General features: G+C 64.9%; 112 protein-coding genes and 1 tRNA gene (2 of these 113 running past the window's edge). 81 read left to right on the forward strand and 32 right to left on the reverse strand.

Features of this window, described 5'->3' with window-relative positions; genetic code table 11:
* From murC to ACZI8R_RS10655, 12 genes are all read left to right on the forward strand, one after another.
* On the forward strand, positions 1 to 920 hold the 3' portion of the coding sequence (gene murC / locus ACZI8R_RS10600) for a UDP-N-acetylmuramate--L-alanine ligase (RefSeq protein ID WP_463379556.1). It extends 562 nt beyond the left edge of the window; 920 of the gene's 1482 nt are visible here — the last part of the coding sequence; its start codon lies off the left edge, out of view; the stop codon is at positions 918 to 920.
* A gap of 239 nt (positions 921 to 1159) precedes the next feature.
* The gene (locus ACZI8R_RS10605) at positions 1160 to 1798 is read left to right on the forward strand and encodes a cell division protein FtsQ/DivIB (RefSeq protein ID WP_463379685.1); all 639 of its coding nucleotides are present in this window, start codon (positions 1160 to 1162) and stop codon (positions 1796 to 1798) included.
* A gap of 212 nt (positions 1799 to 2010) precedes the next feature.
* Positions 2011 to 3249 (forward strand): cell division protein FtsZ, encoded by a 1239-nt coding sequence (gene ftsZ, locus ACZI8R_RS10610; RefSeq protein WP_463379557.1) that lies wholly within the window; start codon positions 2011 to 2013, stop codon positions 3247 to 3249.
* Positions 3250 to 3275: 26 nt separating this feature from the next.
* Positions 3276 to 4037 (forward strand): peptidoglycan editing factor PgeF, encoded by a 762-nt coding sequence (gene pgeF, locus ACZI8R_RS10615; RefSeq protein ID WP_463379558.1) that lies wholly within the window; start codon positions 3276 to 3278, stop codon positions 4035 to 4037.
* The gene (locus tag ACZI8R_RS10620) at positions 4034 to 4777 is read left to right on the forward strand and encodes a YggS family pyridoxal phosphate-dependent enzyme (RefSeq protein WP_463379559.1); all 744 of its coding nucleotides are present in this window, start codon (positions 4034 to 4036) and stop codon (positions 4775 to 4777) included. Before pgeF ends, ACZI8R_RS10620 begins: the two co-directional genes overlap by 4 nt.
* Before the next feature lie 82 nt (positions 4778 to 4859).
* Positions 4860 to 5519, forward strand: a complete 660-nt coding sequence (locus ACZI8R_RS10625) for a cell division protein SepF (protein WP_463379560.1) — start codon at positions 4860 to 4862, stop codon at positions 5517 to 5519.
* Positions 5520 to 5588: 69 nt separating this feature from the next.
* Entirely contained in the window at positions 5589 to 5891 is a 303-nt protein-coding gene (locus ACZI8R_RS10630; RefSeq protein ID WP_463379561.1) for a YggT family protein, read from the forward strand.
* 103 nt (positions 5892 to 5994) lie between these two features.
* A complete protein-coding gene (wag31, locus tag ACZI8R_RS10635) occupies positions 5995 to 6876 on the forward strand; it encodes a DivIVA-like cell division protein Wag31 (RefSeq protein ID WP_463379562.1) in 882 nt (293 codons plus the stop codon).
* Positions 6877 to 6917: 41 nt separating this feature from the next.
* On the forward strand, positions 6918 to 7145 hold the full coding sequence (locus ACZI8R_RS10640; RefSeq protein WP_463379563.1) for a hypothetical protein: 228 nt from the start codon (positions 6918 to 6920) through the stop codon (positions 7143 to 7145).
* 269 nt (positions 7146 to 7414) lie between these two features.
* Complete coding sequence (ileS, locus tag ACZI8R_RS10645; RefSeq protein WP_463379564.1) at positions 7415 to 10591, forward strand: isoleucine--tRNA ligase; 3177 nt, start codon at positions 7415 to 7417, stop codon at positions 10589 to 10591.
* 28 nt (positions 10592 to 10619) lie between these two features.
* On the forward strand, positions 10620 to 11960 hold the full coding sequence (locus ACZI8R_RS10650) for a DNA polymerase IV (protein WP_463379565.1): 1341 nt from the start codon (positions 10620 to 10622) through the stop codon (positions 11958 to 11960).
* A 119-nt stretch (positions 11961 to 12079) separates the two neighbouring features.
* Positions 12080 to 12586, forward strand: a complete 507-nt coding sequence (locus ACZI8R_RS10655) for a WKL family lipoprotein (protein ID WP_463379566.1) — start codon at positions 12080 to 12082, stop codon at positions 12584 to 12586.
* 90 nt (positions 12587 to 12676) lie between these two features.
* Here the strand turns inward: ACZI8R_RS10655 and ACZI8R_RS10660 are convergent, their stop codons facing one another.
* Together ACZI8R_RS10660 and ACZI8R_RS10665 are read right to left on the reverse strand one after the other, a co-directional pair.
* Positions 12677 to 13414 (reverse strand): sensor domain-containing protein, encoded by a 738-nt coding sequence (locus ACZI8R_RS10660; RefSeq protein ID WP_463379567.1) that lies wholly within the window; start codon positions 13412 to 13414, stop codon positions 12677 to 12679.
* Complete coding sequence (locus tag ACZI8R_RS10665) at positions 13411 to 14400, reverse strand: hypothetical protein (RefSeq protein WP_463379568.1); 990 nt, start codon at positions 14398 to 14400, stop codon at positions 13411 to 13413. Before ACZI8R_RS10665 ends, ACZI8R_RS10660 begins: the two co-directional genes overlap by 4 nt.
* 66 nt (positions 14401 to 14466) lie before the next feature.
* Here ACZI8R_RS10665 and lspA point away from each other — a divergent pair, with 66 nt between their 5' ends.
* The 5 genes from lspA to dnaE all read left to right on the forward strand — a co-directional run bounded on the left by lspA (position 14467) and on the right by dnaE (position 21229).
* On the forward strand, positions 14467 to 15066 hold the full coding sequence (gene lspA / locus ACZI8R_RS10670) for a signal peptidase II (RefSeq protein WP_463379569.1): 600 nt from the start codon (positions 14467 to 14469) through the stop codon (positions 15064 to 15066).
* Between the two features lie 17 nt (positions 15067 to 15083).
* Positions 15084 to 15992 (forward strand): RluA family pseudouridine synthase, encoded by a 909-nt coding sequence (locus ACZI8R_RS10675; RefSeq protein ID WP_463379686.1) that lies wholly within the window; start codon positions 15084 to 15086, stop codon positions 15990 to 15992.
* 19 nt (positions 15993 to 16011) lie between these two features.
* Positions 16012 to 16644, forward strand: a complete 633-nt coding sequence (locus ACZI8R_RS10680; RefSeq protein WP_463379570.1) for a hypothetical protein — start codon at positions 16012 to 16014, stop codon at positions 16642 to 16644.
* Positions 16644 to 17561 carry an EamA family transporter RarD gene (rarD, locus tag ACZI8R_RS10685; RefSeq protein ID WP_463379571.1) on the forward strand — a complete coding sequence of 306 codons (918 nt, stop codon included), beginning with the start codon at positions 16644 to 16646 and terminating at the stop codon, positions 17559 to 17561. Before ACZI8R_RS10680 ends, rarD begins: the two co-directional genes overlap by 1 nt.
* Positions 17562 to 17692: 131 nt before the next feature.
* Positions 17693 to 21229, forward strand: coding sequence for a DNA polymerase III subunit alpha (gene dnaE / locus ACZI8R_RS10690; protein WP_463379572.1), 3537 nt, complete (start codon positions 17693 to 17695; stop codon positions 21227 to 21229).
* Between the two features lie 24 nt (positions 21230 to 21253).
* Here the strand turns inward: dnaE and ACZI8R_RS10695 are convergent, their stop codons facing one another.
* Complete coding sequence (locus tag ACZI8R_RS10695; RefSeq protein ID WP_463379573.1) at positions 21254 to 21484, reverse strand: hypothetical protein; 231 nt, start codon at positions 21482 to 21484, stop codon at positions 21254 to 21256.
* Positions 21485 to 21604: 120 nt separating this feature from the next.
* Here ACZI8R_RS10695 and ACZI8R_RS10700 point away from each other — a divergent pair, with 120 nt between their 5' ends.
* The 3 genes from ACZI8R_RS10700 to ilvA all read left to right on the forward strand — a co-directional run bounded on the left by ACZI8R_RS10700 (position 21605) and on the right by ilvA (position 25306).
* Positions 21605 to 22045, forward strand: a complete 441-nt coding sequence (locus ACZI8R_RS10700) for a nitroreductase family deazaflavin-dependent oxidoreductase (RefSeq protein ID WP_463379574.1) — start codon at positions 21605 to 21607, stop codon at positions 22043 to 22045.
* A 71-nt stretch (positions 22046 to 22116) separates the two neighbouring features.
* A complete protein-coding gene (locus ACZI8R_RS10705) occupies positions 22117 to 23892 on the forward strand; it encodes a pyruvate dehydrogenase (protein ID WP_463379575.1) in 1776 nt (591 codons plus the stop codon).
* A gap of 43 nt (positions 23893 to 23935) precedes the next feature.
* A complete protein-coding gene (gene ilvA, locus ACZI8R_RS10710; protein ID WP_463379576.1) occupies positions 23936 to 25306 on the forward strand; it encodes a threonine ammonia-lyase IlvA in 1371 nt (456 codons plus the stop codon).
* On the opposite strand, the gene ACZI8R_RS10715 is transcribed toward ilvA, so the two are convergent.
* The gene (locus ACZI8R_RS10715; RefSeq protein WP_463379577.1) at positions 25303 to 25848 is read right to left on the reverse strand and encodes a TetR/AcrR family transcriptional regulator; all 546 of its coding nucleotides are present in this window, start codon (positions 25846 to 25848) and stop codon (positions 25303 to 25305) included. The two genes, ilvA and ACZI8R_RS10715, sit on opposite strands and share 4 nt — an antisense overlap.
* Positions 25849 to 25973: 125 nt before the next feature.
* On the opposite strand from ACZI8R_RS10715, the gene ACZI8R_RS10720 reads away from it, so the two are divergent.
* Complete coding sequence (locus ACZI8R_RS10720; RefSeq protein WP_463379578.1) at positions 25974 to 27491, forward strand: MFS transporter; 1518 nt, start codon at positions 25974 to 25976, stop codon at positions 27489 to 27491.
* A 24-nt stretch (positions 27492 to 27515) separates the two neighbouring features.
* Here ACZI8R_RS10720 and treZ read toward each other — a convergent pair whose 3' ends face one another.
* The gene (gene treZ, locus ACZI8R_RS10725) at positions 27516 to 29276 is read right to left on the reverse strand and encodes a malto-oligosyltrehalose trehalohydrolase (protein ID WP_463379579.1); all 1761 of its coding nucleotides are present in this window, start codon (positions 29274 to 29276) and stop codon (positions 27516 to 27518) included.
* A 111-nt stretch (positions 29277 to 29387) separates the two neighbouring features.
* Here treZ and ACZI8R_RS10730 point away from each other — a divergent pair, with 111 nt between their 5' ends.
* A complete protein-coding gene (locus ACZI8R_RS10730) occupies positions 29388 to 30029 on the forward strand; it encodes a TetR/AcrR family transcriptional regulator (RefSeq protein WP_463379580.1) in 642 nt (213 codons plus the stop codon).
* Positions 30030 to 30112: 83 nt separating this feature from the next.
* Complete coding sequence (locus tag ACZI8R_RS10735; RefSeq protein ID WP_463379581.1) at positions 30113 to 30463, forward strand: PLD nuclease N-terminal domain-containing protein; 351 nt, start codon at positions 30113 to 30115, stop codon at positions 30461 to 30463.
* 66 nt (positions 30464 to 30529) lie between these two features.
* Here ACZI8R_RS10735 and ACZI8R_RS10740 read toward each other — a convergent pair whose 3' ends face one another.
* From ACZI8R_RS10740 to ACZI8R_RS10755, 4 genes are read right to left on the reverse strand one after another with little or no spacing between them, the layout of a single operon-like run.
* Entirely contained in the window at positions 30530 to 31462 is a 933-nt protein-coding gene (locus ACZI8R_RS10740; RefSeq protein WP_463379582.1) for an NADP-dependent oxidoreductase, read from the reverse strand.
* Between the two features lie 55 nt (positions 31463 to 31517).
* Entirely contained in the window at positions 31518 to 33899 is a 2382-nt protein-coding gene (gene treY / locus ACZI8R_RS10745; RefSeq protein WP_463379583.1) for a malto-oligosyltrehalose synthase, read from the reverse strand.
* Positions 33896 to 36061: a glycogen debranching protein GlgX gene (gene glgX / locus ACZI8R_RS10750; RefSeq protein ID WP_463379584.1), complete on the reverse strand. Its 2166-nt coding sequence runs from the start codon at positions 36059 to 36061 to the stop codon at positions 33896 to 33898. Before glgX ends, treY begins: the two co-directional genes overlap by 4 nt.
* A gap of 25 nt (positions 36062 to 36086) precedes the next feature.
* Positions 36087 to 37403 (reverse strand): adenosylmethionine--8-amino-7-oxononanoate transaminase, encoded by a 1317-nt coding sequence (locus ACZI8R_RS10755; protein WP_463379687.1) that lies wholly within the window; start codon positions 37401 to 37403, stop codon positions 36087 to 36089.
* Positions 37404 to 37490: 87 nt separating this feature from the next.
* Between ACZI8R_RS10755 and ACZI8R_RS10760 the strand changes: the two genes are divergently transcribed.
* Positions 37491 to 38633 (forward strand): 8-amino-7-oxononanoate synthase, encoded by a 1143-nt coding sequence (locus ACZI8R_RS10760; protein ID WP_463379585.1) that lies wholly within the window; start codon positions 37491 to 37493, stop codon positions 38631 to 38633.
* Positions 38630 to 39394, forward strand: coding sequence for a dethiobiotin synthase (bioD, locus tag ACZI8R_RS10765; RefSeq protein WP_463379586.1), 765 nt, complete (start codon positions 38630 to 38632; stop codon positions 39392 to 39394). The genes ACZI8R_RS10760 and bioD overlap by 4 nt, the downstream gene beginning before the upstream one ends.
* Here bioD and ACZI8R_RS10770 read toward each other — a convergent pair.
* From ACZI8R_RS10770 to ACZI8R_RS10780, 3 genes are read right to left on the reverse strand one after another with little or no spacing between them, the layout of a single operon-like run.
* Positions 39300 to 39863, reverse strand: a complete 564-nt coding sequence (locus tag ACZI8R_RS10770; protein WP_463379587.1) for a dihydrofolate reductase family protein — start codon at positions 39861 to 39863, stop codon at positions 39300 to 39302. The two genes, bioD and ACZI8R_RS10770, sit on opposite strands and share 95 nt — an antisense overlap.
* Positions 39864 to 39898: 35 nt before the next feature.
* Complete coding sequence (locus tag ACZI8R_RS10775; RefSeq protein ID WP_463379688.1) at positions 39899 to 41008, reverse strand: lipase family protein; 1110 nt, start codon at positions 41006 to 41008, stop codon at positions 39899 to 39901.
* A 50-nt stretch (positions 41009 to 41058) separates the two neighbouring features.
* A complete protein-coding gene (locus ACZI8R_RS10780; protein WP_463379588.1) occupies positions 41059 to 41691 on the reverse strand; it encodes a TetR/AcrR family transcriptional regulator C-terminal domain-containing protein in 633 nt (210 codons plus the stop codon).
* A 130-nt stretch (positions 41692 to 41821) separates the two neighbouring features.
* Here ACZI8R_RS10780 and bioB point away from each other — a divergent pair, with 130 nt between their 5' ends.
* The 3 genes from bioB to ACZI8R_RS10795 are packed head-to-tail and all read left to right on the forward strand — an operon-like array spanning position 41822 to position 43679.
* Positions 41822 to 42835, forward strand: coding sequence for a biotin synthase BioB (gene bioB, locus ACZI8R_RS10785; RefSeq protein ID WP_463379589.1), 1014 nt, complete (start codon positions 41822 to 41824; stop codon positions 42833 to 42835).
* The gene (gene bsaP, locus ACZI8R_RS10790; RefSeq protein WP_463379590.1) at positions 42835 to 43098 is read left to right on the forward strand and encodes a biotin synthase auxiliary protein BsaP; all 264 of its coding nucleotides are present in this window, start codon (positions 42835 to 42837) and stop codon (positions 43096 to 43098) included. The genes bioB and bsaP overlap by 1 nt, the downstream gene beginning before the upstream one ends.
* A gap of 11 nt (positions 43099 to 43109) precedes the next feature.
* Positions 43110 to 43679, forward strand: coding sequence for a DUF2567 domain-containing protein (locus ACZI8R_RS10795; protein ID WP_463379591.1), 570 nt, complete (start codon positions 43110 to 43112; stop codon positions 43677 to 43679).
* 3 nt (positions 43680 to 43682) lie between these two features.
* On the opposite strand, the gene ACZI8R_RS10800 is transcribed toward ACZI8R_RS10795, so the two are convergent.
* Complete coding sequence (locus ACZI8R_RS10800; protein ID WP_463379592.1) at positions 43683 to 44372, reverse strand: NUDIX hydrolase; 690 nt, start codon at positions 44370 to 44372, stop codon at positions 43683 to 43685.
* Positions 44373 to 44450: 78 nt separating this feature from the next.
* Between ACZI8R_RS10800 and nadA the strand changes: the two genes are divergently transcribed.
* The 3 genes from nadA to nadC are packed head-to-tail and all read left to right on the forward strand — an operon-like array spanning position 44451 to position 47952.
* Positions 44451 to 45485 (forward strand): quinolinate synthase NadA, encoded by a 1035-nt coding sequence (gene nadA, locus ACZI8R_RS10805; RefSeq protein WP_463379593.1) that lies wholly within the window; start codon positions 44451 to 44453, stop codon positions 45483 to 45485.
* A complete protein-coding gene (locus tag ACZI8R_RS10810; RefSeq protein WP_463379594.1) occupies positions 45482 to 47083 on the forward strand; it encodes an L-aspartate oxidase in 1602 nt (533 codons plus the stop codon). Before nadA ends, ACZI8R_RS10810 begins: the two co-directional genes overlap by 4 nt.
* Positions 47080 to 47952 (forward strand): carboxylating nicotinate-nucleotide diphosphorylase, encoded by an 873-nt coding sequence (gene nadC, locus ACZI8R_RS10815; protein ID WP_463379595.1) that lies wholly within the window; start codon positions 47080 to 47082, stop codon positions 47950 to 47952. Before ACZI8R_RS10810 ends, nadC begins: the two co-directional genes overlap by 4 nt.
* A 7-nt stretch (positions 47953 to 47959) precedes the next feature.
* Here the strand turns inward: nadC and ACZI8R_RS10820 are convergent, their stop codons facing one another.
* From ACZI8R_RS10820 to ACZI8R_RS10830, 3 genes are read right to left on the reverse strand one after another with little or no spacing between them, the layout of a single operon-like run.
* Positions 47960 to 48322 carry a VOC family protein gene (locus ACZI8R_RS10820; RefSeq protein WP_463379596.1) on the reverse strand — a complete coding sequence of 121 codons (363 nt, stop codon included), beginning with the start codon at positions 48320 to 48322 and terminating at the stop codon, positions 47960 to 47962.
* Between the two features lie 29 nt (positions 48323 to 48351).
* A complete protein-coding gene (locus ACZI8R_RS10825; protein ID WP_463379597.1) occupies positions 48352 to 48732 on the reverse strand; it encodes a tail fiber domain-containing protein in 381 nt (126 codons plus the stop codon).
* 9 nt (positions 48733 to 48741) lie between these two features.
* Entirely contained in the window at positions 48742 to 48870 is a 129-nt protein-coding gene (locus ACZI8R_RS10830) for a hypothetical protein (RefSeq protein WP_463379598.1), read from the reverse strand.
* A 391-nt stretch (positions 48871 to 49261) separates the two neighbouring features.
* On the opposite strand from ACZI8R_RS10830, the gene hisD reads away from it, so the two are divergent.
* The 12 genes from hisD to ACZI8R_RS10890 are packed head-to-tail and all read left to right on the forward strand — an operon-like array spanning position 49262 to position 57501.
* On the forward strand, positions 49262 to 50599 hold the full coding sequence (hisD, locus tag ACZI8R_RS10835; RefSeq protein WP_463379599.1) for a histidinol dehydrogenase: 1338 nt from the start codon (positions 49262 to 49264) through the stop codon (positions 50597 to 50599).
* Positions 50596 to 51729, forward strand: coding sequence for a histidinol-phosphate transaminase (locus tag ACZI8R_RS10840; RefSeq protein ID WP_463379600.1), 1134 nt, complete (start codon positions 50596 to 50598; stop codon positions 51727 to 51729). Before hisD ends, ACZI8R_RS10840 begins: the two co-directional genes overlap by 4 nt.
* Entirely contained in the window at positions 51726 to 52340 is a 615-nt protein-coding gene (gene hisB, locus ACZI8R_RS10845) for an imidazoleglycerol-phosphate dehydratase HisB (RefSeq protein WP_463379601.1), read from the forward strand. Before ACZI8R_RS10840 ends, hisB begins: the two co-directional genes overlap by 4 nt.
* A gap of 4 nt (positions 52341 to 52344) precedes the next feature.
* A complete protein-coding gene (locus tag ACZI8R_RS10850; protein ID WP_463379602.1) occupies positions 52345 to 52497 on the forward strand; it encodes a hypothetical protein in 153 nt (50 codons plus the stop codon).
* A gap of 16 nt (positions 52498 to 52513) precedes the next feature.
* Positions 52514 to 53713 (forward strand): MFS transporter, encoded by a 1200-nt coding sequence (locus tag ACZI8R_RS10855; protein ID WP_463379603.1) that lies wholly within the window; start codon positions 52514 to 52516, stop codon positions 53711 to 53713.
* A 10-nt stretch (positions 53714 to 53723) separates the two neighbouring features.
* Positions 53724 to 54359, forward strand: a complete 636-nt coding sequence (hisH, locus tag ACZI8R_RS10860) for an imidazole glycerol phosphate synthase subunit HisH (RefSeq protein WP_463379604.1) — start codon at positions 53724 to 53726, stop codon at positions 54357 to 54359.
* Positions 54356 to 54601 carry a hypothetical protein gene (locus tag ACZI8R_RS10865; RefSeq protein ID WP_463379605.1) on the forward strand — a complete coding sequence of 82 codons (246 nt, stop codon included), beginning with the start codon at positions 54356 to 54358 and terminating at the stop codon, positions 54599 to 54601. Before hisH ends, ACZI8R_RS10865 begins: the two co-directional genes overlap by 4 nt.
* A gap of 18 nt (positions 54602 to 54619) precedes the next feature.
* Complete coding sequence (gene priA, locus ACZI8R_RS10870) at positions 54620 to 55360, forward strand: bifunctional 1-(5-phosphoribosyl)-5-((5-phosphoribosylamino)methylideneamino)imidazole-4-carboxamide isomerase/phosphoribosylanthranilate isomerase PriA (RefSeq protein WP_463379606.1); 741 nt, start codon at positions 54620 to 54622, stop codon at positions 55358 to 55360.
* Between the two features lie 3 nt (positions 55361 to 55363).
* The gene (locus ACZI8R_RS10875; RefSeq protein WP_463379607.1) at positions 55364 to 56197 is read left to right on the forward strand and encodes an inositol monophosphatase family protein; all 834 of its coding nucleotides are present in this window, start codon (positions 55364 to 55366) and stop codon (positions 56195 to 56197) included.
* Positions 56194 to 56967 carry an imidazole glycerol phosphate synthase subunit HisF gene (gene hisF / locus ACZI8R_RS10880; protein WP_463379608.1) on the forward strand — a complete coding sequence of 258 codons (774 nt, stop codon included), beginning with the start codon at positions 56194 to 56196 and terminating at the stop codon, positions 56965 to 56967. Before ACZI8R_RS10875 ends, hisF begins: the two co-directional genes overlap by 4 nt.
* Complete coding sequence (gene hisI / locus ACZI8R_RS10885) at positions 56964 to 57308, forward strand: phosphoribosyl-AMP cyclohydrolase (RefSeq protein WP_463379609.1); 345 nt, start codon at positions 56964 to 56966, stop codon at positions 57306 to 57308. Before hisF ends, hisI begins: the two co-directional genes overlap by 4 nt.
* A 13-nt stretch (positions 57309 to 57321) precedes the next feature.
* Positions 57322 to 57501, forward strand: coding sequence for a tautomerase family protein (locus ACZI8R_RS10890; RefSeq protein ID WP_463379610.1), 180 nt, complete (start codon positions 57322 to 57324; stop codon positions 57499 to 57501).
* A 7-nt stretch (positions 57502 to 57508) separates the two neighbouring features.
* Here ACZI8R_RS10890 and ACZI8R_RS10895 read toward each other — a convergent pair whose 3' ends face one another.
* Positions 57509 to 58012 carry a MarR family winged helix-turn-helix transcriptional regulator gene (locus ACZI8R_RS10895; protein WP_463379611.1) on the reverse strand — a complete coding sequence of 168 codons (504 nt, stop codon included), beginning with the start codon at positions 58010 to 58012 and terminating at the stop codon, positions 57509 to 57511.
* A gap of 106 nt (positions 58013 to 58118) precedes the next feature.
* Here ACZI8R_RS10895 and ACZI8R_RS10900 point away from each other — a divergent pair, with 106 nt between their 5' ends.
* Positions 58119 to 58898 (forward strand): dioxygenase family protein, encoded by a 780-nt coding sequence (locus tag ACZI8R_RS10900; RefSeq protein ID WP_463379612.1) that lies wholly within the window; start codon positions 58119 to 58121, stop codon positions 58896 to 58898.
* 6 nt (positions 58899 to 58904) lie between these two features.
* Here ACZI8R_RS10900 and ACZI8R_RS10905 read toward each other — a convergent pair whose 3' ends face one another.
* A complete protein-coding gene (locus ACZI8R_RS10905; RefSeq protein WP_463379613.1) occupies positions 58905 to 59363 on the reverse strand; it encodes a peroxiredoxin in 459 nt (152 codons plus the stop codon).
* 57 nt (positions 59364 to 59420) lie between these two features.
* Between ACZI8R_RS10905 and ACZI8R_RS10910 the strand changes: the two genes are divergently transcribed.
* From ACZI8R_RS10910 to ACZI8R_RS10950, 9 genes are all read left to right on the forward strand, one after another.
* The gene (locus ACZI8R_RS10910; RefSeq protein WP_463379689.1) at positions 59421 to 61007 is read left to right on the forward strand and encodes an anthranilate synthase component I; all 1587 of its coding nucleotides are present in this window, start codon (positions 59421 to 59423) and stop codon (positions 61005 to 61007) included.
* Positions 61004 to 61648 (forward strand): TIGR02234 family membrane protein, encoded by a 645-nt coding sequence (locus ACZI8R_RS10915; RefSeq protein WP_463379614.1) that lies wholly within the window; start codon positions 61004 to 61006, stop codon positions 61646 to 61648. The genes ACZI8R_RS10910 and ACZI8R_RS10915 overlap by 4 nt, the downstream gene beginning before the upstream one ends.
* A gap of 132 nt (positions 61649 to 61780) precedes the next feature.
* Complete coding sequence (gene trpC / locus ACZI8R_RS10920; RefSeq protein ID WP_463379615.1) at positions 61781 to 62590, forward strand: indole-3-glycerol phosphate synthase TrpC; 810 nt, start codon at positions 61781 to 61783, stop codon at positions 62588 to 62590.
* Positions 62591 to 62652: 62 nt separating this feature from the next.
* On the forward strand, positions 62653 to 63981 hold the full coding sequence (gene trpB / locus ACZI8R_RS10925) for a tryptophan synthase subunit beta (RefSeq protein ID WP_463379616.1): 1329 nt from the start codon (positions 62653 to 62655) through the stop codon (positions 63979 to 63981).
* Positions 63978 to 64781 (forward strand): tryptophan synthase subunit alpha, encoded by an 804-nt coding sequence (gene trpA, locus ACZI8R_RS10930; protein ID WP_463379617.1) that lies wholly within the window; start codon positions 63978 to 63980, stop codon positions 64779 to 64781. Before trpB ends, trpA begins: the two co-directional genes overlap by 4 nt.
* A 2-nt stretch (positions 64782 to 64783) precedes the next feature.
* Positions 64784 to 65830 carry a prolipoprotein diacylglyceryl transferase gene (gene lgt / locus ACZI8R_RS10935; RefSeq protein WP_463379690.1) on the forward strand — a complete coding sequence of 349 codons (1047 nt, stop codon included), beginning with the start codon at positions 64784 to 64786 and terminating at the stop codon, positions 65828 to 65830.
* A complete protein-coding gene (locus tag ACZI8R_RS10940; protein ID WP_463379618.1) occupies positions 65827 to 66612 on the forward strand; it encodes a TM2 domain-containing protein in 786 nt (261 codons plus the stop codon). Before lgt ends, ACZI8R_RS10940 begins: the two co-directional genes overlap by 4 nt.
* A gap of 95 nt (positions 66613 to 66707) precedes the next feature.
* Entirely contained in the window at positions 66708 to 68126 is a 1419-nt protein-coding gene (gene pyk / locus ACZI8R_RS10945) for a pyruvate kinase (RefSeq protein ID WP_463379619.1), read from the forward strand.
* Entirely contained in the window at positions 68127 to 69005 is an 879-nt protein-coding gene (locus ACZI8R_RS10950) for an acyl-CoA thioesterase (RefSeq protein ID WP_463379620.1), read from the forward strand.
* Positions 69006 to 69059: 54 nt separating this feature from the next.
* On the opposite strand, the gene ACZI8R_RS10955 is transcribed toward ACZI8R_RS10950, so the two are convergent.
* The 3 genes from ACZI8R_RS10955 to ACZI8R_RS10965 form a co-directional block, all read right to left on the reverse strand.
* Entirely contained in the window at positions 69060 to 69563 is a 504-nt protein-coding gene (locus tag ACZI8R_RS10955; protein ID WP_463379621.1) for an SRPBCC domain-containing protein, read from the reverse strand.
* 92 nt (positions 69564 to 69655) lie between these two features.
* On the reverse strand, positions 69656 to 70135 hold the full coding sequence (locus ACZI8R_RS10960) for a nucleoside deaminase (protein WP_463379622.1): 480 nt from the start codon (positions 70133 to 70135) through the stop codon (positions 69656 to 69658).
* A 124-nt stretch (positions 70136 to 70259) separates the two neighbouring features.
* A tRNA-Leu gene (locus ACZI8R_RS10965) sits at positions 70260 to 70333 on the reverse strand.
* Between the two features lie 109 nt (positions 70334 to 70442).
* Between ACZI8R_RS10965 and ACZI8R_RS10970 the strand changes: the two genes are divergently transcribed.
* Complete coding sequence (locus ACZI8R_RS10970) at positions 70443 to 71066, forward strand: ANTAR domain-containing response regulator (protein ID WP_463379623.1); 624 nt, start codon at positions 70443 to 70445, stop codon at positions 71064 to 71066.
* Between the two features lie 76 nt (positions 71067 to 71142).
* Entirely contained in the window at positions 71143 to 73878 is a 2736-nt protein-coding gene (gene polA / locus ACZI8R_RS10975; protein ID WP_463379624.1) for a DNA polymerase I, read from the forward strand.
* Positions 73879 to 73929: 51 nt separating this feature from the next.
* Here the strand turns inward: polA and trxA are convergent, their stop codons facing one another.
* The 3 genes from trxA to ACZI8R_RS10990 all read right to left on the reverse strand — a co-directional run bounded on the left by trxA (position 73930) and on the right by ACZI8R_RS10990 (position 75940).
* A complete protein-coding gene (gene trxA / locus ACZI8R_RS10980) occupies positions 73930 to 74301 on the reverse strand; it encodes a thioredoxin (protein ID WP_463379625.1) in 372 nt (123 codons plus the stop codon).
* A gap of 82 nt (positions 74302 to 74383) precedes the next feature.
* The gene (locus ACZI8R_RS10985; RefSeq protein WP_463379626.1) at positions 74384 to 75382 is read right to left on the reverse strand and encodes a GlxA family transcriptional regulator; all 999 of its coding nucleotides are present in this window, start codon (positions 75380 to 75382) and stop codon (positions 74384 to 74386) included.
* A 72-nt stretch (positions 75383 to 75454) separates the two neighbouring features.
* Positions 75455 to 75940, reverse strand: a complete 486-nt coding sequence (locus tag ACZI8R_RS10990) for a 2'-5' RNA ligase family protein (RefSeq protein ID WP_463379627.1) — start codon at positions 75938 to 75940, stop codon at positions 75455 to 75457.
* Positions 75941 to 76026: 86 nt separating this feature from the next.
* Between ACZI8R_RS10990 and ACZI8R_RS10995 the strand changes: the two genes are divergently transcribed.
* The 4 genes from ACZI8R_RS10995 to ACZI8R_RS11010 all read left to right on the forward strand — a co-directional run bounded on the left by ACZI8R_RS10995 (position 76027) and on the right by ACZI8R_RS11010 (position 79935).
* Positions 76027 to 77115: an isocitrate/isopropylmalate dehydrogenase family protein gene (locus tag ACZI8R_RS10995; RefSeq protein ID WP_463379628.1), complete on the forward strand. Its 1089-nt coding sequence runs from the start codon at positions 76027 to 76029 to the stop codon at positions 77113 to 77115.
* 135 nt (positions 77116 to 77250) lie between these two features.
* Positions 77251 to 78183, forward strand: coding sequence for an ABC transporter substrate-binding protein (locus ACZI8R_RS11000; RefSeq protein ID WP_463379629.1), 933 nt, complete (start codon positions 77251 to 77253; stop codon positions 78181 to 78183).
* A gap of 10 nt (positions 78184 to 78193) precedes the next feature.
* The gene (locus ACZI8R_RS11005; RefSeq protein WP_463379630.1) at positions 78194 to 79177 is read left to right on the forward strand and encodes an amino acid ABC transporter permease; all 984 of its coding nucleotides are present in this window, start codon (positions 78194 to 78196) and stop codon (positions 79175 to 79177) included.
* Positions 79174 to 79935 (forward strand): amino acid ABC transporter ATP-binding protein, encoded by a 762-nt coding sequence (locus ACZI8R_RS11010; RefSeq protein ID WP_463379631.1) that lies wholly within the window; start codon positions 79174 to 79176, stop codon positions 79933 to 79935. Before ACZI8R_RS11005 ends, ACZI8R_RS11010 begins: the two co-directional genes overlap by 4 nt.
* A gap of 3 nt (positions 79936 to 79938) precedes the next feature.
* Here the strand turns inward: ACZI8R_RS11010 and ACZI8R_RS11015 are convergent, their stop codons facing one another.
* Entirely contained in the window at positions 79939 to 80823 is an 885-nt protein-coding gene (locus ACZI8R_RS11015) for a class I SAM-dependent methyltransferase (protein ID WP_463379632.1), read from the reverse strand.
* A gap of 234 nt (positions 80824 to 81057) precedes the next feature.
* Between ACZI8R_RS11015 and rpsA the strand changes: the two genes are divergently transcribed.
* Positions 81058 to 82542: a 30S ribosomal protein S1 gene (gene rpsA / locus ACZI8R_RS11020; RefSeq protein WP_463379633.1), complete on the forward strand. Its 1485-nt coding sequence runs from the start codon at positions 81058 to 81060 to the stop codon at positions 82540 to 82542.
* A gap of 152 nt (positions 82543 to 82694) precedes the next feature.
* Here rpsA and ACZI8R_RS11025 read toward each other — a convergent pair whose 3' ends face one another.
* Complete coding sequence (locus ACZI8R_RS11025) at positions 82695 to 82844, reverse strand: hypothetical protein (RefSeq protein WP_463379634.1); 150 nt, start codon at positions 82842 to 82844, stop codon at positions 82695 to 82697.
* Between the two features lie 207 nt (positions 82845 to 83051).
* Here ACZI8R_RS11025 and coaE point away from each other — a divergent pair, with 207 nt between their 5' ends.
* Positions 83052 to 84275, forward strand: coding sequence for a dephospho-CoA kinase (gene coaE / locus ACZI8R_RS11030; RefSeq protein WP_463379635.1), 1224 nt, complete (start codon positions 83052 to 83054; stop codon positions 84273 to 84275).
* Here the strand turns inward: coaE and ACZI8R_RS11035 are convergent.
* Positions 84262 to 84780 carry a ribonuclease FAU-1 family protein gene (locus ACZI8R_RS11035; RefSeq protein ID WP_463379636.1) on the reverse strand — a complete coding sequence of 173 codons (519 nt, stop codon included), beginning with the start codon at positions 84778 to 84780 and terminating at the stop codon, positions 84262 to 84264. The two genes, coaE and ACZI8R_RS11035, sit on opposite strands and share 14 nt — an antisense overlap.
* Positions 84781 to 84859: 79 nt before the next feature.
* On the opposite strand from ACZI8R_RS11035, the gene uvrB reads away from it, so the two are divergent.
* From uvrB to ACZI8R_RS11050, 3 genes are all read left to right on the forward strand, one after another.
* Positions 84860 to 87022: an excinuclease ABC subunit UvrB gene (gene uvrB, locus ACZI8R_RS11040; protein WP_463379637.1), complete on the forward strand. Its 2163-nt coding sequence runs from the start codon at positions 84860 to 84862 to the stop codon at positions 87020 to 87022.
* A gap of 39 nt (positions 87023 to 87061) precedes the next feature.
* Positions 87062 to 87934: an SCO6745 family protein gene (locus ACZI8R_RS11045; RefSeq protein ID WP_463379638.1), complete on the forward strand. Its 873-nt coding sequence runs from the start codon at positions 87062 to 87064 to the stop codon at positions 87932 to 87934.
* A gap of 163 nt (positions 87935 to 88097) precedes the next feature.
* The gene (locus ACZI8R_RS11050) at positions 88098 to 88550 is read left to right on the forward strand and encodes a universal stress protein (RefSeq protein ID WP_463379639.1); all 453 of its coding nucleotides are present in this window, start codon (positions 88098 to 88100) and stop codon (positions 88548 to 88550) included.
* 59 nt (positions 88551 to 88609) lie between these two features.
* Here the strand turns inward: ACZI8R_RS11050 and ACZI8R_RS11055 are convergent, their stop codons facing one another.
* The 3 genes from ACZI8R_RS11055 to ACZI8R_RS11065 form a co-directional block, all read right to left on the reverse strand.
* Positions 88610 to 90886 carry a HelD family protein gene (locus tag ACZI8R_RS11055; protein ID WP_463379640.1) on the reverse strand — a complete coding sequence of 759 codons (2277 nt, stop codon included), beginning with the start codon at positions 90884 to 90886 and terminating at the stop codon, positions 88610 to 88612.
* A gap of 118 nt (positions 90887 to 91004) precedes the next feature.
* A complete protein-coding gene (locus ACZI8R_RS11060; protein ID WP_463379641.1) occupies positions 91005 to 92003 on the reverse strand; it encodes a DoxX family protein in 999 nt (332 codons plus the stop codon).
* A gap of 94 nt (positions 92004 to 92097) precedes the next feature.
* The gene (locus ACZI8R_RS11065; protein WP_463379642.1) at positions 92098 to 92784 is read right to left on the reverse strand and encodes an MBL fold metallo-hydrolase; all 687 of its coding nucleotides are present in this window, start codon (positions 92782 to 92784) and stop codon (positions 92098 to 92100) included.
* A gap of 146 nt (positions 92785 to 92930) precedes the next feature.
* Here ACZI8R_RS11065 and uvrA point away from each other — a divergent pair, with 146 nt between their 5' ends.
* Positions 92931 to 95894 carry an excinuclease ABC subunit UvrA gene (gene uvrA, locus ACZI8R_RS11070; protein ID WP_463379691.1) on the forward strand — a complete coding sequence of 988 codons (2964 nt, stop codon included), beginning with the start codon at positions 92931 to 92933 and terminating at the stop codon, positions 95892 to 95894.
* 7 nt (positions 95895 to 95901) lie between these two features.
* Here the strand turns inward: uvrA and ACZI8R_RS11075 are convergent, their stop codons facing one another.
* A complete protein-coding gene (locus tag ACZI8R_RS11075) occupies positions 95902 to 96621 on the reverse strand; it encodes an alpha/beta fold hydrolase (RefSeq protein WP_463379643.1) in 720 nt (239 codons plus the stop codon).
* A 52-nt stretch (positions 96622 to 96673) separates the two neighbouring features.
* Positions 96674 to 97027 (reverse strand): DUF1844 domain-containing protein, encoded by a 354-nt coding sequence (locus tag ACZI8R_RS11080; protein ID WP_463379644.1) that lies wholly within the window; start codon positions 97025 to 97027, stop codon positions 96674 to 96676.
* Between the two features lie 401 nt (positions 97028 to 97428).
* Between ACZI8R_RS11080 and infC the strand changes: the two genes are divergently transcribed.
* From infC to ACZI8R_RS11160, 16 genes are all read left to right on the forward strand, one after another.
* On the forward strand, positions 97429 to 98085 hold the full coding sequence (gene infC, locus ACZI8R_RS11085) for a translation initiation factor IF-3 (protein WP_463379692.1): 657 nt from the start codon (positions 97429 to 97431) through the stop codon (positions 98083 to 98085).
* Between the two features lie 45 nt (positions 98086 to 98130).
* Complete coding sequence (gene rpmI / locus ACZI8R_RS11090; RefSeq protein WP_378578874.1) at positions 98131 to 98325, forward strand: 50S ribosomal protein L35; 195 nt, start codon at positions 98131 to 98133, stop codon at positions 98323 to 98325.
* 57 nt (positions 98326 to 98382) lie between these two features.
* The gene (gene rplT / locus ACZI8R_RS11095; RefSeq protein ID WP_463379645.1) at positions 98383 to 98772 is read left to right on the forward strand and encodes a 50S ribosomal protein L20; all 390 of its coding nucleotides are present in this window, start codon (positions 98383 to 98385) and stop codon (positions 98770 to 98772) included.
* Positions 98773 to 98810: 38 nt separating this feature from the next.
* A complete protein-coding gene (locus tag ACZI8R_RS11100; RefSeq protein WP_463379646.1) occupies positions 98811 to 99611 on the forward strand; it encodes a TrmH family RNA methyltransferase in 801 nt (266 codons plus the stop codon).
* A gap of 134 nt (positions 99612 to 99745) precedes the next feature.
* Positions 99746 to 100813, forward strand: coding sequence for a phenylalanine--tRNA ligase subunit alpha (gene pheS, locus ACZI8R_RS11105; RefSeq protein ID WP_463379647.1), 1068 nt, complete (start codon positions 99746 to 99748; stop codon positions 100811 to 100813).
* Between the two features lie 55 nt (positions 100814 to 100868).
* Positions 100869 to 103361, forward strand: coding sequence for a phenylalanine--tRNA ligase subunit beta (gene pheT / locus ACZI8R_RS11110; RefSeq protein WP_463379648.1), 2493 nt, complete (start codon positions 100869 to 100871; stop codon positions 103359 to 103361).
* Positions 103362 to 103446: 85 nt separating this feature from the next.
* Complete coding sequence (locus tag ACZI8R_RS11115) at positions 103447 to 103887, forward strand: hypothetical protein (protein WP_463379649.1); 441 nt, start codon at positions 103447 to 103449, stop codon at positions 103885 to 103887.
* An 86-nt stretch (positions 103888 to 103973) separates the two neighbouring features.
* Positions 103974 to 105029, forward strand: a complete 1056-nt coding sequence (gene argC / locus ACZI8R_RS11120; protein ID WP_463379650.1) for an N-acetyl-gamma-glutamyl-phosphate reductase — start codon at positions 103974 to 103976, stop codon at positions 105027 to 105029.
* A 23-nt stretch (positions 105030 to 105052) separates the two neighbouring features.
* A complete protein-coding gene (argJ, locus tag ACZI8R_RS11125) occupies positions 105053 to 106276 on the forward strand; it encodes a bifunctional glutamate N-acetyltransferase/amino-acid acetyltransferase ArgJ (RefSeq protein WP_463379693.1) in 1224 nt (407 codons plus the stop codon).
* Positions 106273 to 107190: an acetylglutamate kinase gene (gene argB / locus ACZI8R_RS11130; protein ID WP_463379651.1), complete on the forward strand. Its 918-nt coding sequence runs from the start codon at positions 106273 to 106275 to the stop codon at positions 107188 to 107190. Before argJ ends, argB begins: the two co-directional genes overlap by 4 nt.
* Complete coding sequence (locus ACZI8R_RS11135; protein ID WP_463379652.1) at positions 107187 to 108386, forward strand: acetylornithine transaminase; 1200 nt, start codon at positions 107187 to 107189, stop codon at positions 108384 to 108386. Before argB ends, ACZI8R_RS11135 begins: the two co-directional genes overlap by 4 nt.
* A 5-nt stretch (positions 108387 to 108391) precedes the next feature.
* Positions 108392 to 109345, forward strand: a complete 954-nt coding sequence (gene argF, locus ACZI8R_RS11140; RefSeq protein ID WP_463379653.1) for an ornithine carbamoyltransferase — start codon at positions 108392 to 108394, stop codon at positions 109343 to 109345.
* The gene (locus tag ACZI8R_RS11145; RefSeq protein ID WP_463379654.1) at positions 109342 to 109878 is read left to right on the forward strand and encodes an arginine repressor; all 537 of its coding nucleotides are present in this window, start codon (positions 109342 to 109344) and stop codon (positions 109876 to 109878) included. The genes argF and ACZI8R_RS11145 overlap by 4 nt, the downstream gene beginning before the upstream one ends.
* Positions 109879 to 109941: 63 nt before the next feature.
* Positions 109942 to 111141: an argininosuccinate synthase gene (locus ACZI8R_RS11150; protein ID WP_463379655.1), complete on the forward strand. Its 1200-nt coding sequence runs from the start codon at positions 109942 to 109944 to the stop codon at positions 111139 to 111141.
* Between the two features lie 2 nt (positions 111142 to 111143).
* Entirely contained in the window at positions 111144 to 112565 is a 1422-nt protein-coding gene (argH, locus tag ACZI8R_RS11155) for an argininosuccinate lyase (protein WP_463379656.1), read from the forward strand.
* Between the two features lie 113 nt (positions 112566 to 112678).
* Positions 112679 to 115343 carry the 5' portion of an acyl-CoA synthetase gene (locus ACZI8R_RS11160; protein ID WP_463379657.1) on the forward strand. It continues 329 nt past the right edge of the window, so only the first 2665 of its 2994 coding nucleotides appear in the window; it begins with the start codon at positions 112679 to 112681; the stop codon falls past the right edge of the window.

Raw genomic sequence — 115343 nt, forward strand, 5'->3', positions numbered from 1 at the left:
ACATCGAGGCCGATCATCTGGACTTCTTCGGGACACCGGAGGCGTACGTCCAGGTCTTCGACGACTTCGTCGATCGTCTCCCGGCCGGTGGACTCCTCGTGGCATGTCTCGACGACCCGGGCGCGGCCGCATTGGCAAAGCGCGTGGCGGCGCGCACGGACTCCGGGATTCGGGTGCTCGGCTACGGCTCCGCGACGGCGGCGGACGGTGACAAGGCGTTCGAGCCCGTCGACGGCGTCGACGTCGGTGTCCGACTGCTCGGATTCGAGGCGCGTGACGTCGGCGGCGTCATGCAGTTCCAACTGGCCGGCGAGGATTCGCTGCGGACGGTCCGAATGGGCGTGCCCGGCCGACACATGGCGCTCAACGCTCTGGCCGCCTTGTTGGGTGCGTGTGATGTCGGCGCCGATGTGGACGAGGTCGTCGAAGGGATCGGCGGATTCGGGGGAGTGCACCGCAGGTTCCAGTTCACCGGCCGCGAGCGCGGAGTGCGGGTGTTCGACGACTACGCCCACCACCCCACCGAGGTGCGCGCTGTTCTGGGTGCCGCTGCCGACCTGGTCCGCCAGGGCGATACGACCGGCCGCGTCATCGTCGTGTTCCAGCCGCATCTGTACTCGCGCACGGCCACCTTCGCCGAGGAGTTCGGGGCGGCGTTGTCGTTGGCCGACGAGGTGGTGGTCCTGGATGTGTACGGTGCGCGCGAAGAGCCACTTCCTGGCGTCAGCGGTGCACTCGTGGCCCGCGCGGTATCGAAAGCCGTTCATTACCAGCCGGATCTGTCTCTGGCGCCACGACAGGTTGCCGGTCTGGCGACTGCCGGGGACGTGGTGATCACCATGGGGGCCGGCGACGTCACGATGCTGGGTGGTCAGATTCTCGACGCACTGCGGGCCGTCCCGCAGCCTTCGTCCACGTGAACGCGCGGAAGCGGGGGGAGCGGCCGGAACGGTCGAGTCGTGGGCGCCGGCCCGAGGGGGCACGTACGCGCACCAGAGCCGATAACGAGCGCAGAGATGCGATTCGTCGAGCACGGCTGGAAGCAGAGGCGAAGGTTCGCAACAGCGGCAGCCGTCGTCGCGGTGCGAACGGGGACGGCAGCGTGGACGACGGCGAGCCGCGAAAGTCGCGGAGCGCCTGGTACCGCCGTCCGAGGTTGATGGTCCCGTTGGTGGCGCTGTGCGTCGTCGGGCTCGTGGTGGTCGCCTGGTTCACCCCGCTGATGTCTGTTCGCGACGTGGAGGTCGGGGGACTCGAGACCATCCCTGCCGACGAGATTCTCGCGGCACTGGACGTGCCGCAGGGGCAGCCTTTGCTCCGGGTCGATACCGGAGGTGCTGCGGCCCGTGTCGCGCAGATTCCCAAGGTCGAGTCGGTTCGAGTCCAGCGGCAGTATCCGTCCACCGTCGAGGTCACCGTCACGGAGCGCACGCCCGTGGTGTTCGTGGACGGGCAGGACGGCACGCACCTGCTCGACAAGGATGCGGTCGACTACGAGATTGCGCCACCCCCTCCGGGCCTCCCGAGATTGGTCACGCAGTCGCCGGGGTTCGGCGACCCGAACACGGAGGCGGCGTTGGACGTGTTGACGTCCATGCCGCAACAACTTCGGGACCAGGTCGGCGAAATTTCGGCGGATTCGGTGTCGCACATTTCGGCCACGTTGCACGACGGCCGCGTCGTCGTGTGGGGTGGAACGGAGAGTTCGCAGCGCAAAGGCGCCGTGACCTTGCCGTTGCTGACCCAACCGGGTCAGACGTACGACGTGTCGAGTCCGGATCTCCCCACTGTTCGTTGATCGTGCGATCCGCCGAGTGGGTGCGATTCGTCAAATAACCGACGTGTCGTCGGCGCGCCTAGTGGCGTGAGCGGATGAGTACCCATAGCGTTTCGCTCCAGTGGCCTACTTGACATAATGCTAACCCTGTGGTTGAGGTTTAGGGTTTGTCGAATCGGACACGAACTATTTTGTACGAGAGCGCGATACACACTCACGGAAGGCGAGAGCCGATGACGCCCCCGCACAACTACCTCGCCGTAATAAAGGTCGTCGGCATCGGCGGCGGCGGCGTGAACGCAGTCAACCGAATGATCGAGCAAGGACTCAAGGGAGTCGAGTTCATTGCCGTCAACACGGATGCTCAAGCGCTGCTGATGAGCGACGCCGACGTCAAGCTCGACGTCGGACGTGAACTCACCCGCGGACTCGGCGCCGGCGCGGATCCCGAAGTGGGACGCAAGGCAGCCGAGGATCACAAGGACGAGATCGAAGAGGTACTCAAGGGTGCCGACATGGTCTTCGTCACTGCCGGTGAAGGTGGTGGCACCGGAACCGGTGGCGCCCCCGTGGTCGCCAGCATCGCCCGCAAGCTCGGCGCGCTCACCGTCGGTGTCGTGACGCGTCCGTTCTCATTCGAGGGGAAGCGTCGTGGCGGCCAGGCCGACACGGGCATCCAGTCCCTTCGTGAGTCTTGCGACACCCTCATCGTCATCCCCAACGACAGACTGCTGCAGCTCGGTGACGCAGCGGTGAGCCTGATGGACGCGTTCCGTAGCGCCGACGAGGTTCTCCTCAACGGCGTCCAGGGTATTACCGACCTGATCACCACTCCGGGCCTGATCAACGTCGACTTCGCCGACGTCAAGGGCGTCATGTCCGGCGCGGGAAGTGCCCTCATGGGTATCGGTTCCTCGCGGGGCGAGGGTCGCGCGATCAAGGCGGCGGAAGCAGCGATCAATTCGCCACTTCTCGAAGCTTCGATGGAAGGTGCTCGCGGCTGCCTCCTTTCGATTGCCGGCGGCAGTGACCTCGGCCTGTTCGAGATCAACGAAGCGGCTTCGCTGGTCCAGGAAGCCGCACACATCGACGCGAACATCATTTTCGGAACGGTCATCGACGATTCGCTCGGTGACGAAGTTCGCGTGACGGTCATCGCGGCAGGGTTCGACGGCGGTACGCCGACCCGGAATCCGGTCGAGGCCGGTGCGGTGGGCCGCAATGCAATCGGTGCGGGCCGGGCAGGCGAGGTCGGTCAGACGGCCGAGCGCGAGCGTCCGGTCTCCGAGCCGGTATCGGTCACGCGAGAGACGATCTCGTCGCCGTCCGGTTCGCACTCGGGTCCGAGTCATGACTCGCGGCACGGATCGAGCAACCTGCCGCCCGCCTCCGGTCGCGGGGAGCAGCGCGCGCCCGTGGTCGAGGAGGACGGCGAGGACGACGTCGACGTGCCTTCCTTCATGCGTCGTTGAGATCTCGATAGGTAAACTCGGTGGACGTGAGTGAATCGTCTGTGAAGCCAGCGTCCACCGACAAGCCCAGTTTTCGGGTTCGTCGAGTCGTCACCTCTCGTGCAGGTGGCGCCTCGGCGGCTCCGTACGACTCGTTCAACCTGGGTGACCACGTAGGTGACGATCCCGCGGCCGTGGATGCGAACCGTCGTCGGCTCGCGCGAGAAATCGGCGTGCCCTTCGATCATCTGATCTGGATGGAGCAGATCCACAGCCGCACGGTGACCGTAGTTTCGGGCCCGTCCGACTCGCCGATCGAAGCGACGGACGCGGTGGTGACCACGGTCCCCGGTCTTGCACTGGCTACTTTGAGTGCCGATTGTGTGCCGGTCCTGTTGTCGGACGACGAGGCCGGTGTCATCGCGGCGGTACACGCCGGACGGATCGGCGCCCGCATCGGAATAGTTCCGCGCGTGCTGGACGTGATGGTCGAGCAGGGTGCGCAGCGCGACCGAATCGGCGCGTTCATCGGCCCCGCAGCCAGTGGTCGTCAGTACGAAGTGCCCGCACACATGCAGGCGGACGTCGAACGTCACCTTCCCGGTAGTGCGACCCGCACCGTCAAGGGCACACCCGGACTCGACCTGCGAGCGGGCCTGCGCAAGCAACTCCTCGATACAGGTGTCTCCGGCGTTGCAGAAGATCCCAGATGCACTATCGAAGACCGCACGCTGTTCAGTCATCGTCGCGGCGCGCCGACCGGGCGCCTGGCAGCGGTGATCTGGATGGATACCGAGTCGCGGTCGTGAGTAGCACGCCGAACTCGGATCGGGCGTCCGAGATTGCGTCCGCGTTGACGGCTGTGCGCGAACGCCTCACTGCCGCATGTGAGTCCGCCGGCCGAGATCCGGCGCAAGTGCAACTCTTGCCTGTGACCAAGTTCTTCCCCGAGACCGACGTTCGTATCCTCTACGAACTGGGATGCCGCGAATTCGGTGAGTCCCGTGAGCAGGAGGCGACCGGAAAGGTCGAGGAGTTCGAGACGTCCCGTCCCGACGCGGACGTTCGTTGGCACATGATCGGGCATCTGCAGCGAAACAAGGCCAAGTCGATTGCGCGGTGGGCGTACGCGATTCATTCGGTCGACAGTCCGCGCCTGGTGGGTGCTTTGGACAAGGCAGCCGCAGCGGCCCTGGACGAGGGGCTCCGGAGCCATCCACTCCGAGTCCTGGTGCAGGTGAGTCTCGACGACGACCCCCAACGCGGGGGAGTGCCGGTTGCCGAGTTGGAAGAACTTGCAGCGCAGGTGGAATCGAGCACGGCGCTGAACCTGTCCGGTCTGATGGCGGTTCCGCCCCTCGGGTCCGACGCGGAGAAGGAGTTCGAACGCCTGGCCGGGATCCGGGAGAACTTCCTCGCCGATCATCCCGATGCGACGAATCTCTCATCCGGTATGACGAATGATCTCGAACATGCTGTGCGACATGGATCGACCTGCGTGCGTGTCGGTACCGCGCTGTTGGGATCTCGCCCTATAGCCTCGAAATGATCGCCGAGGTGATCGCCCAACCCGTCCACACTGCGACCGGTCGTAGTCGGAAGAAGTCCGTCGCGCCAAGGAAGGTCGATCAATGAGCAACCTGCACAAGTTCAAGGCTTACTTCGGCATGGTCCCCCTCGACGACTACGAGGACGACTACCTCGACGAGCCCGATGCCCGTCGCCCCCGTGGCGGACGTGACCCCTACCTGGACCGAGACGAGCGTGACTTCGCGGAGCCCGGTTTCTCGAAGGCCGGATACGCACCCTCTCGGCACGACGACCTCGACGACGAATTCGATCGGTACGAGACGGTTCCGCGGCACGGAGTGCGTGCGGAGTCCGCTCGATCGGCACGTCCCGGGCCGGGGTCTGCGGTACGCGCCGGCAGTACCCGTGGGGCGCTCGCTGTGGACTCCCGTCCCGAGCGAGTGGAGGCGCGACGCGGCCCCCTGTTCGACGAGGGTGGCCCCCTGTCGAAGATCACCACGCTTCGTCCCCGTGATTACGGCGAGGCACGCACGATCGGTGAGCGTTTTCGCGATGGCACCCCGGTCATCATGGATCTCGTGGAGATGAGCAACGCGGACGCCAAGCGTCTCGTCGACTTCGCGGCGGGTCTTGCTTTCGCCTTGCGGGGCTCCTTCGACAAGGTGGCCACCAAGGTCTTCCTGCTGTCGCCCGCAGACATCGACGTTTCGGCCGAGGAGCGTCGCCGCATCGCGGAGACCGGCTTCTACAGCCAGAAGTAGCACCGGCGCTTCTGTGATAGAGGTGACCTCTTCTTTGATAGAGGCGAAGATGTCGGGCAGAGTGTGGGTGTGGCCTTGTTCTCGGTGATCTACCTGTTGTTGTTCATCTTCTGGATTCTCCTGATCGGCAGGATCGTCGTCGAGTTCATCCGCAACTTTGCGCGGGACTGGCATCCGACCGGTGTGGTCGTTGTCGTGCTCGAAGCGATATTTACTGTGACGGACCCTCCGGTCAAGCTTCTGCGCAGGCTGATTCCCCCCATTTCGCTGGGTGGTGTCCGACTCGATCTGTCCATCATGGTCCTGCTTTTCATCGTGTTCATACTGATGTCCGTCGTTCAAGCGCAGGCGCGTGCGACGGGAATGGTGTGACAGAATGGACCCCATTGCACCAGTGATGGTCCGCCATTGCGTACGATGCGTTGTAACTGAATGCTTGCTAGACCGCCGAAATGACGCGTGAAGGGATCCTTCCATGCCGCTGACTCCAGCTGATGTGCACAATGTCGCGTTCAGCAAGCCTCCTATCGGGAAGCGTGGCTACAACGAAGACGAGGTCGACGCTTTCCTCGACCTCGTCGAACAAGAGCTTTCTCGACTGATCGAGGAAAATGCCGATCTCCGCCAGCGGGTAGGTGAACTCGACAAGGAGTTGGCCGACGCGAAGAAGGCCCCTCGCGCAGCAGCTGCATCCGGTTCGGCCGCTGCAGCAGCATCTTCTGCGCAGAAGTCCGAACCTGTTCGGACCGAGCAGCCCAAGCCCACCCCTGCACCCGCGGCTGCGGCTCCGGTTGCCGCAGCGGCGCCTCAGGCCGCAGGCCAGCAGGGCGGCGGCGACCCGCACATGCAGGCCGCCAAGGTGCTCGGTCTCGCGCAGGAGATGGCTGACCGTCTCACCAACGATGCCAAGACCGAGTCCGAGCAGCTGCTCGGAAGTGCACGCACCAACTCCGAGCAGCTCGTCACCGACGCGCGCTCGCGTTCGGAGTCGATGGTCTCGGACGCGCGTCAGAAGTCCGAGGCTCTGCTGAGTGATGCGCAGACCCGGTCCGACACTCAGCTGCGTCAGGCCAAGGAGAAGGCCGACGCGCTCCAGGCGGACGCAGAGAAGAAGCACACCGAGATCATGGCGACGATCAACCAGCAGCGTTCGGTGCTGGAAGGTCGTATCGAGCAGCTCAAGACGTTCGAGCGCGAGTACCGCGTACGCCTGAAGTCCTACCTGGAATCGCAGCTCGAAGAACTCGAGCAGCGCGGGTCGGCCGTTCCGGTCGACGGTGGACAGGATTCGTTCGCGCAGGGTGGTTCGCAGTCGTCGAACTACAACCAGTCGTCGTACGCAAAGGGAAACAGCTGACCGAAGGGATGCGGGGCGGCCGCGCCGGATAGAGGTGAACCGTGCTGGTCATGACGTTGATCTTGGCGGCTGCCGGGTTCGCACTGTTGGTGATCGCCCTGATGACCGGTTCGGTTGTCTGGGCCTGGGGCTGCATCCTCGTGTGTGTTGCGGGCGCCGTCCTCTTGTTGGCAAGTGCATTGACCGGCAAGAAGGCGGCGCCTCCGACAACCGCGGGTGCGCGTGAGCCCGGGGCAGGTCGTCATTCGCGTCCGAAGTCGGAGAATTGATTTCCGTCTTGTCCCACTGGACCGAAATCTTCGGTGGACTAAACTGCAAGAAGCGTTGATCCGGCCATCACCGGGGAGCATTCGGAAGAACAGGCGACACAGCTCAGCGTGAGTGATGTCGTCTCAGTAGAACCGAACGGGTGGACCCGTCACAGTCCCGTACCGAGAGGCCTCTCTCCGAGAGGCAAGCGGGGTGGTACCGCGGTGTCGGCGTACGTGCGCCGGGCGTCGTCCCCGTGCCGAGTAAGCCAGGCACGAGGAGAAGCGCGATGACAGAATCTGTACACCACGACGATTCATCGACCCCGAATACCTATCCACGGGTGAGCTACGGTGCTCCGCGCGATTCCACCGTTCGGTTCGCACAACTGGAACAGGAAGTGCTTGCGGGGTGGGCCGCCGACGACACTTTCAGAGCGTCGGTGCAGCAGCGCAGTGACGCGGAAGAGTTCGTCTTCTACGACGGCCCACCGTTCGCCAACGGTCTCCCGCACTACGGGCATCTCCTCACCGGTTACGTGAAGGACCTCGTCCCGCGTTTCCAGACGATGCGCGGCAAGCGAGTCGAGCGCCGCTTCGGCTGGGACTGCCACGGCCTGCCGGCAGAGCTGGAAGCCGAGAAGCAGCTCGGAATCAAGGACAAGTCCGAGATCGACTCGATGGGGTTGGCGAAGTTCAACGACTTCTGCCGTGCCTCGGTTCTGCGATACACCGACGAGTGGCGCGACTACGTCACGAGGCAGGCGCGCTGGGTCGATTTCGACAACGACTACAAGACGCTCGACCTGGACTTCATGGAGTCCGTCATGTGGGCGTTCTCGGAGCTGCACAAGAAGGGCCTGATCTACCAGGGATTCCGCGTGCTGCCGTACAGCTGGTACGAGCAGACTCCCCTGTCGAATCAGGAGACTCGGCTCGACGACGCCTACAAGATGCGTCAGGATCCGGCCGTGACGGTGGACATGCCGTTGCGGGGCGACGGCCCACTGAGCGGTGCAAACGCGATCATCTGGACCACGACGCCCTGGACGCTGCCGTCCAACCTCGCGGTCGCCGTGCACCCGGACATCGACTACGTACAGGTCGCAGTCGACGGCAAACGGTATGTGCTTGCGAAGGATCGCCTCGCGCACTACTCGCGTGAGCTCGGCGAATCGCCCGAGGTCGTCTCGGAGCACAAGGGTTCGGAACTCGTCGGGTTGTCTTACGACCCGCCGTTCGACTTCTTTCTCGGCCACGAGAACGCGCACCGGGTGATCGCCGCCGACTACGTGACCACCGAGTCCGGTACCGGAGTAGTCCACCTCGCGCCGGCATTCGGTGAGGAGGACATGGAGTACTGCGCCGCGAACGGCATCGCCGTGGTGCAGCCGCTCGATGCCGGCGGACGCTTCACGTCGATGGTTCCGCCCTACGAGGGCATGCAGGTGTTCGATGCGAACCCGCAGATCATCAAGGATCTCAAAGCGGCTGGAAAGTTGCTGCGTCACGAAACGATCGAGCACTCCTACCCGCACAGTTGGCGCAGCGGACAGCCTCTGATCTATATGGCCGTGCCGTCGTGGTTCGTCGCGGTGACCAAGTTCCGGGACCGGATGGTGGAGCTGAACCAGGACATCACCTGGGTTCCGGAGCACATCAAGGACGGTCAGTTCGGCAAGTGGTTGGCCGGCGCACGCGATTGGAACATCAGCCGAAACCGTTACTGGGGCAGTCCGATCCCGGTGTGGATGTCGGACGACCCGGAGTACCCGCGTACCGATGTGTACGGGTCGTTGGACGAGCTCGAGCGCGACTTCGGTGTCCGCCCGAACGATCTGCACCGTCCGGTGATCGACGAACTGGTTCGGCCGAACCCGGACGACCCGACGGGGCGTTCGATGATGCGGCGGGTCCCCGAGGTGCTCGACTGCTGGTTCGAATCCGGCTCGATGCCGTTCGCGCAGGTGCACTACCCGTTCGAGAACACGGACTGGTTCGACAGTCACAACCCGAGTGACTTCATCGTCGAGTACAACGGGCAGACCCGTGGCTGGTTCTACAACCTGCACGTGCTGGCGACTGCACTCTTCGATCGGCCGACGTTCCGGACCGTCGTGGCGCACGGCATCGTGCTCGGCGACGACGGGCTCAAGATGAGCAAGTCGAAGGGGAACTACCCGGACGTCAAGGAGGTGTTCGACCGGGACGGCTCCGACGCGATGCGGTGGTTCCTGATGTCCTCGCCGATCCTGCGTGGTGGCAACCTGGTCGTGACGGAGCAGGGCATCCGCGAGGGTGTCAGGCAGGCGTTGTTGCCGCTGTGGAATGCGTGGAGCTTCCTGCAGCTGTACGCGCCCGCATGCGGTGAATGGCGGACCGATTCGACGAACGTGCTCGATCGCTACATCCTCGCCAAGCTCGCAGAAACCCGCGACGCCATCACCGAATCCCTCGAAAGCAACGACATCGCGGGCGCGTGTGACGAGCTGCGGACTTTCTGTGACGCACTCACCAACTGGTACGTGCGCAGGTCGCGCTCGCGATTCTGGGACGAGGACGCCGACGCGTTCGACACTCTGCACACCGTGTTGGAAGTGGTGACGAGGCTTTCCGCGCCCCTGCTTCCGCTCGTGAGCGAAGTGATCTGGCGTGGACTCACAGGCGAACGTTCGGTGCATCTGGCCGACTGGCCCACCGAGACCGAACTACCTTCCGATCCGGATCTCGTCTCGTCGATGGACGAGGTGCGGTCGGTGTGTTCGACGGTGCTCGGATTGCGAAAGGCGCAGAACCTCCGAGTTCGACTCCCTCTCCCCGAAGCGACGGTGGCGACACCGGACGCCGAGCGCTTGCGACCGTTCCTGGGTCTGATCGCCGACGAGGTGAACGTCAAGAACGTCGACCTCAGCACGGACGTTGCAGCTCGCGGCCGCTTCGAGCTGGTCGTCAATGCCCGCGCGGCAGGACCACGCCTCGGCAAGGACGTTCAGACCGTCATCAAGGCCGTGAAGGCGGGGGACTGGTCCGAGAATTCCGAGGGTGTGGTGACGGTCTGGCCAGCGCGCTCCGCAGGCTCCGCGACGGACGCGGGCATCGAGTTGTTGCCCGAGGAGTACACCCAGCGGCTGGTGGCAGCGGAACCCGAGTCGACGGCGGCACTGCCCGGCGGTGCCGGCCTCGTGGTCCTCGATTCGACGATCACGGAGGAATTGGAGTCCGAGGGTTGGGCCAAGGACCGCATTCGTGAGCTGCAGGACGCACGTCGTGCGGCGGGGTTCGACGTGTCCGATCGAATCCGAGTGGTTCTCGACGTTCCCGCGGACAGAATCCAATGGGCGACAACGCACCACGACCTCGTGGCCGGGGAGATCCTGGCCGTGGAACTCACCTTCGACACCCTCCCGGCCGGCGACGGCGTCGTCGAACTCGGCGAGGGAGTGAGTGCTCGTCTCGACAGAGTGTGATGTCGGTGTGCACCGGTAGCGTCGGGCTGTGAGTCGGCGCTGGGTCCTGCATCTGGACATGGATGCATTCTTCGCGTCGGCCGAGCAGCTGACCCGACCCACTCTGCGTGGCCGTCCGGTTCTCGTCGGAGGGCTGGGCGGCCGCGGTGTGGTGGCCGGAGCGAGCTACGAGGCGCGCGTTCACGGGGCCCGCTCGGCGATGCCGATGCATCAGGCTCGGCGCCTGGTGGGTGGCGCAGTCGTGGTGCTGCCGCCACGCGGTGCGCTGTACGGCCTTCTCGGTAAGGCGGTGTTCGACGTCGTGCGTTCCAGGGTGCCGATCGTCGAGCAGCTGTCGGTGGACGAGGCATTTCTGGAACCGAGTGAACTGGCCGGCGCCTCACCCGATTCGGTGGCCCGCTTCTGCGAGGACTTGCGTGCCGACGTGCGTGACGAAACCGGCCTCGTGGCATCGATCGGAGCGGGTGCCGGCAAACAGGTGGCGAAGATCGCGTCCGGTCTGGCGAAACCGGACGGAGTCAGCGTCGTGTCCCCGCAGGAACAGCACGCCGTGCTCGATCCACTTCCCGTACGCAAGCTGTGGGGGATCGGGCCGGTCGCGGAGGACAAGCTGCGTCGGTTGGGGATCGAGACGATCGGTGGATTCGCCGCGACGCCCGAGACCGAGATCGCCTCGATTCTGGGAGGCACGATCGGGCCGGGACTGCATCGGCTTGCGAAGGGGATCGACGACAGACCCGTTGCGGAGCGCGCGGAATCCAAGCAGGTCAGCGCCGAAACCACATTCGCCGCAGACATCGTGACCCTGGCCGAGCTGCGTCTCGCCGTCGATTCGGCAGCGGGATCGGCGTTCGCGCGACTGCAGAAGGACGGACGCGCCGCCCGCACCGTCGTGGTCAAGTTGAAGAAGTCGGATATGAGTGTGCTGACCCGTTCTACGACGTTGCCGTACGCCACTCTCGATCGTCAGGTGCTCGTCGCTGCTGCTCAACGACACGTCATGGATCCGCTCGAGATCGGTCCCGTGCGGCTCGTCGGTGTCGGTTACTCCGGATTGTCCACCGTCCGCCAGGGATCCCTTTTCCCGGAGTTGGAGCTCGACGTACCCGGGTACTCGTCGAGCATCGAGGAGGCGGATGAAGGCGCCGGTGAGCTCGAGCCTCCTCGGTCCGCGCACACATACCGGGGTTGGCACGCGGGTGTCGATGTTGCGCACGTCGAGTACGGTCACGGATGGGTCCAGGGTGCCGGCCACGGTGTGGTCACGGTTCGCTTCGAGACACGTACCAGTGGACCGGGCGTTGCACGGACCTTCGACGAAGGCGACGAACGCCTCGAACGGGTAGGAGTGGAGGGCTCCCTCTTGTGAGGATGCCCTTTGCTGCTGAAGCCTTACTGTTGGGTAAGGTTGGCCCGAGCAGTATCTCGATGATTGGATCTCGGGGGAAATACGGACCCCGAGAAAACTCGACAACGAAGGACACTGAGTTGAAGCTTCGCAAGATGACGGTCGCCGGAATCGCGATCGCCGCCGCACTGACCATGTCCGCCTGTTCGGATGACTCCGGCAGCTCGGCGGACGAATCCACTTCGAGCTCGGCGGCTGCCACCACCACAGAAGAGGCCGCAGCCGAGGTGCCCACCGCTGCCGAGCTGAACCAGCTCCTGGTCAAGGGTCTCGACCCGGCCACTCCTCTCGAGGAGAAGACCAACATGGTCGAGGGCTCCGAGCAGGATCCCGAGCTCATCAACCAGGTCGCCGCCGCTGCTCAGCAGTTCGGCGCTCAGGTCGAGGTTCTCGACCCGGTCGTCGACAACGGCGATGGAACCGCCTCCGGCCAGCTCCAGCTGACCGTCAACGGTGAGGTCCAGCAGGGTGGCCTCGCTGCCATCTTCATCCCGTCCGAGGACGGCTCGTGGAAGCTGTCGAAGACCACCGCATGCCAGATCGTGGGCATGGCGCAGCTGCAGTCCCCGGCGTGCCCCGCGGCCTGATAGCGACGTCGACTCCCTGAGGGGAGCCACACGCAGAAGTGCCGGCATCCACCATCGGGTGGGTGCCGGCACTTTCGTGTATCGGTGCTGTCAGACGGCCAGTTTCTGAACGGCGGTGTTCGTCATGTCGGTGAAGACCGTCGGGTCGATCTCGGTCTGGCCCGCTGCGGCGAGCTGAACGATGTTGTTGCCCACGACGGCGACCACGACATCGGAGGTGAGCGTGAAGCCCTCGCTCGACGTCACCAACCGAAAGGCGACCGATGCATCGCCCACACCCTCGTGCTCGCGGGCGCCGAGACGATAGGTGATGTCGATACCGTCCACGTCCGTTCCGGTGTACTCACCGCACCCGGCGAGCGTGTCCTGAACGGTCTCGAAGGCACGCGAAGTGGCCTCGTGGTCGGGATACGAGGCGATGTCCTCGTCGATACTCGAGAAATTCGGACCGGTGAACGTGCCGTCGGCTGTACCGACGGTGCCCTCCGTTTGCTGGGCGATCGGGGAGAGTACCGCCGCGCATGCCTGCGGATTCGTGCCCGACTTGTCGGTCTCCGACGTGTCTTCTGCCGGGGGCAATCCCAGATCCTGCTCCGGGTCGGGTGCCGGGACGAACCCGACGGGTAGATCCGCGGCCGTCAGGAGGAGTGGCTCGAGACCCTCGTTGCCCGGACCGGGCGCTGCCGCATCGTTCGGGGGCGCCGTCACGGCCGGGCCGAGAGCGTCCATTTCCGGTGCATCGTCCCGTCCGGTGGAAGACGAGCATCCGACGAGACCGGTAATCAGTGCGGTGCAGACGACGGCGCCTGCGCGACGCGGGAATGTCATGGCGTCCCCCAAGCGACGTTGTTGGTGATCGACTGCATCAAGCGGGTGGTCCCATCGGGATCGCTGTAGTGCTGCTCGCCGCCCACGGAGACCGCGCCTTGAACGGGCAGTGGCTTGTCCAAGTCCACCACCATGTTGCCGGTTCCGGACATCGTGTACTCGTCGATGTTGAGCGAGCCGGCATCACCGTCGAGCATCCACACATCGGACTGGGGCTTCTGATCGACGGTGACGTCGATGGTCAGACGATTTCCTTCGCGGGCGGTGAGTGTCGCGGTAGTGGTCTGATCGAGGGCGATGCCGCTCGTCACCTGCTGTCGCACCGTCCACTGGGCCCCGACCCCGATGGGTGTGTCCGGGAAGGGCAAGGAGCGGTACACGGCCTGATAGAAGGCTTGCTCGATCGCGGAGCGGGCAACGTCCGGAGCGTCGGCGGCAGGCTGCAGTCGCAAGGCCGTGACAGCTCCGTTGGGCGAAACGGTCAGGTCGACTCCGGAACCCTCGCTGTGCGAGAGGGCGCCGTCGAGAGTGCCGTCGGGCGTGGCGGCGTCGCCGAGAGTGAGTTCGACAGTTCGTGCGTCGGAATTCCCTTCCTCCGGGGCCGAGCCGCCTTCCTTGTCCGAGCCGTCGGCGTCCGCCACCCGGACGGCCAGCGGGAGGGTCAACTCGGGAGAGGAGAAGTCCTGCGGAGGCTGGCCGTCGATCTGCTGAGACACCTGGGAGCTGGTGGTCAGGACCGAGTCCTGGGTCGTGTCGGTGGGCGGCTGATGTCGAACGACTTCACGAGGTTCCGCTCCTTCCGAGACGACATCCACCTGGGCCGCCGAGATGGGGACGGTCACTTCGGAGGGGGCGGCGTCCGAAGCCGGCGCGGCCGGCTCGGCGGCATCGCCGTCGCTTCCGCACGCGGTGATCATGGTTGCAAGGGACAGCGTCATCGCAACCAGGCATGATCCGGTACGCGACGCTTTCGACTTCAGTGGCACGGCACCAGGCTAGTAGCCAAGGGTCCGCGTGAGCCCGAGGATCGGCGCGTAAGGGATGATGGACGGGTGAGTCACGACCCTGCTTCCGACAACCGGACCGCCGAGGAGCCTCCCGTTTCGAACGGCGCACGGCCCAGCGAACCACCCACCGACGCCGACGACACACCTGCGAAGACTCGACATCAGCGGCTACCGCTCCTGATCGTCGTCGCCGCCGCGATCCTCGCGCTGGATCTGATCACCAAGATCGTGGCCGTCGCGAACATTCGACCGGGCGAGCCGGTGTGGTTGATCGGCGACATCGTGTCGTTGCGTCTGGTCCGCAATCCCGGTGCTGCTTTCTCGATGGCCACCGGCATGACCTGGGTGTTGACGCTGGTAGCGGTCATCGTGGTCGTGTGTGTGGTGCGGATGGGGCGTACGTTGCATTCGTCCTGGTGGGCGCTCGGTCTCGGTCTGGTGCTGGGCGGCGCCCTCGGAAATCTGGTCGACCGGTTCTTCCGGGCGCCAGGGTTCATGCAGGGGCACGTGGTCGACTTCGTGTCGGTGGGGTGGTGGCCCGTGTTCAATGTGGCGGACTCCGCCATCGTGTGTGCCGCAATTCTGCTCGTGGCGCTGACACTGTTCGGAATCGAGCCACGAGGAACCGAGAAGGGAGAGAAGTGACGAGAGAAACCCGGTCCATGCCGGTACCCGACGGCCTCGAAGCCATGCGGGTGGATGCCGGGCTGGCGCGCCTTCTCGGTCTGTCGCGGACGGCAGTGGCGCAACTCACAGAAGAGGGTTCGGTTCTGGTCGACGGCACGGCGGTCGGGAAGTCCGATCGACTGTCGGCCGGTTCGTGGCTGGAGGTACAGCTGCCCGAGCCGCCGCGGCCGCTGACGATCGAAGCTCAGCCCGTCGAGGGCATGGAGATTCTCTACGCGGACGACGACGTGGTTGCGGTCGACAAGCCGGTCGGTGTGGCGGCGCACGCGAGCGTCGGCTGGACGGGACCGACAGTGATCGGTGGACTCGCGGCTGCAGGATTCCGCATTTCGACCTCGGGATCGCACGAGCGCCAGGGAATCGTTCACCGGCTCGACGTGGGCACGTCCGGCGTGATGGTCGTGGCCACTTCCGAGCGGGCCTACACCCTCCTCAAGCGAGCTTTCAAACAACGCACCATCGACAAGCGCTACCACGCCCTGGTCCAGGGCCATCCGGACCCGAGCAGCGGAACCATCGACGCCCCGATCGGCCGTCACCGCAGCAACGACTGGAAGTTCACGGTCACGGCGGACGGTAAGCCGAGCGTGACGCACTACGACACAGTCGAGGCGTTCCAGGCGGCCAGCCTGCTGGACATCCACCTCGAGACGGGACGGACCCACCAGATCCGGGTGCATTTCGCGGCGCTGCGCCATCCGTGCTGTGGCGATCTGACATACGGGGCGGATCCACGCCTGGCAGAGCGTCTCGGGTTGGAGCGGCAGTGGCTACATGCGCGATCGCTCGGATTCGCACACCCGTCGGACGGCCGTTGGGTCGAGATCACGAGCAAGTACCCGAAGGACCTCGAGGACGCGCTCGAAGTCCTGCGGGCCACCTGAGGTGCGCCGGGCGGGGCAGGTGATTCTCGCGCTCGGGCTGCTCGGTGCGGTTCTCTTCGCCGTAGGTACAGCCAATCCTCCGACTCCGCGGCCGATCACCACGGACGGTCTGGGCCCGGACAGCGGTGAGCTCGTCTCGGACTACGCGAGTCGTGGCCGGGAGAGCCTCGCTGTACTCGACGACTCGGGTCTGCATTGGGGACTGGTGTCGTTCGACCGGGCTGTCGGAGTCGAGCGTATCCAAGCGGTCGCGGACACCGCCCGCGTCTCTCAGGTCGTTTTCCAAGTGCCGATCGACCGCGTGCAGACGCCGGCGGTGCCGGTCGCGGTAGGTGCTTCGGATGCCGCTCTCGCGCGTGCCGGAGCCCTCGCTGCAGGTCGCCTGCAGCAGACTGCCCCACCCGACGGCCGGGCGGCAGAAATCGCCCGAATCACGTCCGAGCGGTTGGCAGCCGGGTGCGAGTGTGTCGTTGCCGCTCTGGTGCGCGCCGATGCGGAGACGCTGCACGCCCTGGCCCGCGAGCCGGACGTGCGCGTCGTCGAAGCGCTCGGGACGGATTCCCCGTATGGGCAGTTCGCCGTGCGACCCCTGCTGCCCGAGTACGTGGACGTGGTGCGGCCCGGCCCCGACGACGGCCCGGTGCCCGAGTGATGAAGGCTGTCAGGTCCGTCGGGTTCGCCGATGCGGGAATTCTGTTCGGTATCGGTGCGTACGCGATGTGGGGTGCGTTTCCGGCGTTCTTCGGTCTGCTCGAACCTGCGGGCGCCGTCGAGATTCTGGCGCACCGGGTGGTGTGGACGCTCCTGATCATGCTCGTCGTTCTCGCGGTGATGGGCCGGTTGGGGTCACTGCGGGGGCTCGGACTCAGAACGTGGGCCCTCGTCGCGGGAGCGTCGGCCGCCATCTCGATCAACTGGGGGACCTACATATACGGGGTCGTGTCCGGACGGGTGGTCGAGACTGCCCTCGGCTATTTCATCAATCCGCTCGTCAGTGTGATGCTGGGTGTCGTTCTGTTCCGCGAGCGATTGCGACCGGCTCAGATCGGCGCTCTGGTTCTCGCCGCCGTTGCGGTCGTCGTGATCACCGTCGACTACGGCCACCCACCCTTCATCGCATTGACGCTCGCGTTCTCGTTCGCCACCTACGGGTTGATCAAGAAGGTGGTTCCGCTCGATCCGCGGACGAGCCTCACGGCCGAAGGCGTCATCGCTGCACCGTTCTCGTTCGGATATCTCGGCTTTCTCACCGTGACAGGCGCTTCGACCTTCGTCGGTCACGGCGTGGGACACACTGCATTGATGGTCTCGGCCGGAGTGGTCACCGCCGCCCCGCTCCTTCTCTTCGGTGCGGCTGCGCAGCGAGTGCCGCTCAGCACGATGGGGATGTTGCAGTACCTGACACCCGCTCTCCAGATGGCCTGGGGCGTAGCCGTTCTGCACGAGGACATGCCGGCTTCGCGGTGGATCGGATTCGTTCTGATCTGGGCGGCACTCGTCGTGTTCACGACCGACACGTTGATACGAGCCAGACATGCGCGAAGACGCGAGACGACGGTGCAGAAGTGACGGCTGTGACAGTCGTTTCGTGAAGTCCGTGGCCCACCGCTCGACATGCCCGACACCGCCTGCAGATGGTCCGATGCTGTCGGTCCGAGGGCCTACACTCGGGATGTTCCCAGACCTTCAGAGAGGCGCACGTGGCTGACTCGTTCGTACATCTGCACAACCACACCGAGTACTCGATGCTCGACGGTGCCGCGAAGGTCGGGCCGTTGTTCGACGAGGCAGCCCGGCAGGATATGTCGGCGGTGGGTATGACCGACCACGGCAACATGTACGGCGCGAGCGAGTTCTACAACGTCGCGAAGGACAAGGGCATCAAGCCCATCATCGGGATTGAGGCGTACGTCGCGCCGGAGTCGCGATTCAACACCAAGCGTGTGTTGTGGGGAGAGCGCAGCCAGAAGTCGGACGACGTGTCGGGCAGCGGCGCGTACACGCACATGACGATGTTCGCGGAGAACGCGACCGGAGTTCGTAACCTCTTCAAGCTGTCCTCGCTCGCATCCATCGAGGGGCAGCTCGGCAAATGGGCCCGCATGGACGAGGAACTCATCGCCGAACACCACGAGGGCATCATCGCCACGACGGGCTGCCCGTCCGGCGAGATCCAGACCCGGTTGCGGCTCGGCCACGAACGTGAGGCGCTCGAGGCGGCCGCGAAGTGGCAGGAGATCTGGGGCAAGGAGAACTTCTTCCTCGAGCTCATGGATCACGGGCTGTCCATCGAGACGCGGGTGCGCGAGGGTCTACTGAAGATCAGCAAGACCCTCGACATTCCGCCACTCGCCACCAACGACTGCCATTACGTCACGAAGGAAGCGGCCGAGAACCACGAGGCGCTGCTGTGCATCCAGACCGGTAAGACGCTGTCGGACCCGACTCGATTCAAATTCGGTGGTGACGGCTACTACCTGAAGTCGGCTGCCGAGATGCGGGCGATCTGGGACGACGAGGTGCCCGGGGCATGTGACAACACGCTGCTCATCGCCGAGCGCGTGCAGTCCTACGAGGACGTGTGGACGCACCGGGACCGGATGCCCATCTTCCCTGTCCCGGAAGGGGAGACGCAGGGGAGCTGGCTTCGTAAAGAGGTGCAGCGAGGCCTCGACTGGCGATTCCCGGCCGGTCCTCCGCAGGAGTACCTCTCGCGGGCCGATTACGAGATCGGCGTCATTCTCGAGATGGGGTTCCCCGCTTACTTCCTGGTGGTCGGTGACCTGATCAACCACGCGCGTGAGGTCGGTATCCGCGTCGGTCCGGGCCGTGGTTCGGCCGCAGGGTCGCTCGTTGCCTACGCGATGGGTATCACCAACATCGATCCGCTTCCGCACGGTCTGCTCTTCGAGCGATTCCTCAACCCAGAACGTGTGTCGATGCCCGATATCGATATCGACTTCGATGATCGCCGTCGCGGCGAGATGGTGCGCTACGCGACGGACAAGTGGGGCAGCGATCGCGTTGCCCAGGTCATCACCTTCGGCACCATCAAGACCAAGGCTGCGATCAAGGACTCCGCACGTGTGCAGTTCGGGCAGCCGGGCTTCGCAATCGCGGATCAGATCACCAAGGCGTTGCCGCCGCCGGTCATGGCCAAGGACATCTCGGTCGCCGGCATCACCGACCCGACTCACGAGCGCTACAAGGAAGCGGTAGAGGTTCGTACCCTCATCGATTCCAACCCGGACGTCGCGAAGATCTACCAGACCGCCAAGGGACTCGAAGGGCTGATCCGCAACGCGGGTGTGCACGCCTGCGCGGTGATCATGTCCTCGGAACCGTTGATGGACGCGATTCCGTTGTGGAAGCGCAACCAGGACGGCGCCATCATCACCGGGTGGGACTACCCCTCGTGTGAGGCCATCGGTCTGTTGAAGATGGACTTCCTCGGTCTGCGAAATCTCACCGTCATCGGCGACGCGATCGACAACATCAAGTCGAATCGAGGCATCGAACTCGACCTCGACACACTTCCTCTCGACGACCCGGCGACGTACGAGTTGCTCTCGCGCGGAGACACTCTGGGTGTGTTCCAGCTCGACGGCAGCGCCATGCGCGACCTGTTGCGCCGTATGCAACCGACAGGGTTCGAGGACATCGTCGCTGTGCTCGCGCTCTATCGGCCCGGCCCGATGGGCATGAACGCGCACAACGACTACGCAGATCGCAAGAACGGCCGGCAGGAAGTAACGCCGATCCATCCCGAGTTGGCGGAGCCTCTCAAGGAGATCCTCGGCGATACCTACGGCCTGATCGTCTACCAGGAGCAGATCATGCAGATCGCTCAGAAGGTGGCCGGTTACTCGCTCGGACGTGCAGACATCCTGCGTCGTGCCATGGGTAAGAAGAAGGCCGAGGTGCTCGCGGCCGAGTTCGAGGGTTTCGAGAAAGGTATGCAGGACAACGGCTTCTCGAAGGCGGCGATCAAGGCCCTGTGGGACACGATTCTCCCGTTCGCCGGCTATGCCTTCAACAAGTCGCACGCCGCCGGTTACGGGCTGGTGTCCTTCTGGACCGGTTACCTCAAGGCCAATTACCCGGGTGAGTACATGGCCGGTCTGCTCACGTCCGTCGGTGACGACAAGGACAAAGCGGCGATCTATCTTGCCGACTGCCGCAAGATGGGCATCACCGTGCTTCCGCCGGATGTCAACGAATCCGAGGTCAACTTCGCGTCCGTGGGCGAGGACATCCGATTCGGCATGGGTGCGGTCCGTAACGTGGGCGCCAACGTGGTCAATTCGATCATCAAGGCGCGCAACGAGAAATCGAAGTTCGTCGACTTCTCCGACTATCTGAACAAGATCGACGCGGCGGCCTGTTCCAAGAAGGTCACCGAGTCACTGATCAAAGCCGGGGGATTCGATTCTCTGGACCATCCACGCAAGGGCCTGCTGCTCGTGCACGCGGACGCGATCGATGCGGTGATGGGTACCAAGAAGGCCGAGGCGATCGGTCAATTCGACCTGTTCGGTGGCGACGACGCGGACGAGTCGATCTCGTCGGTGTTCAACGTGAAGATTCCCGACGAAGAGTGGGATTCGAAACACAAGCTGGCTCTCGAACGCGAGATGCTCGGGTTGTACGTATCGGGCCACCCGCTCAACGGCATCGAGCACGTGCTGTCGGCGCAATCCGACATGGCCATCCCGACGATCCTCGAAGGTGACGTCAAGGACGGCACGCAGGTGACCGTCGGCGGCATTTTGGCCTCGGTCAACCGGCGTATCAACAAGAACGGCCTGACCTGGGCTTCGGCGCAGCTGGAAGATCTTGCCGGTGGTATCGAGGTGCTGTTCTTCCCGCAGGCGTACGCGGCGTACGGCATGGACGTCAACGAGGACACGGTTGTTCTCGTGAAGGCGCGCGTGTCGATCCGCGACGATCGGATCTCGCTGATCGCCAACGATCTTGCTGTCCCGGATCTGTCCGCGGTGGGCGTCGCCAAGCCGCTGTCGGTGAGTCTGCCGACCCGGCTGTGCACACCGGACAAGGTGGGAGCGCTCAAGCAGGTTCTGACCCGACATCCGGGGACATCCGATGTTCATCTGCGTCTGATCAGTGGATCCCGAATCACGTTGCTGAAGGTGGACGACGTCTACAGGGTGGAACCGTCGTCCGCGTTGATGGGTGATCTCAAGGCGCTGCTGGGTCCGGGCTGCCTGGCCGTGTAGGCGCCGGCGTTCTTCCGTGAGCAGTCAGCGCGGCCGTGAGAGGTGAGCGCGGCGTGCCCACCATACGACGACCGCCGCGCTCGTAGCGGCAAGCACTGCCGGCTCGAAAGACCTGAGCACAGCGAGACATCCGACGAGAACGAGGACGCCTACGACCATCGCCTCGAGTTTGTACAGCGGCCATCGTGTACCCGCAATGTCCACGCCGGGGGTGTATGTGTCCTGCCCGGCGCGTCCGTAGTGGGTGGTGGCCATGGTTTCAGGGTAGGCGGATCGCAGAGTTCGGGCCAGCGAAAACTCCAGGCCGATCCAGTGTGGACGCAGGATCAGATCGTTTCGGTGGCTGATGATGCAGTTCGGGTGTTACATGGAGACATGCCACTTTCAGGTGAATTCGAACCGAGCACATCCAAATGGGCCGCAGATCAGGCCGAACTGATCGAGAATTCCGGAGGCGCAGAGGGTACGAGCCTTCAGGGGATGCCCGTCGTACTCCTCACGACCAAAGGTGCCAAAACCGGAAAGATTCGGAAGACACCGCTGATGCGCGTGGAGCACGACGGAAAGTACGCAGTCGTGGCCTCTCTGGGCGGCGCGCCCAAGAATCCGGTCTGGTACTACAACGTCAAGAAGCACCCCCAGGTGGAGTTGCGTGACGGCACCGAGAACCAGGACATGGTCGCCCGAGAGATCACCGGTGACGAGAAGGCGACGTGGTGGGAACGAGCTGTCGCCGCATTTCCGCCGTATTCGGAGTACCAGGAGAAGACGGATCGAGAGATTCCCGTCTTCGTCCTCGAACCTGCGTCGGAGTAGGGGAGAGCCGGTTCGGTAGTTCGTACTCGACAGTTCGTACTCGGGAAGTATTCGACCCCTACGGAGGTACCGTGAGCGACAGCACTGTGGCCGATCAGATTGTTCGACAATTGATCGATGCCGGTGTGCAGAGGATCTACGGCATCGTCGGAGACAGTCTCAACCCGATAGTCGACGCCGTACGGCGTGCGGGGAATGCCGAATCCGGTGGTATCGATTGGGTTCACGTACGCCACGAGGAAGGTGCCGCCTTCGCCGCTGCTGCCGAGGCGCAGGTCACCGGGAAGCTTGCGGTGTGTGCGGGTTCCTGCGGTCCGGGCAACCTCCACCTCATCAATGGTCTGTACGACGCCGATCGCTCGGGTGCGCCCGTACTGGCCATCGCCGCCCAGATTCCGAGCGAGCAGATCGGTCTCGAGTACTTCCAGGAAACCCACCCGGACCGGTTGTTCGTCGAGTGTTCTCGGTACAACGAACTGATCTCCACTCCGGCCCAGTCGCCGCGGGTGGTGGGTTCGGCGATGACCCACGCGGTCGCCGGGCCGGGCGTTTCGGTGATCACGCTTCCCGGTGACATCGCAGCGCTCCCCGCCGAGGGGACTCCGCCGAAAGTCCCCGCGACCGGCCGACCGCGCCTGGTGCCTGCCGACGACGACGTCGCTGCTCTCGCTGCGGCGCTCGACTCCGCGCAGAAGGTCGCGATCTTCGCGGGTGCGGGAGTCCGCGATGCGCGCGACGAGGTTCTCGAACTCGCGGACGTGCTGGGAGCGCCGGTCGGTCACTCCTTGCGGGGCAAGGAGTGGATTCAGTACGACAATCCGTTCGATGTCGGAATGACGGGGCTGCTCGGGTACGGGGCGGCCCACGACGGCATGCACGGTGCGGATCTACTTCTGTTGTTGGGCACCGATTTTCCGTACGACCAGTTCTTGCCGGACGGCGTGGTCACGGCTCAGGTGGACAGCAACGCCCAGCATCTTGGTCGACGGACAGCGGTGAGCGTCGCCGTTCACGGAGACGTCGCGAGCACCGTTCGTGCTGTGCTGGGGACCGTGAAACGCAAGACCGATCGTTCGTTTCTCGAGGGGATGCTGGAGCGGCACGACACCCTCATGTCGAAGGTCGTCGGTGCGTACACGAAGCCGGCGGGGCAGCGGACGCCGATTCATCCCGAATACGCCGCTTCGATACTCGACGACGTGGCTGCCGACGACGCGATCGTCACTGCGGACACCGGAATGTGCAACGTCTGGGCAGCGCGCTACGTCAATCCCAACGGTCGTCGCCGCTTCCTGACGTCCGCGCTGCACGGAAGCATGGCCAATGCGCTACCCCACGCGATCGGAGCGCAGTTCGCGGCGCCCGGCCGTCAGGTGATCTCGATGTCGGGCGACGGCGGTTTGTCGATGCTCCTCGGCGAGCTGGTGACCGTGTCGATGTATCGCCTTCCCGTGAAGATCGTGCTCTTCGACAACTCGACGCTGGGCATGGTGAAGCTCGAGATGCTGGTGGACGGGCTTCCCGACTTCGGGGTCGACGTTCCCGAGGTGGATTACGCCGCGGTAGCCGCGGCTCTCGGCATCTTCTCCACGCGAATCGAGGATCCGTCGAAACTCGAATCCGGACTGAAGGAGGCATTGGCTCACGACGGGCCGGCGCTCGTGGACATCGTGACCGACCCGCTCGCGTTGTCGTTGCCGCCGTCCATCACGGGGCAGCAGGTGGGCGGGTTCGCCCTGGCGATGTCGAAGATCGTGATGAACGGCGGGGTCGGTGAGGCCGTGAAGATGGCGAAGACGAACATCAAGAACATGCCCCGACCGTCCCAGTTCGGTGGTCTCGGCTGAACCCGCGTGTTCGGGGCCGTGCGCTGAGTGGAATCATGGGTAGGTGTCCACCTCGCCCGATACCGCAGAGCCCGACCACACAGACCAGACCGATGTTTCCGCCGTGATCGACGCGCGCGAGATCGATGCTGCAGCGGATCGAATTTCCGAGGTCATTTCCGCGACGCCGCTGCAGTTGAGCGAGCGACTCTCCGTGGCTACCGGCGCGAGGGTCTATCTCAAACGTGAAGACCAGCAGGTGGTGCGGAGCTACAAGCTGCGCGGCGCCTACAACCTGATGGCTCAGCTGACGGACGACGAGCGCAGTGCGGGTGTCGTCACGGCGAGCGCCGGCAACCATGCTCAGGGCGTCGCCTTCGCCTGCGCCGCAATGAAGATTCACGGCCGGATTTATGTGCCGGCGAAGACTCCCAAGCAGAAGCGGGACCGCATCCGGGTTCACGGCGGCGAGTTCGTCGAGCTGATCGTGACGGGTGAGACCTTCGACGCCGCGGCTGCGGCAGCGAAGGAAGACGTCGTCCGGACGGGCGCCACGATGGTGCCGCCTTTCGACGACGCGCGGACCGCGGCAGGGCAGGGAACCATCGCGGTGGAAGTGCTCGAACAATTGGGGGAGGCGCCCGACTACGTCGTCGTTCCGGTCGGCGGCGGCGGGTGCATCGCCGGGATTGCCACGTACATGCACGAGCGTTCTCCGGAGACGGCAATCGTCGGCGTGGAGCCTTCGGGGGCCGCCTCGCTGACCGCGGCTCTCGTGGCCGGCGGACCGGTGACACTCGAGGACATCGACCCGTTCGTGGACGGCGCGTCGGTTCAGCGGATCGGTGACCTCCCGTACGCGGTCGTGTCGCAGCTGGGCGCGGCGGTGATCTCGCATTCGTCGCTGCCGCTGATCGCGGCACCTGCGTCCGTGCGCAGGCCGGGGGAGTCGTTCACCGTGACCCAGGTCGACGAGGGCGCGATCTGTACCGCGATGCTCGATCTTTACCAGAACGAGGGCGTCATCGCCGAGCCTGCCGGCGCGTTGTCGGTCGCCGTGCTCGAGAAGATGGCGATCGAACCGGGTTCGACTGTGGTGTGCCTGATTTCGGGCGGAAACAACGACGTGTCCCGATACGGCGAGATCCTCGAGCGCTCGCTCGTCCACCTCGGTCTCAAGCACTACTTCCTCGTCGATTTCCCGCAGGAGCCGGGCGCCCTTCGTCGGTTCCTCGACGAGGTCCTCGGGCCGGACGACGACATCACGTTGTTCGAGTACGTCAAGCGCAACAACCGTGAGACAGGTGCGGCACTTGTCGGTATCGAGCTGGGTGCCGCAGACGGATTGTCCGCGCTGCTCGAGCGGATGGAAAGTTCACGTATGCAGGTGGAGCGACTGGAGCCCGGAAGTCCCGCTTACCGGTATCTGACCTAGCCCCTGGCGCCCAGGCCGTCCGAGGACAGCAGCCGCGCCACCACTCGGTCGTAGAGGTCGGGGTCGGGCAGGGGGAGGTCGAGCAGCGCGGACAAGTAGATGCCATCCCCGACGAGGCGCACGATCTCGGCCTGGACGGGGTCTTCGATTTCGGCTCGTAGTCCCTCGTCCCAGGCCCGCATCACTTCGGTGACCGCACGCTGGATGTCGTCTCGTTTTCCGTCGACGCTGCGCAGGGCCGCGATCGTGGAACGGTACAGCGCAAGTTCTTCGGCCGTGCTCGTATCCGGCATCTGGAGATACCACTCGGTCAAGGACGTACCACCGGCCGCAGCATCGGCTACCTGAGCGTCCGCGCGCTCGCCGAGTCGGTGGACCATTCCGATGAGTAGGGCTTCCTTGCTGGGGAAATGGTAGAGAAGCCCGCCTTTGGACACCCCGGCCTCGGCGGCAACCCCTTCGAGGGTCACTTGCGCAAGTCCGGTGTCGAGCAGGAGCTTCTCCAGGGCGTCGAGGAGTCGGTCACGTGTGTCGGCGGCCATGCGGTGACTGTACTCGGGAATGAACTGTACCGGCTGGACGGTTCACTGTTAGTGTGTGTACCGGCCGGACGGTTCAAAGAGTCCGCCGTGTCGAGTTTTCCGTCGAATCGAAAGTCGAAGTAGCCATGTCCGTGATCGTGCAGCCCACCTCGGCACCGACCGCCCGTGCGAGCGCCAGGGATTGGGCGGGCCTCGTGATTCTTGCGTTCGCCGTGCTGCTCATCGCGGTGGACGGCACAGTGCTCGATCTCGCGCTCCCGTTCATCAGTTCCGATCTCGAACCCAGTAGCAATCAGCTCCTGTGGATCATCGACGTCTACTCGTTCGTACTCGCCGGCTTGCTCATCACGATGGGAACGTTGGGCGATCGAGTCGGCAGGCGCCGGTTGCTGATGATCGGCGCTGCCGGATTCGGTCTGGCCTCCGTGCTCGCCGCGTGGGCGCCCACCCCGGAACTGTTGATCGCAGCCCGTGTTCTGCAGGCGCTGTCGGGTGCGACGCTCATGCCCGCCACCCTCGGGCTGATCCGCACGATGTTCGCCGACCCGCGTCAGAGAACCCTGGCGATCGGAGTCTGGGGCGCGATGGCCGGTGGAGGCACGGCGGCGGGCCCATTGATCGGTGGGTGGCTCCTCGAACACTTCTGGTGGGGATCGGTCTTTCTCGTCAACCTGCCGGTGCTCGCCGTTCTCCTGCTGGCGGGCCCTATCCTCATCCCGGAGTCCAAAGACCCTGCGCCGGGCCGATTCGACCTACCGAGCATGGTCCTGTCCATGCTGACGATGCTTCCGCTCGTCTATGCGGTGAAGGAGATGGTGGTGCACGGGGTCGATGCGACGCTGTCGGTGACGGCGGCTGTCGGTGTCATCTCGGGTATTGCTTTCGTGCGTCGTCAGCGCAGCATGGAGAACCCGATGATCGATCTTGGTCTGTTCGGTAAGCGCACGTTCTCGACCGCGGTCATCGCGAACCTTCTGTCGATCTTTGCGCTGTCAGGGCTGCTGTTCTTCGGATCGCAGTACCTTCAGTTGGTGCTCGGCTACTCGGCGCTCGACGCCGGCCTGCTGATGCTGCCGGGCATGGTGATGAGCGCAGTGACCGCCCTTGCGGCTGCCTGGCTGGTCCGCTGGTGGTCTGTCGGATCCGTGCTCGGAGCCGGCATCGGTACGGCCGCCGTCGGTGCGGCGGTCATGGGTGGTCTCGGTACGGATTCGGGTCCTGGCCTGTTCGTGTTCGGATTCTTCCTCGCGGGTGCTGGAATCGGATTCGCGCTCACGTTGACGTCCGACCTCGTGGTGAGCTCGGTGGAACCAGAGCGTGCGGGCGCTGCATCGGCGGTGTCCGAGACTGCGTACGAACTGGGTGTTGCCTTGGGCGTAGCCGTGCTGGGAAGTGTGGTGATGGCAGTGTTCCGGGGTGGTGTCGACACGTCGATGCTGGGCGCCGATGGCGCCGAGGCAGCGAACGGAACGCTCGGCGGCGCCATGGCGGAGGCCAAGTCGCTGTCGGAGCCGGCGGCCGCGATGCTGCGCGAATCAGCAGGAGCGGCATTCGTCGACGGCATGCACGTCGCGTCCGGGGCAGTCGCCCTGGTCCTGTTCGGCACAGCCGTTCTCGTATTCCGGCTCCTCCGTCGCCCGTGAGTGGTCGACGAGTCCCTGGACTCGCTAACCGCGCACGGGGGTGGCGTCGAGAACGACGAAGGAATGAGGCGGGATCGATGTCGCCGATCCCGTCTCGTCCTGTGTCGGTGCAACCCACCACAGCAGTGGTGAACCGCCGACAGGAACTGTCACCGTCTCGGCGGCGAGGTTGCACGCGATTCGCAACTCGCCACGATGGAGCACTATCCACCGCGACTCCTCGTCGTAATCGATTACGAGGTGTTCGAGCCACGGGTCGGTGAGTTCGGAACGCGCGCGGCGCAGGGCGATCAGCGACCGGTAGCAGTCGAGCAGTCGGGTGTGATCCGGAGACGCCAACTCGGACCAGTCGAGTTTGGAGCGTTCGAAGGTCTCCGGATCCTGGGGGTCGGGCACGTCGTCGCGGTCCCAGCCGTGCTCGGCGAACTCTTCCCGCCTGCCGGTCGCGGTTGCGGATGCCAGCTCGGGCTCGGGGTGTGAGGTGAAGAACTGGAACGGGGTGCCGGCTCCCCACTCCTCGCCCATGAACAGCATCGGAGTGAACGGAGAGCACAGCACCAAGGCGGCCTTTACCGCCAGCTGGCCATCGGTGAGGTACGTGCCCGGGCGATCGCCGATCGCGCGATTGCCGATCTGGTCGTGCGTGCACGTGTACGCGACGAGCGAACTCGCCGGAGTGCGACGCGTATCGATCGGGCGGCCGTGCAGGCGCCCGCGGAACGTCGAGAAGGTGCCGGTATGGAAGAAGCCTTGCCGGTAGGTGTCGGCCAGACACTGCAGTGATCCGAAATCTCCGTAATAGCCCTGACGCTCACCCGACACCGCCGCATGCACGGCGTGATGAACGTCGTCGTCCCACTGGGCGTCCAGCCCGTAGCCGCCCGACGATCTGGGCGTGATCAGCTTCGGGTCGTTGAGATCGCTCTCCGCGATCAGGGTCAACGGCCGTCGCAGGTGCGCGGCAAGACGTCGGGTCTCCGTTGCGAGATCTTCGAGTAGGTGAGTGGCCGTGTTGTCCGTGAGAGCGTGCACGGCATCGAGCCGGAGCGCGTCGATGTGGAATTCGGCGAACCAGCGGAGTGCATTGTCGATGATGTAGCTGCGAACCTGGTCGCTCGACGGGCCGTCGAGGTTGAGGTTTCGACCCCACGTGTTCGCCGCTTCGGACAGGTAAGGACCGAAGCGGCCGAGGTAGTTACCCGACGGGCCGAGGTGGTTGTAGACGACATCCAGGACGACGGCCAGGCCGCGCGCATGGCAGGCGTCGACGAGGCGGGCGAGACCGTCGGGGCCACCGTAGGTTTCGTGAACGGCGTACCAGAGCACGCCGTCGTAGCCCCAGTTGTGGGTTCCGTTGAATCCGTTGACGGGCATCAGTTCGACGAAGTCGACACCGAGTGCCGCGAGGTGATCGAGCTTCTCGATCGCCGCATCGAACGTGCCGTCGGGTGTGAACGTACCGACGTGGAGTTCGTAGACCACGCAGCCGGCGAGTTGTCGGCCGGTCCAGCGGGAGTCGGTCCAGGTGGAGGGATCGACACGATGCAACTGCGAAGGCGCATGTACGCCGTCGGGCTGCCGCGGCGAGCGCGGGTCGGGAAGGACCAGCGGGTCACCGTCGGCCGTCCGGGCGTCGTCGATGACGAATCCGTAGCGGGCATCGGGTGCTGCGTCGATTCCGGCATGCCACCAGCCGTCGTTCGTCGCCGCCATGTCGTGGAGGGTGCGGTCGACCTGTACGTGGACGGTGGTGGCGAGCGGGGCCCAGACCTCGAAGGTGTGCACAGTTCCAGAATGCCCCCTCGGGTCGTACGTCGCAGCCGATCGCTGCGGCCGAAACACCCCGGGTGAATCGAATGCCGTATAGATGTATCGAATATCGCTATAGTGCATCGAATGAGCAAGAACGCCGAACAACCTGGCCCTACGAGGGCATACAGCTCTCCGCTGCGTGTGGATGCCGCCCGCCGCACCAGGAATGCGATCCGAAACGCGGCTGCGGATCTTTTCCGTGAACGGGGATACGTGGGGACCACCGTGCGGCATATCGCGGAGCGTGCAGACGTGGCGGTGCGGACCGTGTCCGCAGTGTTCCCCGGTGGAAAATCGGAACTCTTCCACGAGGTGTTGGGCGCCGCCGGCGCGCTGCCGGAGATCGTGTTGGACGGTCCGCGGGATCCGAACACCGACGACGCCACCGTCGTCCTCGACCATCTGGTGTGGCAGGCCACGGAGATTCACGAGAACACCGGACGTCTCGTACTCGCCGCCGTGGAGTCTTCCGGCGCGGACGAGGAGATGGCTCGATTCTCCGCCGAGCACGCGAGCGAAACAGCGTCGAACGCCATGACGATCGCCGAGGGGCTGGCGGCGAGCGACTTGCTGCGCTGGGACGTCACCGTTCAACACGCTGCCGACGTTCTGTACACGGTGGTGTCGCCACAGGTGCACGATCTGCTCCGTCGTCAATGCAACTGGGACACGGTGGCATACCGAAACTGGGTGAAAGCGACCATTCGGTCGAGTCTGCTCGAATAGGTCGCTCGGGCCTGTGGTTCTATAGTCCGAACCTGCCGTCGGGGTACAGGAGCAGGCGAGTAGTCACCGAGGGGAAATCGCCAGTGCCGTACTTTCTGTTCGGACTCGTCACCATGCTGTTGTGGGTGTTCTGCATCGTGGATGTGGTCACCCGTGACGAGCGCGAGATCCAGCATCTACCCAAGATGGGCTGGCTCGTGGTGGTGATCATCCTGCCGACGCTGGGCTCCTTGCTGTGGTTGTTCGTCGGACGCGGTCAGGGTTTCGGTGCGCAGGCTCCGGTGGCGCGCAGCGGATACGGCGAGTACGAGCGGCCCGGCCGACACGTGGCCCAGAATCCCGAGGACGACGAGGAGTTCCTTCGTCGCTGCAGAGAGCGCGCCGAGGAACAGCGGCGCGTCGGCCGCAAACAACGAGAGCAGGACGACACCTGACCGCCCCGACCAATGTCACACCGGTTCGCGCGAGCTGAACGTGTGTGACATTGGTCGGGGGTGGGGTCAGGGGAGAAGCACGAACTTCCCGGGTTCGTGCGGTGCTGCCAACTGTCGGTGAGCCTCTGCGGCATCGGCCAGTGCGAACACTCGCGCGACGCGGACGCGTACCGCGCCGTCCCCGGCAAGTTCGATCAACTGTGGACGTGCGTTCCTGCGATTCTCGACGCTGGTCGCGTTACCGCCACCCACCGAGGTGATTCCGCGTTCCACCGCAGTCGGTCCGGGAACGGTGGTGGCGATTCGGGTGCGGTCCGAGACCAACTCGATCGAGACGTCGGCAGCTTCTTCCCCACCCACGGTATCGATGGCCGCGTCTACGCCGTTCGGCGCCGAGACCCGCACTCGATCGATCAGGCCTGGGCCGTACTCCACCGGTGTGGCTCCGAGTTCGCGAACGTAGTCGTGGTTGTTTGCACGCGCGGTGCCGATCACGATCGCACCTCGTGCGTGGGCCAGTTGGACGACGACGGATCCCACCGCGCCGGCTGCGCCGTGGACGAGAACGGTGTCACCGGCGGCGACCGCAACCGTCTCGAGGAGATCCGCAGCCGTGACGCCCGCTGCGAGCAGTCCGGCCGCCTGCTCCCAGGAGAGGTTGACAGGTTTCGGAGACACCGACGTCTCTGGAACCACCACGGCATCGGCGTAGCTGCCGCCCTTGGCGGGGTAGACGATCACCTCGGTTCCGACCGCTACGCTCACGCCCGCACCGACGGCGTCGACCACCCCGGCTGCTTCCGACCCGAGCGTGATCGGCAACTTCGATTCGTCGGCGTCGAAGAGTCCGCTGTAGCTCTTGTAGTCGTAGGGGTTGACGCCGATGGCGCGAATGGACACCTGTACTTCTCCCTGGCCTGGTTCGGGCAGATCGGTGTCGACGACCACCAGTGCTTCCGGGCCCCCGAACGTGTGGGCGACAACTCTGCGATGAGGCATGAGACTCCGATCATCGGTGTGCGCTGTGTGCGCGTGTGCTTCGGCTGGCTGTGCGCTACGTGTTCCGGTGTAGCAGGGAGACCGGGTATCGGTCGAACATTTCGGTGATTCGGACCGTTCCCGAGTGTGAATCCCCGGTCAGTACGTCGATCCACCTGCCCGGGGGAAGGTCCACGGCCGTATCGCCCCAGCCCGTCTCCTCGATCGTCACGGACAGACGCGTGGCCAGCGCCAGCACGCGAAGTGGGTCGTCCGACGGTCCGCGACCGAATGCGATCAGGCGCTCGGATTGCGGTCCGGCCGCGAAGATCGGTGAGTACGCGCCGTGGACGAACGACTCCGGGTGGGACCGACGCAGGCGGAGGGATTGCCGCACTACGTGCTGTTTCGCCCGACCGGTGTGGTCGACGGTAGGTAGCGAGGCATCGGCGGCGTTCGCTCGGAGCCGATCGAAATCCACGAATCGCCGATTGTCGGGATCCACGAGCGAGTCTTCCCAACACTCCGTTCCCTGGTAGACGTCCGGGATGCCGGGTCCGCAGAGTTGGAGGAGCTTCTGCCCGAGCGAATCGGACCATGCGTGCGGAGCGAGTTGGGCGGCGAGTGCACCCAGGGAATGGCCGACCGGACCGTCGATCACGGAGTCGAGCCATTCGTGCAGACGCGCTTCGAAATCGACGTCCACTTCGGTCCATGTCGTGCGAGTGCCTGCCTCCCGGACGGCCTTCTCCGCGTACGCGTGCATTCGCTGTCGGAATCCAGGAACGGACTCGGCTGCCTCGTGGACCGGCCACACGCCGAAGAGGTTCTGCCACAGAAACAGTCCGGTGGCCGGATCTGGGCACGGTGCGCGTTTCTCCCACTGTTCGACGCAGCGCGCCCAGAGATCTGGAACCTGGGACAAGACGCCTATGCGCGCGCGCACGTCCTCGCCCCGTTTGGTGTCGTGGGTCGACAGGGTGGTCATGGTGCGGGGCCAGTCGCGTGCACGTTCGGCGTTCGACAGGTGAAACTCGATGAGGGGCATGCCGAATCGTTCTGGATTCCCGCCGACTTCCTGCGACGACACCAGGCGGGCGGTGCGATAGAACAGGCAGTCTTCGACGGTCTTCGCGGTGACTGCGCCGCACACTTGCTGAAGACGGACCGAAGCCTCCCTGCCGCCGGACAGCGCCTCGCCGACCGCATTCCACGCCGCACCGAGCTCCGGGCGTTCGGTCGACAGCTCCCCGATCACGCGGGGCAGCATTCCGTGCAGCGGCGCGTAGTCGGTGCGATACACCGGTATCCGCGCCACGAGTTCCGCGAGCGCCTGCATCAGCTCGTCGCGGTCGGCTGTGGTGGTGGAGGATTCACGCTCGACGGCCCGGGCCAGCCGGCGAATCTCGCTGGAGAACTGCTCGGTTGCCACGTGGCGCCCCAGGTCGAGTTCCTGATCGCGCAGGCTCGTCGCGTCGCCAGGGTCTCCTGTTCGGTCGTCCATCAGCGCCGTCAGACCTGAAGCGCCGCGCTGGTCGACGAACACCGCGCCGAGTTCGGACAGTGCGTCGTACCCGGTGGTCCCGTCCACCGGCAGCGTCTGATCGAGCGGTTCTCGTGCCCCGAGGATCTTCTCGATCACAAGCAGACGATCCGGACCGATCAAGTCCCGCAGGCGTTCCAGATAGCCTCGGGGGTCGGCCAGGCCGTCTGGATGGTCGACCCGGACGCCGTCGACGAGTCCTTCGTCCACCCACGTCGCCACTTCACGGTGGGTGGCATCGAACACGACCCGGTCCTCCTGGCGAACCGCGGCCAACGAGTCGACACCGAAAAATCTGCGATACCCGACCACGCCGGCATCCCACGGGACAAGCCGATAGTGCTGGGCCTCGTGCACGGTACGAACATCGTCGCCGTCGGTACCGGGAGCTATCGGGTATCGGTGTTCGTAGAACGCGAGTCGCGGTTCGTCGCCGCTGCGATCGATCGACAGAGCGAATACGTCGGCTTCGGAACCGAGAACAGGGAGCGCGAGTTTGCCGTCCGCCCCGTTGTCACTGCGCCAGTCGACGTCGAAGAACCGCGCGTGGTCGGAGTCTCGGCCGTAGGTGAGAACGTCCCACCACCACAGGTTCTCCTGCGGAACAGAGATACCGAGATGGTTGGGCACCGCGTCCACGAGCAGGCCCATCCCGCGTTCGTGTAGCGCTCTCGACAGGGCGACGAATTCGTCCCGGCCTCCGAGCGCTGCGGAGACGGTGGTGGGGTCGGTGACGTCGTAGCCGTGGGTGGACCCGGTGGTAGCCGTGAGAATGGGGGACAGGTACAGGTGCGACACACCCGAATCGTCGAAGTAGTCGACCAATTCGCGCACCGCGGCGAACCCGAACCCGTCGCCACGCAACTGGAGTCGATAGGTGGACGTGATGTCGCGTTCGATCGGCAAGGTCCTCACCTGCTTCTGCGTAGTACCGCGAGGGCGCGTGGGGCGATGGTGAGCGCAGTGCCGGCCGCGATCACCTTCTCGCTCGCACCGGTAGCCGATTCTGTGTCGAGGACAACGGTCCACTCGTTCGCATACTCGGCATTCGGCGTGACGAACTCGATCGGGCCGTCGTGCGCGTTGAAGCACAGCAGAAACGAGTCTCCGACGATCCGTTCGCCACGCTGGTCCGGTTCCGGTATGCCCTCTCCGCTGAGGAACACCGTCAGCGATCTCCCGAACCCGCTGTCCCAATCTTCGGGGGTCATCTCTTCACCGGTAGGGGTGAGCCAGGCGATATCGCGAGTCTGATCGCCGCTGCGAATCGGCTTGCCTTCGAAGAAGCGTCTACGGCGAAACACCGGGTTGTGGGTGCGCAGACGGATTACGCGCCTGGTGAATTCGACGAGCGCGGCGTTGGTGTCCGCGAGCGTCCAATTCACCCACGACAGTTCCGAATCCTGGCAGTACGCGTTGTTGTTCCCGTGTTGGGTGCGCCCGAACTCGTCGCCGTGAGCGAGCATCGGGGTTCCCTGGCTCAGGAGCAGGGTTGCAAGGAGGTTGCGGCTCTGCCGATCACGGAGCGCGAGAACGTCAGGGTCGTCCGTGGGCCCCTCGACGCCGCAGTTCCATGAGCGATTGTGGTTTTCGCCGTCGTTGTTGTCCTCGCCGTTCGCCTCGTTGTGCTTCTCGTCGTACGAGACGAGATCGCGCAGAGTGAAGCCGTCGTGGGCGACGACGAAGTTGATACTGGCACCGGGGCGGCGGCCGGTCGCCTCGTAGAGATCCGACGATCCGGTGAGTCGGGATGCGAACTCGCCGAGGGTGGACGGCTCGCCTCTCCAGTAGTCGCGAACGGTGTCCCGGTACTTTCCGTTCCACTCGGTCCAGAGGCCCGGAAAATTTCCCACCTGATATCCGCCTTCGCCGACGTCCCACGGCTCGGCGATCAACTTCACCTGGCTGACGATCGGATCCTGCTGCACGAGATCGAAGAACGCGGAAAGGCGGTCCACGTCGTGCAATTCACGTGCGAGGGTCGACGCCAGATCGAATCGGAACCCGTCCACGTGCATCTCGGTGACCCAGTAGCGCAGCGAGTCCATGATGAGTTGCAGTGTGTGTGGATGACGGGCGTTCAGGCTGTTACCGGTGCCGGTGTAGTCCATGTAATGAGCCGCGTCGTCTTCGACCAAGCGGTAGTAGGCGGCGTTGTCGATGCCCCGGAAGCAGATGGTGGGTCCGAGGTGATTTCCTTCGGCAGTGTGGTTGTAGACCACGTCGAGGATCACCTCGATTCCGGCCTCGTGAAACGAACGCACCATGGCCTTGAACTCGGACACCGCGGCGCCCGGCTTTTCTGCCGACGAATACCCGGTATGCGGTGCCAGGAATCCGAACGTGTTGTAACCCCAATAGTTTCGGAGCCCGCGATCGAGCAGCATCCGGTCGTGCATGAACTGGTGAACGGGCATCAGTTCGATCGCGGTGACGCCGAGACCGGTCAAATGCTCGATGACGGCCGGGTGGGCCAGGCCGGCATACGTGCCCCGCAACTCCTCCGGTACCGCGGGATGCGTGGCGGTCATACCTTTGACGTGGGCTTCGTAGATGACCGTCTCGTGGTAGGGACGACGAGGTGCACGGTCCGAAGCCCAGTCGAAATACGGATTTATGACCACGGTGGTCATCGTGTGTCCGAGCGAGTCGTGGCCGGCCGGCTTGCCGTCATCGGCCCCGGCATCGTCGGCCTCGCCGGATTCCGCGTCGTAGGAGAACAGTGATCGGTCGCCGTCGAATGTTCCATCGAAGGCCTTGCCGTAGGGGTCGAGAAGAAGCTTGCTCGGGTCGCATCTCAGACCGCTCGAAGGGTCCCACGGCCCGTGAACCCGGTAGCCGTACCGCTGACCGGGAGCGACGTTGGGCAGGTACGCGTGCCAGACGTAACCGTCGACCTCGTCGAGCGCGATCCTGGACTCGGTGCCGTCCTTCGCGATGAGGCACAACTCGACGGCATCCGCGGCTTCGGAGAACAGCGAGAAGTTCGTCCCCGCACCGTCGTAGGTGGCGCCGAGGGGATAGGCGCTGCCCGGCCACACGGCCGACACCCGGCCCGTCGACGAGTTCTCTGCCATGTCTGAACACTAGCCGCGTAGGCGATCAGGTTCGCGTCGACGCCGATCCCGCGTGCGCTGCCGCAACCATTCCCGAACAGATGGTCGCGATGTCCTCGTCCGTGCAGATGTAGGGCGGCATCGCATAGATCAGGGTACGGAACGGACGGAGCCACACTCCCGCATCTACCGCCGCGCTCGTGGCAGCGTCCATGTCGACAGGGGCGCCCATTTCGATGACGCCGATTCCGCCCAGTACTCGCACGTCCACGACCCCGTCGATCTCGCGGGCGGGTTCGAGTCCCCGTTCGAGCCCGCGGGTCAGGGCGGCGACCTCGCCCTGCCAATCGCGCGAGAGTAGGAGTTCGGTCGATGCCACGGCCACTGCGCAGGCAAGAGGATTGGCCATGAAGGTGGGGCCGTGCATCAGCCCGCCTGCCTCGCCCGCGCTGATGACAGAACCGACCTCCGAGGAGCACAGAGTGGCAGCGAGTGTCAGATAACCGCCGGTGAGCGCCTTGCCGACACACATCACGTCCGGTGCCACACCCGCGTGGTTCGCGGCGAACAGTTCGCCGGTCCGGCCGAAACCGGTCGCGATCTCGTCGAAGATCAGGAGGAGATCGTTGTCGTCGCAAAGCCTCCGCAGTTCGATCAGATACTGCGGATCGTGGAACCGCATTCCACCCGCTCCCTGAACGACCGGCTCGACGATGATCGCGGCCAACTCGTCGCGATGCTCGGTGACAATCGCTTCGAGTTCGTTCACGTACGAAGTTTCGAAGTCGGTCGGCGGTTTCGGCGCGAAGATCTGGCGGGTGAGCACGTCGGTCCACAGTGAGTGCATCCCGCCGTCCGGGTCGCACACACTCATCGGCGCGAACGTGTCGCCGTGATATCCGCCCCGCCACGTGAGCAGGCGATTCTTGTCGGGGCGACCGCGACTGCGCCAGTATTGCAGCGCCATCTTCACGGCGACCTCCACGGACACGGAACCCGAATCTGCGAGGAATACCCGGTCGAGTCCGTCCGGTGTGATGTCGACGAGCAACTCGGCCAGCCGGGCCGCGGGCTCGTGGGTGAGACCGCCGAACATCACATGGCTCATGCGCCCGAGTTGAGCTTTCGCGGCCGCATCGAGGGCCGGGTGACCGTAGCCGTGCACGGCGGCCCACCAACTGCTCATTCCGTCGATCAGTTCCCGCCCGTCCGCCAAGCGCAGCCGTGTGCCGCTCGCACTCTCGACGACGAGTGGACGGGTGGACGCCGGTATCGCACCGTACGGATGCCACAGGTGTTCGGCGTCCAGTTCGGAGATCCGAGCGGGGGAGAGCTGAGTCGGGGTGAGTCGGGTGGTGGGCAATCCAGTCACCTTCCCGACGATAGCGGCCACGAATCGGGCACCACCACGCGGGTTGAACAGTGTTCAAGTCGAGTATGGTCGAGGACCGTGGGCACCGAATGCACGTCATTGACCTGGCTGGACGAGATCGCGGGCGCTCGTCGAGACGCCGGCCTGCGCCGTGAGCTCCGGCCTCGCCGAGCGGTGGGCGAGCCGGTCGACCTCGCCTCCAACGACTATCTCGGCCTGGTCCGCCACCCCGATGTCGTCGAAGGCGCGATCGACGCCGTTCGGCGCTGGGGCGGCGGGGCGACCGGTTCGCGGCTGGTCACCGGATCGACCACCGAACACGACTTGCTCGAGCAGGAATTGGCCGAGTTCGTCGGCGCCGAATCCAGTCTGGTGTTCTCGTCCGGATACGCCGCAAACCTCGGCGCGGTGACAGCTCTCGCCGGTCGCGATGCCCTGGTGATATCCGATGCGGGCAGTCATGCCTCGCTCGTCGACGCGTGCCGGTTGTCGCGGTCCCGCGTGGTGGTCGCCCCACACAACGCTCCCGGCTTCGTCGCCGATGCGCTGGCTTCGCGCACCGAGGCCCGCGCACTCGTCCTCACCGATTCCGTGTTCAGTGCCGACGGCGATCTGGCACCCCTGCTCGACTTGCACGCCGCGTGCCGGGCGAACGGTGCGCTGCTGCTCGTCGACGAAGCGCACGGGGTCGGAGTTCGCGGCAACGGTGGCAGGGGACTCGTTCACGAGGTGGGGTTGGCAGGGGAGTCGGACGTGGTGGTGACAGCGACGTTGTCGAAGTCCCTCGCTAGTCAGGGCGGCGCCGTGCTTGCTTCAGGCAAGGTACGCGCCCATTTGATCGATGCGGCGCGCACTTTCATCTTCGACACCGGATTGGCGCCGGCGGCGGTGGGCGCGGCGCGCGCTGCACTCGGCGTTCTCGTCCGGGAACCCGAACGAGCACATCGAGTTCTCGCCCGCGCACACCAGCTCGCCGAGATGACCGGTGCCACCACACCGCAGTCTGCTGTGGTTTCGGTGATTCTGGGTGATCCGCAGCGCGCATTCGATGCGGCCGCTGCATGCCGAGCGCGCGGGCTGCACGTCGGTTGCTTTCGGCCACCGTCGGTTCCGGAGGGAACGTCACGTCTGCGGTTGACTGCGCGAGCGACCCTGAACGAGGACGACATGACGCTGATCGAATCGGTCCTGGCCGAGGTGCTGTCAGGCGCGCACGCATGAGTGTTCTCATGGTGACGGGCACCTCCACCGATGTCGGCAAGACCGTGGTCACCGCTGCGTTGGCCGCCGCCGCGACCGCATCGGGGCGAACGGTGGCGGTGTGCAAACCTGCGCAGACCGGCGTCGCCCCCGGGGAACCGGGAGACCTCGCGGAGATCGAGCGGCTCAGCGGTGTCACCGATCTCGTCGAATTGGTCCGGTATCCGGATCCGTTGGCTCCCGATACGGCTGCGAGGCGATCCGGACTGCCGATGATCTCGTGCGCGGACGTGGTCGGTGCGGTCGAAGTGCTTGCCGACTCGCACGACCTGGTTCTCGTAGAAGGGGCGGGCGGTCTCCTGGTGCGGATTGGGACGGACGGGTTCACTGTGTCCGACGTGGCGGCCGAGCTGGGTGCGCCGGTGGTCGTGGTCGCTTCCGCTGACCTGGGGACGCTCAACCACTCGGAGTTGACCGTTCGGGCACTGAGATCCGCGGGCGTGACGTGCGGTGGCCTGGTGATCGGCTCGTGGCCGGAGGAGCCGGGCCTCGCCGAACTCTGCAATCTCGAAGACCTTCCGGCCGTGACGGGTGTTCCCGTCGTCGGGCGGGTCCGTGCCGGAAGCGGCCGACTCGGTCGTGAAGAATTCATCAGGACCGCCGCGGGCCGGTTCGATCCCGAGTGGCTCAGCGCTTGGTTTCGTACCGGGTCAGTACCACGCCCTCGGGGAACGTCCGGGTCTCGACAAGTGTCAAATTCACCCAGTTTTCGAGGGCGGTGAAGAAGGGCGTGCCGCTGCCCACGAGGACGGGTGCCGTGGCCAACACGTACTCGTCGATCAGCCCGGCCCGCATAGCGGCCGCTGCGAGTGTGGCGCCGCCGACGTCCATCGGACCGGCGTCCTCTGCCTTGAACCGGGTGATCTCGGTGACCGCGTCGCCGGTGATCAGGCGGGCGTTCCCGTCGACCGTGCTGATCGTCGAGGAGAACACCGCCTTCGGCATGTCCCGCCAGCGGTGGGCGAACTCGATCTCCGCCGGTGTGACATCGGGCTGCTGGTCGGCGGTCGGCCAGTGGGAGTTCATCGTCTCCCACAGTTTGCGCCCGTACAGCGCCAGGCCCGTCGTGCTCACCCGGTCGGACCACCACTGGAACAGCTCGTCGCTCGGCACGCTCCAGCCGATGTCGTCGCCGGGTGCGGCGATGTAGCCGTCGAGGCTCACATTCATGCCGAAGGTCAGTTTCCGCACGGCATCAGCCTAATCGTCGGCCGGTCTCCGCGGACTCAGTCGGACAGGATGCGTGCCACGAACGGCGTCGTGTCCGGCAGTGACGCCGGCATGGTCGGCAGGTGCCCGGTCGGATAGGTCCTGAACTCGAACCGCTCGCCTGCAGCCGCGAGTTGTGCCGCCAAGGCGAAGGTCATGGGGGCGGGCACCATCGTGTCCGCGAGTCCCTGTCCGATGAACAAGGGGCGGTCGTATCCCGTGGTGGGTACGTGCAGAGCGCTGTGTGCGGCAGCGAGAAACACGGCATCGTCGAGCGAACGCGACAGGAGGTCGCCGATGGTCGTGCCGACGAGGTGCTCTGCTGCCTCCTCGTAGCAGTACTTCTCCGCAACCTGCAGGGCGGCGCGTCCGTCGGCGCTCAGGAACGAATCGATGTCGACGTCCGGTCGTGCGGCGCGGAGCCCGGCGAGTGCGTAGGCGATGAACACGGTGCTGCCCTCCAGCGGGATCTCCGGGAAGTCGGGTCCGCCCAACACCGCCAGATTCTCGATGTTCGACGGAGGCCCGGTAGCGACCGCGCCACGGAAGTCGAGTTCGGGGGCGTACTCCGTCGCGACGGTGGCCGTGGCGAGAGCGGCGTGGCCGCCCTGTGACTGTCCGATCGTCACCCACCGCGACGACAGTTCGGACTCGACAGCCCGTGCCGCGCGAACCATGTCGATGACCGCGTGCGCCTCGGACGGGCCGTCGAGATACGGATGCAGTCCGGGCGTGCCGAGTCCGACGTAGTCGGTGGCCACCACCGCGTATCCCTGCGAGAACCAGTGCGTCACATACGCTCCGCCGATCTTGCCCGTTGTCGTCGGCGCACACTCGTCGGCGATTCCGACGGTCCCGTGCGCCCACGACACGACCGGCCAACCGCCCTCGGGGGCGGGGCCGGACGGCACGAACACAGCGCCGGTGCTCAGCGCCGGTCCGGTGGGTCCGGTGGTTCGATACGTCACCATGTGGGCACGCTCGGTTCCAGCCAGCCACGACTCGGCGGGTAGCACCCCGACGTCGACGACAGTGCCCGGCGAGAGATCCTGCGCACCCGCAGTGGGGGTCACGGTCATCATGGCGACGACAGTTGTCGCGAGAACAGCGATTGCCGACCGGATCATCACGTGGAGCCCCTCTGCTGGGTGAGCAAACGTGACTTCAGTGTGCTCCGTCAGCGGTGCGGCGTGGACTCTTTCAGTCTGGCGCGGATTCCGTCCACGAACAGGTTCAATCCGAAGTCGAATCGTGTGTCCGGGTCGCCGGCTTGTAGGTCTTCGTCGTAGTCGGCCAGCGCAGACGCAGGGGCGCCGGGCGCAATGGTGTCGCGGGTCAGCGCGCCGACCGAGGACATCTGCGTGTGGGACTGCTCGTCCACGGTGTGTCCGAGCACGTAGTAGAGCAACGAGTACGACGCCAACTCGGCGTGCTCGGGGCGCATTCCGGACAGTGCTGCGGCGCCGGCGAAGCTTTCCCTGACCCGACTGTTCGTCATGCGTGAGGCGTAGGTGGCGGAGACGAGTTCTGCCGCGTCGCGGTGGGCCAGCAGTGCCGAACGCAGGCGGTGCGTCAATGCGGTGAGGCGCTGCGACCATTCGTCGGGTAGACCGTCGGTGTCGTCGACGTCCTCGACGATGCGGTCGGCCATGGCGCCGAGCAGGGTCTGCTTGTTCGGGAAGTGCCAGTACAGGGCGCCGGGTTGGACGTCCAGCGAGGTGGCGAGGCGCCGCATCGTCAGGTCTGCCAGGCCGTATTCGTCCAGGATCGTCATTGCGCCGTTCAGGACGTCGGCTCGTCTGAGTTGCACTTCTTCCGCTCTCTGTCGATTCGGATAGCGGTACGGACCTTTGACACCATTCCACCACGGATCTAACGTGAACGCCGTTCAACTTGTACGGTGTTCAATTCTACGTTCGTTCAGCCCCCAGGAGATTCGTGTGACGTCGGCCCCGGTCCAGACAGACATCCTCGCCATCGCGCGTGAGCAGGTTCTCGAACGCGGAGAGCCCTTGAACGAAGCGCAGGTTCTCGAAGTGCTGCGGCTCGGTGAGGACCGCCTCGAAGACCTGCTGTCGCTGGCGCACGACGTGCGCATGAAGTGGTGCGGTCCGGAGGTGGAGGTCGAGGGCATCATCAGCCTCAAGACCGGAGGGTGCCCGGAGGACTGCCACTTCTGTTCGCAGTCCGGCCTGTTCCAGTCGCCGGTGCGGGCGGCGTGGCTCGACATCCCCTCGCTGGTGGAGGCGGCCAAGCAGACCGCGAAGTCGGGAGCCAGCGAGTTCTGCATCGTCGCGGCCGTGCGCGGACCGGACGACCGCCTGCTCGCTCAGGTCGCCGCCGGCATCGAGGCGATCCGCAACGAGGTGGACATCCAGATCGCCTGCTCGCTCGGCATGCTCACCCAGGACCAGGTCGATCAGCTCGCGGCGATGGGTGTGCACCGGTACAACCACAACCTCGAGACGTCGAAGTCGCACTTCCCGAACGTCGTCACCACGCACACATGGGAAGAGCGGTGGAACACGCTGCGGATGGTGCGCGAAGCGGGCATGGAGGTGTGCTGCGGCGGAATTCTCGGCATGGGGGAGAGCCTCGAGCAGCGCGCCGAGTTCGCAGTGAATCTGGCGGAACTCGAGCCCGACGAGGTGCCCCTCAACTTCCTGAACCCTCGTCCCGGAACACCTTTCGGTGATCTCGAAGTTCTCCCGGCGAGCGAGGCGCTCAAATCCGTCGCGGCATTTCGCCTTGCGCTACCGCGGACCATCCTGCGGTTCGCAGGTGGCCGTGAGATCACCCTCGGCGACCTCGGCGCGCAGCAGGGGATCCTGGGTGGCATCAACGCCGTAATCGTCGGCAACTACCTGACGACGCTCGGCCGGCCGGCCGAACAGGACCTCGATCTGTTGGTCGATCTCCAGATGCCCATCAAGGCACTGAACGACACGCTGTGATGCCACCGGTGGTGGCGGACGAGTCCCTCGGCGGCGGCGACCCCGAGACTCCACTCGGTCAGCTCTACAACGTCTACACCGGCCGCAGGGTCGTGCCGGGAGTCGATGACGTGGTCCCGACTGCGGCACAACTCGGGCTGGAGCCGCCCAGATTCTGTTCGGAGTGTGGGCGGCGGATGATCGTGCAGATCAGCCCGGACGGGTGGTGGGCGAAATGCTCACGTCACGGCGTGTTCGATTCCATCGGCCTCGGCCGGAGGTAGCGTCGGTCTGCGTGAAGGATCTTCGGGGAACTCCGCTCGGCGCGGCCGCGCTCGCCGGGTGCGCTGTGACGGTCGCCAGTGGCGTGGTCGGAATCGTGTGGGGTGTGGTGGCTCCGTCCGAGCACGACCTCGTCCTGTCTTCCGGACGGATGCTGCCGCTCACGGGTGAGAGTCTGCATCGATTCGATGCGTCGGCGATGCTCGCGTGTGCAGGTCTGTTCGTCGGCATCGTTTCGGCTGCCGCTGTGTGGATCACCCGGGGTGGCCGCGGGCCACTCGCCGTTGCCGGATTGCTGATCGGTTCGCTGGCCGGCGCCGCGGTGATGGCCGCGGCCGGGATCGGCGTCGCGGGTCTACGATTTCCGCAGCCTGCGAGTGTGCAGGCAGGCGATGTGGTCGCAGTGGCGCCCGGGCTGGGGACCCTTCTGGTGCTGATCTTTCAACCCATCGCAGCGTTGGTGACCACTGTGGTGTTGGCAGCTCTCAATCCCTACGACGACCTCGGTCTGTCCGGTCCCGACGACGAACCCACCATCGAGGATTTCGATGTCGATCACAGCACTTCGAGGATCGTGAGCTGAGCGTCAGGTAGGGGGCCGCAGGGCCGCGAACTCGTCTGTCACGCGAAGTGTCGAGTCGGTGAAGCGATACAACGCGGGTGGACGGCCGCCCGCCCTGCCCGACTTGGCCGTGTGCCCCGTTGCGGTGAGTACGCCGCGTCGGCTCAGTACGCGCTGAAGGTTCGTCGCATCGACCTGGTATCCGAGTGCCGCGCAATAGATTTCTCGCAGCGTCGACATCGCGAATTCCTCGGGCGCGAGTCCGTAGGCGATGTTGGTGTAGGAGAGTTTCGCGGCCAGTCGGTTGCGGGCGTGTCGAACGACGGTCCCGTGGTCGAACGACATGTCCGGTAGATCGGACACGGGATGCCAGGTGGTGTCCGGCGGGAGTTTCGGATCGGACGTCAACGGGACCAGCCCCAGGAACGTGGAAGCGATCCTTCGTGGTCCGGGTACGCGATCGGGGGCGCTGAACACGGACAGTTGCTCGAGGTGGGCGACCTTGCGGACGTCCACCTTCTCGGCCAGTTGGCGGTGCGCGGACGTCGACATGTCCTCGTCGCTGCGGAGGTTTCCACCGGGGAGCGACCAGGTTCCCTTGGCTGGTTCGAGGGCTCGTTGCCACAGAAGTACAGCCAGTTCTGGTTGCTCCTCACCGCGAACCTGGAAGACCGCAGTGAGGACTTCATGGGTGGCGGTGCTACTATTGGGCATGTTTTCGATCCTAAGTCGAAAACCTCGATTCAGGAAATCCGGGCCACCCCGCCCGGGTTCACGGTGAAGGAGCACGCCATGACGAGCACGTTGTGGGCGGGGAACACCTCGCAGATCCAGGATGGCCCCGGCGGATACACGGGTGTCGAGGGGAGCGAAGAATGGGCCGCCGAGATCAAACGCCTGGCGCGTGCGCGTGGGGCGACACTGTTGGCGCACAACTACCAGCTTCCCGCGATCCAGGACGTCGCCGACCACGTCGGTGACTCGCTCGCGCTTTCCCGGATCGCGGCCGAAGCTCCCGAGGACACCATCGTGTTCTGTGGCGTCCACTTCATGGCCGAGACGGCGAAGATCCTCAGTCCGCACAAGACGGTCCTGATCCCGGACGAGCGAGCGGGCTGCTCGCTCGCCGATTCGATCACGGCGGACGATCTTCGGGCCTGGAAAGAGGACTACCCGGACGCGGTGGTGGTGTCGTACGTGAACACCACGGCCGAGGTGAAGGGGCTGACCGATATCTGCTGCACTTCCTCGAACGCGGTGGACGTCGTCGCGTCGATCGATCCCGACCGCGACGTGCTGTTCCTTCCCGACCAGTTCCTCGGCGCCCACGTCAAGCGAGTTACCGGCCGCGAGAACATGCACATCTGGGCAGGCGAGTGCCACGTGCACGCGGGGATCAACGGCGACGAGCTGACCGCGCAGGCCAAGTCGCACCCGGACGCCGAACTGTTCGTGCACCCGGAATGTGGATGTGCCACCTCGGCGCTCTACCTCGCGGGCGAAGGATTCGTGCCCGAGGACAAGGTGAAGATCCTGTCCACCGGCGGCATGCTCGACGCGGCCCGCGCCACCGGTGCCAAGCAGGTTCTCGTCGCCACCGAGGTGGGCATGTTGCACCAGCTGCGCAAGGCCGCGCCCGATGTGGACTTCCAGGCCGTCAACGAGCGCGCATCCTGCCCTTACATGAAGATGATCACCCCGGCTGCGCTTCTTCGGTGCCTGGTCGAGGGCAAGGACGAGGTACACGTCGACGCGGCGACCGCGGAACGAGCGCGAGCATCGGTTCAGCGGATGATCTCCATCGGCAATCCCGGCGGAGGCGAGTGACGATGCCCATCCCGGGGATCTCCTGGGAGGGCCACGCCGATCTCGTGGTAGTCGGCGGGGGTGTCGCCGGCCTGACAGCGTCGCGGACTGCGGCGCGGTCGGGACTGCGGGTGCTCACCGTCAGCAAGGGGGGCCGTCTCGATACGGCAACACAGTTCGCGCAGGGCGGCATCGCGGTGGTCGACGGACACGACGCGGCGGACTCTGTCGAGCGGCACGTCGTCGATACCTGTGCTGCGGGCGCCGGACTGTGTGACGAGGCCGCCGTCAGGTCGATCGTCGCTGCCGGCGACGGTGCCGTGGCCACTCTCACGGATCTCGGAGCGGCCTTCGACCACGCGGTGGACGGCCGGTTGGCGTACACCCGCGAAGGCGGGCACAGCGCGTCGCGGATCGTGCACGCGGGCGGCGACGCCACCGGTGTGGAGATTCAGCGGGCAAGTGCTCTCGGACTGCCCGTCCTGTTCGACTCGACAGTCGTCCGAGTCCTGACCGGCGCTCGTGGCGTGACGGGCGTGCTGGTGCATTCACCCAGAGGCCTCGGCGTCGTTCACTCGGCGGCAGTTCTTCTCGCGACCGGCGGGCTCGGTCAGCTCTACTCGTGCAGTACCAACCCGCAGGGTGCGACTGCGGACGGCATCGCACTGGCTCTCGCCGCAGGAGCCGTGGTGGCGGACCTCGAGTTCGTTCAGTTTCACCCCACCGTGTTGTACGCGGAAGGTGGCACCGGACGCCGTCCGCTGATCAGTGAGGCCGTGCGGGGAGAGGGCGCGACGCTGGTGGACGCCGACGGCCGGTCCGTGACCGCGGGCGTCCATCCGAGTGGCGACCTCGCCCCGCGTGACGTGGTGTCGCGAGCCATCGCGACGCGGCTCATGGAATCGGCTGCAGACCACGTCTATCTGGATGCCCGAGCGATCCGGGGATTCGAAGCGCGATTCCCGACCATCACCGCCTCCTGTCGGGAATCCGGCATCGATCCACTGACACATTTGATTCCGGTGGCGCCGGCTGCGCACTACTCGTGCGGCGGCGTGGTGACCGATACGCACGGGCGTACCGCGGTACCCGGTCTGTACGCCGCGGGCGAGGTAGCGAGAACCGGTCTTCACGGCGCCAATCGGTTGGCCTCGAACAGCCTTCTCGAGGGCCTCGTGCTCGGGGAGCGAGTCGGTGTGGCGGCCTCCGAGCGGAGAGGTGTGAGCACGGAAGTGGGAGAAGTGTCCGTACCGCCGACTGCGGTCGTGGCACGTCGGGACGTGCAGCGTCTGATGTCCGAATACGCGTCCGTCATCCGTGACGGCGCGGGGCTGTCCGCCCTGGCCGCCCAGTTGGAATCGCGAGCCGAGCACACGACGTCACTGAAACCCTCCGTGCGCGAAGATGCAGCATTGGCCCTCACCGCGTCCGCCGTCGCCTTGGCTGCGCGAACGCGAACGGAGAGCCGGGGCTGCCACACGAGGACCGACCATCCGGCTACCTCGGATGCGTGGCGGCGCAGCGTGCACGTGCGACTGCGCAGTGGCGAACTCGAACTGTGCGGCCGTGTCGGATCCGATTGGGACCGCGAACATCAACTGACAGGAGTGCAGGGATGACCGAAGGTGGTCTGCGCGAGGGCGACCTCGACCGCGAAGAAGTGATCGCTCTGCTGCGAACGGCACTGGACGAAGATCTTCGATACGGCGCCGACATCACCTCCACCGCGACGGTTCCTGCCGACGCAGTGGCAGAGGCTTCGGTCGTGTCACGAGCACACGGAACCGTGGCAGGAATCGACATCGGCCTCCTGGTCCTCGACGAAGTGATCGGCTCCCGGAACTACGAGGTACTCGATCGAGTCGCGGACGGCACACACGTGGCGCCCGGACAGTCGGTATTGACCGTCTCCGCGCCCACCCGCGGTCTGCTCACGGCCGAACGCACGATGCTGAACCTGATGTGCCATCTATCCGGCATCGCATCCGCGACTGCGCAGTGGGTCGAAGCCGTGGACGGCACCGGGACGAAGGTCAGGGACAGTCGAAAGACGCTGCCTGGTCTACGCGCGCTGCAGAAGTACGCCGTTCGGGTAGGCGGGGGAGTCAATCACCGCATGGGACTCGGAGATGCAGCGCTCATCAAGGACAACCATGTCGCGGCCGCCGGTTCCGTGGTGGCGGCGCTGCGCGCGGTTCGGGCCGCAGCCCCGGACATCGAGTGCGAAGTCGAGGTCGACGACCTGAAGCAACTGGACGAAGTCCTTGCCGAGGGAGCCGAATTGGTACTGCTCGACAACTTTCCGCTATGGCAGACGCAGATGGCGGTACAGAGACGCGACTCGGCGTCACCGACTACCAAACTCGAGTCCTCCGGCGGACTTACTCTCGATGTTGCCGCCGAGTACGCCGCGACCGGAGTCGACTACCTCGCGGTCGGAGCCCTGACACATTCGGTCGTCGTTCTCGATCTCGGGCTCGACATGTAGCGGACTCTCAGTGAGTGGCCCACACGCCGAGTTCGTTGCCGCTTGGGTCACTGAAGTGGAAACGTCGTCCGCCGGGAAAGGCATAGGGCCCCTGCAGGATTTGTCCACCCGCAGATTCGACGGCAGCGACGGTGGCGTCGAGGTCGTCGGAATACAGCAGCACCAACACGCCTCCGGTGCGGGGCGCGGCGCCGTCCACACCGGACAGTCCGCCGACCTCCGAATCGCCGTCGGTGGATCGTATCCCGGAGTAGGTGGGGCCGTAGTCGTTGAATGCCCATCCGAAAGCGCCGCGATAGAAGGCGCGGGCGCGCTCCATGTCGTCCACGGGAATCTCGATGTAGTCGAGTGTGTGATGTGTGTTCGTCATGGCCGGAGGCTAGCCCAGGATGCCGACACCTACTTCGCGTCGCCGGTACGCCTGATCTCGTCCTCGATCAGAGCCAGGCGACGATGGAGCGCCTGAATGCTTGCCATGCACACGCCGTTGGCGTCGACTGCTGCGATGTGACGAGGGTCGTTGCCCAATCCGAACGTGTCTGCGAAATCCTGGGCGGTGGGTCCGAGATGGCGCACGGACTCGTGATCGAACCCGTAGGTCCAGGTGCTGATGGGGAGCTTCGCAAGCCTTTCGAGTACCTCGTCGGCGCCGCCCGGCACCGGATCCGACGAGGCGACACCCCGTCGCCGGGTCACATGGGAGTGAATCCAGGCGACCGGGTGACGGGCGCCGGCGCTCCTTCGTACTCGCCGCTCCGGGGCGCCTTCGGTGCGGGACACAGCGCAGCCTTACTCGGTGAGTTCTCGTATGTCGTATTTGATGGTGGCGTCGCTGAGCAGAACTCCCGCTCCGGCACCCAGTAACCCGAGGCCGATGCCGACGGCAGCGCCTCCCAATCCAATCGCTAGCCCAAGCATGATTCCTCCAGGTTTCGGTCTTGCAGATGAGTGCGGGAACGTGTCGGTCGCCGTTCCAGGTTCGTGATGTCCCGTGCTCCGAGTACTCTCCACATTCCTCTGTCGTGGGTGCCGTGACAAGGGGCTTTCAGCCGGATACGCCCAGTTCCAAGGGTATTTTCAGGTTCGGCAAACCGGGATGACGGTCTGCTATGTGGTGGCTGTCGTCCAGTGGCGCTGGAGCGGCACCAGTGCTGTGAAACAGGGCCCGGTCGGGTCCCTCGACGCACCGGTGAGAGCGAAGTCGTCTCGGTGCTGGATAATCGACGGAGACGACTGTGTTCCGACCGTGACCTCTCACGGTGACCGTTCCGGGACTTCGTCGCACACACACAGTCAGGAAGGACCCAAGATGCTGGCCCGCACCGACCTTCGTGGTCGCACCCCATCCACGGCCGAACTTCGCGCCGCGCTACCTCGAGGTGGAGTGGATGTGGACGCGGTTCTGCATCAGGTTCGTCCGGTGGTCGAGGATGTCCGTGACCGCGGCGTGGCGGCGGCACTCGAGCTCAGTGAAAAGTTCGACGGGATACGTCCGGAGCAGGTGCGGGTCCCGCTCGCCGAGCTCGACCGGGCGTTGGCCGAGCTGGACCCGGATGTTCGTGCCGCACTCGAGGTCGCGATCGAGCGCACGCGCAAGGTGCATGCCGACCAGCGGCGAACCGACACGGTCACCGAGGTTGTTCCCGGTGGCGTCGTCACCGAGCGCTGGGTGCCCGTCGATCGGGTGGGCCTGTACGTGCCTGGCGGCAATGCCGTCTATCCCTCCAGCGTCGTCATGAACGTCGTGCCGGCTCAGGCTGCGGGCGTCGGATCGCTCGTGGTCGCCTCGCCGCCGCAGGCCGACTTCGGCGGTCTGCCGCACCCGACGATTCTCGCTGCGGCAGCCCTGCTCGGTGTCGAGGAGGTCTGGGCCGTCGGCGGCGGACAGGCAGTCGCACTGTTGACCTACGGCGGCACGGATACGAACGGCGCCGAACTGGCTCCGGTGGATCTGATCACGGGCCCGGGCAACATCTACGTGACGGCCGCGAAGCGGCTGTGTCGTGGTCTCGTCGGAATCGACGCGGAGGCCGGGCCCACCGAAATCGCGATCCTCGCCGACGGCACCGCCGACGCGGTGCACGTGGCGGCGGACATGATCAGCCAGGCCGAGCACGACGTGATGGCGGCCAGTGTGCTCGTCACCACGAGCCCCGACCTGGCCGATGCCGTGGACACCGCGCTGCGTGCGCAGTTGGAGACGACTCGGCACCGTGAGCGTGTCACCACCGCCCTGTCCGGGTCCCAGTCGGGCATCGTGCTGGTGTCCGACATCGAATCCGGACTTCGTGTCGTCAATGCGTATGCGGCCGAGCACCTCGAGATCCAGACCGAGGATGCGTCCGGTGTCGCGGCAAAGGTCACCAGCGCTGGTGCGGTCTTCGTCGGTGCGTGGGCGCCGGTCAGTCTCGGCGACTACTGCGCGGGTTCGAATCACGTTCTGCCGACGGCAGGATGCGCGCGCCACTCGTCCGGTCTCAGTGTGCAGACGTTCCTGCGTGGAATTCATGTGGTCGACTACTCGGAGTCGGCGCTGAAAGAGGTGTCCGGACACGTCATCGCGCTCGCGAACGCGGAGGATCTTCCCGCTCACGGCGAGGCGGTTCGGTTGCGTTTCGAGCCGCTCCGTACCGGCGGCGAGCAGTGACCGCGCCCGGATCGTCGATCGGCGTCGGCGATCTGCCTATCCGCGAGAACCTGCGTGGAAAGTCTGCGTACGGGGCACCGCAGCTTTCGGTGCCGGTACAGCTGAACACCAACGAGAATCCGCACCCGCCGACGAAGGCTCTGGTGGACGACGTGGCCGAGTCGGTGCGGACTGCCGCGCGGGAGTTGCACCGCTACCCGGACCGGGATGCGGTGGACCTGCGGACGGATCTGGCGTCGTACCTCACGCGGCAGACCGGGGTTTCGGTGACGGTGGACAACGTCTGGGCAGCCAATGGGTCGAACGAGATCTTGCAGCAGGTCCTGCAGGCGTTCGCCGGGCCCGGCCGTTCGGCGATGGGGTTCGTGCCGTCGTACTCGATGCACCCGATCATTTCGGACGGTACCGACACCGAATGGGTGCCGGTGTTTCGACGCGACGACTTCGCCCTGGACGTGGACAGTGCAGTGGCGGCGATCGCCGAGCGTCGTCCGGACGTGGTGTTCGTCACGAGCCCCAACAACCCGACAGGGCACAGCGTCGGTATCGCGGAATTGCGGCGTGTCCTGGACGCGGCGCCCGGGATCGTGGTGGTGGACGAGGCATACGCCGAATTCTCGGATGCGCCCAGCGCGATCGGACTGATCGACGAGTTCCCGACCAAATTGGTAGTCAGTCGCACGATGTCGAAGGCGTTCGCCTTCGCAGGTGGCAGGCTCGGATACCTCGCTGCGGCACCGGCCTTCGTGGAAGCGCTACTGCTGGTTCGACTTCCGTACCACCTTTCGGTCGTCACGCAGGCCGCCGCCCGTGCCGCGCTGCGACACGCAGACGAGACTCTCGGGAGCGTTCACGCACTCGCGGGGGAGCGGGTGCGGGTGTCGAAAGCACTTGCCGACACCGGCTTCCGCGTGATCCCCAGCGACGCGAACTTCGTTCTCTTCGGGGAGTTCGCGGACAGCGCGCGAGTCTGGCAGGCCTACCTCGACCGCGGAGTTCTCATTCGCGACGTGGGCATTCCAGGGTATCTTCGCACTACGATCGGCCTACCGGCCGAGAACGACGCCTTCATCGCGGCGAGCGACGAGATCGCCGCGACCGAACTCGCCACGGCAGGAGAGCACGGATGACCGATCGAATCGCACGGATCGAACGGACCACCAAGGAGTCCAGCATCGTCGTCGAGTTGAACCTCGACGGAACGGGCCGCGTCGACGTGTCGACCGGTGTGCCGTTCTTCGATCACATGCTGAACGCCCTCGGTTCCCACGCGAGCTTCGATCTGTCGGTGCAGGCCAAGGGCGACGTCGAGATCGATGCTCACCATACCGTCGAGGACACCTCGATCGTGTTCGGTCAGGCACTCGGCCAGGCGTTGGGCGACAAGAAGGGAATCCGCCGTTTCGGCGATTCCTTCATACCGATGGACGAAACCCTCGCGCACGCATCCGTGGACGTGTCGGGTCGGCCGTACTGCGTTCACACCGGCGAGCCGGATCACCTGGTTCACTCCGTGATCGGCGGCTACCCGGGCGTCCCGTACGCGACGGTCATCAACCGGCACATCTTCGAGTCGATCGCGCTCAATGCGCGTATCGCACTCCACGTTCGGGTTCTGTACGGACGAGATCCCCATCACATCACCGAGGCCCAGTTCAAGGCCGTCGCGCGCGCACTGCGTGAGGCGGTCGAGCCCGATCCGCGCGTGTCCGGCGTGCCCTCCACCAAGGGCAGCTTGTGATCGGATGAGTGTGCTCTGGGTCTACGTGCTGTTCATCGTCGCCGGCATCGCGGTCGGCGGGTCGTACTCGATGTGGAAGATCAACAAGCTCGCCTCCGGCGTGCTGTTGGCAATCGCCGTGTTGGCTGCTGTGGCAGGAATTCTCAGGTTGATCTAGTGATCGGGGTGAAGTGATGGCCGGGGCCGAGACCGAGCGGTCGGAGTCCGGCGATTCGGCCACTGCGCAGAAGTTGCTTCGGACGCCCGGCCTCGTCACCGCGATGGTGATGGGCGCTGCGGCGTTCGGCGGGTGGGCAGTGTTGCTTCCCGTAGTCCCTCTGGTCGTCTCGGCGGCTGGGGGATCGGACGCCCTGGCCGGCAGTGTGACGGGCATTTTCATGGCGGCGACCGTGCTCACCCAACTCGCCGTTCCGTGGATGCTCCGACAATGGGGACACCGAATCGTGCTGGCGCTCGGGTGCGGACTCCTCGGTCCTCCGTCCCTGTTGCTGCTGCTGTCCACTGACGCAGTGCCGGTCTTGGCAGTCTCGGCATTGCGCGGCTCGGGCTTCGGCATGCTCACAGTCGCCGGCAGCGCCCTCGTGGCGGAATTGGTGCCGAGACATCTGCTCGGACGTGCAACCGGGGCGCAAGGGATCGCGATCTCCGCTGCTCAGGTGATCGGACTGCCTGCGGGTCTTGCCGTCTACCAGCGCTGGTCCGAAACTCCCGTGTTCCTGCTCGGCGCATTGGTTCCGATTCTCGCAGTCGGTGCGATCACGCGGTTGCCCGACATTCGACCCCATCCGCGGACCGGCGAGTCGGGGCGTCCGCCGCTTGCGGCGATTCTCGTGCCGTGGTCGACGATCGCCGTGGTGGCTGCGGCATTCGGCGGTCTGTCCAGCCTGCTCCCGATCGCGATATCGGACCGGGCCTCGCTCGCGGGTGCGGTACTCGCCGTGGTCAGCGCAGCAACTTTGGTCGGTCGATACACAGCGGGTGCGGCGGCCGACCGTATCGGCCCGGGCCGCATGCTCGTACCGGCGATGGCGTCGGCTGTTCTCGGCCTTGTTTCTTTCGCGATCGCGGTGGCCGCTGGTGCGCCGCTGTGGATTCTGATCGTCGGGGCGATCGCATTCGGGTTCGGTTTCGGCGCCGTACAGAACGAATCACTCGTCATGATCTTCACCGCCTCGGGACCCGCGCGATTCGGTGCTGCCAGTGCGGGGTGGAACATCGGTTTCGATTCGGGCACCGGTATCGGCGCGTTCGCACTGGGAATCACGGCTGCCGTATCCGGCTACGTCTGGGTCTTCGGTTTGGCGGCGGTGGCGGTGAGCACCGTCGCGGCCACCGCCGTGGTGGTCGGCGCACGTGCCGATCGCGACGGATAAGGTTGTCGCCATGAGCGCTTCCACGATCGCCGTGCTCGACTACGGTTCCGGCAACCTGCACTCCGCCACGAGGGCGCTCGCGCGCACCGGTGCCCAAGTCGAGGTCACCTCGGACATCCAGACCGCGCTGGACGCGGACGGCCTGGTCGTGCCCGGCGTGGGGGCCTTCTCCGCATGTATGGAGGGATTGAAGGCGGTGCGCGGCGAACGGATCATCGGCCGTCGTCTCGCCGGTGGTCGGCCGGTACTGGGCATCTGTGTCGGCATGCAGATCCTCTTCGAACGAGGCGTCGAGTTCGGCGTGGAGGCCGAAGGGTGTGGGGAGTGGCCCGGCACGGTCGAGCAGTTGAAGGCGGACGTCTTGCCGCACATGGGGTGGAACACGGTGGAAGCCCCCGACAACAGCACTCTCTTCGCGGGCATCGACGCGGACACGCGGTTCTACTTCGTGCACTCGTACGCCGTGCAGAATTGGGAACTTCCTACCCCCGAGCGCATCAGGCCGCCCGCGCTCACCTGGGCGGACCACGGCGGTCGCTTCCTGGCAGCGGTCGAAAACGGGGCCCTCTCGGCGACGCAGTTCCACCCGGAGAAGTCGGGTGACGCAGGAGCAGCGCTGCTCGAGAACTGGGTGAAGAGCTTGTGAGCGGAGAGGCCGACGACCTATCCATCGGCAAACTCGCCGTCTTCTCGCTGGGGTCGGCGGTAGGTGTACTCGTCCTGGCGACCGTGCTGATCGTGGTACTGGAACCGGGGCCAGGTGTGTCGTTGGTGATCGCCTTGGTCGGTGTCGTCGGGGCAGTTGCCGCCATGGCCTTCGTCTCCAAACGGATGACTCGCCGCGCCTACGGGGACGACAGCGACCCGAAGCCCGGTTCGGGCGCCTGACCGACTAGGGTTGTCGCAGTGAGCCTGGTCCTTTTGCCTGCTGTGGATGTCGTCAACGGTGAAGCTGTTCGCCTCGTTCAAGGGGAGGCGGGTAGCGAGACCGGTTACGGATCTCCGCGTGATGCTGCCCTGGCGTGGCAGAACGACGGCGCGGAGTGGGTGCACATCGTCGATCTCGATGCCGCGTTCGGCCGTGGATCCAACCGCGAACTCCTCGCCGACGTGATCGGCGAACTCGATGTGAACGTGGAACTCTCCGGCGGTATCCGTGACGACGACTCCCTCGAGGCAGCGCTTGCCACGGGTTGTGGCCGCGTAAACCTCGGGACCGCCGCGATCGAGGATCCCGAATGGTGCGCGTCCGCCATCGCGAAGCACGGCGAGAAGATCGCGGTCGGATTGGACGTTCGGCTGGTGGACGGCAGCTATCAGCTGCGTGGCCGCGGTTGGGTCACCGAAGGCGGCGATCTGTGGGAGACCGTCGCACGGCTCGACCGCGACGGCTGCGCGCGCTACGTCGTCACGGACGTGACCAAGGACGGCACACTGACCGGTCCGAATCTCGAGCTGTTGGCTCAGATGTGTGATGCGACCGACGCGCCCGTCGTGGCATCCGGCGGAATCTCCGCGATCGACGACCTGGTCGCGATTGCCGGACTGGTGGATCGTGGTGTCGAGGGTGCGATCATCGGCAAGGCGCTCTATGCCGGCCGATTCACTCTGCCGGACGCGCTGGCCGCGGTGTCGAGCCGGAGCTGAACCGTGAGTCTGCCCCGCGATCCGCGAGAGCTACTCGCCACGGCGAGTGAGCTTCTCGACGGCATCCACGATCGTTTCGTGGCAGGGGTCGGTGCGCCGAGTGCCGTACACAAGGGTGCGGACGATTTCGCGACCGCGGTCGATCTCGAACTGGAGAAGCGGCTCTCGGGCGAGTTGTTCGAACGGACCGGTATCGCCGTGCACGGTGAGGAATTCGGCGGACCCGATGTGACCGAAGGCCTCGTGTGGGTGCTCGACCCCATCGACGGCACCTTCAACTATTCGGCAGGGCTTCCTACCGCCGGCACGCTTCTGGCTCTTCTCGACAACGGTGTCCCCGTCATCGGATTGACCTGGCTGCACCTGGTGGGGCTCCGTTATGCCGCGCTCGTAGACGGACCGCTCCTCGAAGGCGGTCGCCCGGTTCCGGGCCTGTCCAGGACGACGCTGGCGTCCTCGATCGTGGGTCTCGGCGCACTCAACGTGGACAGTCGTGGTCGCATCCCGGGGCGCTATCGACTCGACGTGCTGGCCGAGCTCAGCCGTGTCTCCTCCCGAATCCGCATGCACGGTTCCACCGGCGTCGATCTCGCTTTCACCGCTGCTGGAATTCTCGGTGGTGCTGTGGTGTTCGGACACAATGCGTGGGACAACGCTGCGGGAGTCGCATTGGTTCGTGCCGCGGGCGGTGTGGTGACCGACCTGTCCGGTGAGCCGTGGACGGTTGCCTCCGGCTCGGTCCTGGCGGCGGCGCCCGGTGTGCACGACGAGATCCTCGACATTCTGAGATCACTGGGTGATCCAGGTAGCCGGCCTTCAGGAGGGCGAACACGATGACTTTGGCAGTTCGGGTGATCCCGTGTCTCGACGTCGATGCCGGCAGAGTGGTGAAGGGCGTCAACTTCGAGAACCTCCGCGACGCCGGCGATCCGGTCGAACTCGCGGCCGCGTACGACGCGCAGGGAGCGGACGAGCTCACGTTCCTCGACGTGACAGCGTCCACCTCCGACCGCGGCACCATGCTCGACGTCGTGAGCCGGACGGCGGAACAGGTGTTCATCCCGCTGACTGTGGGTGGCGGCGTCCGGACCGTCGAGGACGTGGATCGGCTACTGCGTGCCGGTGCGGACAAGGTGAGTGTGAACACCGCGGCGATCGCGCGCCCGGAACTTCTTCGTGAACTCAGTCAACGATTCGGGTCGCAGTGCATCGTTCTGTCCGTGGACGCCCGCACGGTTCCCGAGGGCGGTGAACCGACACCCTCGGGCTGGGAGGTGACCACCCACGGCGGCAAACGCGGCACGGGGATCGACGCAGTCGAATGGGCGGTGCGAGGCGCCGAACTCGGCGTGGGGGAGATCCTTCTCAACTCGATGGATGCCGACGGCACGAAGGCCGGGTTCGACCTCGCGATGATCAGGGCGGTTCGTGGCAGCGTGCACGTTCCGGTGATCGCCAGTGGGGGAGCGGGCGAGGTCGGGCACTTCTCGCCCGCAGTCGAAGCAGGCGCAGACGCCGTTCTCGCTGCGAGCGTCTTCCACTTCGGGGACATGACGATCGGCGAAGTCAAGACGTCGATGCGCGAGGAAGGGATCACGGTCCGATGAGTATCGATCCGGCAATTGCGGCCCGGCTCAAGCGAAACGACGCCGGTCTCTTCACTGCTGTCGCGCAGGAACGCTCGACGGGTCAGGTGCTGATGGTCGCCTGGATGGACGACGAGGCTCTTGCTCGCACGCTCGAAACTCGCAAGGGCACGTACTTTTCGCGTTCGCGTCAGCAGTACTGGGTCAAGGGCGAGACGTCCGGGCACACCCAGTACGTGCACGAGGTCCGGCTGGACTGCGACGGTGATTCGGTACTGCTCGTCGTCGATCAAGAGGGCGCCGCATGTCACACCGGCGCACACACCTGTTTCGACGAGGATGTCCTGCTCTCTGCCGAGTGACAGAGTATCGGGTATGCCGTTGATACAGATCAGTCAGACGCCAGGACTCACCACCGATCAGAAGCGCGCCACCATCGAGGCGGTGACCGCCGCTTACGCCGAAGCCACGGGCAAGGATCCGTCAGCCGTGTGGGTCACCATCACCGAGGTTCCTCGCGACAGTTGGGGTGTCGGCGGCACGCCACTGGGTTGAGTACAGATCAAGCTCGACCCGTTCCGCCGGCGATGGCCTTGTCCAGTTGGTCGAGCATCGCTTTCGAGAGACAGGACAGCTGGTCGACCTGCTCCGCGTCCAGTCCGTCGAAGATCAGGGTGCGAACGGACTCGACGTGCGGCGGTGCCGCACTCACGATTCTGCTCATTCCTTCGTCGGTGAGGACGGCGTCCGATCCGCGCCCTGTCGGAGCCTTCTCGCGTCGAACCAGTCCGGTGCGTTCCATCTTGGTGACCACGTGCGACAGGCGCGAGAGCGAGGCGTTCGCGCGTTGAGCGAGCGTGGCGAGGCGCAGCCGTCGGTCTGGTGCGTCGGACAATGCGGCGAGCACGAAGTACTCGAAGTGCGTGAGCTGCGAATCGCGTTGCAACTGGGTGTCGAGAGCGGCGGGGAGTCGGGTGACGAGTGCGATCAGCGACAGCCACGCCTCCTGCTGCTCGGCGTCGAGCCACCGCGGCTCGGATACCTCGACATCGGAACTCTCGCTCATCGCGCCTTCCTCTCCGTTCGCCGGGAACATTTGCGTCACCGCTCGGGTTGATCCTATCGTTAGTTGAAGCTTCAACCCAATTTCGGGATTGTCCAAGGAGAACGCGATGACGACGTCGATGCCCACACTGTTTCTCAGCCACGGTGCACCGCCGCTGGTGGACGACGAGCAGTGGGTCGCCGAATTGAAGGCCTGGGCGGCCTCGCTGCCGCGGCCGGAAGCGATTCTCGTGGTGTCGGCGCACTGGGAGTCGGCGCCCCTGACTATCGGTTCGACGGTGCCGGGCACCCCGCTGACCTACGACTTCGGGGGATTCCCCGAGCGTTACTACCGAACCGTCTACGACTCGCCGGTGGCCCCGGATCTCGCGCAGAAAGTGGCAGCGCTCATACCCGACGACGAAGCGGTGGCTTCGGCGCCGCGTCGTCGCCTGGACCACGGTGCGTACGTGCCGCTGACGGTCATGTATCCCGAGGCGGACATCCCGGTCCTGCAGATGTCGCTGCCTACGCTCGACCCCGAGCGCTTGCTGCGGTTGGGGCGCCGTCTGCGTACGTTGCGTGATTCCGGTGTGCTCATCATCGGGTCCGGATTCACGACTCACGGTCTGCCGTTCCTGACCGATCCCTCGCCGCGGGCGACCCCGCCCGGATGGTCGACCGAGTTCGACGCGTGGGCGAGCGAGCGAATTGCCGAAGGCGACGTGAACTCGCTCATCGATTTCCGGTCGGCGGCGCCGGGTATGCCCTACGCACACCCGACGATCGAGCACTTCGCGCCGCTGTTCGTGACACTCGGCGCCTCGAGCGACCCGGAACAGGTGCCGGAGCAGGTCGTCGACGGGTTCTGGATGGGACTGGCCAAGCGGTCGTTGCAGCTGACCTGACGGACCTCAGCCCCGGTTGCGCAGAAACTCGAGGGCCCGATCCGCGTGGGCACTCGCGTTGAGTTCGGAAGCGACTACGTCGAGAACCGTTCGGTCCGTGTCGATCACGAACGTGGTCCGTTTGACGGGAGCGATCTTGCCGAGGAGCCCACGTTTGACTCCGAACTGCTGCGCCACCGAACCGTCACGGTCGGACAGCAAGGGGTAGTCGAACCCCTTGTTCGTGGCGAATGTGGACTGCTTCTCCACGGTGTCGTGGCTGATTCCGGCCCGGCTCGCTCCGACTGCAGCGAACTCTGCCGCGAGGTCGCGGAAGTGGCAGGCCTCCGCCGTGCACAGCGGCGACGATGCCGCGGGGTAGAAGAAGAGCACCAAGGGCCCGGACTCGAGTAGGTCGGACAGGGTGCGCGGCGCACCGTCCTGGTCGGCGAGGGTGAAATTCGGGGCCTGCTGACCTGGTTTCATGGCCGCGACAGTACCGGGCGCGTGGCGGTCACGGGCGGGCCTGGGATGATGGTGGGCATGCACGGCGAGCCGACCACCAATCACGCGACTACCTCCAGCGCCACTTCCGCAGGTTCCGACGCGGATTCGACGACCTCGAGAGAACAGTTCCGACATCTCGCAGCCGAACATCGGGTGGTTCCCGTTACTCGAAAGGTGTTGGCGGACGCGGAGACGCCGCTGTCGGCGTACACGAAGCTGGCAGCCAACCGCCCGGGCACCTTCTTGTTCGAGTCTGCCGAGAACGGTAGGTCGTGGTCGAGGTGGTCCTTCATCGGCGTGGACAGCCCGGCGGCGCTCACGGTCCGCGACGGCGAAGCGGCCTGGTACGGAAATGTGCCTGCGGGTGCGCCCGCAGGTGGGGATCCGATCACGGCCCTCGGCCAGACTCTGGAGTTGCTGCGGTCCGAGAGGCTGCCGGACATGCCCCCACTCACCGGCGGGATGGTCGGCTTTCTCGGATACGACGCCGTACGCAGACTCGAGAGGCTCGGCGACCACGCGGAGGACGATTTCGGGATTCCCGAGATGGTGATGCTCCTTGCCACGGACCTCGCTGCCGTGGACCACCACGAAGGTGCGATCACGCTCATCGCCAATGCCGTGAACTGGGACGGTTCGGACGAGCGAGTCGACGAGGCGTACGACGACGCTGTCGCGCGTTTGGACAAGATGACCGCCGCTCTCGGATCGCCGGCGCCGTCGACAGTGTCGACGTTCTCGAAGCCGACGCCCGATTACCGGCGGCAGCGCACCTCGGAAGGGTATTGCCGGGACGTGCGCAAACTGGTCGGCGACATCGAGGCGGGCGAAGCCTTCCAGGTCGTGCTGTCGCAGCGATTCGAGATCGACTGCGATGCCGACCCGATGGACGTCTACCGGATGCTGCGTGCCTCCAATCCCAGTCCGTACATGTACCTCGTGCACGTACCGGGAGAGAACGACGACACCGCCTTCTCGATCGTCGGGTCGAGCCCGGAATCACTCGTCAAGGTCGACGAGGGCGTCGCGACCACGCACCCGATCGCCGGTACACGCTGGCGCGGGACGAGTGAGGAGGAGGACATCCTCCTCGAGAAGGATCTGTTGGCGGACGAGAAGGAGAACGCCGAGCATCTGATGCTGGTCGATCTCGGACGCAACGATCTCGGGCGGGTGTGCGTGCCCGGAACGGTCAAGGTGCACGACTACCGACACATCGAGCGATACAGCCATGTGATGCACCTCGTGTCCACGGTCACGGGAAATCTCGCCGACGGCAAACATGCCTTGGACGCGGTCACCGCGTGCTTCCCGGCCGGCACCCTGTCGGGGGCGCCCAAAGTGCGTGCCATGCAGCTCATCGAGGAGCTCGAGCCGACTCGCCGTGGCGTCTACGGAGGAATCGTCGGGTATCTCGACTTCGCCGGTGACGCCGACACCGCCATCGCAATCCGTACCGCTGTCATCAAGGACGGCATCGGATACGTCCAGGCTGGGGCAGGGGTGGTCGCGGACTCGGTTCCGGAAGCCGAGGACACCGAAGCGAAGAACAAGGCGATGGCAGTACTGGCTGCCATTGCCGCGGCAGGCACAGTCCGGACCTGGAAGGGTGGAACCCCGTGACCGAGTCGGCAGGCAAGCGTGCGGGCGGGGCGCAGCGCAACAAGGCCGTCGCGGTCGCGTGCTTGGCGCTCGCCGCGCTCACGCTGTGGGCGTCCTCACGAATGGTGTGGGTGTCGTTCGTGTCCTCGGACGGCCTCGGTGAAGACCGGGCGGTCGACCTCGACGGCGGCACCTGGGCGGCGGCACTCACACCGCTTGCCCTCACTCTCGTCGCGGCGATCGCGGCTTCCTTCGCGGTGAAGGGGTGGGCGCTCAAGGTCTTGGGTGTGTTGGTTGCGCTCGTGGGTGTCGCGGCGGCGGTTCCCGTCGTCCAGCTCGCCGTCTCCGGCGCTCCGGCGACACGTGCCGCGCAGTTGGCGGACCTGCCCGGCCGGGCCGACATCCGTGACGTGCAGGCCTCGTTCGCTCCGGCCGCGCTGGTGGCGGTCGGCGTCGTCGCAGCGTTGATCGCAGCAGTGTCGTTGTTGCGCAGACCTCGTGAGGACGCGGGGCTCTCGGGCAAGTACGACGCGCCCGCTGCGAGGCGCGAAGCAGCGCAGCGCGCCGCCGAGTCGAATGACGAGCCGCCGTCCCAGCGCGTGATGTGGGACGCACTCGACGCCGGTGACGATCCGACCGACAACCCCGATTCGCGGGCGTAGTCGACTCCGATTCGCGGGCTCGGTCATGGACCACACCCGGCCGCAGCCGCAATAGCGACGCACACTAGTCTGTAGAAGCCTTCGATGATGTTCCTCACATCGGGCTTCAGCCCAGAAAGGACTCGGGCCACGATGACAGTTCTCGACTCGATTCTCGACGGGGTGCGCGCAGATGTCGCCGCCCGCGAAGCGGCACTCGACTTCGCCGCAGTGAAGGCGGCCGCTGCCGCCGCGCCGCCGGCACTCGATGCTGCGGCGGCGCTTCTCGAACCGGGCATCGGAGTCATCGCCGAGGTGAAGCGGGCCAGCCCGTCGAAGGGTGCGCTCGCCGAGATCGGAGATCCGGCCGAACTGGCCGCGGCCTACGAGGCCGGAGGTGCCCGGGTCATCAGCGTCCTCACCGAGGAGCGCAGATTCCACGGCTCGCTCGCCGATCTCGATGCGGTTCGCCGTGCGGTGAACATTCCGGTCCTTCGCAAGGACTTCATCGTCGGGCCGTACCAGATCCACGAGGCCCGTGCCCACGGCGCGGATGTCATCCTGTTGATCGTCGCCGCCCTCGAGCAGGACGCCTTGGCATCGCTGATCGACCGGACCGAATCCCTCGGAATGACAGCGTTGGTGGAGGTTCACACCGAAGCGGAGGCGAACCGAGCGCTCGAGGCGGGTGCGAAGGTGATCGGTGTCAACGCTCGAAATCTCAAGACCCTCGAAGTCGACAAGGACACGTTCGGGGAAATCGCGCCCGGCCTGCCGACCGAGGTCATCAAGATCGCCGAGTCCGGTGTGCGCGGAACTGCCGACCTTCTGGCGTACGCGGGGGCGGGCGCGGACGCGGTGCTGGTCGGCGAAGGTCTCGTGACCAGCGGTGATCCACGAAAGGCCGTGGCCGATCTGGTCAACGCGGGTGCACACCCGTCGTGCCCGAAGCCGTCGAGATAGGTAGTCGACCGCTCGGCTGACCCGAGCGGCGAGGGGGAGCGGTGTTGGGGCAGACTGGACATGTGACTTCACGTAACGACGGTTCCGTTTCCGGCACGACGTACAAGGGCGGCGATCTTCCGGCAGCTAGTGCCGGAATCGTCGAGCGCACCACCCATGACCCGGACACCGGGGGACACTTCGGTGTGTACGGCGGCCGGCATGTGCCGGAAGCGTTGATGGCCGTGATCGAGGAGGTCACAGCATCGTACGAGAAGGCGCGCTCGGACCAGTCGTTTCTCGGCGAACTCGATCGTCTTCAGCGTGACTACACGGGACGTCCGTCACCGATCTTCGAAGCCACCAGGATGGCGGAGTTCGCAGGCGGCGCTCGGCTGATTCTCAAGCGTGAAGATCTCAACCACACCGGTTCGCACAAGATCAACAACGTGCTCGGACAGGTGCTGCTCGCCAAGCAGATGGGAAAGACTCGGATCATCGCGGAGACCGGCGCCGGTCAGCACGGTGTCGCCACGGCCACAGCCTGTGCGCTCCTCGGACTCGAATGCGTCATCTACATGGGTGCAGTGGACACCGAGCGGCAGGCCCTCAACGTGGCGCGGATGCGGTTGCTCGGTTCTTCCGTCGTCCCGGTCGAGTCGGGGTCGCGCACGCTCAAGGACGCCATCAACGAGGCGCTCCGCGACTGGGTCACCAATGCGCACAACACCTATTACTGCTTCGGGACCGCAGCGGGCCCGCACCCGTTCCCGACCATCGTCCGCGACTTCCAACGCGTCATCGGACTCGAGACGCGCGAACAGGTGCAGGATCTGACCGGCCGTCTTCCCGATGCGGTCACGGCGTGCGTGGGAGGCGGTTCCAACGCGATCGGAATCTTCCACGCGTTTCTCGACGACCCCTCGGTCCGGCTCGTCGGCTACGAAGCAGCCGGCGACGGGGTGGAGACCGGTCGTCACGCCGCCACCTTCACCGCTGGTACGCCGGGAGCCTTCCAAGGCGCGTACTCGTATCTGCTGCAGGACGAGGACGGGCAGACGATCGAGTCGCATTCGATCTCGGCGGGTCTGGACTACCCGGGCGTCGGCCCCGAGCACGCCCTGCTCAAGGACGTCGGCCGGGCAACGTACGAACCGGTCACCGACACCGAGGCCATGGACGCGCTCCGACTCCTGTCCGAGCGTGAGGGCATCATCCCTGCCATCGAATCGGCACATGCCGTGGCCGGGGCAATGCGGCTCGGCCGCGAACTCGGCGAGGGAGCGATCATCGTCGTGAGCCTGTCCGGCCGAGGGGACAAGGACATGGATACGGCGGCCAAGTGGTTCGGGCTGTTCGACGATGCCTCGAAGAACGACTCCAACACCGACAAGGAAGGTTCGGCCAAGTGAGCGAACGACTCTCGCGCCTCGCCCCGACGTTCGCGCAGTGCCGCGAAGAGAAGCGGGCCGCTCTGGTCGGCTATCTCCCGGCGGGCTACCCCACGGTGTCGGATTCGATAGACATCTTCGGGGCGATGGTGGATTCGGGATGCGACATCGTCGAGGTCGGAATCGCCTACTCCGACCCGGTCATGGACGGACCGACCATCCAGAAGGCTGCCGAGACGGCACTGGACAACGGCGTTCGAGTTCGCGACGTGTTCACCGTCGTCGAGCAGATCGCGGCGCGCGGCGGCAAGGCTGTGGTGATGACCTACTGGAACCCGGTGCTCAAGTACGGGGTCGATCGGTTCGCCCGGGATCTGGCGAACGCCGGCGGGCTCGGAATGATCACTCCCAATCTCATTCCGGAAGAGGCCGGCGAATGGATGACGGCCTCCGAGGAGCACCACCTCGACCGCATTTTCCTCGTCGCGCCGTCCTCCACCGAAGAACGACTCGCAATGACGCTCGATGCCAGTAGCGGGTTCGTATACGCAGCGTCGACGATGGGTGTCACCGGCGCCCGCGATGCGGTCTCCTCGATGGCCCCGGAGCTCACGACGAGGATCAGAGCCCATTCCGACATTCCCGTCGGTGTCGGGCTCGGCGTTCGATCCGGAGCGCAGGCGGCGGAGATCGCGTCGTACGCCGATGCGGTCATCGTCGGTTCTGCGCTGGTCAGTGCGGCGGAGAACGGGCTGGACGCGGTCCGGTCGCTCACGTCCGAACTCGCCGAAGGTGTTCGCTCGGCTACCGTGGCGTCGTGACCGTGGACGTTCTCGCATACATCCCCAGCCCATCCCAAGGCGTCTGGTACGTGGGGCCGTTGGCACTGCGCGCCTACGCCCTCTTCATCATCGCCGGCATCATCGTGGCAATCGTGTGGGGCGATCGGCGCTGGGTCGCCCGGGGTGGCGAGAAGGGCACCGTCCTCGACATCGCAGTGTGGGCAGTCCCGTTCGGACTGATCGGCGGCCGTCTGTATCACGTCATGACGGATTGGCCGACCTACTTCGGCGAGGGCCGTGAGCCCCTCGATGCTCTCAAGATATGGCAGGGCGGACTCGGCATCTGGGGCGCTGTGGCATTGGGTGCGGTCGGTGCGTGGATCGGATGCCGGCGACGGGGCATACCTTTGCCGGCGTTGGGCGATGCGATTGCCCCCGGCATCCTTGCCGCTCAGGCCATCGGGCGTATCGGCAACTACTTCAATCAGGAGCTGTACGGACGCGAGACGGACGTCCCATGGGGACTCGAGATCTTCGAGCGTACCAACGACGCAGGTCAGGTCGATCCGGCTCTGATCGACGGCGTATCGAACGGCACCGTCGCCTTCGTCGTGCATCCCACCTTTCTCTACGAGGCGGTGTGGAACGTCCTGGTGGTGATTCTTCTCGTCGTCGTCGATCGCCGGTTCAAGATCGGACACGGCCGCGTATTCGCGTTGTATGTGGCCGGATATTGCGCGGGCCGGTTCTGTGTGGAACTGATGCGTAGCGATCACGCCAGCACGATTGCCGGTATACGTGTCAATTCGTTCACCTCGGCACTCGTGTTCCTGTGTGCCGTCGCGTACGTGATCTTCGCGACCAAGGGGCGAGAGAACCCGGCGGAACTCCAGCCGAAGGACAAGTACAAGATCGACGGAGGGAAAGTCGAAGTCGACGCAGAGAAGAAGGTCGACGCAGAGAACGTAGAAGCCGCGGCCGCGGCCACCTCGGGTGATGCAGACGATGCGGTCGCGAAGAAGGCGACAGGGGCCACGAAGACGTCGGCCGCCACGAAGATCGACGATGAAAAGGATGGGTCTCGATGACCGAACCCCAGGGCCCGTCGGACGGATCCGACAAGAACGCCGACAGGGGCGACACCGCCGGCGCCGGCGGCTCGGGCGCTTCGTCGAGCAGCGACAACCAGACAGGCACACCTCGTCCCGATTTCGGGTCGCCGTTCGACTACGACGCGACAGCCGAGGCATCGCTGTCCCAGAGTCCCGGTGCGTCCGACTCGACTCCCACCGGCAGTGGTCCGGGTTGGGACACCTACTCCGGTGTGGGCAACGGTCCGGGTTGGGGCAACACGCCGACCTATCCCTCTCCAGGGGACGCCTACCCGGCTCCCGGCGAGACGGAGTCCGGGGGGCCGGTCTACGGGGCACCGGATCCTTCGCTGGGCCAGCAGCAGTACGGCGAACAGCAGTACGGCCAGCAGCAGTACGGCCAGCAGCAGTACGGTCAGCAGCAGTACGGTCAGCCGGCGCCGGGGTTCCCGCCGCCGGGCCAGTACGCCTACGGCCAGCCCGGCTACACGCCGGCGATGGGTGGATACGGCGACGCGATGGCTCCCTTCGGTCGCCATCCCCTGACCGGTGAGCCCTACTCGGACAAGTCCAAGCTGACCGCCGGGCTGCTCGAACTGTTCCTCGGCGGCTTCGGTGCCGGCCGCTTCTACCTCAACCAGCCGGGTATCGCGATCGCTCAGATTGCGGTCACGTGGTTGACCTGTGGCCTCGGCGGTATCTGGCCGTTGATCGACGCGATCATGATGTTGACGGGCAGCGTCAAGGACGAGCACGGCCGGCCGCTCCGGGACAACTGACGGGATCACCCGACCGGACGAGGATGTCCGAGTGTGTTGCGGCAGGCCACTCCGGCGAATGGAGATGACAGTCACGGGGGACTAGGCTCGGGCGCGTGAACCGACGGACGAAGATCGTATGCACTCTTGGACCTGCAACCGCCACCGGTGACCGCATTCGCGAACTCGTCGAGAGTGGAATGAACGTCGCCCGACTCAACTTCTCGCACGGCGAGCACGCCGATCACGAGGAGAACTATCACCGAGTTCGGGATGCCTCGAACCAGACCGGCCATGCCGTCGGAATTCTGGCGGATCTGCAGGGGCCGAAGATTCGTCTCGGGCGTTTCGCGGAGGGGCGAACCACTTGGGCGAACGGTGAACTCGTCCGGATCACGGTCGACGAGTGCGAGGGCACGCACGACCGCGTGTCTACCACGTACAAGCAGTTGGCCGAGGATGCGAAGCCGGGTGATCGTCTCCTCGTGGACGACGGCAAGGTCGGTTTGGCCGTCGTCGAGGTCGACGGTAACGACGTCGTGTGTCGCGTCACCGAGGGCGGGCCGGTCAGCAACAACAAGGGTGTCTCGCTTCCCGGTATGAACGTGTCCGTTCCTGCGTTGTCGGAGAAGGACATCGCTGATCTCGAGTTCGCGTTGAACCTGGGCGTCGACTTCATCGCCTTGTCCTTCGTGCGTTCGCCGGCGGACATCGAACGTGTCCACGAGGTGATGGAGAAGGTCGGGCGCAAAATTCCGGTCATCGCGAAGCTCGAAAAACCCGAGGCCATCGACAATCTCGAGGCGATCGTGCTGGCGTTCGACGCGGTGATGGTCGCGCGTGGCGATCTCGGTGTCGAGCTGCCGCTCGAAGAGGTTCCGCTCGTGCAGAAGCGAGCGATCCAGATTGCTCGCGAGAACGCCAAGCCGGTGATCGTTGCGACCCAGATGCTGGAGTCGATGATCGAGAACTCGCGGCCCACCCGCGCGGAGGCTTCCGATGTCGCCAACGCAGTGTTGGACGGCGCGGACGCGGTGATGCTGTCCGGCGAGACGTCGGTCGGCAAGTACGTGATGGAGACCGTTCGCACGATGGCCCGGATCGTCGAAGCGGTGGAAGGGGACACGACTCGGGTTCCCCCGTTGACTCATGTGCCCCGCACCAAGCGTGGCGTCATTTCGTATGGGGCACGTGACATCGGCGAGCGATTGGATGCGAAGGCCCTCGTCGCGTTCACCCAGTCGGGTGACACGGTGCGTCGTCTCGCTCGGCTGCACACGCCGCTGCCGTTGCTCGCCTTCACGCCGCTGCCCGAGGTGCGTAGCCAGTTGTCGATGACGTGGGGCACCGAGACGTTCCTGGTGGACCCGGTGTCCAGTACGGACGCGATGGTGCGCCAGGTCGACCATGCTCTGCTGGGTCTGGGCCGGTACAACAAGGGCGATCTCGTCGTGATCGTTGCCGGCTCACCTCCCGGCACTGTCGGCTCCACCAACCTGATTCACGTGCACCGCATCGGCGAAGAGGATCACTAGGTGAGCGAAACCACGGCGAAGACCGATCTCGAGACTCTGCTCGACCTGTTCGATCTGGAACAGACCGACGAGGACGTGTTCGTCGGACAGCATCCGGCGCAGGTCGGCAGCAGAACGTTCGGCGGTCAGTTGGTGTCGCAGGCACTTGTCGCGGCGGGCCGAACGGTAGGCGAGAAGCGCCCGGTTCACGCCCTGAATGCGCACTTCATCAGGGGTGGTGACGTCAAGAAGCCCATCGAGTACCGGGTCGACCGGCATCGAGACGGTCGCGCGTTCGCCAACCGGCAGGTCACCGCGATGCAGGACGGACACGAGCTCTTCGTGATGATCGCGGCGTTCCAGGACTGGGGGAAGGGTCTCGAGCACGCCGTCGAGGTCCCGGACGTGCCGTTCCCGGACACCCTGCCGCCGATCGGTGACCATCTGCGCGGCTACGAAGACCGCTTGCAGATGTTCGTCGACGCGTTGAAGCCGATCGACATGCGTTATGCCAACGACCCCGCCTGGATTCTGAAGGGCACGGGGGAGAAGCTCAACCACAATCGCGTGTGGATGAAGGCCGACGGCGAGCTACCGGACGACCCGCTGATGCACGTGGCAACCATGGCCTATTCGTCGGACACGACAGTTCTCGACTCGATCATCACCACTCACGGACTGTCGTGGGGCCTCGATCGGATCGTGGCGGCGACCGTCAACCACTCCATCTGGTTCCACCGACCGTTTCGCTACGACGAGTGGGCCCTCTACGCGACGGAATCCCCGGTTGCGGCGGGGTCCCGGGGATTGGCGACCGGGCGATTCTTCTCCCTGGAAGGTCAGTTGCTCGCGACCGTGGTTCAAGAGGGATTGATCAGGCACTTCCCGAAGAAGACGTAGACCTCCGACTCGGTTGCAGATCAACCCCCTGGGTGTACGCGGTGGGAACCCGGGTCAGGAGTTCTTGCGGTACGCCGGCGCGAGCTCCTCGGCCCGGTCCCACGGAGACCAGTCGATCGCCCTGCCGTCGAGTTGTGCTGCGATGACTTCGAGTCCCGCGTGCCAGCCGGGAGCGTGTGCGTACGCGGACTCTTCCTCTTCCACGGTGTGGGTGAGGGTCAACCATGATCCGCCCTGCCCGTCCGGGACGATTTCCCAGTGCAGGGTTTCGGCATCCCACAGGTACTCGAGAATCTGGCCGCGTCGGAACGTGATCATGGTGCCCGTAGACGTGTGATCGGGCGCCAACCCGTACCTGCGGACCTGTTCCGGGGTGACACGGAAGATCAAGTCGCTGCCGGGTTCCACATCCAACCGGACCTCGGCGGGAAACCAGTGTTCCAGGTACCGAGGTTCGGTGATGACGGACCACACCTTGTCGGGTGGATGCGAGAAAGCCTGCCTGAAACGAAGGGCCACTCGGCCGTCGTAGGTGAATGTGACGGTGCCGATGTCCATGGCCGACCTCCGTGCCGGGGTTCGTCGAATTCGATTCTCCGAGTTGTGCACCCATGATACTGGCTTCGAGAGATCCGGTGCAGGGTCGAAGGTCACCGGCCGGTATGGGCCTTTCGGTGCAGTTCGCGTACCGCATCGAGGAGTTCGTCGACAGGACCGTCGACGGGTACACCCGGTGCTATGTCGGTAATCGGCAGTGGGGACACCGGCGCGTCGGGTACACCCCAATCGCGTAGCCAGTTCGACAGTTGTGCGCTGGAAGCGATGTACACGATGCGACCGAGACCGACCCATGCGTGGGCAGCGGAACACATCGGGCAGTGCTCGCCGGATGTGTACACCGTCATGCCCGAGCGGTCGTCGGCGTGGGTGTTGTTCGCTGCCCATCGCGCGAGCGCGAACTCGGGGTGCCGAGTGTTGTCGCCACCCGCGATTCGATTGCGGTCCTCGGCGAGTACGACGCCGTCCGCGGACGCGAGTACGGAACCGAACGGCTCGTCGCCCGCATCGAGGGCCGTACGCGCGAGTTCGACGCAGCGGCGGAGATGGTTCAGGTCTCGAGGGTTCACCATGGTTCCTCCATTGCGCGGTTGCAAGGACATTGCGCGGTGCAAGGAAGTCTCGTGATCCGTTCCGCAACATGCGCGGTGGAAGTGTGAGGAATATCGAAACCGGGCCATTGCCTGGTGATTTGAGTGCCCTCGGTGAGACTCGAACTCACACTGTACGGGTTTTGAATCCGTTTCCTCTGCCAATTGGGATACGAGGGCGTTGCGCGGTGTCCTACTCTAGAAGATCGCTCCGGGTAGTCAACCACCGGTACCCTCTAAACGTTCACCCCGGGTTTCCGGGGAGGTAGTTTCGACGAGAGTGGTGGTCATGAGGGCTCCGGAGCCGCAGGACGGCGCACGCACACCGCGTCCGCGAAGGGTCGTCGTGGCCGAGGACGAGGCGTTGATCCGTCTCGATCTGGTGGAAATGCTCCGCGAAGAGGGATACGAGGTCGTGGGCGAGGCCGGCGACGGTCAGGTTGCCGTGGATCTCGCAATCGAGTTGAAGCCCGATTTCGTCATCATGGACGTGAAGATGCCGCGTCGTGACGGGATCGATGCGGCCTCGGAAATCGCCGCCAAGCGCATCGCTCCGGTCGTCATTCTCACCGCTTTCAGTCAGCGCGAACTCGTCGAACGTGCGCGTGACGCGGGGGCGATGGCTTACCTCGTGAAGCCGTTTTCGATCACGGATCTCATCCCGGCCGTCGAACTAGCTGCCAGCCGATTCAAGGAGATCTCCGCGCTCGAGAAGGAGGTGTCGGATCTGTCCGGCAGGCTCGAGGCTCGCAAGGTCATCGAACGGGCCAAGGGCGTCTTGATGAAGTCGCAGAACCTGACGGAGCCCGAAGCCTTCCGGTGGATTCAGCGTGCGGCAATGGACCGTCGGTCGAGCATGAAAGCGGTTGCCGACGTGGTCATCGAAACCTTGGGCGAGTCCACGTCGCAGTGAGTCCGGACCGCGCTCGCTCGCCTGATGTCGAAGCATGTGCGTGCGCTGTCGGAGCACGTCCCTAGACTGGGCAATCGTGAGCCCCGCAACGACACCCTCGTCCACCGTCTCTGCAACCTCGGGATCGGCCGACGAGCGTCCCACGCTGATGCTTCTCGACGGACATTCGCTGGCTTTCCGTGCCTTCTACGCATTGCCCGCCGAGAACTTCAAGACCAACACCGGCCAGGCCACCAACGCGGTGTACGGCTTCACGTCCATGCTGATAAATCTGTTGCGCGACGAGAAGCCGACGCACCTCGCCGCCGCGTTCGACGTGTCGCGGCAGACGTTTCGGGCCGACAAGTTTCCCGAATACAAGGCCAATCGCAGCAAGGCGCCGGACGAGTTCAAGGGCCAGGTCGACATCACCAAGGATGTCTTGGGGGCCATGGGCATTCCGGTGATGGCGGTCGAGGGATTCGAAGCGGACGACGTCATCGCCACCCTCACCACTCAGGCGGAGGCTCTCGGATACCGGGTGCTGGTGGTCACGGGCGACCGTGACTCGCTGCAATTGGTCACCGACGACGTGACGGTGCTGTACCCGAAGAAGGGAGTCTCCGAGCTCACGAGGTTCACGCCGGGCGCGGTCGAGGAGAAGTACGGTCTCACGCCCACTCAGTACCCCGATTTCGCCGCTCTTCGCGGCGACCCGAGCGACAACCTTCCGGGTATCCCCGGCGTGGGAGAGAAGACCGCGACCAAGTGGATCAAGGAGTATGGCGACCTGGCGGGTCTCGTCGACAATATCGACAAGGTTCGAGGCAAGGTGGGTGACGCGCTTCGCGAGAACGTGGCGAACGTTCTGCTCAATCGTGAGCTCACCGAGATGGTGCGTGACCTGGCACTGGACTACACGCCCGATCAGCTCGCGATCGCCCCTTGGAATCGCGAGGCCATCCACGCGTTGTTCGACGACCTCGAGTTCAAGGTCCTGCGCGATCGATTGTTCGCAACCCTCGAATCGGCCGAACCCGAGGCAGACGAAGGGTTCGAGGTGCGCGGTGGGGCCGTCGAGCCTGGTGCCCTCGCAGAGTGGCTGTCGACTCATGCTTCCACCGGTGAACGTCACGGGCTGTCCGTCGTGGGCACCAGGAAGCCCTACGGCGGCGACGTCACAGCGATCGCGATCGCGGCCTCGGACGGCGAGGGTGGGTACGTCGGCACAGCGACCATGACCCCCGAGGACGAGAAGGCTCTGGGGGAGTGGCTGGCCGACGCAGGCCAGCCGAAAGCGCTGCACGAGGCGAAGTGGGCGATGCACGCCCTGCGTGGCCGTGGCTGGGTTCTCGGTGGCGTCACCAGTGACACGGCGCTTGCCGCCTACCTCGTGCGACCCGGACAGCGTTCGTTCAATCTCGACGATCTGTCGTTGCGATATCTGCGGCGCGAGCTTCGAGTAGAGGATTCGGGAGATGCTCAGTTGTCGTTGCTCGACGACGTGGACCAGGTCGACGCTGCCGCTGCCGAAAACGAAATCCTCAGCGCCCGAGCAGTTGTCGATCTTGCTGCCGCGCTCGACACGGAACTCGAGAACATCGAATCGGTTGCGCTGCTCAACGACATCGAATTGCCGTTGCTGTCGGTACTCGCCGAGGTGGAAGCCACCGGAATCGCAGTGAACACCGAGCATCTCGAGGATCTGCAGAGTCGCTTCGCCGGCCAGGTGTCCGCGGCCGCGGACTCGGCGTACGAGGTGATCGGAAAGCAGATCAATCTGGGCTCACCGAAGCAGCTTCAGGTCGTGCTCTTCGACGAGCTGGAGATGCCGAAGACCAAGAAGACGAAGACCGGCTACACCACGGACGCCGATGCGCTCCAAGGGCTGTTCGAGAAGACGTCTCACCCGTTTCTCGAGCACCTGCTCGCGCATCGCGACGCCACACGCCTCAAGGTCACGGTCGACGGACTACTCAAGACCGTGGACGACGACGGCAGGATCCACACGACGTTCAATCAGACCGTCGCCGCGACCGGCCGGCTGTCCTCGACCGAACCCAATCTGCAGAACATTCCAGTTCGCACCGATGCCGGTCGACAGATTCGTGACGGATTTGTCGTAGGCAGCGATTTCGACACCCTGATCACCGCCGACTACAGCCAGATCGAGATGCGGATCATGGCGCACGTCTCGGGGGACGAAGGGCTGATCGAGGCCTTCAACACCGGCGAGGATCTGCACAGCTTCGTGGGTTCGCGGGCCTTCGGTGTCCCGATCGAAGAAGTCACGCCCGAACTGCGTCGCCGTGTGAAGGCGATGTCCTACGGACTCGCCTACGGTCTCAGCGCCTACGGCTTGGCTGCTCAACTCAAGATCTCCACCGATGAAGCCAAAGATCAGATGGAGGCGTACTTCTCGCGCTTCGGTGGTGTTCGGGACTACCTGCGCGAGGTGGTGGAACAGGCACGTAAGGACGGGTACACGTCCACGCTCTACGGTCGGCGGCGCTACTTGCCCGATCTCAACAGCGACAACCGCCAACGTCGTGAGGTAGCCGAGCGTGCGGCCTTGAATGCGCCCATCCAGGGGACTGCCGCAGACATCATCAAGGTTGCGATGATCGACGTTCAGAACGCCCTGGCCGAGTCCACACTGCGCTCACGCATGTTGCTGCAGGTGCACGACGAGTTGGTGCTCGAGGTCGTGTCCGACGAACGCGAACAGGTCGAAGCCCTCGTTCGCGACAAGATGGCATCTGCGATCGCACTCTCGGTCCCGCTGGACGTGTCCATCGGCGACGGACGCAGCTGGGACGCCGCCGCTCACTAGGAGCAGCATCCCGACTCCGCACACGAGGCGCGCGGAGTCGGGATACCGAGATCACTCCGCTGCGGGAGCCTGCTCGGCGATCTGCTTGCGAACCTCGTCCATGTCGAGTCCCTTGACCTGTGAGACCAGGTCCTCGAGAGCGGCCGGGGGAAGGGCGCCGGCCTGGTTGAACACCAGAACGCCCTCGCGGAACGCCATGAGTGTCGGAATCGACTGGATGTTTGCGGCTTGAGCGATGCCTTGCTCCGCCTCGGTGTCGATCTTGCCGTGAACGACATCGGGGTGCTGTTCGGACGAGGCCTCGAACGTCGGGGCGAAGCTGCGACACGGCCCGCACCATGACGCCCAAAAGTCGACGAGAACCACGTCGTTGCTGGTCACGACCTCGTCGAAGTTCTGCTGTGTCAGTGTCTGAGTGGGCACGGATGTCCTTTCGTTGTTGGTACGTTGCCTGTCTCAACGCTCCTGCATGTCTGAATCTTCCCGCTGCGACAGGAAGAGGACCTCACGCGACTGTGACAGATGTGCGGAAGGTGCGACGGTACGCGTGCGGCGTGGTGTGTCGCAGACGGAGAAAATGCTGCCGCAGGACAGCCGCGCTCCCGAAACCCACGCGGTCGGCGATCGCGTCGATCGAGAGGTCGGAACCCTCGAGCAGGTGCTGTGCACCGAGAACCCGTTGGTCGTTGAGCCATCGTGCGGGTGTCGTGCCGGTCTCGGCCTGAAACCGCCGCGCAAAAGTCCGCGCGGACATGTTTGCCTTCGTGGCCAGCACGGGTACCGAGAGGTCATTCGTCAGGTTGTTCGTCATCCAGTCCAGCAGGGGGCCGAGTGTGGCGATCTCGGTGTCGGGCAGCGGCATCTGCACGTACTGCGCCTGGCCGCCGTCGCGGTGCGGAGGCACCACCATGCTTCGCGCGATCTCGTTCGCGACTGCGCTGCCGTGTTCCTGCCGAATGATGTGGAGACACAGATCGATGCCGGCGGCGGTACCCGCGCTGGTGTAGACGGGCCGGTCGTCTACGTAGAGCACGTCCGGATCGACGAGCGCCTTCGGAAACTCGGCAGCCAACCGGTCGGCCCACTTCCAGTGTGTCGTGCACTTTCGGCCGTCGAGAACACCGGCGACGCCGAGAATGAACGCTCCCGTACACAGGCTGGCAACTCGTGCGCCGCGGTCCACCGCGGCGCGCAGCTTCTCGCCGAGTGGGGACAAGACCGAGTTGTCGGTCGTCCCGCACAAGAACGTTCCCTCCGCCGTTGTGTGGGTGCTCCCGGCCGGCAGCAGGACGAGGTCGGCGTCGTCGATGAGATCGAGGTCGTAGGGGACGTCGATGTCGTACCCGAAAGGTGTCCTCACCGAAAGATTCGTCGCGGCGATCAGCGAGAAGTCGTAGGCGGGCAGCCCGAGACCTGATCTGTCCGAGCCGAACACCTCGCACGCGATCCCCAGTTCGAACGCCTCCACGAGGGGGACGAGCGGTACGACGACCTTCTTCAGCATGCCTCGATGATGGCAGAAATGCGGTGCGGTGTGTCAATACTGCCGAACATTGGCTTGTTTGCCCGGATGAGATCACCTGTCCGGAGTGCTCAATGTCCACTCGCGTTTGGCGTCACCGTCCCACCGACGCAGCACGGTTCCGTGCCACGTGACTTCCTCGTCGTGGGCCGAGTCGGATTCCGCGAGTAGGCGGATCGCGTCGCCCAGTCGGTGCGCAGGAAGACGGCGACTCAGGCTGATGTGTGGCGTCCACCTCCCCGGCGCGATGTGCCGGGGTATGTCGAGTGCAGTCCGAGAGGCTTGGTTCGCCGTGTCCCACACGTGTCGGTGCAGATCGAGGAGCGCGCGACTCGGCACGACGGACCTGGCCAATGTGAGGTTGTCGCCACCGAACGTCACGTGTCCACTCGATCGGACCGGAATCGTCGGCGCGGCGATCCCACGGCGCAGTGCTTCGTCGACCTCCTGCGGAATGCTGCGGGCGACGAGCAGAGTGATGTGCGGGCGATTCGACGCCGCGGCGATCCTGGCAAGGCTGGGGATGCCGGCCTCCCGCAACAGGCGCCAGTCGGCGCACCGCGTTCGTCGCCGTGTCGTCGAGCAGTAGTTCTACCGACTGGACCATGGTGAGTAATGATGGCGGCATGAGTGAAAGCACCGCAAACGCCATTCGTCTCGGGGTGATGGCCGGCGACGGAATCGGGCACGAGATCGTCCCGGCAACTCAGGACGTCGTGACCGCAGCGCTCGACGAGGCCGGTGCCACCGTGGAGTGGGTGCCGCTCGCGCTGGGGCGTGAGGCGATAGCGACTCACGGCAGTCCGATGCCGGACAGCACGCTCGAGGCGCTCGACGGATTGGAGGGGTGGGTGCTCGGACCGCACGACAGCGCTTCCTACCCAGCCGAGTTTCGTGGGCAACTCACGCCCGGCGGAGTGATTCGCAAACGATTCGATCTGTTCGCGAACATTCGACCTGCCCGCGCTCTCGAGGGAGTCGCCGCGACCGTCCCCGGTATGGATCTCGTCGTGGTTCGAGAAAATACGGAAGGCCTCTATGCCGACCGAAACATGTTCGTCGGTAGCGGCGAGTTCATGCCGACCCCGGACGTTGCCCTCGCGGTGGGAGTGATCACGCGTCGTGCCTGCGAACGAATCGCGCACTCCGCGTTCGCGCTTGCCCGCACCCGGAAGAAGCACGTCACGATCGTCCACAAGGCCAACGTGCTGGCGATGTCGACCGGACTGTTTCGTGACGTCTGCGTGGAGGTGGGGAACCAGCACTACCCGGATGTGACGGTCGACGACGAACACGTCGATGCCATGGCCGCGCTTCTCGTTCGGCGCGGGGCGGATTTCGACGTGATCGTGACCGAAAACATGTTCGGCGACATCCTCTCCGACCTGACGGCGGAGTTGTCCGGCTCGCTCGGCACCGCGCCGTCCGTCAATGCCTCCGAGACCAAGGTGATGGCGCAGGCCGCGCACGGTGCCGCCCCGGACATCGCGGGCCACAATCGAGCCAATCCGACAGCGTTGTTCCTGTCCGCAGCAATGATGCTCGACCGGCTCGCAGAGAAGAAGGACGTGCACGCGTTCGCCGACGCGGCTCGGCGGATCACCGGTGCAGTGGAGCGCACCATCGCGTCGGGAGTGGCAACCGCGGACCTCGGCGGTCTGGCGTCGACCGGTGAATTCACCGAGACGGTTCTCGCACGCACGGCGAGGCGGTGAGGGCACGCCTGGGTAACGATCGGGCCGACAGGGTTCGACTTCGGGTGCCGTTGGCCGTGCCGTAATCTACCGTTCGACAATCTCGGGGTCCACGGGTTCCGATCCTGCGCTACTTCGGTACGAACTCGATCCGTCATGGAGGACCACACAGTGCCTTCTCGAAAGGGCTTCGCCCAGGGCCGCCGTGCCCGCGCTGCCGTCGTTGTCGGGGGCGTGGGGGTGCTGCTGGCCGGTTGCACCACGAACACCGAGATCGGTGCACCGTCCGGTGACGACGTGGTGGAAGTGACGGTCGAGAAGGTCGACGCCATCGCCGCGCAGCTACCGGAGAAGAACGTCGAATCCGGAACGCTCGTGATCGGGGTGAACCTGCCGTACGCGCCCAACGAGTTCAAGGATTCGAGTGGCGAGATCATCGGGTTCGATGTCGACCTGCTCGACGCTGTCGCCGACGTTCTGGGCGTGAGGACGGATTACCGCGAGGCAGACTTCGAGCGCATCATCCCGGCGGTGCAGGCGGACACCTACGACATGGGGATGTCGTCGTTCACGGATACGAAGGAGCGCGAGGAGACGGTCGATTTCGTGACCTACTTCAGTGCCGGTATCCAGTGGGCGCAGCCTGCCGGCGAGTCGGTCGATCCGGAGGACGCCTGCGGACTGCGGGTCTCCGTGCAGACCACCACGATCGAGGAGATCGAAGAGGTTCCGGCGAAGAGTGCAGCCTGCGTCGCAGCGGGGAAGCCGCCCATCGACATGATCAAGTTCGACAGCCAGGACGAGGCGGCCAGCGCGGTGGTCCTCGGCAAGGTCGATGCGATGTCGGCCGACTCCCCGGTCACCGCGTTCGCTGTGGAAAGGAGCAGCGGCGGACTCGAGGCCGCCGGCCCGGTGTTCGACGCGGCGCCCTACGGTTGGCCCGTCGCAAAGGGATCACCGCTCGCTCCGGTATTACAGAAAGCGTTGCAACACTTGATCGACGACGGGACGTACCGCACCATCGCCGAGAACTGGGGTATCCAGGAAGGCGTCATCGAGACGTCACAGATCAACGGCGCGACGAGTTGAGGGCAGATACGTGAGTGACGTGAAGAAGGGCGCGACGGCGGTGCCTGCCGGCCCCGCTCCGATCGAAGCAATTCCACTCAGGCGGCCCGGCAGGTGGATCGCAGCCGCTGTCGTCCTCGTCCTGTTCGCGTTGTTCGTGTATGGCGCGGCCACCAACGAGGCCTACCAGTGGGACACCTATTTCCGGTATCTGTTGGACACCAGGGTCGCCGCCGGCGTGTGGAAGACGATCCAGCTCACCGTGTTGGCGATGGCGATCGCCGTGATCCTCGGTGTGATTCTGGCTGTCATGCGGTTGTCACCGAATCCCGTACTCAAGGCCACGGCCTGGATCTACCTCTGGGTGTTTCGCGGTACTCCGGTGTATGTCCAGTTGGTGTTCTGGGGTCTGTTCCCGTCCATCTACAAGCAACTCGATCTCGGTATCCCGTTCGTGCATCAGTTCGTGCACATCGAGATCCAGGGAATCAGTGCGGCTTTCCTGTTCGCGGTCGTCGGTCTTGCGTTGAACGAGGCGGCCTACATGGCCGAGATCGTCCGTGCAGGCATCAGCTCGGTCAACGAGGGACAGACCGAGGCATCGGTCGCACTCGGTATGACGTGGTCGCAGACCATGCGGCGCACAGTCCTGCCGCAGGCGATGCGGGTGATCATCCCGCCCACGGGTAACGAGTTGATCGGAATGCTGAAGACCACGTCTCTCGTTGCCGCGGTTCCGTACACCCTCGATCTCTATGGGCGAGTTCGCGACATCTCGGGTTCGAACTTCCAGCCGATTCCGCTTTTGTTGGTCGCCGCGACCTGGTACCTGGTGATCACGAGCATCCTCATGGTCGGGCAGTACTACCTCGAGCGTTACTACTCGAAGGGTGCCACCCGCAAGCTCACCGCACGACAGTTGCGGGCACTGGCTGCCGCGCAGGGTAAACCGGTCGCAGGCAGCGATCCCGACGGAGATGAGATGCCGGATACACACGGACGGGAGCGGAAATGACCCCGATGATCAAGGCTGATCAGGTCTGCAAGAACTTCGGGGCCCTCGAGGTGCTGAAGGGCATCACGTTGGAGATCGAGAAGGGCCAGGTGTTGTGCCTCGTCGGTCCGTCCGGTTCCGGCAAGTCCACCTTCCTGCGGTGCATCAATCACCTGGAACAGGTCAACGCGGGACGGCTCTACGTGGACGGCGAGCTGGTCGGGTACCGCGAGAAGGGGGACAAGCTCTACGAGTTGCACCCCAAGGCCGCGGCGAAACAGCGCCGCGACATCGGCATGGTGTTCCAGCACTTCAATCTCTTTCCCCATCGCACGGCACTCGAGAACGTCATCGAGGCGCCCATGCGGGTGAAGAAGGTCGGCAAGAAGGACGCGGTCGCTCGGGCTCGGGTTCTACTCGACCAGGTCGGCCTCACCGACAAGGCGGATGCCTACCCGGCGCAGCTTTCCGGAGGTCAACAGCAGCGGGTGGCGATCGCTCGTGCACTGGCGATGGATCCGAAGCTGATGCTGTTCGACGAACCCACCTCGGCGCTCGATCCGGAACTCGTGGGTGAGGTGCTCGCTGTGATGAAGAGGCTCGCCAAGGACGGCATGACCATGGTCGTCGTGACACACGAGATGGGCTTCGCGCGCGAAGTGGCGGACGAGTTGGTGTTCATGGACGCCGGCGTAGTCGTGGAATCGGGTGAGCCCCGCGAACTTCTGTCGAATCCACAGCACGACCGGACGAAGGCTTTTCTGTCGAAGCTGCTGTGACGGTCAGGGTTTACGGCAGCTGAATATCGCCGTTCCCGGAAACAATTGGCCGCGCAGCGGGCTCCACTGGCCCCACTCGCGGTCCAGCCATTCGGGCCACTCCGGTTCGATGATGTCGCGAACCTCGAGCCCTGCCGCCACGATTTCGCGAACCCGGTCGCCGATCGTGCGGTGATGTTCCACGTAGGTCGGGACATTGTCGTCGTCGACCTCCACGTACGGCGTCCTGTCGAAGTAGGGGAGTGTGGCGGTCAACCCCTTCGGCCCCGGGTCGTCGAGAAAGATCCATCGAATCGGATGATTGACCGCGAAAACCCAGATCCCACCCGGCCGCAGTACCCGCTCGACTTCACGCATCACCCGTGCGGAATCCGCCACGAACGGAATAGCGCCAAAAGCCGAACACGCGATGTCGAAGCTTGCGTCGGCAAAGGGGAGCGACTCGGCTCCTGCTTGCACGAGCGGCACTGTCGCCCCACCGGTATGCATGGCATCGACGCCCCGGCTGAGCATCTGCATCGATATGTCCAGGCCGACCACGCGTGCGTCCTGGCCGGCCAACCATCTGGCGCACGGTGCCGAACCGCAACCCACTTCGAGGACGTCCTTGCCCGCGACGTCACCGAGGAGATGGTGATCGCCTTCGTGAAGCCCCTCCGGGCACCACACGAACTCGCCCTGCGCGGAATCGACCCCCAAGAAGTCCCCGTGTGTCCGGTGGTAGTCGGCGGCATCCGCATCCCACCATGCACGGCTCGCGCGTTCACTGGTCTCGGAGTCGACGAGAGTGCGGCCGACGCCACTGGTCCCGAGGGTGGTGTTCGCCGCCGCGTGACGTTCGTCGGGGGTCGGCGCGGGCGAGGATGATCGTGGAGACGTGTCCGACATGACCGTCAGACTATGCGTACGGATTGTCTCCGTGTGTAACCGGTTTGCCCACGTTCGTACCCGGTTTGCCCAGCTCGTATCGGGGCGCGTAGCCTAATGCACGCGAGCACACCTGTGTGGTCGCGGCGATCCGGTTTGTGACACCTCACTTGTGGGGAATACATCGCGTAGCCGGATTGCTTGTCCGACAGAACATAATCAACCGACCCCAACCCGTCCGGAGCAACTCAACACATGCCCTCCACCACCGTTACCTCGCCGCAGGTAGCCGTCAACGACATCGGCTCCGCCGAGGACTTCCTCGCTGCCATCGACGCCACGATCAAGTACTTCAACGATGGCGACATCGTCGAGGGAACCATCGTCAAGGTCGATCGCGACGAGGTTCTGCTCGACATCGGTTACAAGACCGAAGGCGTCATCCCTTCCCGTGAGCTCTCCATCAAGCACGACGTCGACCCCAACGAGGTCGTCTCCGTGGGCGATGAGGTCGAAGCTCTCGTCCTCACCAAGGAGGACAAGGAAGGTCGACTGATCCTGTCGAAGAAGCGTGCGCAGTACGAGCGCGCTTGGGGCACCATCGAGGAGCTCAAGGAGAAGGACGAGGCCGTCAAGGGCACCGTCATCGAGGTCGTCAAGGGTGGTCTCATCCTGGACATCGGTCTCCGCGGCTTCCTGCCTGCCTCGCTCGTCGAGATGCGTCGCGTCCGCGACCTCCAGCCGTACGTCGGCAAGGAGATCGAGGCCAAGATCATCGAGCTCGACAAGAACCGCAACAACGTCGTTCTCTCGCGCCGCGCATGGCTCGAGCAGACGCAGTCCGAGGTTCGCAGCGAGTTCCTGCACCAGCTGCAGAAGGGACAGGTCCGTAAGGGCGTCGTCTCCTCGATCGTCAACTTCGGTGCCTTCGTGGACCTGGGCGGCGTCGACGGCCTCGTGCACGTCTCCGAGCTGTCCTGGAAGCACATCGACCACCCGTCCGAGGTTGTCGAGGTCGGCACCGAGGTCACCGTCGAGGTTCTCGACGTCGACCTGGACCGCGAGCGCGTTTCGCTGTCGCTCAAGGCGACGCAGGAAGACCCGTGGCGTCAGTTCGCCCGCACGCACGCCATCGGCCAGATCGTGCCCGGCAAGGTCACCAAGCTGGTTCCGTTCGGTGCGTTCGTTCGCGTCGAAGAGGGAATCGAAGGCCTCGTTCACATCTCCGAGCTGGCCGAGCGCCACGTCGAGGTCCCGGACCAGGTTGTCGGCGTCGGCGACGATGCTCTCGTCAAGGTCATCGACATCGATCTCGAGCGTCGTCGTATCTCGCTGTCGCTGAAGCAGGCCAACGAGGATTACAACGCCGAGTTCGATCCGTCCAAGTACGGCATGGCGGACAGCTACGACGAGCAGGGCAACTACATCTTCCCCGAGGGCTTCGATCCCGAGACCAACGAATGGCTCGAGGGCTCGGACAAGGTTCGTGAAGAGTGGGAAGGCCGCTACGCCGAGGCCGAGCGTCGTCACAAGATGCACACCGCTCAGATGGAGAAGACCGCTGCAGACGAGGCCGCCGAGGCTGCCACCGCTGCTGCCGGCTACTCCTCTGAGTCGGGTGCGGCAGATGCCGACGTCCCCGCCGCAGCCAGCTCCGCTTCGGAGTCTTCTGCCGGTGGATCGCTCGCGAGCGACGCACAGCTTGCAGCACTTCGCGAGAAGCTGTCGGGCAACGCATAGCACGTGATGCCTGACTCGATCAGGCACTGAAGGGCCCCGTCACCGAAAGGTGGCGGGGCCCTTTTCGGTTGTGCGATCCCGGCACGCGACCGAGTTCGCGCACGACGAAACGCCGACCCCGAACGGGGCCGGCGTTGTGAAGGCGGAGGTGGCTAGTTGGCGGTGACCGGAATCCAGTGTGCCGACACGTCGGTCGTGCGCTTGCGGATGGCGGTGAAGCTGTGACGGCCCTGGCTGATCAGTGACGTCAACCAGGTGCGGCGGTGTTCGGACAATGCGAGCGCGACCTGGGGGAAATCCATGCAATGCACGCCGTCGACCATTCCGAGGCGGTGTCGACCTGTCTGTCGGCTGTGTGCTCGCATCGATTCCCTTTCGTTGAGAAGGTGCAGCTTGGTACGTTGCGTCGAACATAACCGACCGAACTGGTCAGTTGTGGTATTTGGGGCCGGTGAGTCTATTGATGTCCGGCGCGCCGTGAACCCGCTGCGGATGCGACACTGGTGCCCGTGTTGAGAATCGGCCTCACCGGAGGCATCGGAGCAGGCAAGTCCACCGTATCGAAAGTTCTTGCCGAGCTCGGCGCTGTCATCGTCGACGCGGACGTCATTGCACGCGAGGTGGTGGAGCCGGGCAGTGCCGGGCTGGCCGCGCTGGTGGAGCGATTCGGTGAGGGCATTCTGGACTCGGCCGGTGCGCTCGACCGTCCTGCCCTCGCCGCACTCGCTTTCGCCGACGACGAGTCGCGAACGGCGCTCAACTCGATTGTGCATCCGCTCGTGGGCCAACGTACTGCCGAGAAGCTTGCCGAGGCGCCGGACGATGCTGTTGTGGTGCAAGATATTCCACTGCTGGTCGAGGGCAACATGGGCCCGGCGTTCAATCTTGTCGCCGTCGTGTACGTGGATGCCGAGGAACGAATTCGACGTCTCGTCGGGTCGAGGGGGATGCCCGAATCCGACGCGCGCGCACGGATCGCCGCACAGGCTACCGATGAACGGCGCCGAGAGGTGGCAGACATCTGGCTGGACAACGGCGGCGAGCCTGGCGTTCTCGAGCCGCAGATTCGCGACTTGTGGTCGCGGCGCCTCGTGCCGTTCGAGCGGAACATCAGGGAGCGCAACGTGGTGCGCGTGCTGCCGCGTCTGGTCGCTCACGACCCCTCTTGGGAAGCCGAGGCAGCGCGTCTTGTCGGCAGACTGAAAATGGTGTGTGGTCACCGCGCGCTGCGAATCGACCACATCGGCTCGACCGCGATTCCCGGCCTCGAAGCCAAGGACGTCGTCGATGTACAGATCACCGTCCCGGATCTGTCGGTAGCCGACGAGTTGGCGGAGCCGTTGGCCGATGCAGGCTTCCCACGGGTCGAACACATCACGTCGGACGAGCCGAAGCCCCGATCCGTCGGTGGCGAGACCGACCCAGCGATCTGGGAGAAGCGACTGCACGGCGGTGCCGATCCCGGACGGCCCGTGAATATTCATCTGCGTGTGGACGGGTGGCCCGGGCAGCAGTTCGCGCTGCTGTTTCGCGACTGGTTGTGCGCCGACGAATCGGCTCGGGCGGAGTATCTGGATCTGAAGAGGCACGCGGCAGACGCCGCAGCCGGACACACCGACTACAAGGACGCGATCGCGGCCTACGTCGACACGAAGACGCCGTGGTTCGACTCCGCCTACCTCCGGGCGCACGAGTGGGCGGAACGTACCGGGTGGAGCGTCAACGCCAATTGATCGGCATCCCCAGCGAGGCCAGCCACGCACCGAGATCGTGACCGTGTGCGGCAATGCCGTCGATGGCGCGAACTGCGGTGTGTACAGCTTGCCGAGAGGTCGCATCGTCGAGGATGCCCTGCTGGTTCGCGGCCAGAAGTTCGTCGACGTCGAGCAACTCGGTGTCGCGACCGGTGCGTATGACGAGGTCGAGGTAGTGGTCCTCGGACTTCCACACGGTGTCGCCGCGAGTGAAGGCGCCGATGTCCACGTAATGGTCCTGGTCACGGGCGTGATACGGGTGGTAGTGGAAAACCGAGGCGCGCAGGCCGAGGTCGGGCAGGAGCCAGGACTCGAGGTAGTGGAACTGCCGATGATCGGCAGGCCGCGCCATGTAGAGACCCCACGGTTCGACCCGGTAGTGGTCGACCGGGCGAACGAAGCCCTTAGGGTCCGTGTTGGTGCGCTCCACCAGGTCGAACGACTCGATCTTCGGCGGATGCATGTGGGTGAGCGAGCCGTTCATGCGTGCAACCTACCGGGAATTCGGCCTGGACGTCGGTGCGATGACGACGAGTGTCGGTAGCGCGGCATACCCTGGCTTCATGGCGTTTGCATCCGAGCATCCAGTGGTTGCGCATTCCGAGTTTCGTCCGGTCGGGGAGATCGAGCGGTCGTCGACCCCTTTCGAGGTCGTCAGCGAGCACGTGCCCGCCGGCGATCAGCCCGCGGCCATCGCCGATCTCGAGAAACGCATCAGGGCGGGGGAGAAGGACGTCGTGCTCCTCGGCGCGACCGGAACGGGTAAGTCGGCCACCACCGCCTGGATGATCGAGAAGCTGCAGCGCCCCACGCTGGTCATGGCGCCGAACAAGACTCTCGCCGCGCAGTTGGCCAACGAACTTCGCGACATGCTGCCCAACAACTCGGTCGAGTACTTCGTGTCGTACTACGACTACTACCAGCCGGAGGCGTACATCGCGCAGACGGACACCTACATCGAGAAGGACTCGTCGGTCAACGACGACGTGGAGCGATTGCGGCACTCGGCCACGTCGAGTCTGCTGTCACGGCGTGACGTCGTGGTCGTGGCGTCGGTGTCCTGCATCTACGGCCTCGGTACCCCACAGTCGTACCTGGATCGCTCCGTCGAGCTCGAAGTCGGTGTCGAGGTACCGCGCGATGCACTGCTGAGGCTGCTCGTCGACGTTCAGTACAACCGCAACGACATGGCGTTCACCCGTGGATCGTTTCGCGTTCGTGGCGACACCGTGGAGATCATTCCCTCCTACGAGGAGCTCGCGGTCCGGATCGAGTTCTTCGGAGACGAGATCGAGGCGCTGTACTACCTCCACCCGCTTACCGGTGACGTCGTACGGCAAGTCGACTCGGTACGCATCTTCCCCGCTACTCACTACGTCGCCGGTCCCGAGCGCATGGAACGCGCGGTCAAGGACATCGAGGCGGAACTCGAGGAGCGTCTGGCGGATCTCGAGAACAAGGGCAAGCTGCTCGAGGCTCAGAGACTGCGTATGCGCACTCAATACGACCTCGAGATGATCAAACAGGTCGGCTTCTGTTCCGGTATCGAGAACTACTCGAGGCACATCGACGGCCGACCGGCGGGGTCGGCGCCGGCCACCCTGATCGACTACTTCCCGGAGGACTTCCTTCTCGTCATCGACGAGTCACACGTCACGGTCCCGCAGATCGGTGCCATGTACGAAGGCGACATGTCCCGCAAACGCAACCTGGTCGAGTTCGGATTCCGTTTGCCTTCCGCCACCGACAACCGACCTCTCACCTGGGAGGAGTTCTCGGGGCGTATCGGCCAGACCGTGTACCTTTCGGCCACCCCGGGTAAGTACGAATTGGGTCAGGCGGGCGGAGAGTTCGTCGAGCAGGTCATTCGGCCGACCGGTCTGGTGGACCCCGAGGTGGTCGTCAAGCCCACGAAGGGGCAGATCGACGACCTGGTCCACGAGATCCGAGAGCGCGCCGAGAAGAACGAACGGGTACTCGTCACGACGTTGACGAAGAAGATGTCCGAAGATCTCACGGACTATCTGCTCGAGCTCGGCATCCGGGTTCGATACCTGCACTCCGACATCGACACGCTCCGTCGCGTCGAGTTGCTTCGCCAGTTGCGTCTGGGCGAGTACGACGTGCTCATCGGAATCAACCTTCTGCGTGAGGGATTGGATCTGCCCGAAGTTTCTCTCGTGGCAATTCTCGACGCGGACAAGGAAGGTTTTCTTCGAAGCTCGACCAGTCTCATCCAGACGATCGGCCGCGCGGCCCGCAACGTGTCGGGTCAGGTCCACATGTATGCGGACCGGATCACCGACTCGATGCAGCACGCGATCGAAGAGACGGAACGGCGCCGCGAGAAGCAGATCGCCTACAACACCAAGATGGGTGTGGATCCGAAGCCGTTGCGCAAGAAGATCGCCGACATTCTCGATCAGGTCTACGAGGAAGCCGACGACACGGCCGCAGGAGTCGATGTGGGTGGGTCGGGACGCAATGCGTCGCGTGGTCGGCGGGCACAAGGTGAGGCAGGGCGCGCAGTAAGCGCCGGCGTGTACGAGGGACGCGATACCAAGTCGATGCCGCGCGCCGAGTTGGCCGACCTGGTGGCGCAGCTCACCGATCAGATGATGAATGCCGCGCGCGACCTTCAATTCGAATTGGCGGGTCGTCTCCGCGACGAGATCGCCGACCTCAAGAAGGAATTGCGCGGCATGGACGCTGCCGGGCTGAGCTAGAGGCCGCGGTGTTCGGCGCTGGCCGGTACGGTCGCCGATATGGATGCACAGACCGCCGGACGCGCGGCCCGATCGTTGGATCTGCTTCACGCACTCGGATATTTCGTTCCCGAGGTGGAGACCGGATTCGTGACCCTCGGGCTCGAGCCGGGACGGATGACGTACTTCGCAGGCCGGGCCGCTCCGATGGGCGCCGTCGGACCGGGTGTGGTGGCGTCGACGTTCTACAATTTCAGCCCGGATCTGATCGCCGGGGTCGTACCGAGGGCCTGGAGCCTTGCGGATCCGAAAGACATCGCTTCCGCGCGCACGGCCGCGGTCGGCGAGGCTTACGTTCGCCTGTTGGGCGAGGATGTCACCTCATCGCCGGAGATGGCGGAGGCCGCGCAGCTAGTCTCGATCGCTGCCGATGGAATTCCGGGGCCGGAGGGGCGGCCACTGTATGCGGGGCACGCAGACCTGGAGTGGCCGGAGGAGTCGCATCTCGTTCTCTGGCATGGTTTGACACTGCTGCGGGAGTATCGAGGCGACGGGCATATCGCAGCACTGCAGACCGCGGGACTGAGTGGACTCGAAGCGCTCGTGACCCACACCGCGACCGGGATCGGATTCACGGCGAAGTTCGCGCGCACTCGCAGGGGATGGACGCAGGAAGAGTGGGACGCGACATGTAGCGGCCTTCGTGATCGGGAACTGCTCGATGGCAACGGCGCGCTCACTGCGGACGGTATCGAACTACGCGAGGTCGTCGAGGATCTGACGGACGAGCTTGCGGTGGCGCCCTGGGCGAATCTCGGTGAGGACGGTGTCGAACGTCTCCTGGAACTGGCGTTGCCGTGGCGGAAGACATTGGTCGCCGCAGGTGTGTTCCCCGACGGACTCTTCGGTCCACGTCACGGAGAATCACGCTGAAACCAGAAGAAAATTTGTGCTCTACACAGCCCGACATGTCGCTTGTGCTGCAAAAGCGCAATTCTGACGGCTGTTACCGCTAGTGTCAGCAAAGTGGCCGAGGGTCCGGCATCGACGGTGCCTGCCCGCGGCCTATTGACCGTCCGCACTTTTGGAGGAATGAATGAGCGCCTACCGGACCGTTGTCGTCGGAACCGATGGCTCCGAATCGTCGCTACGGGCCGTCGAGAAGGCCGCTGCCATCGCGGGGGACGCGGGTGCGAAGTTGATCATCGCCTGCGCTTACTACCCGGCCGACCCGAAGGACGTGGGCAAGGCGGCAGATGCGTTGAAGGACGAGGCTTACCAGATCACTGGTTCGGCACCGACATACGACATTCTGCGCACCGCGCGCGAGCGTGCGCACGGAGCCGGCGTCAAGGAGGTCGAGGAGCGGGCCGTGGTGGGTGCACCGGTGGAATCGCTCCTCGATCTGGTCGAGGAGACGAAAGCGGAACTCCTCGTCATCGGTAATCGTGGCCTCAACACGTTGACCGGACGTCTGCTCGGGTCCGTCCCCTCGGACGCAGCACGTAAGTCGACTTCGGATGTGCTGATCGTGCACACGATTCGCTGATTCTCGTCGTACCAGGTGCCCCCGTAGCCGGTCGGCTACGGGGGCACGTGCGTCGGCTGTCAGTTCTGATTCACGCCGGCAAGGCCGCTCAGGCTGACGGGCAATTCCTGGTGATGGATCACGCCGAGGCGTTGGGTCGCGCGGGTGAGGGCCACGTAGATGTCGTTGATGCCGCGTGGTGATTCGTCGAGGATTTCTCCAGGTTCGACGATCAGCACGGAATCGAACTCGAGGCCCTTCGCATCGCGCACCGTGAGAACACTCACCGAATCGGACTGCAGGTCGGTGAGATCGGTGACGCGGCTGTGGCTGCCGATCACCACGGTGGTTCCCGGCGCGGACTCCCGGCTCAGCTGCTCGCGGACGGCGTCCTCGAGGTCGGCTTCGGACGGCACCCGCTGGGCCCACGGCGCGAATCCGGATTCACGGATGGAGCGCGGCTCCGACTGTGTCGGATCGATCTCCTGCAGGACGGTGTGCGCGATTTCCATGATCTCGGCCGGTGTCCGGTAGTTGACCGTGAGTTCGGTCAGCTTCCAGCGGTTGGCAACATACGGCTCGAGGATCCGCTGCCAGGAGGTGGTTCCCGCAGGATCTCCGGTCTGTGCGGTATCGCCGACCAGCGTGATCCAGCGATTCGGGATGCGGCGCATCAACATTCGCCACGCCATGTCGGAAAGTTCCTGTGCCTCGTCCACGATGACGTGGCCGTAGGTCCACGTTCGATCGCCGGCGGCGCGTTCGGCAGTGGTCTGTTTGCGACCGACATCGTGGCGTTGCGCGAGCTGGCTCGCGTCGATGAGGTCGTACGCCATGAGGATCTCCGGGTCGAGTTCGTCCTCGAGATCCTGTGGCGCGGAACCGGTGAGGATGTCCAGTGCGCCCTGAGCGTCTTCGATCTGTGCTCGCCACTCGCGTTGCGCACGTTCGCGTTCGGCCGCATCGTCGACGCCCAGAAGTTCGGCCAGCTCGTCCAGGAGAGGAGCATCGGCGTCGCTGAATCCGATTCGTGCATCCCGGTGCAACGCGTCCTGGTCGCTCCGAGTGAGGTCGGGCGCTGCCGAAGCGAGCCGTTGTGGAGACGCCAGCAGGTCGCGGAGCACGACGGTGGGCGAAAGCTCGGGCCACAGGCCGTTGACCGCAGCCATGATCTCCGGGTCTTCGCGCATCTCGTCACGCATGTCCGCAATATCGTTTCGGCTCAGCAGATTTCCCTCGTCGACCAGATTCTCGCCGACTCGCCCAGCGAGCTGGTCCGCGAGCGCCTCGATGACTGCCGACACGAATATCGGCCGTGCAAGGTTGTGCGGCCGTCGAGAAGAGCGTGCGCGACCCCGTGCCCGCGTGACCGTCTTGCGGTCCAGTCGAAGTCCATAGGTGTCGAAACTCAAAGCGACGGGTTCCTTGGGCACTTCCTGTCGATCGCGGACTGCCTGCTTCAGGATCGCGACCATGTCGGTGGACCCCTTGATCATTCCGGCTTCGAGCGATTCTTCGTGGGTGGCACGCACGCCGGGATACAGGTCGCCGATGGTGGACAGCAACACGCCGGTCTCGCCGAGGGAGGGGAGCACTTGCCCGATGTAGTCGAGGAAAGTGGGGTTGGGTCCGATTATCAACACACCGCTCTTCGCGAGCTGACGGCGATACGTGTAGAGCAGGTAGGCGGCGCGGTGCAGCGCGACTGCAGTTTTCCCGGTACCTGGACCGCCTTGGACGACAAGCACGCTCTTGTGCTCGGTCCGGATGATGGCGTCCTGTTCGCCCTGAATCGTTTCCACGATGTCGTTCATATGGCCGGTTCGCGCGGCATTCAACGCCGAAAGCAACGCGCTCTCGCCGGCGACCCCGCCGGCAACGACTCCGGCCCCGGCCGACTCGGCGGCATCCAGATCGAGATACTCGTCGTTGATCGCCGTGACCGTGCGACTGCGGGACCTGATGTGGCGTCGACGGGTCACCCCGTCGGGGGCAGCGGGTGTGGCGAGGTAGAACGGCCGCGCCATCGGTGCGCGCCAGTCCAGGAGGAGCGTCTCGTAATCGTTCTCCTCGTCGAGGATGCCGAGGCGTCCGACGTACCGCGCCTCGTCGTCGAGGTCGATTCGGCCGAACGCCAATCCGTTCTCGGCGGCGTCGTACTTCGCGAGGTCTTCGGTGTAGAGCTGATTGAACGATTCACGTTCACTGCGGGCTTGGGGTGTACCCCCTGATTCCAACAGGATTCGGCTCAGACGATCCGCTGCGTAGGCGCGGAGTTCGTCGAGCCGGTCGTACAAATTCGTCACATACTTCTGCTCGAGCTCTCGCTCGTCGTGTGACGTTCCCTCGTGGGGCAAAGCGTCTCCTCGGCTGGTTCGGCTGCACTGCCTGATACGGCGGCAAAAGTGCCAAGGAAGTCTAGTCGTGGCGGTGACGCTCCGCAGAGTGCGCTGGTCAGCGCACTCTGCGGACGGGTCACTTCGCCAGTTTGGCGCGCTCTGCGCGTGCCTTCTCGAGCGCTGCCTCGGTCTGCTCGAGTGCCTTCTTGCTCAGCAACTCGCCGCGCTTGCTCAAGACCTCGCCGCGTTTGCGGGCCTTCTTGTTCAGCGCTTCGCTGCGCTTGTGCGCCTTCTTGCTCAGTGCCTCGCTGCGCTTGTTCAGTTCGTCGCCGCGCTTACGTGCCCGCTTGCCCAGAACCTCGCCCTGCTCGGCGGCGGTGGACGCCCAGTCGCTGCTCTTCTCGGCTGCGAGGGACGCCCAGTCGCTGCTCTTCTCTCGGGCGGTTTCTGCGAGGTCGGGAGCGCGATCCTTTGCGACCTCGGCGAACTCACTGCCCTTGTCGAGAGCCGTCTTCGCAAGCTCGGATCCGCGCTCACGTGCAGTGTCGAAGAGGCCCGAACCACGTTCGGCTGCTTCCCCGCCGAGGGTGCGTGCGCGTTCCGACGCGGACGTGAGTGCCTGCTCGACGCGGTGATCGTCACCCGAGGATGCGATCGGGAGCGCTGCGGACAACGACGTCTGCGCCTTGCTTGCTGCGCGCCTGCCGCGCCAACCGAGGGACGGCTTGCCCTCGGTGTCGACCGACGCTATTAGCAAGCCACCGAGAAGGCTCACGTTCTTGAGGAACGCAGTCCGCTGAGCGGAACGCTGAGCGGGATCGTTCTCGTTCCAGAAGTCGTGACCTGCAAGGGTGGTGGGGACGAGACTGCCCGCGAGAGCCAACGAGGCAAGGCGCGGGGCCTTCCCCGTTGCGAGGAGCACGCCGCCACCGATCTGGACGGCGGCATTGATCTTTACGAGTGTCTCCGCGTCTGTGGGCACGCTGTCCGTCACGGACGACGGCAGAGCCTCGGTCGACTTGTCGATCAGGGGCGTTGCGGCTTGTGCCTTCCCACTGGGATTCTTGAGCGCATCGACGCCGCCAGCGATGAAGATCGTGGACAGCAACGGGCGGGCAATTCGACGAACGAGCATCGGCATCCTCCAATTGTTTGGTACTCGTCTCACCCTAACCAGGCTTCGGATTCGGCGTCGGAGTACGGGTGGTGATGGACTCGGAAAACCTGGCTCACCAGCCGCGTTCCTTCCACTTGGCGATGGAGGGCCGCTCTGCGCCGAGAGTCGTGTCGTCACCGTGTCCGGGGTAGACGACCGTGCTGTCGGGGTAGCGGCCGAAGATCTTCGTCTCCACGTCGTGCAGCAATGACTCGAACTGTTCGGATTCTGCCGTCTTTCCCACGCCACCAGGGAACAGTGAGTCGCCGGTGAACACGTGCGTACTGCCGTCCGAGTCGGCGAAGGCGAGCGCTATCGAACCTGGTGTGTGTCCCGAAAGGTGAATCACGTCCAATGTCAGTTCACCCACTCGCACGGTGTCGCCGTCTTCCAGCAAACGGTCCGGGCGCACGGGGAGCGCGTCCGCGTCGAGCGGATGTGCCGAGGTGGGCGCCCCGGTCGTCTCGGCGACCTCTTCGAGCGCGAGCCAGTGGTCGCCGTGCTGGTGGGTCGTGACGATTCGGCCGAGAGGCTTCGGCAACCCCTCCACCAGTTCGAGAACATGCTCGGCTTCGTTCGCCGCGTCGATCAGCAAGGAGTCGCCGGTTGCGGAACAAACGACGACATAGACGTTGTTGTCCATGGGGCCGACCGACATCTTCGTGATGCGAGCACCGGCGGTGGTTCGTCGTTGTGGACGTGAGCCGCTGCTCACGTGTCCGGTGTAGTTGTCGTCGATATCGAGGGTTCGATCGCTCATGTGGGCAGGCTACCGTCGGATACGTGCAGGTGAGTCCGGACTGCACGTCTGCGACCCGAAACGTGTCGGTGGGGCGAACTACGATGACGAAGCCTGATTCTTCGGTCGTCCGAGAGTCGGCTCGTCGAACAATGAAGGGACTTGGAGTGGCGGATCGCCTGATCGTGCGGGGTGCGCGTGAGCACAATCTGCGAGGGGTCGACATCGATTTGCCTCGTGACAGCCTGATCGTCTTCACGGGGTTGTCCGGTTCCGGTAAATCGAGTCTCGCCTTCGACACGATCTTCGCCGAGGGGCAGCGTCGGTATGTCGAGTCGCTGTCGGCGTATGCCCGGCAGTTCCTCGGGCAGATGGACAAGCCCGATGTCGACTTCATCGAGGGACTGTCGCCCGCCGTGTCGATCGACCAGAAATCGACCAACCGCAACCCGCGCTCCACCGTCGGCACCATCACGGAGGTCTACGACTACCTCCGCCTTCTCTACGCGCGCGCAGGCACCGCCCACTGCCCGGTCTGTGGTGAACAGATCGCGCGGCAGACGCCGCAGCAGATCGTCGATCAGGTGCTCGACATGGAGGAGGGCACCCGATTCCAGGTTCTCGCGCCGGTGGTGAGGACTCGCAAGGGCGAGTTCGTCGACCTTTTCGATCAGCTGAACGGTCAGGGCTATTCGCGCGTTCGGGTCGATGGAGTGGTTCATCAGCTGACTGACCCGCCGACGCTGAAGAAGCAGGAGAAGCACGACATCGAGGTGGTCGTCGACCGCCTCGCCGTCAAGCCCAGTTCGAAGCAGCGCCTGACCGACTCGATCGAGACGGCGCTACGCCTCGCCGAGGGCATCGTCGTGCTCGATTTCGTCGATCGTGAAGAGAACGCTGCGGATCGTGAACGACGCTTCTCGGAAAAACTGGCTTGCCCCAACGGCCACGCACTGGCGATCGACGACCTCGAGCCTCGGTCCTTCTCGTTCAACTCGCCGTACGGCGCCTGCCCCGAATGCATCGGGCTCGGCATCCGCAAGGAAGTCGACCCCGAGCTGGTCGTTCCCGATCCGGAAATGACGTTGCAGGAAGGCGCGGTCGCACCGTGGTCGATGGGACAGACGTCCGAGTACTTCGGCCGATTGCTGTCGGGGCTGGGTGACGTCCTCGGTTTCGACATGGACACGCCGTGGAACAAGCTCCCCGCGAAGGCCCGAAAAGCCATCCTCGAGGGCAGCACCGATCAGGTCCACGTCCGCTACAAGAATCGATACGGCCGGGTCCGCTCGTACTACGCGGATTTCGAAGGCGTCATGCCTTTCCTGCATCGTCGACTCGAGCAGACCGAATCGGACCAGATGAAGGAACGCTACGACGGGTACATGCGCGACATTCCGTGTCCCGCGTGTGGAGGAGCCCGACTGAAGCCGGAGATCCTTTCGGTCACCATCGCGAGCGGCAAGTTCGGTAAGAAGTCGATCGCCGAAGTATGCGAACTGTCGATCTCCGATTGTGCGGACTTCCTGAACAGCCTCTCGCTGGCCTCCCGTGAAGAGGCCATTGCCGGCCAGGTCCTGAGAGAAGTTCAGGCCAGGCTCGGATTCCTGCTGGACGTCGGCCTCGAGTACCTCTCGCTTTCGCGCGCCGCCGGCACGCTTTCCGGAGGGGAGGCACAGCGCATCCGGCTCGCCACGCAGATCGGCTCCGGGCTCGTGGGCGTGCTCTACGTGTTGGACGAGCCCTCGATCGGACTGCATCAGCGTGACAACCGTCGTCTCATCGAGACCCTCACCCGGTTGCGTGACCTCGGAAACACTCTGATCGTCGTCGAACACGACGAGGACACCATTCGGATGTCGGACTGGGTGGTGGACATCGGTCCGCTCGCCGGCGAGCACGGCGGCAAGGTCGTGCACAGCGGCCCGTACCAAGAGCTTCTCGAATGTGACGAGTCCCTCACGGGTGCTTACCTTTCCGGCCGCAGCTTCATCGAGGTTCCGGACATTCGTCGGCCGGTGGACCGCAAGCGTCAGGTCACTGTCGTCGGCGCGCGCGAGCACAATCTGGGCGGTATCGACGTGAGCTTCCCGCTGGGTGTCCTCACCACGGTCACCGGTGTCTCCGGCTCGGGCAAGTCGACGCTCGTCAACGACATCCTTGCGACGGTGATGGCCAACAAGCTCAACGGTGCTCGTCAGGTTCCCGGACGTCATACCCGCATCAACGGGCTCGACCAGTTGGACAAGCTGGTACAGGTCGATCAGTCACCGATCGGACGCACGCCGCGTTCGAACGCCGCGACGTACACAGGTGTGTTCGACAAGATTCGCACCCTGTTCGCGGCCACGACCGAAGCGAAGGTTCGCGGATATCAGCCAGGCCGGTTCTCCTTCAACGTGAAGGGTGGCAGGTGTGAGGCCTGCTCCGGCGACGGCACCCTGAAGATCGAGATGAACTTCCTCCCCGACGTGTATGTCCCGTGCGAGGTGTGCCATGGCGCGCGGTACAACCGCGAGACGCTCGAGGTTCACTACAAGGGCAAGACGATCGCCGAGGTCCTCGACATGCCGATCGAGCAGGCAGCGGAGTTCTTCGAGCCCGTCACCTCCATCCACCGTTACTTGAAGACCTTGGTCGAGGTCGGGCTCGGTTATGTACGACTGGGACAGCCGGCGCCCACCTTGTCGGGCGGCGAGGCCCAACGCGTCAAGCTTGCGGCCGAGCTGCAGAAGCGGTCGACGGGCCGGACGGTCTACATCCTCGACGAGCCCACCACGGGCCTGCATTTCGAGGACATTCGCAAGTTGCTCGGAGTGGTGAACGGGCTTGTCGACAAGGGAAATACGGTCATCGTCATCGAGCACAACCTCGACGTGATCAAGACGTCGGACTGGATCGTGGACATGGGGCCGGAGGGAGGCTCGGGCGGCGGTGCGGTCGTGGCGGAAGGCACCCCAGAAGAGGTTGCACAGGTTCCAGCGAGCTACACCGGCACGTTCTTGCGTGAGGTACTCGAGAATCGGCCGGATTCCACACCGCGCAAGTCCGTGAAGCCCGCGAGGAAGCCGGCAGTGAAGAAGACCGCGGCGTCGAAGCGGACACCGAAAAAGGTAGCCGCCAAGAGCTGATGGGCTGTCAGTCGACAGTTACGGCGTGCAGTATTTCCGCCAGGTCGTCCGGACGTGACCACATCGGCCAGTGTCCGGTGGGCAGGTCCACGTACTCGACCGATTCGATCGATTCGAGCTCGGCTGCCATGGGGTGGCCAGCTGCAGCCATCTGTGTGATCACTTCCGCGGGGAAGCTGTTGCACACCACGGTGACCGGCACCGACAGTCGGCGGTCATCGGTGACCTGAACTTCGTCGCGGGCCGGGCCGGCCGGGTGAGGTACGGCACGGGCGCGGAAGTTCTCGAGAGCTGCGTCGTCGAGACCGTCGATACTGCTGCCGTCTTCCTCGAGTTCCGCCCACGAGGGAAAGGGGAGTGCCTCGGCGCCGTCGATGTCGTCGCGCAGGCGAGCGCCCGACGGCATCGGTCCGCTGTCGACATACACGACTCGATCGAGTCGTTCGTGGGCGCGATCGGTGGCCATGTAAGCGACGGGTCCGGCGCCGCTGTGCGCCACCACAACCACCTGTTCGGTGTCGCCGACATCGGTTTCGACCGCGTCGACGACCGCCTTGACGTGATCGTCGAGTGTGATGTCGCCCTTGTCGGTGGCCGCGTCGTCGAGCCCGGGAAGTGTCAGTGCCGTGACCTTGTGGCCACGGCCGGTGAGGTTCGAGGCGACCGAACCCCAGGCCCAGCCGCCGAGCCAGAATCCGGGAACCAGGACGAAGTGCGTGAGGGTCATCACCCGATCATCGTGCAAATTCGGTGGCGGCGCCGGACAACCCCTCACAGCGTCAGTGAACGGGACCGGTGTACTTCTCGCCGGGGCCCTTGCCGGGCTCGTCGGGGTAGGGAGAGGCCTCGCGGAAGGCGCGCTGCAATGCCTGCAGACCCTCCCGAATCGGGCCGGCGTGAGGGCCGAGGTACTCGACGGACGAGGTGACGAGGCCGGCCAGCGCGGTGATGACTCGCCGTGCCTCGTCGAGGTCTCGGTGCGTGCTCGCGTCGGGGTCCGGATCGGACAGGCCGAGCTTCTCGGCAGCCGAGCTCATCAGCATTACCGCGGCGCGGCTGATGACCTCCACGGCCGGTACGTCGGAAAGTTCGCGAACCGAGTCGTCTTGGTTGCTTTCGATGTTGTCCGTCATGACGTCAAGGATTCCATCTCGTCTCACGCCTGCGTCGTGCGGTGTCGATCAGCTTTCGATACGGGCCCTGCCGATTAGCCTCCGACATGGGCAAATGCTATTCTGGTTTGCAACGACCGCCCTCGGAGAAGTTCGGGGGCAGCAAGTGGAGTCCGACTCCCACCCTGGCAGTACGCAAAATCGCTGTTCAGTGGTCCGGTCACTCGGTTCGGCGTAGTCCGTCCCGAGTCCTCCGATTGGAGGGTGCCGCCGTTTCGGCTTATGCCGAAGAGGTTGCACGATCGGTCGACATCGGGCCCCGCAAGGTGACAGTTCACCGTAGCGGGGCTTTTTTGTCGGGATCCGGGCAGTACAGGCTGCGGGCGGTCACGTAGACCAGCCCGTACAACCTAGGAGGCCCCATCAGCACTGAGACCCGCATCAACGAGCGCATCCGAGTTCCCGAGGTCCGTCTGGTCGGACCCGGCGGGGAACAGGTGGGCATCGTGCGTGTTGAAGATGCACTTCGCCTGGCTCTCGATGCCGACCTCGATTTGGTCGAGGTGGCACCGGACGCCCGTCCACCGGTCTGCAAGATCATGGACTACGGCAAGTTCAAGTACGAGAACGCGCAGAAGGCGCGCGAATCGCGCAAGAACCAGCAACTGACGGTCATCAAGGAGCAGAAGCTCCGTCCGAAGATCGACGATCACGACTACGAGACCAAGAAGCGCAACGTCGTTCGCTTCCTCGAAGCCGGATCGAAGGTCAAGGTCACGATCATGTTCCGTGGTCGTGAGCAGTCTCGTCCCGAACTGGGATTCCGGCTTCTGCAGCGTTTGGGTGCGGATGTCGCGGACCTCGGGTTCGTGGAGACGTCGGCCAAGCAGGACGGCCGCAACATGACCATGGTGCTCGCCCCTCACAAGGGTGCGAAGACACGCGTGAAGGCGCAGGAAAGTGCAGCAGCACCGCCTGCCCAGCGGGCAGCGCCTGCAGCTCCGGCGGCTCCGGCAACGCCTGCGAAGCCGGCTGCCCCGGCCTCCGGGGATTCGTCCACGGAAGCTCCCAGCAGCTAGACCAGACTCCATCAGCACGACAGAAATACAGAAACCGAGGATTCCATGCCCAAGTCGAAGACCCACAGCGGCACCGCGAAGCGATTCAAGGTGTCCGGCAGCGGAAAGATCCTGCGCCAGAAGGCCGGTCGCCGCCACCTGCTCGAGCACAAGCCCACCAAGGTGACCCGTCGCCTCGATGGCAAGGCTGTCGTCAGCAAGGCCGACACCCCGCGCATCAAGCGCCTGCTCGACATCTGACATTTGCATTGACCACCCGGGGTCCCTCGTGGATCCCTAGATTGACAGGATTTTTCAGTGGCACGCGTAAAGAGGGCGGTCAACGCCCAGAAGAAGCGCCGTTCGATTCTCGAGGCGTCCAGCGGATACCGCGGACAGCGTTCGCGTCTGTACCGCAAGGCCAAGGAGCAGCAGCTCCACTCGCTGACCTACGCATACCGCGACCGTCGCGCTCGCAAGGGTGACTTCCGCAAGCTGTGGATCACTCGCATCAACGCCGCGGCCCGCGCGAACGACATCACCTACAACCGTCTGATCCAGGGTCTGCACCTGGCAGAGGTCGAGGTCGACCGCAAGAACCTCGCCGAGCTGGCTGTCTCTGACAGCGAAGCATTCGCCGGTCTGGTCGCCGTCGCGAAGGCTGCGCTGCCGTCCGACGTGAACGCTCCTGCCGGAGACGTGGCCTGAGCCTCGAATCCAGCAGTTCAGAAGTCCGGAGACGACCCGTGGATCCGCTCACCGAGCGAACACCACGGGTCGTTTCTGCTGTGAAGCTGCTGCGAACAGCGGATCGTCGCAAAGCGGGCCGATTTCTCGTCGAGGGTGAGAACTCGGTGGGTGAGGCACTCGCCGGTGGCACGGTCGTTCGCGAGCTGTTCCACACCGAGGATGCGGCATCCCGCTACGGGGATTTGATCGTCGGCGCCGAGGCGAGCGGAGTGCGAACGGCACTCGTCACCGAACGCGCGATTCGCGGACTCAGCGACACAGTGACCCCGCCCGGGCTCGTGGCCGTCTGTGATCTGGTCGACGTCGCATTGGACGTGGCAGTCGATGCCGGATCGCGGCTGCTCGCGGTACCGGTAGCGATGGGTGAACCAGGAAACGCGGGCACGGTGCTGCGGGTGGCGGATGCGATGGGTGCAGACGGCGTGATCCTTGCCGGAGACAGCGTGGACCCGCACAACGGCAAATGTGTGCGGTCGTCCGCGGGCAGCCTGTTCCACCTGCCAGTGGCGCGGGAGCGGGACGTCGACGCCGTTGTCGAGACGATCCGCGCAGCCGGTATCCAGTTGCTGGCGACAGCAGCGGACGGTGAGGTGGACCTCGACGACGCGGACGAACTTCTCGGAGCGCCCAGCGCGTGGTTGTTCGGAAACGAAGCGCACGGGTTGGATCCCGAGGTCGCGGCCCTGGCCGATCATCGGGTTCGGATCCCCATCCACGGACGCGCGGAAAGCCTCAACTTGGCGACCGCTGCATCTATCTGCCTTTACTCGAGCGCTCGGGTGCAGAACCGTACTTAGGAAGACCGACGAGTCGGACGTCGTCGCCGGATCGCCTAGGATTCCGGGCGGAACCCGCGGTATCGGACCGTAGCGCCGATCGGGAGCCGTGTTGAACGCAAGACCATAAGAAGTTTCGAGGAGAGGCATCGTTCGTGGCTGACAAGGAAGGCACCGTGTCGGAGGTCGATTCGAGTGCACTCGCGGAAGAGGCGCTCACCACTGCCGCCGACAACGCGGATGCGGCCTTGGCCGGTGCAGCCGACCTGGACGACCTCGCACAGGTCAAGATTGCGCATCTCGGTGACAAGTCGCCGCTCGCACTGGCGCGGCGGGCGCTCGGCACCCTGCCGGGCAAGGAGAAGGCCGACGCCGGTAAGCGCGTGAACGTGGCGCGATCCAGAGTGTCCGAGGCTTTCGAGGCCCGACGTGCGGTTCTTCTCGCCGAACGCGACGCTGCGGTTCTGGTCGCCGAGACGATCGACGTGACGCTCCCGTCGCAGCGTCGACCGGTGGGGGCCCGTCACCCGATCACCATCATTTCCGAGCAGGTTGCCGACGTGTTCGTGGCGATGGGTTGGGAGGTCGCAGAAGGACCTGAGGTAGAGACCGAGCACTTCAATTTCGACGCGCTGAACTTCCTGCCGGACCACCCGGCTCGGACGATGCAGGACACGTTCCACGTCGCCCCGGAGAACTCACGGCAGGTGTTGCGTACTCACACGTCGCCGGTTCAGGTCCGCACCATGCTCGAACGCGACGTGCCCATCTACGTGGTGTGCCCGGGACGCACGTTCCGGACGGACGAACTCGATGCGACGCACACGCCGGTGTTCTCGCAGGTGGAAGGCCTGGCCGTCGACAAGGGGCTGACGATGGCGAACCTGCGCGGCACGCTCGATGCGTTCGCGCGTGCCCTGTTCGGGTCCGATACCCGGACTCGTATGCGTCCCAACTACTTCCCCTTCACGGAACCGTCTGCCGAGGTGGACGTGTGGTTCCCGAACAAGAAGGGCGGCGCCGGCTGGGTCGAATGGGGCGGCTGCGGCATGGTGAACCCGAACGTGTTGCGTGCCTCCGGCATCGATCCCGACGAGTATTCGGGATTCGCGTTCGGAATGGGACTCGAGCGGACGCTCCAGTTCCGAAACGGTATTCCGGACATGCGTGACATCGTCGAGGGCGATGTCCGATTCACGCTGCCTTTCGGGGTGCAGGGCTGAGCCCGGCGCACGACAAATCCACCATCGCATTCACGAACGAGAGAGCTGAGCACCCGTGCGAGTAGCGCAATCCTGGCTGACCGAGATCCTGCAGCGAGCCACTCCGGGATGGTCCGTCACCCCGGAGGAGTTGGACGCCGGATTCGTCCGCGTCGGCCTCGAAGTCGAGGAACTGGACGTACTCGAGGGCGTCGACGGCCCGCTCGTGGTCGGACGAGTTCAGGAGATCACCGAACTCACGGAGTTCAAGAAGCCGATCCGATTCTGCGCCGTGGACGTGGGCGCCGAGAAGCCACAGGAGATCGTCTGTGGCGCGCGCAATTTCGCCGAGGGTGACCTGGTCGTGGTTGCGTTGCCCGGCGCTGTGCTCCCTGGCGGCTTCGCGATCGCCTCGCGGAAGACGTACGGCAAGGTGTCGGACGGCATGATCTGCTCCGTCGCCGAATTGGGCCTCGGCAGGGATCACTCGGGGATTCTGGTGCTCGAGCCGGGGACGGCAGAACCGGGTACGGATGCCAAGGATCTGATGGGACTCGACGACACTGTCATCGAGCTCAATATCACTCCGGACCGCGGATACTGCTTCTCGGTTCGTGGGCTCACCCGCGAACTTGCCTGTGGGTTCGATCTGGACTTCGCCGACCCGGCGGTAGTCGAGCCACTGCCCGCAGTAGGTGAGGCATGGCCGGTCCGACTCGAAGGCGAGTCGGACGCGAGCCGTTTCGCCGCGCGCAAGGTGTCCGGAATCGACCCGAACGCGGTGAGCCCGTGGTGGTTGCAGCGTCGGTTGCTGATGTCCGGGATTCGCCCGATCTCGCCCGCTGTCGATGTCACGAACTACGTGTTGCTCGAACTGGGACAACCACTGCATGCGTTCGATGCGGACAAGGTTCAGGGCGGGCTCGTCGTCCGTCGCGCTGCGGCAGGGGAGAAGCTGGTCACCCTGGACGACGTCGAGCGGGCCCTCGATCCCGAGGATGTCGTCATCGCCGACGATTCCGGAGTGGTGTCGCTGGCAGGTGTGATGGGTGGCGCGAGCACGGAAGTCGGCACGGGGACCACCGACATCCTCCTCGAGGCTGCCATCTGGGATCCGCTGGCGGTGTTCAAGACGGGCCGACGTCACAAGCTGTCCAGTGAAGCGGCGAGGCGATTCGAGCGCGTGGTCGATCCTGAGATTCCGGTTGCCGCATTGGACCGTGCGGCTTCCCTGTTGGTCGAGATCGCCGGCGGTCGTGTCGAGGAGACACTCACCGACGTGCGGGCCGAAGACAGCGCCGAGGCCGCTCACCAGTCGATTCGGATCGACGCTGATCTGCCCGATCGTGTCGCGGGCGTCGCGTACCCGGCCGGCACGTCCGAGCGTCGACTGACGCAGGTCGGCTGCACGGTCGAGGTGAGCGCCGACGACAGCGGCCGTTTGGTCGTCACGCCGCCGTCGTGGCGTCCGGACCTGACGCAGCCCGCCGACTTGGTCGAGGAGGTGCTTCGACTCGAGGGGCTCGAGCAGATCCCTTCGGTGCTTCCGGCAGCTCCTTCAGGTCGAGGGCTCACTGCGTCGCAGCGTCGCAAGCGAGCGGTCGGCCGGGCCCTCGCCTTCGGCGGATACGTGGAAGTGCTGCCGCCGGTGTTTCTCCCGACCGACGTGTTCGACGTGTGGGGTCTGGACGCGGACGATCCACGCCGTGCCACGAGCAAGGTTCTGAATCCGCTCGAGTCGGACCGTCCGGAACTGGCCACCACACTGTTGCCGGGACTGCTCGAGGTGCTGGCGCGCAACGTTGCTCGCGGTCAGCGCGACGTGTCGTTGTTCGGCATCGCTCAAGTTGTGCAGCCCGGTCCTGACACGAAACCCGTGGCCGCGCTTCCCGTCGATCGCCGTCCCACGGATGCACAGGTCGACGAGTTGCTGGCGTCGCTTCCCGATCAGCCCGTGCACGTCGGTGCCGTGCTCACCGGCCTGCGAGAGCCGGCGGGACCGTGGGGGCCTGGCCGCACGTGCGAGGCCGCGGATGCGTTCGCGGCAGCAGCGACAGTCGCCGAAGCAGCAGGCGTGAACGTCGAACTGCGTGCGGCCCAGTACCTGCCGTGGCACCCGGGGCGATGTGCGGAACTGGTGGTGGACGGCGTCGTGGTCGGACACGCCGGCGAATTGCACCCGGCGGTTCTCGAACGCGCCGGACTTCCCGCGCGCACGTGTGCGATCGAGCTGAACCTCGATGCGTTGCCGCTTTCGGAACGGTTGCCCGCGCCGCGGGTTTCTCCTTTCCCGGCGGTGCTGCAGGACGTTGCCGTGGTGGTGGACAGCGGCGTCGCGTCCGCAGAGGTGGCAGCGGCCCTACGTGACGGCGGCGGTGAGCTCCTCGAGGAGGTGCGGCTCTTCGACGTCTTCGAGGGTGAGCAGGTCGGCGAGGGACGCAAGTCGTTGGCATTCGCACTTCGATTCCGAGGAGCCGACCGAACCCTTACCGAGGACGAGGCGAGTGCCGCGCGTGACGCGGCCGTCGCGGCGGCCGCGGGCGCCGTCGGTGCCGAGCTCCGAAGCTGACCGCGTGCCGGTCTGCGTTCCCTCGCTCGAACAGGCCGGCGCGAACGTAGGCTGGTCCGACAGGTCCGAACGGTAGGAGCGCGCGATGGTCGAGGTCGGTGAGGTCTTGGTAGCTGCGTCGCAGCTGAACGACGAGGAGTTTCTCGAGGTCGTGCGTGCTGTGTCGGCCGGCCGGCCCGGGCTCGCCGGGGTGCTCGCTGCAGCCGAAGGGCAAGGTGAGGTGTCCCATCCGCCGGTGCTGGACTCCGATACGACTCCGGGCGGACTGGTTCCAGGTGGTGTGGCTCCGTCGACAGCTCAGTACACACCGCAGACCGATCGGACACGGCCGGACTACACCGATACCGGGGTGCCCACTTTCGATGCCGTCCGTGACAAGATCGAACAGCGGGCAGGGACTGCCGCCGGTGCGGAGGAACTCGACCACGAGGGCGCTCAGGGCCGCTCGGTGGACGAGCAGTGGGCCGCGCGGGAGAAGGCGGGCAAGGCGCGGTTGGACGAGATCAGGCGTTCGCTCGGAAAGTAGAGTCCGAACCCGCTGGTGGAAGCTGTGCAGCTACCGGACCCGACCTACCGGATGAATTAAATTGCATTATGATGCATAATGATCATATGAGTGTGCAACCGGGCGAACAGATACGGGTCGCAGTCGCGGGAGCGAGCGGTTATGCGGGCGGTGAAGTGCTCCGCCTGCTGCTGAACCATCCGTCGTATCTCGATGGTTCGCTCGTGATCGGTGCGCTGACCGCCGGCGGGAACGCGGGGTCGACGCTGTCGTCGCAGCATCCGCATCTGCTTCCGCTGGGCGACCGCGTGCTCGAAGAGACATCGGTGGAAACGTTGGCAGGCCACGACGTGGTGTTCCTCGGTCTTCCGCACGGCAACTCGGCGCAGTACGCGAAGGCGCTGCCGGACGACACCGTCATCGTCGATTGTGGTGCGGACTTCCGCCTGTCGAACGCGGACGACTGGGAGAAGTACTACAAGAGCGAACACGCCGGCACGTGGCCGTACGGCCTGCCCGAACTTCCGGGTGGCCGCGAAAAACTCAGGGGAGCGACGCGCATTGCGGTTCCGGGGTGCTTCCCGACCGTGTCGAGTCTCGCGTTGGCGCCGGCCGTTTCCGCGGGTGTCGTCGAACCGAACGTGACCATCGTCGCGGTGACCGGAGCGTCCGGTGCCGGACGCGCGCCGAAAGCGGAGCTTCTGGGCGCGGAAGTCATGGGTTCGGTTCGGGCATACGGCGTCGGCGGCGTACACCGGCACACCCCGGAGATCATCCAGAACCTGTCGGCGCTCGCGGGGGAGCGGGTGAAGGTGTCGTTCACGCCGGTGCTGGCTCCCATGCCTCGTGGGATTCTCGCGACGTGCACGGCGGCCACGACGGCCACGGAGGCCGACGTACGGGCAATCTACGAAAAGGCCTATGCGGACGAACCGTTCGTGCACGTACTGCCGCAGGGGGTGTTGCCCCAGACCGGAGCCGTAATCGGTTCCAATGCCGTTCAGATGTCGGTGACGGTGGACGCGGATGCCGGACAGCTCGTGGTCGTCGCCGCAATCGACAACCTCGCGAAGGGAACGGCCGGTGCGGCGGTGCAATCGATGAACCTTGCCCTTGGACTACCCGAGACCGCCGGTCTCTCGACTGTGGGAGTTGCCCCGTGAGCGCAGAATTCCAGAACAAGGAAGTGCAGACGGACGTACGCGAACTTCCCTACGGGAAGTTGTTCCGAAACCAAGGTGTCACAGCACCTTCCGGGTTTCGGGCCGCAGGTATCCAAGCGGGGATCAAGGCCAACGGGAATGCCGATCTGGCGCTCGTCTTCAACGAGGGTCCGGATCTCGAGGCCGCTGGGGTGTTCACGACCAACAAGGTCAAGGCTGCGCCCGTGCTGTGGTCTCAGCAGGTTCTGACCACCGGACGCTTGCGCTCGGTGGTCCTCAACTCCGGCGGCGCGAACGCGTGTACCGGGTCCGCGGGCTTCCAGGATTCGCACAGGACGGCAGAGGAGGTCGCCTCGGCCTTGAGCAACTGGGGCACCGATACCGGCGCCGTGGAAGTTGCCGTCTGCTCGACAGGGTTGATCGGCGATCGGCTTCCGATGGACAAGCTGATTCCCGGAGTCACCGAAGTGGTGCACGAACTCGCTGGTGGAATCAGTGGTGGCACCGATGCCGCTTACGCCATCATGACGACCGACACCGTGCCGAAACAGGTGGCGCTGCACCACAACGACAAGTGGAACGTCGGTGGCATGGCCAAGGGCGCGGGAATGCTCGCGCCGGCGCTGGCGACGATGCTGTGTGTCGTGACCACGGACGCGTCCGTCCCGGCGGCACAGCTGGATGCCGCTTTGCGGGAAGCGACGCGACTCACCTTCGACCGTCTCGATGTGGACGGTGCAACCTCCACCAACGACACCGTGTTGCTGTTGGCATCCGGCGCGAGCAACGTCACGCCGTCCCAGGATGAACTGGTGGCTGCGATCACCATGGTGTGCGACGACCTCGCAGACCAATTGATGGCCGATGCGGAGGGCGTGACCAAGCGGATTCGAGTGACGGTCGGCGGGGCCGCGAGCGAAGACGACGCCTTGATCGCCGCGCGCACCGTCGCGCGCGACAGTTTGGTCAAAACGGCTCTGTTCGGTTCGGATCCGAACTGGGGCCGGGTGCTCGCTGCGGTGGGCATCGCGCCCGTCGAGTTGGATCCCGACAAGATCTCCGTGTCCTTCAACGGAAGTCCGGTGTGCATCGACGGCGTGGGCGCCCCCGGCGCCAGAGACGTCGATCTGTCGGGTATCGACATCGAACTGAACATCGATCTCGGAGTTGGTGATCGCGAGGTCACCATTCGGACCACCGACCTTTCCCACGCGTACGTAGAAGAGAACTCGGCATACTCGTCATGACGTTCCCAGACATCACCGATCACCAGAAGGCGCACGTCCTTGCGGAGGCACTTCCGTGGCTTCAGCAGTTTCGCGACAAGGTGGTCGTGGTCAAGTACGGCGGAAACGCCATGATCGACGACGGACTCAAGGCGGCATTCGCGGCGGACATGGCGTTCCTGCGGACAGTGGGAATCCATCCCGTGGTCGTGCACGGTGGCGGCCCGCAGATCAATGCGATGCTCGCCCGACTCGGCATGGAGGGCGAGTTCCGAGGTGGATTCCGCGTCACCACACCGGAAGTGATGGATGTCGTGCGAATGGTCCTCTTCGGGCAGGTCGGCCGCGAGCTCGTCGGCTTGATCAACGCACACGGGCCGTATGCGGTGGGGATCTCCGGTGAGGATGCGCACCTGTTCCGGGCGACGAGACGCACCGTCATGGTGGACGGCGCGCACGCGGACATCGGTCTCGTCGGCGACGTCACGACGGTGAACCCCGAAGCGGTTCTGGATCTCATTGCGGCGGGTCGGATCCCGGTGGTGTCGACAATTGCCCCCGATGCAGACGGAATCGTGCACAACATCAACGCCGACACCGCGGCCGCCGCTCTCGCCGAGTCGATCGGCGCCGAAAAGCTGGTCGTGCTCACCGATGTCGAGGGCCTCTACACGAACTGGCCCGATCGAGGTTCTCTGGCAACGCAGATCGATGCGGATGCACTGGCACAGCTGCTGCCTTCGCTCGACGCAGGAATGGTCCCGAAGATGGAAGCATGCCTGCGGGCCGTGCGTGGTGGCGTGCCGACCGCACATGTGATCGACGGACGTGTCGCGCATTCGGTTCTGCTCGAATTGTTCACGGGGGAAGGTATCGGCACGATGGTCACGCCCGAACCGAACGCCGCTCACACATCGGAGGTGGTCGTGTCGTGACAGGCACACCGGAACTGCAGCAACGCTGGTCCCACTCGTTGATGAACACCTACGGGGCTCCGCGGGTGGCGCTCGTGAAAGGCGAGGGTGCAGTCGTCACCGATGCGGACGGTCGTCAGTACGTCGACCTGTTGGCCGGCATCGCTGTGAACATCCTGGGTCACGCTCATCCGGCGATCGTCGCTGCGGTCACCGAGCAACTCGGCACCTTGGGGCACGTGTCCAATTTGTACGCAAGCGAGCCCGCTGTCGCGCTGGCGGAGAAGTTGCTCTCGCACCTGGGTTCTCCTGGCCGGGTATTCCTCTGCAACTCGGGCGCCGAAGCGAACGAAGCGGCGTTCAAGCTGGCTCGAGCCACTGGTCGTACCAAGATCGTCGCCGCGGAGAATTCCTTCCACGGCCGCACGATGGGGGCGTTGGCGCTCACCGGTCAAGCGGCCAAACGAGCACCGTTCGAGCCCATGCCGCCCGGGGTCGAGTTCGTCCCGTACGGCGACGCCGAGGCGCTGGCGGCGGCCGTGGATTCCGATACCGCAGCAGTATTCCTCGAACCCATCATGGGTGAGGGGGGTGTCGTGGTGCCGCCCGAGGGCTACCTCGCCGCAGCCCGGAAGATCACGTCGGACAACGGCGCACTGCTGGTTCTGGACGAGGTGCAGACGGGCATCGGACGTACCGGATGGTTCTACGCCCACCAGGCGGCGGGCATCGTTCCGGACGTCATGACGCTGGCCAAGGGACTCGGCGGTGGAATGCCGATCGGTGCCTGCATCGCCACCGGCGCCACCGCAGACCTGTTCGGTCCGGGAAAGCACGGCACGACCTTCGGTGGAAACCCGGTGTGTGCGGCTGCGGCTCTCGCAGTTCTGCGGACTGTTGCCGACGAGGATCTCGTGTCGCGGGCCGACACGGTCGGCAAGAACATCATCGCCGGGATCGAGGCGTTGGGACACCCGCTCGTCGACCATGTTCGGGGCTCGGGATTGCTGCTTGGCATCGTCCTGACACAGGACATCGCACCGGCCGTGGAGAGTGCTGCACGTGACGCCGGATACCTGGTGAACGCAGCCCAGCCCGGCGTGATCCGACTGGCACCCCCGCTGGTCCTGACAGACCGGCAGGCAGAAGAATTCGTGGAAGCATTGCCCGGCATACTCGACGCCGGTTCGACGGCAGCACAACAGGGGGAGAAGTGACGACGATGGTGAAGCATTTCCTCAGAGACGACGACCTCACGCCGGCGCAGCAGGCGGAGGTACTCGATCTCGCGGTTCGGCTCAAGGCGAAGCCGTTCTCCGAACGCCCGCTCGAAGGGCCGAGAGGCGTCGGCGTCATCTTCGAGAAGAACTCCACGCGCACGCGCTTCTCCTTCGAGATGGGTATCGCGCAGCTCGGCGGCCATGCGGTGGTCGTGGACGGGGAAAGCACTCAGCTCGGCCGCGAAGAGACGTTGCAGGACACCGGGCGTGTGTTGTCCCGGTATGTCGACGCTGTGGTGTGGCGAACGTTCGGACAGGAGCGGCTGGAGGCCATGGCGGAGGGCACCGATGTTCCCATCGTCAATGCTCTGTCCGACGAGTTTCATCCTTGCCAGGTCCTCGCCGATCTCTTGACGCTCGTCGAGCGCAAGGGGGAGTTGAAGGGGCTGAAGCTTTCCTACTTCGGCGACGGCGCCAACAACATGGCGCATTCGCTGATGCTCGGGGGAGTGACAGCGGGTATCGATGTGACGATCGCCAGTCCCGCCGGTTTCGAACCGAAGCAGTGGGTCGTCGACGCCGCGACCGAGCGTGGCGCGGAGACCGGGGCGTCGGTCACGGTCACGAACGATCCGCAGCAGGCGGCGTCCGGCGCCGATGCGTTGGTGACGGATACCTGGACGTCGATGGGGCAGGAGAACGACGGTCTCGATCGTGTCGGCCCGTTCCGGCCCTTCCAGATCGACGAGAAGCTGATGGCCCTCGCGAAGGACGACGCCGTTCTGATGCATTGCCTGCCGGCACATCGCGGTGACGAAGTGACCGACGGTGTGCTCGACGGCCCGCAGAGTGTCGTCTGGGACGAGGCCGAGAATCGGCTGCACGCGCAGAAGGCGCTGCTCGTGTGGCTGCTGGCGTACAACTCCGGTTCCCAAGACTCGGGTCAGCAGCGATGAGTTCCACTCCGGTGGAGAAGGTGGGCGACGCGGTATCCGCCCGACCTGTGAATCGCGCCTCCGCGCCGACGCGCGCCGGACGTCAGGCCCGCATCATCGCCCTGCTTTCCGCCAATCCGGTTCGCAGCCAGACCGAACTGGCCACCCTTCTGTCTCTCGAGGGTATCGAGGCTACGCAGGCCACGTTGTCCCGTGACCTGGAGGAACTGGGTGCGGTGAAGCTTCGCGCGGCCGACGGCGGAGCGGGGGTGTACGTGGTACCGGAAGACGGCAATCCCGTACGTGGTGTGTCCGGTGGCACCGACCGACTGTCCCGCCTGCTCGGCGAACTTCTCGTCTCCACGGACGCGAGCGCGAACCTCGCGGTGTTGAGAACGCCGCCTGGGGCAGCGCACTATCTGGCGAGTGCACTCGATCGGGCATCATTACCCGACGTGGTGGGAACCATCGCGGGCGATGACACCATCCTCGTGGTGGCTCGCGAACCGATGACCGGGACCGAACTCGCGACGATGATCGAATCGTTGGCGTGAGCACGCGTCCGCTCGACAACTGAATCTTCTCTACAGATCTTCAACCTAAGGAGCACAAACACCATGGCCGATCGCGTCGTACTCGCCTACTCCGGCGGGCTGGACACTTCAGTCGCCATCAGCTGGATCGGCAAGGAGACCGGCGCAGAAGTCGTCGCGGTTGCCATCGATCTCGGCCAAGGCGGCGAGGACATGGACGTCGTGCGTCAGCGCGCACTCGACTGCGGTGCCGTCGAATCCGTCGTCGTGGACGCTCGCGACGAATTCGCGGACGAGTACTGCCTCCCCACCATCCAGGCGAACGCTCTCTACATGGATCGGTACCCGCTCGTGTCGGCCATCAGCCGTCCGTTGATCGTGAAGCACCTCGTCGAGGCGGCGCGGTCGCACGGTGGCACCACCGTTGCGCACGGATGCACCGGCAAGGGCAACGATCAGGTCCGGTTCGAGGTGGGCTTCCACTCGCTCGCTCCCGACCTCGACGTGATTGCGCCGGTCCGCGATTACGCCTGGACCCGTGAGAAGGCAATCGCCTTCGCGGAGGAGAACAAGATCCCGATCAACGTGACCAAGAAGTCGCCGTTCTCGATCGATCAGAACGTCTGGGGTCGCGCCGTGGAGACCGGCTTCCTGGAGGACCTGTGGAACGCGCCGACCAAGGACGTCTACGACTACACCCAGGACCCGACGGTCAATTTCCAGGCTCCAGACGAACTGATCATCAGCTTCGAAGCAGGCAAGCCTGTCGCCATCGACGGCAAGCCGGTGTCGGTTCTGGAGGCAATCCAGGAGCTCAACACTCGTGCGGGCGCTCAGGGCGTCGGCCGTCTCGACATGGTCGAAGACCGGCTCGTCGGCATCAAGAGCCGCGAGATCTACGAAGCGCCCGGCGCGATGGTTCTCATTACCGCGCACCAGGAACTCGAGCACGTGACCCTCGAACGTGAACTCGGTCGCTACAAGCGTCAGACCGAGCAGCGCTGGAACGAGCTGGTGTACGACGGCCTCTGGTTCTCGCCGCTGAAGACCGCCCTGGACACCTTCATCGCGAAGACCCAGGAGCGCGTGACCGGTGACATCCGTCTGGTCCTGCACGGCGGCAGCATCGTGGTCAACGGTCGTCGTAGCCCAGAGTCGCTCTACGACTTCAACCTCGCCACCTACGACGAGGGTGACAGCTTCAACCAGGCGTCCGCCAAGGGATTCGTCGAAATCCACGGTCTGTCCTCGAAGGTCGCTGCGAAGCGCGATCTGGGTCTGTAGAGATGTCGGATTCGCACGGCACCAACACCGGCGCCTTGTGGGGCGGCAGGTTCGCATCCGGGCCTGCCGCCGCCATGGCGGCGCTGAGCAAGTCGACCCATTTCGATTGGGTGCTCGCGCCGTACGACGTGCGTGCGTCCAAGGCGCACGCACGCGTCCTGCACAAGGCCGGGCTACTCGCGGACGAAGACCTGAAGACCATGTTGGACGGTCTCGAGCGCCTCGCCGCCGACGTCGCGAGCGGGGCCTTCGCTCCGAGCGAGAGTGACGAGGACGTCCACGGCGCGCTCGAACGCGGTCTGATCGACCGGGTCGGTCCCGAGGTCGGAGGTCGACTTCGGGCAGGGCGTTCGCGCAACGATCAGGTCGCCACACTGTTTCGGATGTGGTTGCGCGACGCTGTACGGCGCGTGGCGGAGGGAGTTCTCGACGTCGTCGACGCCTTGAGCGCGCAAGCGTCGTCTCACCCGGATGCGGTGATGCCGGGCAAGACGCATCTGCAGGCCGCGCAGCCGGTGCTCCTTGCGCACCACCTCCTCGCACATACCCATCCGTTGCTGCGAGACGTCCAGCGTCTGCAAGATTTCGACGTCCGCGCCGCGGTGTCGCCGTACGGTGCGGGTGCACTCGCCGGGTCGTCGCTCGGACTGGACCCGGAGGCGATTGCTGCGGAGTTGGACTTCGACTCGTCGGCGGAGAACTCCATCGATGCGACGTCGTCGCGAGACTTTGCGGCGGAAGCGGCGTTCGTGCTGGCGCTCATCGGGGTGGACCTGTCACGTATGGCCGAGGAGGTCATTCTCTGGAGCACGCCCGAGTTCGGTTACGTCACACTGGCCGACGCGTGGTCCACAGGTTCGTCGATCATGCCGCAGAAGAAGAACCCGGACGTCTCCGAATTGACGCGCGGAAAGTCCGGGCGACTGATCGGCAACCTCACGGGGCTGTTGGCAACGTTGAAGGCGCAGCCACTTGCCTACAACCGTGATCTCCAGGAAGACAAGGAGCCGGTGTTCGACTCGGTCGCTCAGCTGGAGCTTCTCCTCCCGGCGATCGCAGGGCTCGTGAGCACCCTCGAATTCCATACCGATCGGATGGCCGAACTGGCGCCGGCAGGGTTCACTCTGGCGACGGACATCGCAGAGTGGCTCGTACGTCAGGGCGTCCCGTTCCGTGTTGCCCACGAGGCGGCCGGAGCGTGCGTCCGGGTGGCCGAAGCACGCGGTGTCGGTCTGGCAGACCTGACCGACGAAGAGCTCACTGCCGTGGATCCTGCTCTCACACCGCAGGTACGTGAGGTGCTGACGGTCGAGGGTTCCATCACATCGCGTAACGCACGGGGCGGTACTGCCGGTGTACGTGTCGCCGAACAGTTGACCAGGGTGCAGGAGCTCACGCGCACCCTGAGGGAGTGGACTTCCTGAGCCGACATTCTCGCGGGGGTCGACTGCGCAGGTGCTGACGCTCGCAGTACTGTGAGTGCAGGTTCAGGGTTGTGAGATGTGCATCACATTTCGATGAGGCTGGGAGTGTATTCGTGGGACTGAATACAAAGGCTGTTCTGGGGCCGATACGACGCATCGTGGCCACCGCTCAGAACGGGCTGGAGGTCGTCAGGCTCGGGGGACTCGAGACGGATTCGACCACCTCACCGTTCGAGATCGTCGAGCGGGCACCGATGTACAGACTGCGTCGCTACTTCCCGGACACTCCCGCCGAGGAACTCGGTCCTCCCATCGTGCTCGTGCCGCCGATGATGATGTCCGCCGACGTATACGACGTCACCCGCGATCAGGGTGCCGTGGGGATACTGCACGGCATGGGCATCGACCCCTGGGTCGTGGATTTCGGTTCCCCCGACACCGAAGAGGGTGGCTGGGATCGCAACCTGGCCGATCACATCGTCGCCATCAGCGACATCATCGATCTGGTTCGCGCTCACACCGGCCGTGATGTGCACCTCTCGGGGTACTCGCAGGGTGGAATGTTCGCCTATCAGGCTGCGGCGTACCGAAGAAGCAAGAACATCGCGAGCATCGTGACCTTCGGTAGCCCGGTGGATACGTTGGCGGCCTTGCCTTTGGGTATCCCTGCCGGCTTCGCGTCGAAGGGCGCCGAACTCCTCGCCGACCACGTTTTCACTCGGCTCGCGGTATCGGGGTGGATGGCTCGCACCGGGTTCCAATTGCTCGATCCGGTGAAGACCCTGAAGTCGCGGGTCGACTTCCTCATGCAGCTCCACGACCGCGAGGCGCTGCTGCCACGTGAGCAACAGCGCCGCTTCCTGGCCACCGACGGTTGGGTCGGGTGGTCCGGACCGGCGGTGGCAGACCTACTGAAGCAGTTCATCGTTCACAACCGGATGATGACCGGTGGCTTCGTCATCAACGACCGGGTCGTTGCGCTCTCCGAGTTGAAGTGCCCGATCCTCGCGTTCGTGGGTGAAGTGGACGACATCGGCCAGCCCGTCGCGGTGCGCGGAATCCGCCGGGCTGCGCCACGCGCCGACGTCTACGAATCGAGCATGCGGGCCGGACATTTCGGGCTGGTCGTCGGTTCCACGGCAGCCACTCACACCTGGCCGACGTCGGGCGAATGGGTTCGTTGGGTGGAGTCGGGCGAGGGCGTCCGACCGCAGGGGATCGAACTCATGGGTTACGGCGAGCACGACGAAAGCGACACGGGTGTGTCCATCAGCGACCGCATCGTGCACACCGTCGCGTCGTTCGCAGAGGTCGGCGCCGGGCTGAGCAAGGGGATCGGCGATCTGGCCTCGGGTGCTGTTCGCGGCACCGTCGAGCTGTCCAGTGAAGCAACCAGAGCGCTGCCACGGTTGGCACGTCTCGGTCAGATTCAGCCGCACACCCGGATTTCGATGAGTCGCCTGCTCGGTGAACAGAAGAAGAAGGCGCCCAACGGGGAGTGCTTCCTGTTCGACAATCGAGTCCACACCTACGCTGCGGCAAACAATCGAATCGACAATGTCGTTCGCGGGCTGATCGAGTGCGGTGTCCGGCCGGCGGCTCGGATCGGTGTCCTGATGGAGACGCGGCCCAGTGCTTTGGCGACGATCGGGGCACTGTCGCGGATCGGCGCGGTAGCCGTGCTGTTGGCGCCGGGATCGAATCTCGACGCGGCGGTGCAACTGGGGAACGTCGAACAGATCGTGGCGGACCCCGAGAACCTCGAGGACGCAATGGCGACCGGTAAGCAGGTCCTCGTTCTCGGTGGTGGCGAACTGCGAGATCTGGACCTCCCGGCGAACGGCGACGTGATCGACCTCGAGCAGATCGATCCCGACTCCGTTCGAATTCCCGGGTGGTACCAACCGGATCCGGGTCTCGCCCGAGAGTTGGCGTTCATCATCTTCTCCGAATCGAACGGGCAGCTCGAGACGAAGCACATCACCAACTACCGGTGGGCGTTGTCCGCATTCGGTACCGCCACCGCGGCCGATCTGGACCGCAGCGACACAGTGTATTGTCTTGCGCCGCTGCATCATTCGTCCAGCCTGTTGGCGGCACTCGGGGGTGCCATCGCAGGTGGTTCACGAATTGCTCTGTCGGCCGGAATCGAACCCGAACGGTTCGCAGAGGAGATCCACCGTTACGGAGTGACGGTCGTCAGCTACACGTGGATGATGTTGCGCGAGATTCTGGACGCAGACGTACCGGCACTGGACGACTCCCACAATGTCCGCCTGTTCATCGGTTCGGGGATGCCGACCGGCTTGTGGCGGCGTACCACCGAGCGCTTCGCCCCGGCGAAAGTGCTCGAATTCTATGCGTCGACCGAGGGTGACGTCGTTCTTGCCAATGTCGCAGGAGCAAAGGTGGGTTCGAAGGGGCGTCCACTTCCCGGCAGTGCCGATGTGCGGATCGCTGCCTACGACCCCACGGCCCGTCGTCTACTCGAGGACGAGAACGGATTCGTGTGTGAATGTGGTGTCGACGAGGTGGGGCTGCTCCTCGGTCGTGCCGGAATACACGCCGAGCGAACGAATGTTGCGATGCGGGGAATCTTCGAAGCCGGGGATGCGTGGATCCCGACCGAGAACCTCTTCCGCCGGGACGAGGACGGCGACTACTGGCTTGTCGATCACAAGCGGACCGTCATCGCGACGAGTCGCGGAATCGTCTACACCCAGCCGATCGTGGATACCTTGGTCGCGGTCGACCGCATCGACATGGCCGTCGTCTACG

The sequence above is a fragment of the Rhodococcus huquni genome, assembly GCF_055231055.1.

Coding starts and splice junctions, on each gene's coding strand:
- bioD (WP_463379586.1), top strand. CDS start 38,630: ATGAGTGTTCTCATGGTGACGGGCACCTCCACCGATGTCGGCAAGACC.
- ACZI8R_RS10970 (WP_463379623.1), top strand. CDS start 70,443: ATGAGGGCTCCGGAGCCGCAGGACGGCGCACGCACACCGCGTCCGCGA.
- nadC (WP_463379595.1), top strand. CDS start 47,080: ATGACCGAAGGTGGTCTGCGCGAGGGCGACCTCGACCGCGAAGAAGTG.
- ACZI8R_RS10675 (WP_463379686.1), top strand. CDS start 15,084: ATGCCGGTACCCGACGGCCTCGAAGCCATGCGGGTGGATGCCGGGCTG.
- ACZI8R_RS11045 (WP_463379638.1), top strand. CDS start 87,062: ATGGATGCACAGACCGCCGGACGCGCGGCCCGATCGTTGGATCTGCTT.
- argF (WP_463379653.1), top strand. CDS start 108,392: ATGGTGAAGCATTTCCTCAGAGACGACGACCTCACGCCGGCGCAGCAG.
- ACZI8R_RS10775 (WP_463379688.1), bottom strand. CDS start 41,008: ATGATCCGGTCGGCAATCGCTGTTCTCGCGACAACTGTCGTCGCCATG.
- ACZI8R_RS11115 (WP_463379649.1), top strand. CDS start 103,447: ATGGTCGAGGTCGGTGAGGTCTTGGTAGCTGCGTCGCAGCTGAACGAC.
- ACZI8R_RS10830 (WP_463379598.1), bottom strand. CDS start 48,870: ATGCTTGGGCTAGCGATTGGATTGGGAGGCGCTGCCGTCGGCATCGGC.
- ACZI8R_RS11025 (WP_463379634.1), bottom strand. CDS start 82,844: ATGGATTTCCCCCAGGTCGCGCTCGCATTGTCCGAACACCGCCGCACC.
- ACZI8R_RS10890 (WP_463379610.1), top strand. CDS start 57,322: ATGCCGTTGATACAGATCAGTCAGACGCCAGGACTCACCACCGATCAG.
- ACZI8R_RS10995 (WP_463379628.1), top strand. CDS start 76,027: ATGAGTGAAAGCACCGCAAACGCCATTCGTCTCGGGGTGATGGCCGGC.
- ACZI8R_RS10605 (WP_463379685.1), top strand. CDS start 1,160: ATGGTCCCGTTGGTGGCGCTGTGCGTCGTCGGGCTCGTGGTGGTCGCC.
- ACZI8R_RS10700 (WP_463379574.1), top strand. CDS start 21,605: ATGCCACTTTCAGGTGAATTCGAACCGAGCACATCCAAATGGGCCGCA.
- ACZI8R_RS10985 (WP_463379626.1), bottom strand. CDS start 75,382: ATGCTGAAGAAGGTCGTCGTACCGCTCGTCCCCCTCGTGGAGGCGTTC.
- ACZI8R_RS10895 (WP_463379611.1), bottom strand. CDS start 58,012: ATGAGCGAGAGTTCCGATGTCGAGGTATCCGAGCCGCGGTGGCTCGAC.
- hisF (WP_463379608.1), top strand. CDS start 56,194: ATGACTTTGGCAGTTCGGGTGATCCCGTGTCTCGACGTCGATGCCGGC.
- ACZI8R_RS10910 (WP_463379689.1), top strand. CDS start 59,421: ATGCACGGCGAGCCGACCACCAATCACGCGACTACCTCCAGCGCCACT.
- hisH (WP_463379604.1), top strand. CDS start 53,724: ATGAGCGCTTCCACGATCGCCGTGCTCGACTACGGTTCCGGCAACCTG.
- ACZI8R_RS10715 (WP_463379577.1), bottom strand. CDS start 25,848: ATGGCCGCCGACACACGTGACCGACTCCTCGACGCCCTGGAGAAGCTC.
- bsaP (WP_463379590.1), top strand. CDS start 42,835: ATGCCACCGGTGGTGGCGGACGAGTCCCTCGGCGGCGGCGACCCCGAG.
- ACZI8R_RS11150 (WP_463379655.1), top strand. CDS start 109,942: ATGGCCGATCGCGTCGTACTCGCCTACTCCGGCGGGCTGGACACTTCA.
- ACZI8R_RS10900 (WP_463379612.1), top strand. CDS start 58,119: ATGACGACGTCGATGCCCACACTGTTTCTCAGCCACGGTGCACCGCCG.
- ACZI8R_RS11015 (WP_463379632.1), bottom strand. CDS start 80,823: ATGTCGGACACGTCTCCACGATCATCCTCGCCCGCGCCGACCCCCGAC.
- ACZI8R_RS10855 (WP_463379603.1), top strand. CDS start 52,514: ATGGCCGGGGCCGAGACCGAGCGGTCGGAGTCCGGCGATTCGGCCACT.
- argB (WP_463379651.1), top strand. CDS start 106,273: ATGACGTTCCCAGACATCACCGATCACCAGAAGGCGCACGTCCTTGCG.
- ACZI8R_RS10695 (WP_463379573.1), bottom strand. CDS start 21,484: ATGGCCACCACCCACTACGGACGCGCCGGGCAGGACACATACACCCCC.
- ACZI8R_RS10820 (WP_463379596.1), bottom strand. CDS start 48,322: ATGACGAACACACATCACACACTCGACTACATCGAGATTCCCGTGGAC.
- ftsZ (WP_463379557.1), top strand. CDS start 2,011: ATGACGCCCCCGCACAACTACCTCGCCGTAATAAAGGTCGTCGGCATC.
- ACZI8R_RS11145 (WP_463379654.1), top strand. CDS start 109,342: ATGAGTTCCACTCCGGTGGAGAAGGTGGGCGACGCGGTATCCGCCCGA.
- ACZI8R_RS11000 (WP_463379629.1), top strand. CDS start 77,251: ATGGAGGACCACACAGTGCCTTCTCGAAAGGGCTTCGCCCAGGGCCGC.
- rarD (WP_463379571.1), top strand. CDS start 16,644: ATGAAGGCTGTCAGGTCCGTCGGGTTCGCCGATGCGGGAATTCTGTTC.
- ACZI8R_RS10940 (WP_463379618.1), top strand. CDS start 65,827: ATGACCGAACCCCAGGGCCCGTCGGACGGATCCGACAAGAACGCCGAC.
- glgX (WP_463379584.1), bottom strand. CDS start 36,061: ATGGCAGAGAACTCGTCGACGGGCCGGGTGTCGGCCGTGTGGCCGGGC.
- argC (WP_463379650.1), top strand. CDS start 103,974: ATGAGTGTGCAACCGGGCGAACAGATACGGGTCGCAGTCGCGGGAGCG.
- ACZI8R_RS10905 (WP_463379613.1), bottom strand. CDS start 59,363: ATGAAACCAGGTCAGCAGGCCCCGAATTTCACCCTCGCCGACCAGGAC.
- ACZI8R_RS11065 (WP_463379642.1), bottom strand. CDS start 92,784: ATGAGCGATCGAACCCTCGATATCGACGACAACTACACCGGACACGTG.
- nadA (WP_463379593.1), top strand. CDS start 44,451: ATGACGAGCACGTTGTGGGCGGGGAACACCTCGCAGATCCAGGATGGC.
- ACZI8R_RS10660 (WP_463379567.1), bottom strand. CDS start 13,414: ATGACATTCCCGCGTCGCGCAGGCGCCGTCGTCTGCACCGCACTGATT.
- ACZI8R_RS11080 (WP_463379644.1), bottom strand. CDS start 97,027: ATGACGGACAACATCGAAAGCAACCAAGACGACTCGGTTCGCGAACTT.
- ileS (WP_463379564.1), top strand. CDS start 7,415: ATGACAGAATCTGTACACCACGACGATTCATCGACCCCGAATACCTAT.
- hisB (WP_463379601.1), top strand. CDS start 51,726: ATGACCGATCGAATCGCACGGATCGAACGGACCACCAAGGAGTCCAGC.
- ACZI8R_RS10955 (WP_463379621.1), bottom strand. CDS start 69,563: ATGGACATCGGCACCGTCACATTCACCTACGACGGCCGAGTGGCCCTT.
- rpsA (WP_463379633.1), top strand. CDS start 81,058: ATGCCCTCCACCACCGTTACCTCGCCGCAGGTAGCCGTCAACGACATC.
- trpC (WP_463379615.1), top strand. CDS start 61,781: ATGACAGTTCTCGACTCGATTCTCGACGGGGTGCGCGCAGATGTCGCC.
- hisD (WP_463379599.1), top strand. CDS start 49,262: ATGCTGGCCCGCACCGACCTTCGTGGTCGCACCCCATCCACGGCCGAA.
- ACZI8R_RS11060 (WP_463379641.1), bottom strand. CDS start 92,003: ATGCTCGTTCGTCGAATTGCCCGCCCGTTGCTGTCCACGATCTTCATC.
- uvrB (WP_463379637.1), top strand. CDS start 84,860: ATGGCGTTTGCATCCGAGCATCCAGTGGTTGCGCATTCCGAGTTTCGT.
- ACZI8R_RS10730 (WP_463379580.1), top strand. CDS start 29,388: ATGAGCAAGAACGCCGAACAACCTGGCCCTACGAGGGCATACAGCTCT.
- hisI (WP_463379609.1), top strand. CDS start 56,964: ATGAGTATCGATCCGGCAATTGCGGCCCGGCTCAAGCGAAACGACGCC.
- ACZI8R_RS10850 (WP_463379602.1), top strand. CDS start 52,345: ATGAGTGTGCTCTGGGTCTACGTGCTGTTCATCGTCGCCGGCATCGCG.
- wag31 (WP_463379562.1), top strand. CDS start 5,995: ATGCCGCTGACTCCAGCTGATGTGCACAATGTCGCGTTCAGCAAGCCT.
- ACZI8R_RS11075 (WP_463379643.1), bottom strand. CDS start 96,621: ATGACCCTCACGCACTTCGTCCTGGTTCCCGGATTCTGGCTCGGCGGC.
- ACZI8R_RS10625 (WP_463379560.1), top strand. CDS start 4,860: ATGAGCAACCTGCACAAGTTCAAGGCTTACTTCGGCATGGTCCCCCTC.
- ACZI8R_RS10720 (WP_463379578.1), top strand. CDS start 25,974: ATGTCCGTGATCGTGCAGCCCACCTCGGCACCGACCGCCCGTGCGAGC.
- ACZI8R_RS11035 (WP_463379636.1), bottom strand. CDS start 84,780: ATGAACGGCTCGCTCACCCACATGCATCCGCCGAAGATCGAGTCGTTC.
- ACZI8R_RS11050 (WP_463379639.1), top strand. CDS start 88,098: ATGAGCGCCTACCGGACCGTTGTCGTCGGAACCGATGGCTCCGAATCG.
- ACZI8R_RS10740 (WP_463379582.1), bottom strand. CDS start 31,462: ATGCCTCATCGCAGAGTTGTCGCCCACACGTTCGGGGGCCCGGAAGCA.
- ACZI8R_RS10960 (WP_463379622.1), bottom strand. CDS start 70,135: ATGGTGAACCCTCGAGACCTGAACCATCTCCGCCGCTGCGTCGAACTC.
- ACZI8R_RS10800 (WP_463379592.1), bottom strand. CDS start 44,372: ATGCCCAATAGTAGCACCGCCACCCATGAAGTCCTCACTGCGGTCTTC.
- rpmI (WP_378578874.1), top strand. CDS start 98,131: ATGCCCAAGTCGAAGACCCACAGCGGCACCGCGAAGCGATTCAAGGTG.
- ACZI8R_RS11010 (WP_463379631.1), top strand. CDS start 79,174: ATGACCCCGATGATCAAGGCTGATCAGGTCTGCAAGAACTTCGGGGCC.
- argH (WP_463379656.1), top strand. CDS start 111,144: ATGTCGGATTCGCACGGCACCAACACCGGCGCCTTGTGGGGCGGCAGG.